103 protein-coding genes, 1 tRNA gene and 1 pseudogene (2 of these 105 running past the window's edge) are annotated in these 115,343 nt (G+C 46.3%); 60 read left to right on the forward strand and 45 right to left on the reverse strand.

All coding sequences use genetic code 11. From position 1 onward, the window contains the following. Positions 1-974: the 3' portion of a VWA domain-containing protein gene (locus ACZ5XY_RS07525; protein ID WP_464740410.1), read on the forward strand. It extends 307 nt beyond the left edge of the window; 974 of the gene's 1,281 nt are visible here — the last part of the coding sequence; its start codon lies off the left edge, out of view; the stop codon is at positions 972-974. A gap of 77 nt (positions 975-1,051) precedes the next feature. Here the strand turns inward: ACZ5XY_RS07525 and ACZ5XY_RS07530 are convergent, their stop codons facing one another. Both ACZ5XY_RS07530 and ACZ5XY_RS07535 read right to left on the reverse strand, forming a co-directional pair. Next, positions 1,052-1,477: a hypothetical protein gene (locus tag ACZ5XY_RS07530; RefSeq protein ID WP_464740412.1), complete on the reverse strand. Its 426-nt coding sequence runs from the start codon at positions 1,475-1,477 to the stop codon at positions 1,052-1,054. Positions 1,478-1,775: 298 nt separating this feature from the next. Further along, a complete protein-coding gene (locus ACZ5XY_RS07535) occupies positions 1,776-2,867 on the reverse strand; it encodes a YeiH family protein (protein ID WP_464740414.1) in 1,092 nt (363 codons plus the stop codon). Between the two features lie 216 nt (positions 2,868-3,083). Here ACZ5XY_RS07535 and ACZ5XY_RS07540 point away from each other — a divergent pair, with 216 nt between their 5' ends. Further along, positions 3,084-4,034: a LysR substrate-binding domain-containing protein gene (locus ACZ5XY_RS07540; protein WP_464740416.1), complete on the forward strand. Its 951-nt coding sequence runs from the start codon at positions 3,084-3,086 to the stop codon at positions 4,032-4,034. Between the two features lie 16 nt (positions 4,035-4,050). Here the strand turns inward: ACZ5XY_RS07540 and ACZ5XY_RS07545 are convergent, their stop codons facing one another. Beyond that, on the reverse strand, positions 4,051-4,527 hold the full coding sequence (locus ACZ5XY_RS07545; RefSeq protein ID WP_464740418.1) for a universal stress protein: 477 nt from the start codon (positions 4,525-4,527) through the stop codon (positions 4,051-4,053). Between the two features lie 420 nt (positions 4,528-4,947). On the opposite strand from ACZ5XY_RS07545, the gene ACZ5XY_RS07550 reads away from it, so the two are divergent. After that, the gene (locus tag ACZ5XY_RS07550; protein WP_464740420.1) at positions 4,948-7,992 is read left to right on the forward strand and encodes an insulinase family protein; all 3,045 of its coding nucleotides are present in this window, start codon (positions 4,948-4,950) and stop codon (positions 7,990-7,992) included. 87 nt (positions 7,993-8,079) lie between these two features. Here the strand turns inward: ACZ5XY_RS07550 and ACZ5XY_RS07555 are convergent, their stop codons facing one another. Beyond that, positions 8,080-9,417 (reverse strand): serine hydrolase domain-containing protein, encoded by a 1,338-nt coding sequence (locus tag ACZ5XY_RS07555; protein WP_464740422.1) that lies wholly within the window; start codon positions 9,415-9,417, stop codon positions 8,080-8,082. 47 nt (positions 9,418-9,464) lie between these two features. Further along, positions 9,465-10,028 (reverse strand): NUDIX hydrolase, encoded by a 564-nt coding sequence (locus ACZ5XY_RS07560; protein WP_464740424.1) that lies wholly within the window; start codon positions 10,026-10,028, stop codon positions 9,465-9,467. A gap of 301 nt (positions 10,029-10,329) precedes the next feature. Here ACZ5XY_RS07560 and ACZ5XY_RS07565 point away from each other — a divergent pair, with 301 nt between their 5' ends. Continuing rightward, on the forward strand, positions 10,330-11,094 hold the full coding sequence (locus tag ACZ5XY_RS07565; RefSeq protein WP_464740426.1) for an NUDIX hydrolase: 765 nt from the start codon (positions 10,330-10,332) through the stop codon (positions 11,092-11,094). A 93-nt stretch (positions 11,095-11,187) separates the two neighbouring features. Here the strand turns inward: ACZ5XY_RS07565 and ACZ5XY_RS07570 are convergent, their stop codons facing one another. Both ACZ5XY_RS07570 and nhaA read right to left on the reverse strand, forming a co-directional pair. Beyond that, the gene (locus ACZ5XY_RS07570; RefSeq protein ID WP_464740428.1) at positions 11,188-12,507 is read right to left on the reverse strand and encodes an oxygenase MpaB family protein; all 1,320 of its coding nucleotides are present in this window, start codon (positions 12,505-12,507) and stop codon (positions 11,188-11,190) included. Positions 12,508-12,534: 27 nt separating this feature from the next. Continuing rightward, positions 12,535-13,734 (reverse strand): Na+/H+ antiporter NhaA, encoded by a 1,200-nt coding sequence (nhaA, locus tag ACZ5XY_RS07575; protein ID WP_464740430.1) that lies wholly within the window; start codon positions 13,732-13,734, stop codon positions 12,535-12,537. A 321-nt stretch (positions 13,735-14,055) separates the two neighbouring features. Here nhaA and ACZ5XY_RS07580 point away from each other — a divergent pair, with 321 nt between their 5' ends. Beyond that, positions 14,056-14,811, forward strand: coding sequence for a TSUP family transporter (locus ACZ5XY_RS07580; protein WP_464740432.1), 756 nt, complete (start codon positions 14,056-14,058; stop codon positions 14,809-14,811). A 102-nt stretch (positions 14,812-14,913) separates the two neighbouring features. Here the strand turns inward: ACZ5XY_RS07580 and ACZ5XY_RS07585 are convergent, their stop codons facing one another. Both ACZ5XY_RS07585 and radC read right to left on the reverse strand, forming a co-directional pair. Next, entirely contained in the window at positions 14,914-17,724 is a 2,811-nt protein-coding gene (locus tag ACZ5XY_RS07585) for an acyl-CoA dehydrogenase (protein ID WP_464740434.1), read from the reverse strand. A 282-nt stretch (positions 17,725-18,006) separates the two neighbouring features. Beyond that, complete coding sequence (gene radC / locus ACZ5XY_RS07590; protein ID WP_464740436.1) at positions 18,007-18,687, reverse strand: RadC family protein; 681 nt, start codon at positions 18,685-18,687, stop codon at positions 18,007-18,009. A gap of 173 nt (positions 18,688-18,860) precedes the next feature. Between radC and coaBC the strand changes: the two genes are divergently transcribed. Beyond that, on the forward strand, positions 18,861-20,222 hold the full coding sequence (gene coaBC / locus ACZ5XY_RS07595; protein ID WP_464740438.1) for a bifunctional phosphopantothenoylcysteine decarboxylase/phosphopantothenate--cysteine ligase CoaBC: 1,362 nt from the start codon (positions 18,861-18,863) through the stop codon (positions 20,220-20,222). 47 nt (positions 20,223-20,269) lie between these two features. On the opposite strand, the gene ACZ5XY_RS07600 is transcribed toward coaBC, so the two are convergent. The 3 genes from ACZ5XY_RS07600 to ACZ5XY_RS07610 form a co-directional block, all read right to left on the reverse strand. After that, the gene (locus ACZ5XY_RS07600) at positions 20,270-21,178 is read right to left on the reverse strand and encodes a histone deacetylase family protein (RefSeq protein ID WP_464740440.1); all 909 of its coding nucleotides are present in this window, start codon (positions 21,176-21,178) and stop codon (positions 20,270-20,272) included. Positions 21,179-21,231: 53 nt separating this feature from the next. Then, positions 21,232-22,038 carry a type III secretion system chaperone family protein gene (locus ACZ5XY_RS07605; protein WP_464740442.1) on the reverse strand — a complete coding sequence of 269 codons (807 nt, stop codon included), beginning with the start codon at positions 22,036-22,038 and terminating at the stop codon, positions 21,232-21,234. A gap of 77 nt (positions 22,039-22,115) precedes the next feature. Next, a complete protein-coding gene (locus ACZ5XY_RS07610; RefSeq protein WP_464740444.1) occupies positions 22,116-23,189 on the reverse strand; it encodes a hypothetical protein in 1,074 nt (357 codons plus the stop codon). Positions 23,190-23,332: 143 nt separating this feature from the next. Between ACZ5XY_RS07610 and ccmA the strand changes: the two genes are divergently transcribed. From ccmA to ccmE, 5 genes are all read left to right on the forward strand, one after another. Then, positions 23,333-23,959, forward strand: coding sequence for a heme ABC exporter ATP-binding protein CcmA (ccmA, locus tag ACZ5XY_RS07615; RefSeq protein ID WP_464740446.1), 627 nt, complete (start codon positions 23,333-23,335; stop codon positions 23,957-23,959). Between the two features lie 42 nt (positions 23,960-24,001). Beyond that, a complete protein-coding gene (locus ACZ5XY_RS07620; RefSeq protein ID WP_464740448.1) occupies positions 24,002-24,718 on the forward strand; it encodes a heme exporter protein CcmB in 717 nt (238 codons plus the stop codon). 103 nt (positions 24,719-24,821) lie between these two features. Then, on the forward strand, positions 24,822-25,610 hold the full coding sequence (gene ccmC, locus ACZ5XY_RS07625; protein WP_320158404.1) for a heme ABC transporter permease CcmC: 789 nt from the start codon (positions 24,822-24,824) through the stop codon (positions 25,608-25,610). 42 nt (positions 25,611-25,652) lie between these two features. Then, a complete protein-coding gene (ccmD, locus tag ACZ5XY_RS07630) occupies positions 25,653-25,868 on the forward strand; it encodes a heme exporter protein CcmD (RefSeq protein ID WP_464740450.1) in 216 nt (71 codons plus the stop codon). 108 nt (positions 25,869-25,976) lie between these two features. Next, complete coding sequence (gene ccmE, locus ACZ5XY_RS07635; protein ID WP_464740452.1) at positions 25,977-26,477, forward strand: cytochrome c maturation protein CcmE; 501 nt, start codon at positions 25,977-25,979, stop codon at positions 26,475-26,477. 93 nt (positions 26,478-26,570) lie between these two features. Here the strand turns inward: ccmE and ACZ5XY_RS07640 are convergent, their stop codons facing one another. The 6 genes from ACZ5XY_RS07640 to ACZ5XY_RS07665 form a co-directional block, all read right to left on the reverse strand. Continuing rightward, positions 26,571-27,569: a MetQ/NlpA family ABC transporter substrate-binding protein gene (locus ACZ5XY_RS07640; protein ID WP_464740454.1), complete on the reverse strand. Its 999-nt coding sequence runs from the start codon at positions 27,567-27,569 to the stop codon at positions 26,571-26,573. Positions 27,570-27,769: 200 nt separating this feature from the next. Then, the gene (locus tag ACZ5XY_RS07645) at positions 27,770-28,456 is read right to left on the reverse strand and encodes a methionine ABC transporter permease (RefSeq protein ID WP_464740456.1); all 687 of its coding nucleotides are present in this window, start codon (positions 28,454-28,456) and stop codon (positions 27,770-27,772) included. A 13-nt stretch (positions 28,457-28,469) separates the two neighbouring features. Further along, positions 28,470-29,237 carry a methionine ABC transporter ATP-binding protein gene (locus ACZ5XY_RS07650; RefSeq protein WP_464740458.1) on the reverse strand — a complete coding sequence of 256 codons (768 nt, stop codon included), beginning with the start codon at positions 29,235-29,237 and terminating at the stop codon, positions 28,470-28,472. A gap of 177 nt (positions 29,238-29,414) precedes the next feature. Next, positions 29,415-31,349, reverse strand: a complete 1,935-nt coding sequence (locus ACZ5XY_RS07655; protein ID WP_464740460.1) for an ATP-binding protein — start codon at positions 31,347-31,349, stop codon at positions 29,415-29,417. 88 nt (positions 31,350-31,437) lie between these two features. After that, positions 31,438-32,160: a response regulator transcription factor gene (locus ACZ5XY_RS07660; RefSeq protein ID WP_169392429.1), complete on the reverse strand. Its 723-nt coding sequence runs from the start codon at positions 32,158-32,160 to the stop codon at positions 31,438-31,440. A 223-nt stretch (positions 32,161-32,383) separates the two neighbouring features. Next, positions 32,384-33,628 (reverse strand): efflux RND transporter periplasmic adaptor subunit, encoded by a 1,245-nt coding sequence (locus tag ACZ5XY_RS07665; RefSeq protein ID WP_464740462.1) that lies wholly within the window; start codon positions 33,626-33,628, stop codon positions 32,384-32,386. Positions 33,629-33,644: 16 nt separating this feature from the next. Here ACZ5XY_RS07665 and ACZ5XY_RS07670 point away from each other — a divergent pair, with 16 nt between their 5' ends. The 10 genes and pseudogenes from ACZ5XY_RS07670 to ACZ5XY_RS07715 all read left to right on the forward strand — a co-directional run bounded on the left by ACZ5XY_RS07670 (position 33,645) and on the right by ACZ5XY_RS07715 (position 47,180). Next, a complete protein-coding gene (locus tag ACZ5XY_RS07670; RefSeq protein ID WP_464740464.1) occupies positions 33,645-33,803 on the forward strand; it encodes a hypothetical protein in 159 nt (52 codons plus the stop codon). Positions 33,804-34,144: 341 nt separating this feature from the next. Continuing rightward, positions 34,145-34,528 carry a twitching motility response regulator PilG gene (pilG, locus tag ACZ5XY_RS07675; protein WP_464740466.1) on the forward strand — a complete coding sequence of 128 codons (384 nt, stop codon included), beginning with the start codon at positions 34,145-34,147 and terminating at the stop codon, positions 34,526-34,528. A gap of 118 nt (positions 34,529-34,646) precedes the next feature. Next, positions 34,647-35,009, forward strand: coding sequence for a response regulator (locus tag ACZ5XY_RS07680; protein ID WP_464740468.1), 363 nt, complete (start codon positions 34,647-34,649; stop codon positions 35,007-35,009). Positions 35,010-35,012: 3 nt separating this feature from the next. After that, entirely contained in the window at positions 35,013-35,543 is a 531-nt protein-coding gene (locus ACZ5XY_RS07685; RefSeq protein ID WP_464740470.1) for a chemotaxis protein CheW, read from the forward strand. 554 nt (positions 35,544-36,097) lie between these two features. Then, positions 36,098-37,144, forward strand: a pseudogene (locus ACZ5XY_RS07690) (methyl-accepting chemotaxis protein); the annotation flags it as partial. Between the two features lie 25 nt (positions 37,145-37,169). After that, positions 37,170-38,075 (forward strand): CheR family methyltransferase, encoded by a 906-nt coding sequence (locus ACZ5XY_RS07695; RefSeq protein WP_464740472.1) that lies wholly within the window; start codon positions 37,170-37,172, stop codon positions 38,073-38,075. A gap of 97 nt (positions 38,076-38,172) precedes the next feature. Then, complete coding sequence (locus ACZ5XY_RS07700; protein ID WP_464740474.1) at positions 38,173-44,970, forward strand: Hpt domain-containing protein; 6,798 nt, start codon at positions 38,173-38,175, stop codon at positions 44,968-44,970. Then, positions 44,960-45,955: a chemotaxis protein CheB gene (locus ACZ5XY_RS07705; protein ID WP_464740476.1), complete on the forward strand. Its 996-nt coding sequence runs from the start codon at positions 44,960-44,962 to the stop codon at positions 45,953-45,955. The genes ACZ5XY_RS07700 and ACZ5XY_RS07705 overlap by 11 nt, the downstream gene beginning before the upstream one ends. Before the next feature lie 11 nt (positions 45,956-45,966). Beyond that, a complete protein-coding gene (locus ACZ5XY_RS07710; RefSeq protein WP_464740478.1) occupies positions 45,967-46,539 on the forward strand; it encodes a hypothetical protein in 573 nt (190 codons plus the stop codon). 113 nt (positions 46,540-46,652) lie between these two features. Then, positions 46,653-47,180 (forward strand): cytochrome b, encoded by a 528-nt coding sequence (locus ACZ5XY_RS07715; protein WP_464740480.1) that lies wholly within the window; start codon positions 46,653-46,655, stop codon positions 47,178-47,180. 65 nt (positions 47,181-47,245) lie between these two features. Here the strand turns inward: ACZ5XY_RS07715 and minE are convergent, their stop codons facing one another. The 5 genes from minE to ACZ5XY_RS07740 form a co-directional block, all read right to left on the reverse strand. Further along, positions 47,246-47,545, reverse strand: a complete 300-nt coding sequence (gene minE / locus ACZ5XY_RS07720; protein WP_464740482.1) for a cell division topological specificity factor MinE — start codon at positions 47,543-47,545, stop codon at positions 47,246-47,248. 2 nt (positions 47,546-47,547) lie between these two features. Beyond that, positions 47,548-48,360, reverse strand: a complete 813-nt coding sequence (minD, locus tag ACZ5XY_RS07725) for a septum site-determining protein MinD (RefSeq protein ID WP_464740484.1) — start codon at positions 48,358-48,360, stop codon at positions 47,548-47,550. Positions 48,361-48,586: 226 nt separating this feature from the next. Next, complete coding sequence (minC, locus tag ACZ5XY_RS07730) at positions 48,587-49,348, reverse strand: septum site-determining protein MinC (RefSeq protein WP_464740486.1); 762 nt, start codon at positions 49,346-49,348, stop codon at positions 48,587-48,589. 81 nt (positions 49,349-49,429) lie between these two features. Further along, entirely contained in the window at positions 49,430-50,455 is a 1,026-nt protein-coding gene (locus ACZ5XY_RS07735; RefSeq protein WP_464740488.1) for a hypothetical protein, read from the reverse strand. Positions 50,456-50,510: 55 nt separating this feature from the next. Further along, positions 50,511-51,461, reverse strand: a complete 951-nt coding sequence (locus ACZ5XY_RS07740; RefSeq protein ID WP_464740490.1) for an acyltransferase — start codon at positions 51,459-51,461, stop codon at positions 50,511-50,513. A gap of 422 nt (positions 51,462-51,883) precedes the next feature. On the opposite strand from ACZ5XY_RS07740, the gene ACZ5XY_RS07745 reads away from it, so the two are divergent. From ACZ5XY_RS07745 to ACZ5XY_RS07770, 6 genes are all read left to right on the forward strand, one after another. Further along, positions 51,884-52,537 carry a YiaD family glycine zipper/OmpA-like lipoprotein gene (locus ACZ5XY_RS07745; protein ID WP_464740492.1) on the forward strand — a complete coding sequence of 218 codons (654 nt, stop codon included), beginning with the start codon at positions 51,884-51,886 and terminating at the stop codon, positions 52,535-52,537. A 214-nt stretch (positions 52,538-52,751) separates the two neighbouring features. Further along, the gene (locus ACZ5XY_RS07750; protein WP_464740494.1) at positions 52,752-54,203 is read left to right on the forward strand and encodes an imelysin family protein; all 1,452 of its coding nucleotides are present in this window, start codon (positions 52,752-52,754) and stop codon (positions 54,201-54,203) included. 198 nt (positions 54,204-54,401) lie between these two features. Then, the gene (locus tag ACZ5XY_RS07755) at positions 54,402-55,982 is read left to right on the forward strand and encodes a di-heme oxidoreductase family protein (protein WP_464740496.1); all 1,581 of its coding nucleotides are present in this window, start codon (positions 54,402-54,404) and stop codon (positions 55,980-55,982) included. 64 nt (positions 55,983-56,046) lie between these two features. Continuing rightward, entirely contained in the window at positions 56,047-57,186 is a 1,140-nt protein-coding gene (locus ACZ5XY_RS07760; RefSeq protein ID WP_464740498.1) for an imelysin family protein, read from the forward strand. 2 nt (positions 57,187-57,188) lie between these two features. Then, positions 57,189-58,526, forward strand: coding sequence for a DUF1513 domain-containing protein (locus ACZ5XY_RS07765; RefSeq protein ID WP_464740500.1), 1,338 nt, complete (start codon positions 57,189-57,191; stop codon positions 58,524-58,526). Further along, positions 58,523-59,176 carry a M48 family metallopeptidase gene (locus tag ACZ5XY_RS07770; protein WP_464740502.1) on the forward strand — a complete coding sequence of 218 codons (654 nt, stop codon included), beginning with the start codon at positions 58,523-58,525 and terminating at the stop codon, positions 59,174-59,176. The genes ACZ5XY_RS07765 and ACZ5XY_RS07770 overlap by 4 nt, the downstream gene beginning before the upstream one ends. A gap of 10 nt (positions 59,177-59,186) precedes the next feature. Here ACZ5XY_RS07770 and ACZ5XY_RS07775 read toward each other — a convergent pair whose 3' ends face one another. Then, positions 59,187-60,104 carry a LysR substrate-binding domain-containing protein gene (locus tag ACZ5XY_RS07775; protein ID WP_464740504.1) on the reverse strand — a complete coding sequence of 306 codons (918 nt, stop codon included), beginning with the start codon at positions 60,102-60,104 and terminating at the stop codon, positions 59,187-59,189. Positions 60,105-60,340: 236 nt separating this feature from the next. Between ACZ5XY_RS07775 and ahpC the strand changes: the two genes are divergently transcribed. Both ahpC and ACZ5XY_RS07785 read left to right on the forward strand, forming a co-directional pair. Next, complete coding sequence (gene ahpC / locus ACZ5XY_RS07780; RefSeq protein ID WP_464740506.1) at positions 60,341-60,907, forward strand: alkyl hydroperoxide reductase subunit C; 567 nt, start codon at positions 60,341-60,343, stop codon at positions 60,905-60,907. 262 nt (positions 60,908-61,169) lie between these two features. Beyond that, complete coding sequence (locus ACZ5XY_RS07785; RefSeq protein WP_464740508.1) at positions 61,170-62,039, forward strand: glucose 1-dehydrogenase; 870 nt, start codon at positions 61,170-61,172, stop codon at positions 62,037-62,039. A gap of 116 nt (positions 62,040-62,155) precedes the next feature. On the opposite strand, the gene ACZ5XY_RS07790 is transcribed toward ACZ5XY_RS07785, so the two are convergent. Beyond that, on the reverse strand, positions 62,156-62,404 hold the full coding sequence (locus ACZ5XY_RS07790; RefSeq protein WP_464740510.1) for a YdcH family protein: 249 nt from the start codon (positions 62,402-62,404) through the stop codon (positions 62,156-62,158). A 464-nt stretch (positions 62,405-62,868) separates the two neighbouring features. On the opposite strand from ACZ5XY_RS07790, the gene ahpF reads away from it, so the two are divergent. Then, positions 62,869-64,443, forward strand: coding sequence for an alkyl hydroperoxide reductase subunit F (ahpF, locus tag ACZ5XY_RS07795; RefSeq protein ID WP_464740512.1), 1,575 nt, complete (start codon positions 62,869-62,871; stop codon positions 64,441-64,443). Positions 64,444-64,528: 85 nt separating this feature from the next. Here the strand turns inward: ahpF and ACZ5XY_RS07800 are convergent, their stop codons facing one another. The 4 genes from ACZ5XY_RS07800 to ACZ5XY_RS07815 form a co-directional block, all read right to left on the reverse strand. After that, positions 64,529-64,861, reverse strand: coding sequence for a protein tyrosine phosphatase family protein (locus ACZ5XY_RS07800; RefSeq protein WP_464740514.1), 333 nt, complete (start codon positions 64,859-64,861; stop codon positions 64,529-64,531). A gap of 81 nt (positions 64,862-64,942) precedes the next feature. Beyond that, complete coding sequence (locus ACZ5XY_RS07805; RefSeq protein WP_464743821.1) at positions 64,943-65,269, reverse strand: protein tyrosine phosphatase family protein; 327 nt, start codon at positions 65,267-65,269, stop codon at positions 64,943-64,945. A gap of 199 nt (positions 65,270-65,468) precedes the next feature. Continuing rightward, positions 65,469-67,184: a SulP family inorganic anion transporter gene (locus ACZ5XY_RS07810; protein WP_464740516.1), complete on the reverse strand. Its 1,716-nt coding sequence runs from the start codon at positions 67,182-67,184 to the stop codon at positions 65,469-65,471. 142 nt (positions 67,185-67,326) lie between these two features. After that, positions 67,327-67,812, reverse strand: coding sequence for an ArsR/SmtB family transcription factor (locus tag ACZ5XY_RS07815; RefSeq protein ID WP_464740518.1), 486 nt, complete (start codon positions 67,810-67,812; stop codon positions 67,327-67,329). A gap of 317 nt (positions 67,813-68,129) precedes the next feature. Here ACZ5XY_RS07815 and ACZ5XY_RS07820 point away from each other — a divergent pair, with 317 nt between their 5' ends. Next, positions 68,130-69,047, forward strand: coding sequence for an MBL fold metallo-hydrolase (locus tag ACZ5XY_RS07820; RefSeq protein ID WP_464740520.1), 918 nt, complete (start codon positions 68,130-68,132; stop codon positions 69,045-69,047). A gap of 208 nt (positions 69,048-69,255) precedes the next feature. Continuing rightward, positions 69,256-69,696 carry a thioredoxin TrxC gene (gene trxC / locus ACZ5XY_RS07825; RefSeq protein ID WP_464740522.1) on the forward strand — a complete coding sequence of 147 codons (441 nt, stop codon included), beginning with the start codon at positions 69,256-69,258 and terminating at the stop codon, positions 69,694-69,696. A 22-nt stretch (positions 69,697-69,718) separates the two neighbouring features. Here trxC and ACZ5XY_RS07830 read toward each other — a convergent pair whose 3' ends face one another. From ACZ5XY_RS07830 to ACZ5XY_RS07845, 4 genes are all read right to left on the reverse strand, one after another. Continuing rightward, a complete protein-coding gene (locus ACZ5XY_RS07830) occupies positions 69,719-70,123 on the reverse strand; it encodes a hypothetical protein (RefSeq protein WP_464740524.1) in 405 nt (134 codons plus the stop codon). Between the two features lie 143 nt (positions 70,124-70,266). Further along, positions 70,267-70,626, reverse strand: a complete 360-nt coding sequence (locus tag ACZ5XY_RS07835) for a SirB2 family protein (protein WP_464740526.1) — start codon at positions 70,624-70,626, stop codon at positions 70,267-70,269. A gap of 15 nt (positions 70,627-70,641) precedes the next feature. Further along, entirely contained in the window at positions 70,642-70,971 is a 330-nt protein-coding gene (locus ACZ5XY_RS07840) for a BolA family protein (protein ID WP_464740528.1), read from the reverse strand. A 156-nt stretch (positions 70,972-71,127) separates the two neighbouring features. Continuing rightward, positions 71,128-71,940, reverse strand: a complete 813-nt coding sequence (locus tag ACZ5XY_RS07845) for a M48 family metallopeptidase (RefSeq protein ID WP_464740530.1) — start codon at positions 71,938-71,940, stop codon at positions 71,128-71,130. Positions 71,941-72,442: 502 nt separating this feature from the next. Between ACZ5XY_RS07845 and ACZ5XY_RS07850 the strand changes: the two genes are divergently transcribed. Continuing rightward, positions 72,443-72,518, forward strand: a tRNA-Gly gene (locus ACZ5XY_RS07850). Between the two features lie 98 nt (positions 72,519-72,616). Here the strand turns inward: ACZ5XY_RS07850 and ACZ5XY_RS07855 are convergent. The 3 genes from ACZ5XY_RS07855 to ACZ5XY_RS07865 form a co-directional block, all read right to left on the reverse strand. Further along, positions 72,617-72,922, reverse strand: a complete 306-nt coding sequence (locus ACZ5XY_RS07855; protein ID WP_464740532.1) for a hypothetical protein — start codon at positions 72,920-72,922, stop codon at positions 72,617-72,619. 94 nt (positions 72,923-73,016) lie between these two features. Then, a complete protein-coding gene (ggt, locus tag ACZ5XY_RS07860) occupies positions 73,017-74,825 on the reverse strand; it encodes a gamma-glutamyltransferase (RefSeq protein WP_464740534.1) in 1,809 nt (602 codons plus the stop codon). Between the two features lie 152 nt (positions 74,826-74,977). Continuing rightward, positions 74,978-75,658, reverse strand: coding sequence for a YetF domain-containing protein (locus ACZ5XY_RS07865; protein ID WP_464740536.1), 681 nt, complete (start codon positions 75,656-75,658; stop codon positions 74,978-74,980). A 182-nt stretch (positions 75,659-75,840) separates the two neighbouring features. Between ACZ5XY_RS07865 and ACZ5XY_RS07870 the strand changes: the two genes are divergently transcribed. Next, positions 75,841-76,632, forward strand: a complete 792-nt coding sequence (locus ACZ5XY_RS07870; RefSeq protein WP_464740538.1) for a glucose 1-dehydrogenase — start codon at positions 75,841-75,843, stop codon at positions 76,630-76,632. A gap of 86 nt (positions 76,633-76,718) precedes the next feature. Here the strand turns inward: ACZ5XY_RS07870 and pnuC are convergent, their stop codons facing one another. Further along, positions 76,719-77,468 carry a nicotinamide riboside transporter PnuC gene (gene pnuC / locus ACZ5XY_RS07875; RefSeq protein ID WP_464740540.1) on the reverse strand — a complete coding sequence of 250 codons (750 nt, stop codon included), beginning with the start codon at positions 77,466-77,468 and terminating at the stop codon, positions 76,719-76,721. Between the two features lie 49 nt (positions 77,469-77,517). Further along, entirely contained in the window at positions 77,518-78,558 is a 1,041-nt protein-coding gene (gene nadR / locus ACZ5XY_RS07880; protein ID WP_464740542.1) for a multifunctional transcriptional regulator/nicotinamide-nucleotide adenylyltransferase/ribosylnicotinamide kinase NadR, read from the reverse strand. A gap of 554 nt (positions 78,559-79,112) precedes the next feature. Between nadR and ACZ5XY_RS07885 the strand changes: the two genes are divergently transcribed. The 4 genes from ACZ5XY_RS07885 to ACZ5XY_RS07900 all read left to right on the forward strand — a co-directional run bounded on the left by ACZ5XY_RS07885 (position 79,113) and on the right by ACZ5XY_RS07900 (position 83,239). Then, a complete protein-coding gene (locus ACZ5XY_RS07885) occupies positions 79,113-79,352 on the forward strand; it encodes a PspC domain-containing protein (protein ID WP_464740544.1) in 240 nt (79 codons plus the stop codon). Between the two features lie 336 nt (positions 79,353-79,688). Next, positions 79,689-80,744, forward strand: coding sequence for a glycine--tRNA ligase subunit alpha (glyQ, locus tag ACZ5XY_RS07890; RefSeq protein WP_464740546.1), 1,056 nt, complete (start codon positions 79,689-79,691; stop codon positions 80,742-80,744). Between the two features lie 9 nt (positions 80,745-80,753). After that, complete coding sequence (gene glyS, locus ACZ5XY_RS07895; protein ID WP_464740548.1) at positions 80,754-82,877, forward strand: glycine--tRNA ligase subunit beta; 2,124 nt, start codon at positions 80,754-80,756, stop codon at positions 82,875-82,877. A 101-nt stretch (positions 82,878-82,978) separates the two neighbouring features. After that, positions 82,979-83,239, forward strand: a complete 261-nt coding sequence (locus tag ACZ5XY_RS07900; protein ID WP_464740550.1) for a hypothetical protein — start codon at positions 82,979-82,981, stop codon at positions 83,237-83,239. A 27-nt stretch (positions 83,240-83,266) separates the two neighbouring features. On the opposite strand, the gene ACZ5XY_RS07905 is transcribed toward ACZ5XY_RS07900, so the two are convergent. Continuing rightward, the gene (locus tag ACZ5XY_RS07905; protein ID WP_464740552.1) at positions 83,267-83,617 is read right to left on the reverse strand and encodes a cell division protein ZapA; all 351 of its coding nucleotides are present in this window, start codon (positions 83,615-83,617) and stop codon (positions 83,267-83,269) included. A 55-nt stretch (positions 83,618-83,672) separates the two neighbouring features. After that, complete coding sequence (locus ACZ5XY_RS07910; protein ID WP_464740554.1) at positions 83,673-84,113, reverse strand: hypothetical protein; 441 nt, start codon at positions 84,111-84,113, stop codon at positions 83,673-83,675. A gap of 231 nt (positions 84,114-84,344) precedes the next feature. Here ACZ5XY_RS07910 and ACZ5XY_RS07915 point away from each other — a divergent pair, with 231 nt between their 5' ends. From ACZ5XY_RS07915 to ACZ5XY_RS07940, 6 genes are all read left to right on the forward strand, one after another. Then, the gene (locus tag ACZ5XY_RS07915; RefSeq protein ID WP_464740556.1) at positions 84,345-84,998 is read left to right on the forward strand and encodes a UPF0149 family protein; all 654 of its coding nucleotides are present in this window, start codon (positions 84,345-84,347) and stop codon (positions 84,996-84,998) included. A 94-nt stretch (positions 84,999-85,092) separates the two neighbouring features. Further along, positions 85,093-85,623 (forward strand): nucleoside deaminase, encoded by a 531-nt coding sequence (locus ACZ5XY_RS07920; RefSeq protein WP_464740558.1) that lies wholly within the window; start codon positions 85,093-85,095, stop codon positions 85,621-85,623. 33 nt (positions 85,624-85,656) lie between these two features. After that, positions 85,657-86,892 (forward strand): acetylornithine deacetylase, encoded by a 1,236-nt coding sequence (argE, locus tag ACZ5XY_RS07925; protein ID WP_464740560.1) that lies wholly within the window; start codon positions 85,657-85,659, stop codon positions 86,890-86,892. Between the two features lie 168 nt (positions 86,893-87,060). Continuing rightward, on the forward strand, positions 87,061-87,768 hold the full coding sequence (locus ACZ5XY_RS07930; RefSeq protein ID WP_464740562.1) for a LysE family translocator: 708 nt from the start codon (positions 87,061-87,063) through the stop codon (positions 87,766-87,768). 493 nt (positions 87,769-88,261) lie between these two features. Next, the gene (locus ACZ5XY_RS07935; RefSeq protein ID WP_464740564.1) at positions 88,262-89,476 is read left to right on the forward strand and encodes an RtcB family protein; all 1,215 of its coding nucleotides are present in this window, start codon (positions 88,262-88,264) and stop codon (positions 89,474-89,476) included. Between the two features lie 39 nt (positions 89,477-89,515). Further along, complete coding sequence (locus ACZ5XY_RS07940) at positions 89,516-89,722, forward strand: hypothetical protein (RefSeq protein WP_464740566.1); 207 nt, start codon at positions 89,516-89,518, stop codon at positions 89,720-89,722. Positions 89,723-89,824: 102 nt separating this feature from the next. Here the strand turns inward: ACZ5XY_RS07940 and miaB are convergent, their stop codons facing one another. Next, positions 89,825-91,288, reverse strand: a complete 1,464-nt coding sequence (gene miaB / locus ACZ5XY_RS07945; protein ID WP_464740568.1) for a tRNA (N6-isopentenyl adenosine(37)-C2)-methylthiotransferase MiaB — start codon at positions 91,286-91,288, stop codon at positions 89,825-89,827. 503 nt (positions 91,289-91,791) lie between these two features. Here miaB and ACZ5XY_RS07950 point away from each other — a divergent pair. The 4 genes from ACZ5XY_RS07950 to ACZ5XY_RS07965 all read left to right on the forward strand — a co-directional run bounded on the left by ACZ5XY_RS07950 (position 91,792) and on the right by ACZ5XY_RS07965 (position 96,695). After that, the gene (locus ACZ5XY_RS07950) at positions 91,792-93,774 is read left to right on the forward strand and encodes a lytic transglycosylase domain-containing protein (RefSeq protein ID WP_464743823.1); all 1,983 of its coding nucleotides are present in this window, start codon (positions 91,792-91,794) and stop codon (positions 93,772-93,774) included. 535 nt (positions 93,775-94,309) lie between these two features. Next, positions 94,310-94,978, forward strand: a complete 669-nt coding sequence (locus ACZ5XY_RS07955; protein ID WP_464740570.1) for a T2 family ribonuclease — start codon at positions 94,310-94,312, stop codon at positions 94,976-94,978. Positions 94,979-95,277: 299 nt separating this feature from the next. Next, a complete protein-coding gene (locus tag ACZ5XY_RS07960) occupies positions 95,278-96,261 on the forward strand; it encodes a malate dehydrogenase (protein WP_464740572.1) in 984 nt (327 codons plus the stop codon). 194 nt (positions 96,262-96,455) lie between these two features. Further along, positions 96,456-96,695 (forward strand): DUF2789 family protein, encoded by a 240-nt coding sequence (locus tag ACZ5XY_RS07965; RefSeq protein ID WP_464740574.1) that lies wholly within the window; start codon positions 96,456-96,458, stop codon positions 96,693-96,695. Between the two features lie 122 nt (positions 96,696-96,817). Here the strand turns inward: ACZ5XY_RS07965 and ribF are convergent, their stop codons facing one another. After that, the gene (ribF, locus tag ACZ5XY_RS07970) at positions 96,818-97,849 is read right to left on the reverse strand and encodes a riboflavin biosynthesis protein RibF (RefSeq protein ID WP_464740576.1); all 1,032 of its coding nucleotides are present in this window, start codon (positions 97,847-97,849) and stop codon (positions 96,818-96,820) included. A 188-nt stretch (positions 97,850-98,037) separates the two neighbouring features. On the opposite strand from ribF, the gene ACZ5XY_RS07975 reads away from it, so the two are divergent. Beyond that, the gene (locus ACZ5XY_RS07975) at positions 98,038-98,571 is read left to right on the forward strand and encodes an N-acetyltransferase family protein (protein ID WP_464740578.1); all 534 of its coding nucleotides are present in this window, start codon (positions 98,038-98,040) and stop codon (positions 98,569-98,571) included. 5 nt (positions 98,572-98,576) lie between these two features. Here the strand turns inward: ACZ5XY_RS07975 and ACZ5XY_RS07980 are convergent, their stop codons facing one another. The 3 genes from ACZ5XY_RS07980 to ampD form a co-directional block, all read right to left on the reverse strand. Next, positions 98,577-99,269, reverse strand: a complete 693-nt coding sequence (locus tag ACZ5XY_RS07980; RefSeq protein WP_464740580.1) for a hypothetical protein — start codon at positions 99,267-99,269, stop codon at positions 98,577-98,579. A 123-nt stretch (positions 99,270-99,392) separates the two neighbouring features. Beyond that, a complete protein-coding gene (murJ, locus tag ACZ5XY_RS07985) occupies positions 99,393-100,943 on the reverse strand; it encodes a murein biosynthesis integral membrane protein MurJ (RefSeq protein ID WP_464740582.1) in 1,551 nt (516 codons plus the stop codon). Positions 100,944-101,083: 140 nt separating this feature from the next. Continuing rightward, the gene (ampD, locus tag ACZ5XY_RS07990) at positions 101,084-101,680 is read right to left on the reverse strand and encodes a 1,6-anhydro-N-acetylmuramyl-L-alanine amidase AmpD (protein ID WP_464740584.1); all 597 of its coding nucleotides are present in this window, start codon (positions 101,678-101,680) and stop codon (positions 101,084-101,086) included. A 190-nt stretch (positions 101,681-101,870) separates the two neighbouring features. On the opposite strand from ampD, the gene ACZ5XY_RS07995 reads away from it, so the two are divergent. The 11 genes from ACZ5XY_RS07995 to ftsZ form a co-directional block, all read left to right on the forward strand. After that, entirely contained in the window at positions 101,871-103,997 is a 2,127-nt protein-coding gene (locus ACZ5XY_RS07995; protein WP_464740586.1) for an Lnb N-terminal periplasmic domain-containing protein, read from the forward strand. A 39-nt stretch (positions 103,998-104,036) separates the two neighbouring features. Then, positions 104,037-104,906 (forward strand): SDR family oxidoreductase, encoded by an 870-nt coding sequence (locus ACZ5XY_RS08000; protein WP_464740588.1) that lies wholly within the window; start codon positions 104,037-104,039, stop codon positions 104,904-104,906. A 24-nt stretch (positions 104,907-104,930) separates the two neighbouring features. Continuing rightward, complete coding sequence (locus tag ACZ5XY_RS08005) at positions 104,931-105,857, forward strand: hypothetical protein (protein ID WP_464740590.1); 927 nt, start codon at positions 104,931-104,933, stop codon at positions 105,855-105,857. A 59-nt stretch (positions 105,858-105,916) separates the two neighbouring features. After that, the gene (pyrE, locus tag ACZ5XY_RS08010) at positions 105,917-106,591 is read left to right on the forward strand and encodes an orotate phosphoribosyltransferase (protein ID WP_464740592.1); all 675 of its coding nucleotides are present in this window, start codon (positions 105,917-105,919) and stop codon (positions 106,589-106,591) included. 64 nt (positions 106,592-106,655) lie between these two features. Next, positions 106,656-107,612, forward strand: coding sequence for a glutathione synthase (gene gshB, locus ACZ5XY_RS08015; protein ID WP_464740594.1), 957 nt, complete (start codon positions 106,656-106,658; stop codon positions 107,610-107,612). Positions 107,613-107,805: 193 nt separating this feature from the next. Continuing rightward, a complete protein-coding gene (gene murG / locus ACZ5XY_RS08020) occupies positions 107,806-108,894 on the forward strand; it encodes an undecaprenyldiphospho-muramoylpentapeptide beta-N-acetylglucosaminyltransferase (RefSeq protein WP_464740596.1) in 1,089 nt (362 codons plus the stop codon). 187 nt (positions 108,895-109,081) lie between these two features. Beyond that, entirely contained in the window at positions 109,082-110,482 is a 1,401-nt protein-coding gene (murC, locus tag ACZ5XY_RS08025) for a UDP-N-acetylmuramate--L-alanine ligase (protein WP_464743825.1), read from the forward strand. Positions 110,483-110,520: 38 nt separating this feature from the next. Beyond that, complete coding sequence (locus ACZ5XY_RS08030) at positions 110,521-111,510, forward strand: D-alanine--D-alanine ligase (RefSeq protein WP_464740598.1); 990 nt, start codon at positions 110,521-110,523, stop codon at positions 111,508-111,510. Positions 111,511-111,743: 233 nt separating this feature from the next. Continuing rightward, positions 111,744-112,598: a cell division protein FtsQ/DivIB gene (locus tag ACZ5XY_RS08035; RefSeq protein ID WP_464740600.1), complete on the forward strand. Its 855-nt coding sequence runs from the start codon at positions 111,744-111,746 to the stop codon at positions 112,596-112,598. A gap of 193 nt (positions 112,599-112,791) precedes the next feature. Then, positions 112,792-114,075 carry a cell division protein FtsA gene (gene ftsA, locus ACZ5XY_RS08040; RefSeq protein ID WP_464740602.1) on the forward strand — a complete coding sequence of 428 codons (1,284 nt, stop codon included), beginning with the start codon at positions 112,792-112,794 and terminating at the stop codon, positions 114,073-114,075. A 189-nt stretch (positions 114,076-114,264) separates the two neighbouring features. Next, on the forward strand, positions 114,265-115,343 hold the 5' portion of the coding sequence (ftsZ, locus tag ACZ5XY_RS08045) for a cell division protein FtsZ (RefSeq protein ID WP_464740604.1). Its footprint extends 118 nt past the window's final position; the window shows 1,079 of its 1,197 coding nt (coding positions 1-1,079); it begins with the start codon at positions 114,265-114,267; its stop codon lies beyond the right edge, outside the window.

Consider the following 115,343-nt stretch of genomic DNA (forward strand, 5'->3'; position numbering starts at 1 on the left):
TATCGGCGGACAGCGCGCTAAATCAAGTATCATCTTTAACGATGAGTGTAAATCAATCAGCAATCAAAGCCCAAGCAAATTATCAATCAGCCGATGTTGCCAACTTGCAAGCTTGTATGCTGATTCAGCTTTACCGGAAAAATGGGGAGTGGCGTCTTGCCAATGTGGCGCAAGGCTTTAATGGCGGTTTGGCAAAAGTCGTTCAGCACTTTGGCGGCGATGTTGAAGAAAATGCTACTGAAACGTTGCCCGTTAATACCACTGCTAAAGTATCGCTTGAGAAAGTCATTTTTGATAAAGCGCCTAAGCTTGTCAATCTTGCTAAAAAGGCAACCGTGTCGTTAGAAAAGCGGCAATTGCAGCAATTAACTGCCAAAGTGGCGTTGGTTCTTGATGCGACCGGCTCAATGCACCGGCAATATAAAGACGGTCACGTTCAAGAAGTTGTCAACCGATTATTGCCGCTTGCGGTTAGCTTTGATGACAACCAAGCATTGGACTGCTGGGCGTTTGGTGAGCGCGCGCTTTATTTAGGTGAAGTTGGTCTTAGCAATTATGGCGATTTTATTACGACGGCAAAGGGTGGTTGGCGCGATTGGTCACTTGGCGCTCGGGTTAATAATGAAGCTTTGGTCATGAAAGAGGTTGTTGATTTTTATAAAAAAGACGGTCTTGACGTTCCCGTTTATGTGCTATTTATCAGTGATGGCGGCGTTCATGACGCTCGCGGTATCAGCAGTATTATGACCAAAGCTGCAAAACTGCCTATTTTTTGGCAATTTGTTGGGTTAAGTGGTCGCAATTATGGCATTTTAAAAAAACTAGATGATATGAGCGGTCGCGTGGTGGATAATTGCAGCTTTTTTGAAGTTGATGAATTGGATGACATGAGTGAGCAAGAACTTTACGACGCCATGCTCGATGAATTTCCAAGCTGGCTTATCGCCGCCAAACAAGCCAATATTTTACCCTAATTATTAATCTTACCTTTTTCACCTAACAAAAAAGCCCATCTTTCAACGGGCTTTTTTTATGTTATATCAAAGCAACATTAGCACTTCGACAGATGCGCGTAATCCACACCTTTTGACAACACATAACGGTTATCGGTTTCGCCGTCGGTCAAGAAGCCACCAAAGGTTTGCGATACGGCGCTAAATAGGATGATTCGGACGGAATCAAGGGCGCATTCGCTCATGTTTTCAGTGCGCAGCATCTCTTTGGCGCGCTCAAGGCTAATGACCGCGCAGCTTTCATTGATACTCAGGCGCGGCATGTTCACGTCATTGTAGTTGCGATAACAAAAAGCGATGGACACGTAATCTTCAGAGCCGGCAAGCTCTGCCAAATAAGCTTGGTCAATCGGGCGCTCAGCTTCAAGCGTTCGGATGCTCAGTTGGCGTTTGATGGGCTTTAGGCGGGTGCTGTGAACGATGGTGATGAGGTGCTCGTCTTGTCTTCTTCTTGTCGATAGCATAATGACGTATCCTTTTATTCAAAAGTCAAATTAGAAAGTCCATTTTTTTTGATGACTGGCAAAAAGTGGGGTCAAAGCGTTGACCGATACTGCCAGCTCTGCAAGCTTCAATTATTGCAGACACCCTTAGTATGCCACAATAAAGCAGAAATAAAACCAACATATCGCCTTGATTGGCAATATGGTTACAACTTATAAAAATTAACAAAATCATATAATAAAAAACCGTAAGCCAAAAAAATCGCTGATACGGTGGCTACCAGCGATAAATTATTAAAATGATTTATATTGAATTATTTTAATTAAAAAAGCTAATTAAACTGTTGATTAAACCGCCACCGATGATTAACCAAGCAAACATAATCGCGCCTAACAATAAGGGTTTTGCGCCGGCTTGTTTAATCGCGCTTAAATGGGTGGTCAAGCCTAAGGCAAACATCGCCATGGTCAACAGTAAATCATCGGTAAATACCATCGCATGCTCAAAGCTTTCCGTCATATTGACCCAAGTGTGAATAAAGACGATGGCAATAAAGATAAACGCAAACCAAGGAATTCTAACTTGACGGGCGCGGTCAAAAAATGAGGGTGACTCGCCGCTGACTGCGCTCTCAGCTTTTGGGGTTAACGCAAACGATAAGATTAATAAGAACGGTGCAAGCATCATCACCCGAATCATCTTAGTGACCACTGCCGTATTGCCAACGTCAGCGCTGATGGCGTTTCCGGCAACGACCACTTGCGCGACCTCATGAATGGTTGAGCCGGTATAAACGCCATAGTTTTGGGCACCAAGCCAAGAGCCAAGCCAACCTAAATGGTATAAAAAGGGGTATAACAGCATGGCAATCGTGCCAAAGACCACCACGGTCGCCACCGCAATGGTGACTTTATGGGCTTGGGCTTTGACCACAGGTTCTGCGGCAATCACCGCCGCTGCCCCGCAAATACTTGCTCCTGAACCAATCAAAATGGTGGTTTGCTTATCGACTTTGAGCCACTTGGTTCCCAAAAAATAAGTGATTAAAAAAGTAGAGCTGAGCACCAAAGCATCGCTCATAATGGCAGGCATGCCAACGCTTGCCACTTGGGTTAAGGTCAATTTAAAACCATACATCATGATGGCTAATCGCAAAATTTGACCTTTTGCAAAAATGACACCGTCGCCAAGATTTTCTGCAAACTTAGGATAAATGGTATTACCAATCACCATTCCGATTAAAATGGCAAGCGTTAACGAGGAGAGTCCGACGATTTTGCCATGTGACCAAATGTTAAGCTGCGTGTTGAGCCACAAACAAAACATACTGCCAATCAATACGACCACAAGCCCCGCCAAATGTCGTCCGCGCGGGACATAACCGGTGACTGCTTGAGAAATCGCGCTCATAAGGTTTGTCCTATCTTAAAATTTGATTGCTTAGCCAGTAGTTATCAAAGCAATTGATAATTTGGCATAAGCTTATTTATATATATTATAAGATAAGATAATTAATAATAAAAACAGATTAAAAAGATAATATCTATCGATTTTCTGGGTTAATAACGTTATAAATAAGGCTATTGTTTTTACAATGATTTTTTAAAATAGTTTTTAGGAAAGCCCATGACTCAGCAGCAGGTTATGGTTGCCAATGCGCAGCCGATTCCGAAAATTACGCTTAAGCAATTGGCGGTATTTGTCAGTATTTATCAGCTTGGCAGCACCAGTCGCGCGAGCGTTGCCTTGAATTTGTCGCAATCGGCGGTAAGCAGTGCGCTGATGATGCTTGAGGAGCGTTTGCAAATGCCGCTGTTTGAGCGCGTTGGGCGGACGCTCAATCCGCACCCAAACGCTCGCGCGTTTTTTATTCAAGCGCAAGCAATTTTGGGGCAGGCTCAATCGCTTGAGCACTATTATCAGCATAAAGCCGGTCATTTAACCATTGGCGCGAGCACCACGATTGGCAATTATGTGCTGCCAAGCATCCTTGCCAAGCTTTATGAGGTCATGCCCGACGCTGACATTAAGATTTTTATTGCCAATACCCAAGAGGTGGTCAGCGATGTTGAGCAGTTGAATATTGATATTGCGCTGGTTGAGGGGATGCCGCGACCTGAGGACAGCCACGCGGTTGAGCGCCGCGCTTGGCGGACGGATGATTTGGTGCTGTTTGCTAGGCCTGACAGTCGATGGCTTGCGCAAGCTTATTTTGACAAGGCACAAAACTGCTATGAGATGGATAAAGATACCCTTGGCAAAGTGCCGCTACTGGTTCGGGAGATGGGGTCGGGGACGCGGCAAGTTATCGATGAGCAGCTTTTAAAGCAGCTTCCTGACAGCATCAATTTGATGGCAATTCAGCAATCAGAAGCCATTAAAAATATGGTGCTCTCTGACATTGGCATTGGCTGCTTGTCGCAAATTGTGATTGACAGTGAGCTTACTGAGGGCAGCTTGGTTCAGGTAAAGGTCAAGGGCATTGACCTTGCGCGCTCGTGGTGGCTCGTTTGGCACAAAGCTCGGCACCAAAGTCCAATTTGGCAGCGCTTTTTGGACTTGGTGCAAAGCGATTAGCGCAAGCCTTCATGGGTTATAGCGATTGGCTTGGCTTGGTGATGGGTTTTTCCAAGCGCACCACAAGGCTGTCGCAGGGCACATTGGGCAAAATATTGTCCGCGGTTGCGCCATTGAGCCAAGCCGCTAAGCCGTGGCGCTCATGGCGACCAATGACGAGCAAATCAACGGCGTTTTTATGGCAATAATTGACAATGCCTTCACTGTTAGAAATGGCGGTGGTCACTTCGGAGTTGACATTATGAAGCCCATTTCTGTCCAAAAACTGCGCCAATTTTGCTCGCGCTTCTTGGCAGCGCTCATCATCGATTTTGTCATAAAGGCTTGAAGCAGGAACCAGCTCATAGCCAAAGCCGACCATGCTGTCACGGACGATATGCAGCACGGACAATTTGGACTCAGGGCGGTTTGACACGATATGCTTGGCTTTTTGCGCCACAATGTCGGCGTCGTCCAAAAGGTCAGTTACCAGTAAAATATGTTTGTAATGCATACCTTGCTCCTTAAGCTTGCCGCTCGTTATTATTATTATTGTTCAACTTTACTATAGCACCCCTTTCGGCGGCTGTTAAGAGGCTTTTTAAGAGTAATAAGGGTTTAAATTGTCGTGATTGTATTAACAAATTGCTTAGCAAAAATTAAGGCTATCGCCATCATCGTTATGACGATTTTGAAAAATTACGCCAAATTTTGGGGGTCTGCTTGACTTATCGCTTTTAAAGCCGCATATAATGGCGCAAGGCAAATTCTTTTTTCATTGACCGTTTTGCCAATAAATTTGAAGATTACCGAACGTTCGATATTTTAATTTTTCGCCAAAAGAATAGTTTTGCAAAAAGGCGAAACTATTTTTTTTAAGATTGCCCTTGTAGTTTATGAATGATTATGGGTAATTCACCTTAAAAGGATACTTATGACGACCCCAAAAACCGCAATTGCCCCTCCTGATTTGACCTTGCATCCTGAATTTGAACTCGTTGAACATCGTCCCATTGAAGCGCTGTCCTTAGATGTGCTGATTAGCCGCCACAAAAAAACCGGCGCGATGCATTACCATTTGGCGCACCCAAGCGATGAAAATGCGTTTTTGGTCGGCTTTCGAACTCAGCCGATGGACTCAAAGGGTGAGGCGCACATTTTGGAGCACGTGGCGCTTTGCGGCTCAAAAAAATTCCCCGTTCGCGACCCATTTTTTTCGATGATTAAGCGCTCCTTAAACACCTTTATGAATGCGATGACGGCGGCGGATTGGACGGCGTATCCGTTTGCCACCCAAAATGAAAACGATTATTTTAATCTCCTTGCGGTGTATTTGGACGCGTCATTTTTTCCCAATATTCACCCGCTTGATTTTGCGCAAGAGGGCATCCGCGTTGAGCTTGATGACGAGGACAAACCGCAATTTAAAGGCATTGTGTTTAATGAGATGAAAGGGGCGATGAGCGGCGAGATTGACCAGCTTTATCATTCGGTGGCGCATCACTTGTTCCCAACGACGACCTATCATTACAATTCCGGCGGTGACCCTGCCGATATTCCGGATTTGACCCATGAGGAGTTGCTTGAATTTCACCAAAGCCATTACCATCCCTCAAACAGCGTGATTATGAGCTTTGGCAATATTCCGGTGGCAAAAACGCAAGCAAAACTGCATGACGATGCGCTAGCGAGCTTTGATCAAGGTCAAAAGCACAGCTCAAAAGCCGAGCAGCGGTTAACTGCGCCAATCAGCGCGGTGGAAACTTACACGGCGGACACCGACGGCGAAAAGCAGACCCATCACGTGGTAGCTTGGCTGCTGCCTAGCATCACCGACCCAAAGCAGCGCTTGGCACTGCGCTTGGTTGAGGGCGTTTTGGTTGAGCATGCAGGGTCGCCGCTGCGGGCGTATCTTGACAGCCATCCTTTGGGAACGGCGCCAAGTCCGCTGCTAGGTCTTGATGACAGCCATTTTGAAATGGTGTTTTATACCGGACTTCGCGGCTCAGAACCTGAACACGCCGAAGCGGTTGAAAGCGGCATTTTGGACTTGCTAAAAGAGGTCGCCTCAAAGCCCATTGATGACGACACCATCGAGACCATTTTGCACCAAATCGAGATTGACCAGCGTCATATCGGCGGCGACAGCATGCCTTATGGGCTAAATCTGATGCTTGAGGGCTTTAGTACCGCCATTCACGACGGCAATCCGGTGGACGTTTGGGAAGTTGACGCGCATTTGGCTTGGCTTCGTGAGCAGGTGAAAGATGCCAATTGGCTACCCAATTTAATTAAAACCCATTTGATTGACAACCCGCACCGCGTTCGAGTAACGCTAAAACCGGACAGCCAAAAGTCGGCAAAACTTGCCGCCGCTGAACAACAACGCTTGGATAACATCGCCAAAAACTTGGATGATGACGCCAAAGCGAAACTTCGCGCTCAAGAGCAAGCGTTGGCTGAACGTCAAGCGATGCCGGATGATTTAAGCCTCTTACCAAAGGTGGGGTTAGAAGACGTTCCAGCCGACATTAGCTTTATTGAAGGTCGCAAAAAGGCGGTTCAATTAAGCGCTCGCGACAGCAGCATTTTTGAATATGATGCCGGAACCAACGGGCTTTATTATTATCAAGTGGTCACGCCGCTGACCCCAACCGTTGACGGCGTAGATACCGCCGCGCTGCCTGCCGATGACATTATTAACCATCCGTTATTGCCGATTTATTTAAGCTTGTTGTCCGAGCTTGGTACAGATAGCATAGGCGCGCTTGAATTTCAAGCCAAACAAGCGGCGCAATCGTCCGGCGTGACCGCGCGAATCAGTCAGCGAACCGCAATTGACAATCGCGACGACATCAGCAGCTATTTTGTGGTGGCAACCCGAGCGCTTAACCGCAAGCCTGAAGCCATTGACTTGGTAAAAGAGGTGATGGAGCACAGTATTTTCACTGAGCAAAGCCGGATTAAAGAAATCTTGCAGCAGCGCGCCGCCAGTTGGCAATCACGGCTTTCTGGCGCCGGTCACGCTTACGCCATGCAAACCGCAAGCCGCGCCATGAGCCGTCAGTCAAGGCTTGAATATGCTCGTGGCGGACTTCCTGCGCTCAATACGCTTAAAGACTTTTTGGCGCATGCCAATGAAGACAGCAGCGTTTGGGATGAGTTGGCGCAAGGCTTGATGGCGCTGCATAAGTCAATTACCAGCCTTGCTAAATTTGCCATCATCGTTTGTGAGCCGGATGAAACGGCAAGACTTAGTGATTTGATTGTAAAAAGCTGGCAGGATGATAAAAAATCCGCCGATTTTGACGATTTAAACCGCCAAATTCCAAGCGATTTTGCCAAAATAGCTATTGATGATATCAATATTCAAGGTAATGACAACGACAACACAATGGCAACCGACTTGGCTTGGCTGGTGGCAACCAACGTTTATCATAATGCCAGCGCTTATAAAGTACCACCGGCTGACCATCCGGACACTGCCGCGCTCATGGTACTTGCGCCGTACTTGCGAAACGGCTACTTGCACAGCGCTATCCGCGAAAAAGGCGGCGCTTATGGCGGCGGCGCGGGCTATGATGCCAATGCTTGCGCGTTTAAATTTTTCAGCTACCGCGACCCGAACTTTGAGGCGACCTTTGAGCATTTCGAGCAAAGTATCGCTTGGTTATTAACTGCGCCGCAATCGGATGAGCAGTTAGAGGAAGCCATTTTAGGAATTATTTCTGGAATGGACAAACCGGGTTCACCCGCAGGCGAGGCAATAAAATCTTGCTTTAGCGATTTGCATCAGCGCGGCGTTGATTGGCAACGTAAAATGCGAGCGGCAATTTTGGCGGTCACTATTGACGATTTAAAACGGGTGGCGACCACTTATTTAAAAGATAAGCCAAAAACGCGCGCGGTTCTTGCGCCTTATGATAAAGAAGATGCCGTTAAAAATGCAGGCTTTGAGGTTTGTAAAGTGAAAAGCTAAGCGCTGTTAAATCGCAAAAATAAAAAAACCGCTCATCATTGAGCGGTTTTTTATACGTGGAATTTTTGCTTTGTTATCAATTGAGCGTTATTTTTGAATCAGGTAATTTGCTAAAGCTTTATAAGCCGGTAGCGACGTTGGGTCAATTTTACTGTTGCTTGCCACTGGAAATGACGCAAAGCGAACGATGACCATATCGGCGGCAGGGTCGACATAAACGGTCTGACCGTGGACACCGCGAGCGGCAAAGATTGGCGTTGGGTTGTTAAACAGCCACCACATGCTTTTGTAGCTGCCGTTTGGTAGTTGGTTGTAGCCAGCTTTGGCAAAGACAGATTTGTCGCCGCCTTTGGCGATATTTTCAACGACACTTGCCGGAAATAAGCGCTGATTATCGATGACGCCATGATTGAGCATCAATTGACCAATCTTTGCCATATCATGAAGCCCTGCGCTCAAGCCACCACCGGCAAATGGCGTACCTTTGGCGTCAACGGTCATATAAGCGCTTTGCTCCGCACCAATTTTTTGCCAAATGCGCTCGGACAATAAGTCATCAACCGCTTTTCCGGTGACGCGCGAGATAATCCAGCCAAGCGCGTCGCTGTTAATGGTTCGGTAGTTAAACTCCGCGCCATGAGTGCCATTTTTTTTCACCGTTTGCAGATATTCAAGGTAGCCGTTCGCGCCGGTATAGCCTTCAGGTTTTGGTAGGGGGCTTGCCGCTTTTGAATACGCCCAAATATCGGCGTCAGGGTCGGCATAGTCTTCGCTGTAATCAAGGGCGGTGGTCATGTCCATCACTTGCCGGACGGTGGCGTCACCAAAGCCGCTATTTTTTAATTCAGGAATAATACTTGCCACCAGTTTTTTATCGTCTAAAACGCCTTCATCAACCAAGATTTGCGCTAAAAGTCCGGTCATCGATTTGGTCATCGACATGGCAGCATGATTGCCAAGCGGTGTTAAGCAGCCGTTTTGCCGCTCATAAACGATTTTGCCGTGATGCAGCACCATGATGCCATCGGTGTAGTTGGCGTCCAATGATTGCCGCCACGTCATCGGTTTTTTACTGCCGGTTGGGGTAAAGCTGATGGCGTCAATTTTGTTATCTAGCGCATAATCAAAGGTGGTCGGCGCGCCAATGCCGCGGCTGACCTCAGTGGTTGGCATCAGCTCGCGAATGTGGCAAACCGTCCAGCGCAGTTTCGGAAAGCTAAAAAAGTCCGATTCTGGCTGCATAATCAGCTTGTCTTTTGGCGGCGGAAAGCCTTGCATCCAGCCCAGTTTATTGGGGTCGGAGTCGGCAGCGGACAAGGGCGGTTTTGGCGAAGTGTTTTTCGGTGGCTCCATTGCCATTGCTCCAAAACTTGTCATCAATGCTGCCGTCAGGGTTAAATATTTTAAGCGCGTTCTATTTATCATTTTTATTGCCTCTTTATGACGTTTTATCATGACTTATTTTATTATTTTTAATAGCGTTTAATGCTTTGGTCTTTGTCAATCATGTCTTGATGAACGGGGAACTCGGCAAGCGTTTTACAGTGCTTGCGGTCTTCAAAATAGCAGTTGAGCGTTCTTTTAACGGCTTCAAAAGCAAGGCTATCCCAAGGAATCTCATCTTCGCTAAACAGCGCGCAATCCAAGCTTTCAGAGCCCACGCCAAACGCGCCGTCTTTTAAATCGGCAAGATAAATGATGTAAATTTGACCGATATCAGGGATGTCAAAAAGGCAGTAAAGATTTGGGTTAATGACCACCGCGTCTGCCTCTTCAAAGCTTTCGCGGGCAGCGCCTTCAGCGATGGTTTCGCCATTTTCCATAAATCCTGCTGGAATCGTCCAAAGCCCGTATTGCGGCTCAATGGCGCGGCGGCAAAGCAGCACTTTGTCCTCAAAAACCGCAAGCGAGCCGCAAATGATTTTGGGGTTTTCATAATGAATGTAGTGGCAGCTTGGGCAAACCAATCGCGGCATGTTGTCCGTTGCCGGAATTTTGACCTCAGCTTGGTGACCGCATTGAAGACAATACTGCATAATCCCTGCCTTAATTTTGCTAAAGATAAGTTTTATAATCGTTGTGGGTTGTGCATTTTTGAGATGCTTTTTAGCATTGCCAAAACCCAATCAGCGCTTGATTTTGGCAAACCAAACCGTCATCTTAGGAAGATAGCATAAAACAAGATAACATAGAATTGGGCAAGGCTTAGCTTGGGTTACAGGATTACAGCATTTTTAAGAAAAATTGGAGGTTATGGCTAACTGAGGGCTATGGTTAGCTAAATGGCAATTTGGTAAAACTGACAAGCTTCAAACGAACTTTACGGCAAAGGGGGTGATGATGACGATGGCGGCGCATTCCGCGCGATTTGATAAGCCAAGTGTGTTGCTGCCAAGTGGTATTTCGCAGCCGCTACTTTGTCAGCTTGCCAAAAGGCTACAAGCACCGATATTGCAAACGCTTTGCCAAAATAAAAGCCTTGATTTTACAGCTTTAAATCAAGACCCTTTAAATCAAGACCATGAGATTGCATTAAGCTCGCGTATTTTAAATGAGTTGTACCAAACGCCCATTGCCGATGCCTCGATTTTGGTGGCGATTACCAATGAGGCAAAGCCAAGATTGCTACTTACTCGCCGCGCCGCGAACTTAAACAGCCATGCAGGGGAGGTGTGCTGCGCCGGTGGTAAGTTTGAGCTTGGCGATGGCAACAACGTCGTCACCGCCCTTCGCGAAGCTTGCGAGGAAACCGCGCTGCCGCCAAGCCGAGTGAACATCCTCGGTCAGCTGCCGGCGCAATTGTCCAAAAGCGGCTTGAGCGTTCGCCCGATTGTGGCGCTGGTTGACCCTGATTTGATTTTAGTTCCTGAGCTTGGCGAGATTGCGCGGATATTTTGGGCAGATTTTGGCAAGCTTATTGATCAGCCGCTGACCGAATATCAAATCCGCTATCCCATTCAAGGCGTTCCGACCACCCTTGTTACCCCAAGCTTTTTGGTTGATGGCGAAACCGTTTGGGGATTGACCGGTCGGGTGATTGCCAGCCTTCTTGAGGTCGGTTTTGACCGCAAGTTTGATTGGTATTACCGCTTAGCGCCGTAATTTTTTAGGGCTTTTATTTTTAAGCTGAAACTTGTTTTTCTTTCATTGTACTTTTTAAACTTTTAATTTCATTTTGACGCTTATTTATAACTGCTACTTATAATAGTCATCATTTTTTTTCAGCCACCAGTTCATGTTGTCCTGCCGTTTGGCGCGAAATTGCTCAAGTTTTTGCGCCGCTTTGTCATTGTGAAGTCTTGCGGTATCAAGGGCAAATAAAATCGGCACGGCAGAAAGTACGCCAAAGCGCAATTTGGACTTGGGCAGCTTTAACCCATCGCCAATGTCATCACCAACCAAAGTTCGGGTGACGCTCGCGTTAACGAGCTCGACAAACTGACCACGGCGGTTGTCCTCGCCCATCAATTGGCTTGGCAAGTCGTGAAGCGCTTTGGCAAGCGGTCGCCCCACCTCAAAATCAAGCTGCTGAATGGACAAATAGGTATAAAGCCATTCCCAACACGCCGTTTCATTTTCCGGCAGACGCTTTAAATCAACGCCAAGCCAAAAGCTGGCAAGCTGCCATAAATGCAAAATCCCTGCTGCTTCCTCGCGACTGATGCGAGCGCCAAGCAGTTGCAATCCGCGCATAATCAGTAGCGAAAATTGCAAATGAGTGGCAACCATGTCGGTTTGGTTGATGGGAATTCCCCAGTAATCGGTATTCCAAAGATTATCCGCTTGAGTGCGAGCGGCGTTTTTGGCAAGTTCGGGAACGGCTAGTTTTCCAGTGAGCAGCTTATGGCGGACAAGGGCGTGAATTTGTCGAACGCTGATAGACTGCCGCCAACCCTCAGAGCCAACGGCAAGCACGGTATCAAAGGCAAATTTGGCTTGCTGGTTATGATGGTTATGATGGTCGTGACGGTTATCACAATTTGGATATTCAGAAATCGCTAAAATATAAGCGTAAGTCCGCATCAAGCGTGGCAGCGCGTCATGAACCAAAGCTCCGGTTTGAATTAAAGGCAACGACAACGCCGGAATGCTATAGCCTGCCATTAACGCCACATTTCGAAGTAGCCAAATGAGCATCAATGGATAGCGCCGATAGGCTGCTGCGCCAATGGCGGCAAGCTTTGGGTCAAACCAATCAGGATGGCAGCTAAACGTTTGGTAAAGCTGATGAAATTCCGGTCGGTTTAAGTCGATTTTTAACTTGGGTTTTTCATGGTTATTACTTGGCTTTAAAATTTGCATTTGTAATGGCTTGGCAAATTTAATCCCATCTTGAATTAACGGGTCAGCAAGCGGGTCGCCTAAATCATAACCTTGAGCCAGCTCAAGCAATAACTCGTTTGAGATAGCAAAGTCTTTTGGCAATAAATAACGCTTGATTCGCCGTAACACTTGCAAATCCTTGTGGTCGTCCACCGCTGTGGTGCGACCGTGACTCAGATAAGACGTTGGCATGACCTCTGCTACCTTTTTTAAACCTTGTTATGAGCGCGTTAAATCGAGCGTATTTTGACTGACTGAGTTTTTAAGACTGATTTTTAGCATGATATAACCTGCAATCGCCGACACAATCGACCCCATAATGATGCCAAGGCGCTCATCAAACCCTGCCGTCGCCCCGCCAAACGCCAGACCGCCGATAAATAAGCTCATGGTAAAACCAACGCCGCAAAGGAGCGCTGCGCCATAAATTTGTTTAAAATTGACCCCTTGCGGCATGGTCGACAGCCCTGATTTAAAAATCAGCCAACAAGCAATCATAACGCCGACTTGCTTACCGATAAACAGCCCTGCGGCAATACCAAGCGGCACAGGGTGCAGCAACTCGCCAATCCCTGCGCCTTGTAACGAAACCCCTGAATTCACAAAAGCAAATAATGGCAAAATCCCGTAAGAAACGGTGTTTTGTAAATCGTGCTCCAATTCCTCAAGCGGCGAGTGCTCAGGGTCAGTTTTGTCAAACATCGGGATAAATAGCGCCAAAACAACGCCGGCAAGGGTCGCGTGAATGCCGGATTTTAACACCAAAAACCACATGATGACGCCGATGAGTACATAAGGCGTGATTCCGGTGACGTTTTTGCGGTTAAGTAGGTATAAAAACGGCAAACACAGCGCGGCAAGCCCTAAAGAGCTGAACGACAAGTCACTGGTATAAAACAGCGCAATGATGATAATCGCGCCGATGTCATCAAAAATAGCAATCGATACCAAAAAGACTTTGAGCGCATTGGGAACGCGGTTGCCAAGTAAGCTTAAAATGCCAAGGGCAAAGGCAATGTCGGTGGCGGTCGGGATTGCCCAACCTTTTAAATACTCAGGATGCTGATGGTTAAACGCCACGTAAACAATGGCCGGCATAATCATTCCGCCAAGGGCAGCGGCAGCCGGCAAGATGATTTGCTTCACGTTGGATAATTCGCCAATGAGCACTTCGCGCTTGAGCTCAAGTCCCACTAAGAAAAAAAACACCGCCATCAAGCCATCATTAATCCAGTGGTGGGCGTCTTTGGCAATGGCAAGCTGACCGATTTGGATAGCAACGGGCGCATGAACAAACGATTCATACCAAGTTACCAAAGGCGTGTTGGCAATAATCATTGCCGCCACTGCCGCCAAAGCCAGCACGATGCCCCCTGCTGCCTCAAGCTCAAAAAATGCCTTTAGTCGTCGAAGTGCCATACTATCCTCATTAATTCAGTCAAAATTAACTTTTATCGTAAGTTTTATTAAATTTAGCAAAAATCCGCTGCCTTTTGGCTTTTTCTGTGCCTTTAACCGTATAATAAGCGCAATTTTACGCAAGGATTGTTCATTTTTGCAGCCTATCCAAACTAATTGTTGTCAAACTATTAATAATCACGCCGCCAAGTGAAAAAGCACCGCGATTTTCAGCTTTGCCGCTTTTTTTAGCAAAATTAAATTTGTAGTTAAATGCCAAGTAGGCAGTCAAATGAGTGCCAACTTCCAAGCATTTTTGCCCGTTAATGAAAAGGTTGAGACATGGACGTATCATTGTCAATTGAGATTATATTAATGCTGGCAGGTGTCGCCGCGCTGGCAGGATTCATCGATGCCATTGCCGGCGGCGGCGGGCTTTTGACCATCCCTGCCATGCTGCTTGCTAACATTCCGCCGGTGATGACGCTTGGCACCAACAAACTGCAAGCCTCGTCCGGCGCGTTTGCCGCGTCCCTTACCATGATTCGCCGGCGCGTGGTTGACCCAAAAGCCATCAAAACGGCGGTTATTGCCTCGTTTATCGGCTCTGTATTTGGCGCGATTGCCGTTCAATTGTCGCCGCCTGATTTACTGGAAAAATTAATTCCGTTTTTGATTGCGGCGATTGGCATTTATACACTGCTTGCGCCCAAAATCGGTGAGGTCAGAAAAGAGCCCAAAGTGACCGAGGGCGTTTGGCAAAAAATCATCTCACCGATTATTGGCTTTTACGATGGCTATATGGGACCGGGAACAGGGATGTTTTTTGCGCTGGGTAACGTGGCGCTTCGGGGTCGAACCATTATTGAAGCGACCGGTGCGGCTAAAATGCTTAATTTAGCCAGTAACATCGGCTCGCTGATATTTTTTATTATTGGCGGCAACGTGCTTTGGAAAGTCGGGCTTGCAATGATGGTTGGGCAAACCCTTGGCGCGTATTTTGGCTCGCAAATGGTCATTAAAGGTGGCAGCCGCTTAATCAGGCCAGTGATTGTTTTGGTGTGTTTGGCGATGGTGACCAAATACGTTTTAAGCTGATACCATTTAAAAATTAAGATTCATTGATAAAAAATAAGCATAAAAAAGCAAGCCATCATCGAGCTTGCTTTTTTTATTGTTTTAAAATTATGGTCTTAAAGCTTATTTGTCATCGTCACGGCGTAAGCCATCTTGCCATTTTTCAGCCGCAGCGCCGGAATGATTTTGGCTCATGCGCTCGTTGAGCGTGTGCTCAGCATCGCGGTGGCGGTGGCTTAAGGCTTCAGCATTGGGGTTGTCGTGAACGAAATCGGCTTGGTTACGGACTTCTTCTGCTGTGTTTTGTTCGCTGGTTTTTTTGACCTCACCGTCTTGCTCGTAGCCATGGTCAGGGTTGTCATCGCCCGTTGGCTTGTCGTGTGACTGTTGACGGGTGACGCCATGCCGCTGCTGTGCGGCGGCTTTAACCTCGGCGTAATTGGTCAACTGCTGAACGGCGTTGTCTAATGTATGCGGATTATGGCGCTCTTGAACGTGCCACAACTGCGCGTCAAACACATCAGTCAACAAGGAGTCAAAGCGCAGCGCATTATAATGAATCAGCACTTCGGCATCTTCTTCGCTAATGATGCCGTTTTGACTGGCCTCAACCACGTGGTCTTCAAAGGTTAAGCCCTCAAACTTGCCTTTATTTTCTGCCTTTTTAAATTTATGCCATAAGGGTTCAACGGCAAGTAAGGCTTGATAGGTGTTTTCCAAGCGACCGGTCACGTCATCCGGCTCAGTGTTGTAATAAATCATGGATTTAAGATAATCGCGGAATGGGTTGTCCTCAAAATCTTCCATAAAGGTGTCGCCAAGTTTTTGTTTTAACTCATCGCTGACGGGCGCAAAAATCCGACCACTTGGAAAGGCAACAAACTGAACCAATTTGGCAGCAAAGCGGTTAGGGAAGTTGGCATAAAAGCTAAAAAACGCCTCTTGAATGGTATAAAGACTGTCTTTTAAGGCGACCTCAGCGTGAAGGCGCTCGGCAACGGACTTGCTGCCGTTTTGATAAAATTGCAAAATGGCAGTGGCAATAAATAAATGACCGTGAATGTCAGCAAGGCGACCTGAAAGCATTTCTTTGCGTTTTAAATCACCGGCTAAAAGCCCAAGCGCCATATCCGCCGTCAATGCAAAGTCGGCGCTTAAGCGGTTGATGTGCTGATAATAGGGGCGCGTGAAGGCATCTACAAAAATCGGCGCGTGACTGCTGCCGCCGGTATAACCTGCCACAAAGGCTTTGGCGCCGCGGTTAAAGGTGTAGCCTAAATGTTTAAAAAATAACTCATCAAAGGATTTGAGCGCCGTCTGTTTATCGTCGCTTTGCAAAAGCTGCAACTCATCAAACAAATACGGGTGACAGCGCATTGCCCCTTGACCAAAAATCATCAACGAGCGCGTTAAAATGTTTGCGCCCTCAACGGTGATGGAAACGGGAATAGACTGGTAGGCGGTTGATAAAAAGTTGCGCGGTCCCATTTGGATGGCGCGGCCACCGACCACGTCCATGCCGCCATTGATGACCTCACGCATGGTTTCAGTGGCGTAGTATTTTGCCATGGCGGTCATGACCGAGGGCGTTCCGCCTTGATTCAATCCGCAAGTGACCAAATGGCGAAACGCTTCTAGCATATAGGTTTGGCTTGCCATTTGGCTGGTGACTTCTTGAACGCCTTCAAATTTACCGACCGAAATTTTAAATTGCTCACGGATTTTGGCAAACGCGCCAACGTTTAAGTAGCTCATTTCACTTGCCGCCGTTGATAGCGCAGGCAAGGAGATGCCGCGACCAACGCCTAGGCACTCCATCAACATCCGCCAACCGCGACCGACATTGTCAACGCCGCCGATGATGTAATCAAGCGGAATAAACACATCTTTGCCATCGACCGTACCGTTCATAAACGGCGAGCCGCTTGGGTTATGGCGCGCTCCTGTGATGACGCCCTCGTGAGTTGCCGGAATTAAGGCACAAGTGATGCCGTAATCGGTTTTTTCAGGGTCGCCCAAAAGCCCCTCGGGGTCATACAATTTAAAGGCAAGACCAACGACAGTGGCAATTGGCGCAAGCGTAATCCAGCGCTTGGAAAAATTCATGTTAAGTCCCAAGACTTGCCGACCTTCAAAATTACCGTAGCAAACCACTCCCGTATCCGGAATCGCGCCTGCGTCCGAACCTGCTTCAGGACCGGTAAGCCCAAAGCACGGAATTTCCTCACCTTTTGCAAGACCGGGCAGCCAGCGCCGTTTTTGCGCGTCCGTGCCATAATGCATGAGCAGCTCACCCGGTCCTAAGGAATTTGGCACCATACAGCTGACCGCCGCCGTTGGCGAGCGCGAAGCAATTTTACTCATCACTCGGCTTTGCGCGTAAGAGGAAAATTCAAGACCGCCGAATTTTTTGGGAATAATTAGCCCCAAAAAGCCATTGTTTTTGATAAATTGCCAAATCTCATCAGGCAAACCTTTTAATTCATGCTGAATTTTCCACTCATCAAGCATCCGGCAAAGCGTCTCAACCTCATTGTCCAAAAAGCTTTGCTCATCAGCGGTCAATTTAGGATAAGGATAATTGGCAAAGGTGTTCCAATTGGGCGCACCCATAAACAGCTCTTTTTCCCACCAACTGGTTCCGGCGTCCAACGCCTCGCGCTCGGTGTCGCTCATGCTTGGCATCGCCCCTGCCAAAATTTTATAAACGCGCTTGGTAATCAGACTTTGCCGAAGTGGGGAAATTAAAAGCACCAAGCACAACAGCGCAATTGGCAGCCCTAAAATCAGCGACCACGGGCTAATAAAAGCACAAACGGCTACGGTAATGAGCGCAAAAATACTGCCCGTCAATCGCGATAATGACAGCAAAAAGAGGGCTAGAATCATTGCCAACTCAATCACTACTGCCAAAATAAATAAGCCAATCGCCATGACGGCCTCCCCAAAAATAATAAAAATAAGTGTCAGCAGTCATTGCTGGTTAATATTAAAATAATCGTTTTATGCTTGATTTTTTAAAGGCTTAAATTACCAAATACCTGCTGATGGCGCAAATTTTAGCAATACGAGCGCAATTTTAGCTACAATTAGTAAGCAATATGAAATATTCGCGAGCAACTATCAAGGGGGATTGTGCTAACGAATGTCAAAAACTGTATCCAGTTATGTTTTAACAGCGGTTTAACCCCTCGTTAAGCGGCGTTTAAATCCAATCTAAAACGGCGCGCGGTTCAGTTCTTTATAAGACAACACCTCACCAGAGCCCACAATAATATGGTCAACTAAGGTTAGGTCAATCAGCTCGCAAGCGGCTTTTAATTGGCAAGTTAAGTCATCGTCAGCGCTGGAGGGCGCAGCTGAGGTTTTTGGGTGATTGTGAGCAATAATCAGCTGGCTTGCTGAATGGCTAATGGCGTGACGAAGCACGTGCTTGATGCAAACTGAGCAGCTTGATATGCCACCGGTAAATAATATCTCAAAGTTGATGAGTCCAAGCGCGTCATCCAAGCACATGACGGCAAATACCTCGCGCGGCTCGCAGGCAAGCTTGGCGCGAAGGTAGTCTTTGACCATGCTTGATTGGGCAAAATGCTGACCGGATTTTAGCTGACCGTCCAAATAGCGAACGCCCATTTCAAGCGACGCCATAATCTGCGCGTATTTGGCAATCCCGATGCCATGACATGCCAAAACGGTGTCTTTTGGCGCGGCAAGTAAATTGGCAAGGCTACCAAATTGCGCAATCAACTCGCGAGCCAAATCAATGGCGCTTAGCTTTGCCGTTCCGGTTCGCAAAAATATCGCTAAAATTTCTGCATCACTTAAGCTTGCCGCGCCCAATTTCAGCAGCTTTTCGCGCGGTCTGTCGTCCTCATGCCAGTCTTTGATTGCCATGATTTGCCTTTTAAAATGATAAAATTTATAGGAATAAAATTTTGTCGTGGGTTAGAATAAATTGTGCAAAATATTACCCAATTTCAAGCAAAATTGATACTATAAGCGCAATTTTTGCCCTTTTACTATTTTTGCTTTTTTAATATCGTCTTTTTTAATACTGAAAAACGCTTATGACCAATATTGTCCTTGCCATTACCGGCGGAATTGCCGCTTATAAATCCGCCGTTTTTGCGCGGTTGCTGATTAAATCAGGCTTTGACGTTCGGGTGATTATGACTCAAGGCGCGCAAGCGTTTATCACCCCATTAACCCTGCAAGCGCTGACCGGCAATCCGGTGCATTTAAGCTTGCTTGATGAGGCGGCTGAAGCCGGAATGGGGCATATTGAGCTTGCCAAATGGGCGGATTTGGTCATTATTGCGCCGGCGTCGGCAAACACCATAGCAAGGCTTACCATGGGAATGGCGGACGATTTGCTGGCTACCGTTTGCCTTGCCACCACCGCGCCGGTGCTGATTGCCCCAGCGATGAATCAGCAAATGTGGTCGCATCCAGCGGTCAGTCTTAACGTTCAGACCTTAACCGATTTAAATTACCATATCATCCCACCTGAAAGCGGCATCCAAGCTTGCGGCGATGTGGGCGCAGGTCGGCTTCCTGAACCCGAATCGCTGCTTGCGCAAACTCAGCTATTTATTGCTCAATCTAGCACGCCGCAATCTTTAGCAGAAAAACACGTGGTCATCACCGCAGGACCTACGGTTGAAGCCATTGACCCTGTCCGTTATTTGTCCAATCATTCCTCCGGCAAAATGGGATTTGCTTTGGCAAAAGCTTGCGTAGCGGCAGGGGCAGAGGTGACGCTGATTGTCGGTGGGAAAGTTTTGCTGCCAACGCCAATTGGCGTGACCCGAATTGATGTGTTGTCTGCTGATGATATGCTCAACGCGGCAACCGCTTGCGTTGCCGGAACGCATCCGGCGCTCATTGCCAATGATGACGACCATGACCATGTTCATCATCACCATCATCATGAACACCACCACGACGATTGCGGCTGTGACCATGACCACGACTTTGCTGCTGACCAATTCAGCCAAAACAAAGCTGCCGATATTTTTATTGCCACCGCTGCCGTTGCCGACTACCGAACCCGCGATGCTGCCCCGCAAAAAATCAAAAAAACGCAAGACACCATGACGCTAGAATTGGTCAAAAACCCTGACATTTTAGCCACCATTTCAAATGCCAATCCGGACTTATTTGTCGTCGGCTTTGCCGCAGAAACTCAAGATGTCGAGCATTACGCGAAAAAGAAACTTATTGATAAAGACTTAGACATGATTGCTTGCAATGACGTGTCGCGCGCCGATATTGGTTTTGCCAGTGACAATAACGCCATGCAAGTCTTTTTTGCGGAAAACTATCAAACCGCAAGCGTTAATTTAGATAAAGCATCTAAAGATGACATTGCTCAGCAGTTGGTCAGCTTAATTGGGGCGACCATGGTTAATCGCGATAACCGCAACTAAGCCATTTTTATAAAAACTATCGGTTAAAAATTTAGTTATTAAAAAAATTAATTATTAAAAAAAATGCGTTGGGCGGCGCGAAAGGTATTGCAGTGCGCTTCAACCACATCGTTAATGTCTTCTGAATAGCCGCCGCCCATCACAATTGCTACCGGAATTTGCGCGTCTTTTGCCAAGTTTAATACCATCTCATCACGAGCAAGGCAGCCCTCAGGCGTCAGCGCCAATTTACCCAGTTTATCCGTTGCCAAAACATCAACCGCCGATTGATAAAAAATTAAATCCGGCTGAAAGTCGCTGATTAATTTTGGCAACGTATCCTGCAAAATTTGTAAATATTCTGCATCTCCCGTGTCGTTGGCAAGCTCAATATCCAAATCCGAAATCTGCTTGCGAAACGGATAGTTTTTTGCACCATGAATGCTAAACACAAACACGCGCGGCTCATCTGTCATGATTGCCGCATTGCCGTTGCCTTGATGAACGTCCAAATCGACAATCAAAATCCGTGATGCTTCGCCGCGAGACAGCAGCAAATTGCTGGCAATACAAACGTCATTAAACACGCAAAAGCCCTCGCCGTGGTCAGCAAAGGCATGATGGGTTCCACCTGCCACGTTCATTGCCACGCCAAATTCTTTTGCAAATAGCGCGCATTCATAAGTGGCGTGAGCAATGTAGCGACCGCGAGTGACCAACTCCGGTGTCATCTCAAAACCAATCGGTCGCGCTTCTTTAGCGCTTAGCGTTTGGGTTTTTAACTTGTGCCAATATTCTGCGGTGTGCGTGGTTAAAATCTCCTCCTCGCTTAAAAGCTTTGGCGCAAAAAAGTTGTCCGTGGTAATTGTGCCCTCCTTCAATAAGCGCTCAGGAATCATGGTGTATTTTTGCATGGGAAAGCGGTGTTTTTCAGGGACTTGGTAGCGAAACACCTCAGAGTAAGCAATTTTTAGCATAATGGTTCAAATGATTTTTTTAAATAAAAAAGGTCAAATCGTTTTTAAAAGAGTTACTGGACAAATTCGGTTGGTAAAAAAAACGTCCGCGATTGTGCCTCAGCGTGAAGCTCTTCAAGCAGCGTTGGCAAGTCGTTTGATGGACTTGGTGTGTTAATTAAATCGCTAAAAATTTCAAAGGCAACCGTGGTCATCGCCACTACGCTTTGCAGCAGGCTTTCAATGATGTCCTCATCAAGCCCAAGCACCTCAATATCAATGGCATTTTTGTAGCGAACTTCGCCGTCATTGATATCCATTTCAAGGTTGCCGATAATCATATCGTAGTTAATTTGGGTGATAAGCAGCATCGCCGCGCTTTGGTGCGACTCTGGAATTAAAAACGGCAAAATCCCATAAACTGCCAAAAAATGGTTGTTTTCTTGAACGCGAAACAAATAGCCGCAGTCAATGTCTTTATTTTTCATTCGCAAGGACAAATGATGCGACTGCTGCGAGTCATTATCGCGCGGCGCATAATAAGTATAATGCCACTGTTTTTGCTCAAAGTAGCCTTTGATAAAATCGGTAATCGGCGTGGCATCGGACTCGGTTGGGCGGTCAAAAAATGGTAACTCATCGTCCGCAGGAGTGTTGTTTTCCAAGCTTTTTTCCAAGCTCTCCGCATCTTGGTTTGTCGTATTTTGCGCTTTTGCATGGGCCTCATTTTGGTCAGCCGCCGGCTTTTTTGGTGACAAGTTTTCGGGCGTAAGGGCAGCATCGTCAGCTTTTGCGCCTTTTGCCTCATCATTTTCTGAAGTCTTTTTTTGCAAAAGCTGTTTGATTTTTTGCCAAACGCTGATTTTAGAAGGTTGACTCATATAAAAGGGTCTTTGGGTCAAAATATCAGCGCTGCTGATAAAAATTAATTGTAAAATCCACCGCCAAACTTACTACTTTAAGACTTATCAAGCAGTTTTTGAATCTCCGGCTGCTGATAAAAGTCGCTAAGCATTTGATGGGAATAGTCAGCAAAAACAGGGCTTGCAATAGCATCATGGCAAAGTGGGGCAAGCTTACTGGCAAGCGCGTCAATCGCTTTATCATCAATATAAAGGGCACCGGCAAGTTGACCGATTGTGTCATCGATATGATGGTGATACCATGATTCGCTAACTGATTTGAGCAAAGTTTTTAAATAATCGGACTGCCGAAGCCGGTTAAAGCTTTGATGGATATGGGCTTCAATATGCTCGATGCTGTTGTTGTCGTCATCGTTGCTAATATCATTATTAAGGTAATCTTGAGCGGTGCTGAGCGGGGTTTCTTTAATCCGTGACCAACCTTTAAGCAGCAGCCTTGCCACTTCATCGTTGGACAAATGAGCGTTGGCATTGGCTTCCGCGCGCAGGCTTAACTCTTTAATATTGCGGTGTAAGTAGCCTTGAAGCTTGTCATCAAGGTTTTTGTTGGTGGCGCGCTCAAAGGAGCTGCGCCCCATTTTCATCAGTTTGCCAACGCCGCCGGCTTTATCCAGCGTGCCTTCCATAAAGTCGTTGATGGCGTGATGTAAAGTTTTGGTCAACAAATCGGCAAAGGTATCATTGCCGATGAGCGCATGAATGAGAGCGGCGCGCTGCTGCTTATGACGGCTTATATAACGGGCAAGATGGTCAACTTGAGCGTCGTCAATGAGCTCAGACAGTGGCGTATTATCGTTAACAGGGTTGTAAATAATACTTTGCAGCACAAGCCTGATATCGCGACGCATAACGTCGCTTAACGGATAAGCAAGCACCCAGTCGGTCATCAGCTTTTGGACATCATCAAGGCTGATATAGCGCGTCATCGGCTGCTGATAAAGCCAAGCAATAGCGTCTTTTATGAGTAAGTCGGCGTTGTCCGCTAGCCAAGACTGCATAAAGGGCACTTGCGCGGCAATCAAGGCGGCAGCTTGTTGGTTTGGCTCATGATTTTGAGGGCTGCTGGGTTTGGAGTCGGGCTTAAAATCAGAATTGGGATTTGAGGTCATAATATCGGCAATTTGTTATACTAAATAGGCAATTCAGGTCAACGAAAGTCGCAACCGGTGTGGTTATTTTGCTATTATGCCACGAACTTTAGTGACGAGGCGTGCAATATGCCGCCAATTTTCAACGATGGCAGAATCTAATCATGACTTTGCAACAACCGCTGTTAACCTTAGAAGACTTGACCGTTCAGCGCGGTGAGATGCCGCTTTGTGAGGCGGTTGAGCTTAGGCTGCATTCCGGCGATATTTGCCATGTCATCGGCGAAAACGGCACCGGAAAAACCACGCTTTTAATGCAGCTTGCCGGACTTTTGCCAATTTTGCAAGGCGAAGTTTATTACCAAGGGCTAAAAAGTATCCCGATTCAGCCGCTGTTTGTGTCGCATCAGCTTGGCATTCACCCTAATTTAACCGTTGAGCAAAATTTGACTTTTTTGCTGAATTTATATGGCATTGCGCCATCAAAGGCAGAGATTGACGAGGCGCTTGAGTGGGTGGGATTGCAAGGCTTTGAGATGCTGTCGTCCAACCATTTGTCAGCAGGGCAAACTCGCAAAATTACACTTGCTCGGCTTAAGCTGATGACCCCTGAGGTGACGCCGCTTTGGCTGCTTGATGAGCCTTTTACCGCGCTTGATGTGGCAATGGTGGCGAAGATGGAAGCACAAATTTTGGCGTTTAGCAAAGCAGGCGGGGCGGTACTCATGACCAGTCACCAAGCGGTTAAGGTGGCAAATCGCCACCTTGATTTGTCAGAGTTTATGGTTTAACCATTGATTTAACAATTTTAAAGTTAATAAATAGGGTGGGTGATGGCAAAATCCCGTGAGCAAAGCGCCGTGCACCGTCCGGCATCGTGCGGTATCAGTTTGGCGCAGCTTTGGCGGCGCGAGTGGCACGTCAAGCAGCAAGGCGCGGTTCAGTGGCTCTATCCGTTGGTGCTGTTTTTGGTGATTATTACCTTGTTTCCCTTAGCCGTTGGCAGCGAGCCGCAACTGCTTCAGCGCTTGGGTGTTTCCGCGGTTTGGATTGCGGCGCTCATCTCGTTGGTGATGGGCGTTGATGGGCTGTTTAAACCGGCGCTTGATAACGGCACGCTGGCGCAGCTTGTGGTCGCTCAAGCGTCGTTGCCGCTTTGGGTGCTCATTCGCTTAACCATTCATTGGATTTTTAGCAGCGGTATTGTGGCGCTGTTAAGTTTGCTTGCCGTGCCGTTATTTCAACTCAGTTGGTTTGAAACCGGCATTTTAATGGTGTCAATTTTGACCGGAAGCCCAATGCTGCTTATGCTGTCAGCCATTGCCAGTAGCTTGACGTTATCGCTAAAAAACGGCGCGGTGCTTGTGCCGTTAATTGCGCTGCCGATGCAGCTTCCGGTACTTATTTTTGCCACCGGCGCGGTCGATTTGTTTGCCACCGGCTTAAACGGTTTGCCCATTTTGGCGCTACTGCTTGCCGGAAGTATTGTGTCGGTACTTGTGATGCCTTGGGTGATCGCGCAGACGCTTAAAATGTCGTGGCTGAATTAAGCGTTCAAGCGTGAACAAATCTTGCAATATTGCTATAATGAAATCAGGTGATTATTAACGCTGGCAGGTCGCTGATTTGCTGCTAAAACATAGGTTTATCTTCATGCCCAACCCAACTCCTGCGTCATCAATGAGCTTTTGGCAGCGCCTTTGGCAAGGTTTTTTGACCACCGTTGGCACCAAGCAGTTTTTTCGGATTTTTGCGCCATGGGTCAAGTGGCTTGCCATTTTGGCGGCGATTTGTTTGACCATTGGCAGTATTTGGGGCTTGGCATTTGCGCCGCCGGATTATTTACAAGGCAACAGCTACCGGATTATTTTTATTCACGTTCCGGCAGCAAGCCTTGCCATCTCCATTTATTTTGCCTTAGCGGTTTTGGGGGTGATTTATTTGGTTTGGAAAATTAAAACCGCCAATTTGGTGGCTCAAGCCATCGCGCCGATTGGGTTTTTGCTTTGCGTCATCAGTCTTTTGACGGGGTCGATTTGGGCAAAACCCACTTGGGGAACGTATTGGGTTTGGGATGCAAGGCTGACCTCAATGCTGATTTTGGCGTTTTTATATGCCGGTGTCATGGCGCTATTTGCTGCCTTTGAACATACGGCAAATCGCGGAAAGGCGGCGGCGATTTTATCGATTGTCGGCGCGGTCAATTTGCCCATTATCAAATACTCGGTTGAGTGGTGGAATACCCTGCACCAAGGCGCAACCTTTACTTTAACTGCCGCGCCAAAAATGTCAGCAAATATGTGGATGCCCCTTTTGCTGATGATTATTGGCAGTTATTTATTGGTGGCCACCCTTGCCATTTACCGCACCAATACATTAATTTTATACCGTGACCAAGGTAAAGCTTGGGTCAAAGAATACGTTCGCAGCCGCCAAAAGTAGATTTTGCCAACCCCAACTACTCAAACCATTTAGGAGTGCTTGATGCAGCCTTATTTTTATGATTTTGCCGATTTTATCGCGATGGGAAATCATGGCGCGTTTGTTTGGTCGTGTTGGGCGATTACCGTTGGGGTGATGCTCGGGTTTATTCTTTATAGCCGCCGTCAGCGTCAGGCGCTCATCAAGCAGCTTGCCATTCAAGATATCCGCCAGTCCGGTCGCCAAAAATCAGTAAAATCGCCAAAAAATCTCGATTAACATTTAGCCCACGATATTATATGTTTAGCAAAATCATTGTTGATATCACTTATGATGATTGCTAAAAAAATGGTATCATATCAGTAAGATAAGTTAAGAGGTTGCACAATGAACGCCGTTCGTCGCAAAAAGCTAATGTGGGTGATGTTTACGCTTGTTGGGGCTGCTATTGCGGTCGCCTTGGTTATTTACGCCATCGGTCAGCAAACCGATTATTATTTTGACCCAACCGCGATTGCTCATAATGAAGCGCCGCAAGATAAGCGCATTCGCGCAGGCGGAATGGTGGTGGCAGGAAGCGTTCAGCGCGCGCCCAACGACCCGTTAAGCGTTCAATTTGCCATCACCGATTTTAAATCGACCGTTCCGGTCACTTATCAAGGTATTTTGCCCGATTTGTTTGCCGAAAATTCAGGTGTTGTAGCTACCGGAAAAATGCAAGGCAAAACCTTTGTGGCAAGTGAAGTGCTTGCAAAACACGATGAAAACTATATGCCGCCTGAGGTTGCCAAATCGCTCAAAGCCAATAACCGCAATGGCGTCACCCCGCCGTCAGAGCAATATCAGCCTGCTGAAAAGGTTCATGAAACCACAACGCTGGTTCAGTAACTTTGTTTAGCGCTAAAATCTTTAAAATAAAAAACGCCCAAATCCAAGGGCGTTTTTAATTATCCTAAATTAAAAAAGGCTTGCTGAAAAAGCTTATTTTGCTTTGGCAGCTTCAGTAGGGGCAGCCGAGTCAGCTTTGGCTGTATCAACCGATTTTTCTTGACTATTTTCCAAGTTTGCTTGATTATCCGCGCCCCAAATTTTAGGATATTTATAACCTGGGAAAGTGTCGTGAGCGTACTTTTTAAAGGCATCGGAATTGTAAGCTTCGGTGACGTCTTTGACCCATTTTTTATCGACGTCAGAAGCTTTTACCGCTGACCAATTGATATAAGCAAAGCTTGGCTCTTGGAATAACGCTTCGGTTAAGTTAATACCAGCGTCGGTCGCGTAGTTGCCGTTAATGATGGCAAAATCGACCTCGTCACGGGCGCGCGGCAATTGCGCCGCTTCCAATTCAACGATTTTAATGTCGAATTTGCTGTTGTCCGCAATATCGGCTTTTGAGGCGGTCAACGGGTCGATGTTGTCTTTTAATTTAATCCAGCCCAAATCATCCATCATCACCAAGGCGCGAGCAAAGTTGCTTGGGTCGTTTGGCGCGGATACGCTCATGCCTTTAAACGCCTCATCAAGCTTGGTTTTTTTACCCGAATAAATGCCAAGCGGCGCGGTTGGAACTTGAAATACTTCAACCAAATCAAGCTTGTTTTCCGCTTTAAAGGTATCTAAGTATGGTTTGTGCTGAAAAATATTGATGTCCAAATCGCCTTCGGCTAAGGCTAAGTTTGGGCGAACATAATCGGTAAAGGTGACCAATTCCACCTCATAACCTTGGTCTTCAAGCGATTTTTTGACTTGATTGCGAACCATATCCGCAAAGTCGCCCTCAGTCGTCCCAATGACGATTTTGGTGTGCTCGGGGTCGATATCGCCTTTTGCCGTGCCACTTGCTGCCGTCTCGGTTTCGTTAACTTGTTCTTTGGTGGCTTCAGGTGCTGACGAGTTGCTGCAACCAACGAGAACCAATCCGGATACCCCAACGGCTGCAAACGCGCTTGCCAATTGGCGGCTGATATCTGTCAATTTCATAAATGATCCTTAAAGTAAAATCGCAAAATGGGCGGTAATGACAATGGTAAACTTTTCAAAATTAACTGCGTTGACCTTGAAAGTCAAGCGCGGTTTCAAGTCCAAATTGGCATGAAAACATGAATAAATTTCAAGATGATGACCAATAACGATTAAATTTGAATCAAAATTTGCGCTTATTGTTAGTTTTTAATACTAAATTATCGTTTATCCAGCCGCGTTGCCAGCCAGTTGCCAATGGCTTGAATGCCGATGACCATGACCGACAGCATAATCACGATAAATACCATCACTTCAGTTTGGTAGCGGTAATAGCCGTAGCGGATTGCCAAATCGCCCAAACCGCCGCCGCCAATCATGCCGGCTGCTGCTGAATACGACAGCAAGCTGATACATAAAATAGTCACCGACAACACCAGTCCCGAGCGCGCTTCATTAAGTAATACTTTAACGATGGTAAATGGCTTTGCGCCCATGGATTCGGTGGCTTCGATAATGCCGCGCGGTACTTCGCGAAGGTTTTGCTCAACGAGTCTTGCAAAATAAAAGGAGCCGGCAATCGCCAAAACTAAGGAAGCAGCAATAGGACCAATTCCCGTGCCAATAATCGTTTTGGTCAGCGGACTCATGGCAATCATCAAAATCACAAACGGGAAGGCGCGCATAAAGTTGGTGATGGCGCCCAAAATGCCATAAAGCACTTTATTTTGCAAAAACTGCCGGTCGCTTGATAAAAATAAAAAAATACCAAATAAACCGCCAATGACAATCGCCGCAAAGGTTGAAATGCCAAGCATCACAAAGGTATCAATGGTGGCTTGCAAAATTTCAGGTCGCAGCGCAACCAATTTGTCGATGGAGGCAGAAAGTTCTGAACCGGTAATCATAAATCGTGCCTCACTAATCTTCTTGAACCAAGCCTTGACCAATGGTGGTCGCCGCTTGAATGTTGCCATCGACAATCGGTGCAACTTCTAATAGCTCGCCTTGGTGCAATAAAGCGGCGCGGTGGCAAATCCTGCGAATCACGCTCATCTCATGAGTCACAATGACGATAGTCACGCCAAGCTTTTCATTGATGTCTTGTAGGCAGGCAAGCAGGCTTCTTGTCGTTGCCGGGTCAAGGGCGGAGGTTGGCTCATCGGCAAGCAAGACTTTTGGGTTTGGGGCGATGGCACGAGCAATGCCGACACGCTGTTTTTGACCGCCGGACAGCTGCGCCGGAAAATGACCTGCGCGGTCGGTCAAATCGACGATGTCCAAGCATTCCATCACGCGCTCTTTAATCTTATCGCGCGCAAATCCGGAAACGGTTAAGTTAAACGCCACGTTATCAAAAACGGTTCGGTTACTCATCAAATTAAACTGCTGAAAAATCATGCCAATATTGTGACGCGCCACCCGAAGCTCACTTGCGGACAAGGTCATTAAATCAACACCATCAATCACCACGCTGCCGCTGTCTGGGCGCTCAAGTAAGTTGATTAAGCGCAGCAGCGTTGATTTTCCGGCTCCTGAGTAACCCATCAGCCCGAAAATCTCGCCTTGTTTGATGCTTAACGTAGTGGGGGCGACGGCGGTAAACCAACGCGTGACGGCATCGCCACGGCTTGCGCGGTCTTTTAAAAAGCGCTTGCTTACCTCGTTTAAAACGATCATATCGGTCATGACAGGCTCAGTAGTTTTGAGAAAAACGCGAAACCGCGTCTATTAAAAGGGCGATAATATAGCATATTTTAAAGTGATTTGGATATGATGGGGGGTGACTGAAGGTTGAGCAATTGCCATTTGGCGATAAAGTTTGCGCAAAATTTTAATAGAAATTGTCAATTTTTTAATGACTTATCAAAAATCTGATTTTGCAACCGTATCGACTTTACTTGCTTTTACCGCTTTTAATTTGTCGTTATAGCGAAAATGTGGGTCGTGGCGTACTGGCAGCACCACCAAAAACCGCGTATGACCGTTGATGGTGTCGGTGGTGATTTGACCTTGATGGGCGGTGACGATTTGCGAAACCAGTGACAGCCCAAGCCCTGAGCCTTTTTTCTTTTGCTGAAGCCTCACAAACGGGCTAAAGATTTCCTCGCGTTTGTCCTCGGGGATACCGTGACCTTCGTCAATGACGGCAATGACCGCAAATTTGGGCGCAGGTCGCGGCGGGTCAGCTTTAACTTTGCGAAGATGTTTTCGAAATAGACTTTCTTTTTGCGCGGTGTCGTTTTTAGCTTTAGGGGCTGCGGTATTTTTTTGCGCCGATTTTGGGATGTCTTGATGACTCTTAATCACCACCTCGGTATTTTCCAAATTGCTATTAAGTGTTGGCGTTGGCGTCCGCCAAACCGCTTGCTTGAGCCAAATACTTAAGTCGCTAATTGGGAAAAAAGCGCGGTTGCTCAGCGTCTCAGGGTTGCCGTTATCGATAGAAACATTGGTCAAAGTGGTGAGTTTTTTAGGATTAACCGAGTCGCCGTTACAATAAACAATCGGGTCAGCAAAGGTTTGCGCGTCATCTTCCTCTGGGTTCATCAGTGTTGCTGCCCACTGAAAATCATCGTTATCATCAACAATAAAGCTGTTTGCCATCACCGTTTGTAGCAAGTAATCTGGAACAATTCCGGCAGTCGCTAGCTCTTGAACGCCATAAACCAAAATGGTCACCGGCGGCGTGCCATGAAGCATGGCGTTGTCAAGCAAATTGCGAATCAAATGGGTGAGCAGCGGCGGCTGACCATCAATGGTTAAATGCTCGCCAATCAAGGTGGCTTCAGGGTAATGTTGGCGCTCTTGGTTGACCAAGTTATAAATATCCAAACGCTCAACTTGCTGCATGGCGTGACCGGCGTCCAGTCGGCTCACCAATAAGATGCTTTCAACCAAGTCGTTAAGCCCCGACAAATCGCGGTTGATGGCCTCGGCGCGTTTGTCAAATTTAGCTTTGGTTGCTTCAGGCAAGCTTGCAGCAAGCATATCCATCATTTCAATTTGCAAGCGAATTCGGGTGATGGGGGTTCGCAGCTCGTGCGAGGCATGCGCTAAAAGTAGGCTGTTGGCATTAATCAGTTGCTCGATTTTTTGCGCCGCTTGGTTAAAGCCGCGGGCAAGGGTGGCAATCTCATCATTACCGCGAGCATTGACGCGGACGCTAAAGTTGCCATCGCCCAATTGCACCATTTGTCGGCTCATCTGATTGATTTGCCACGTGATTGAGCGTGCAATCCACCAAAGCACCCCTGCCATGATGATAAGCAGCAAAATCGTTCCGGTAAATAAGTTTAAAGCCGCGGAAAATGCCGGCTTTTTGGGTGGCAGCCTTGATTCATAAAGCAGCGTATAGCCAGTACTACTAAACACTTGCGCCTGCGTTGGGGCTTGGTTGTCGGCAAACGAGGGGAAAACTCGGTTAAGCAATGAAGGCGTATCGGGTAATTCAAGCGGCAAATCGCTGTTGTCCGTTTGCATCAGCAAATGACCATCAGTGTCATAAAGCCCCATTTTGGCTTGTAAGGATTCATCAAAAATATCAAAGCTTTTTTTGACCACCGCCAGCATAAACCGAGCTTGTAAGCGATTTTCTTTGTTGACTGCCACGTTCAATTCTTGCAAAAATGGGTCAATTTGCCCCAAAATTTGCGTCGCTAAAACCTCCGAGCGGATTCCGGCATCTTTATCATGGACAAGTTGGGTCAGCGCCACCATGGCGGCGGCAAATAAAATCAATGCCAGCATCACGCTTGCAAATAACTTGGCAAAAACCGACCGAAACCCCAATTGCTGCATAATGCTCTCTATAGTTTTTAGCCTTCAGCACACGTTTGAGCTCAAGGCTGCTTATCAGTTCCAATAGGAAAAGTGACTCGGCGCGCCCTTACACTTGGTCGGTGGCAAACTGATAGCCGACGCCCCGAACGGTAATAATGCGTTTTGGTTGGCGTGGATTGTCCTCAATCAGCGCACGAAGCCGCGAAATATGAACGTCAATGGCGCGGTCAATGTTATCCGAGCTGTCATCATTAGGCATAGCTTGCCAAAGCTGCTCGCGGTTAAGCACTTTTCCTGAATGGGTGGCAAAATAGTGCAGCAGCTGAAATTGATGGGTCGTTAGGCGAACTGGTTTGTCATCAATGGTCACCTCATGGCTGTCAGGAAACACGCTTAAGCGCCCAAAGGTCAAACTGTCGGACTGACTGTCGGCTTGATTTGGCTGCTCATGACGGCGGATAACCGCTCGGATGCGCGCAAGCAATTCTCGCGGCTCAAAGGGTTTGGCGATATAGTCGTCCGCGCCCATTTCAAGCCCTAAAACCCGATCGGTGGTATCGCCTTTTGCCGTGAGCATGATAATCGGCACTTTATTGGTCAAATTGTTTTTATTGCCGCGAATTTTTTGGCAAACTTGCATCCCATCCATATCAGGAAGCATCAAATCAAGCACTACCAAATCAATATCGCGCTCTTTGGTGTCTAAAATATCAAGACCTTCTTGACCAAGCCCTGCATGATGAACGTCATAATAGTTCATGGTCAAATAATCGCTGATCAATTCAGCCAAATCTGGATCGTCTTCGATTAATAAAATCTGTTTGCTCATAATGTGTCCTTTATAAAAGTTCTAAAGATAAAAGTGGTCAAGGAAATTAAAAATACGTTGTTATTATAAAATTTTTCAAAAACTATCGTGAAAATAGGGATATTCTAAAGCTGCTATCCTTACTCTATTTTGCCTAAAAACCATCTTACGAAACAATAGACACTTTGTTACAATTTCTGCCCACTGTAACCAAACCGCCAAATAGCCAGCAGAGCTTGTGCTATTAATTTGAGGACACCACGACTTTTTTTCCGGCTGACTCAATGGGCAAATTTGCCAAACAAATCAGACTGTCGTTACTAATTCCTGCCACCAAATACTGCTTGGTGCTCGGATCAAACTCAATCACTTCAACCGGCTGTCGGGTTAAGCGCAAATCTTGTTTGATAATCCAAACATTCGCGGGCAGGGGCGATAACGGCTTAAAGGGCGGTTTTTGTAGCGCCGTTAAATCCACATCATGAATGCCCTCAACGGGTACAATCGTTCCCACCTCAATTTGACCGTAATCAACGCGACCCGCTGCCATCATGTCAGGTCGCAATTTGGCGCGGCTGAGATCGTTATTAATCACATGAACGCTGACCAAAAGCTCATCAAAATTGAGACGGCTGTCTTGTAGCTGACTGATTTGACCGCTAAAGGTGTCGGTTAACTCATCGGCGGTAAAATTGACGGTCTGACCGATTGACAATTGCGGTTTGGCTTCAAGCGGTAAGGTGGCAACAAAGCGCAAATCGCTATTATCACTCATCGTAAGCAAGGTGGTTTGCGGGGTTAAAATTTGTCCATTTTCAACATTGATATTGCCAATCTCCCCTGAATAACTGGCGCGGATAATAAGGGTTTGGGCGGTTAGGGGAGTGATGGGATCTTCTGACAGCTCAGCCGACTCCCCTTTATTGTCCGCATCAGTAACGCTTGGGTCAGTTTGAGTGTTATTTGCAGCGGAATCATTTTGTTTAGCAGTTGCTTTAGCCTCGATATCTTGAGCAAGCATTTTTTGATCATCGTTATCACGGTCATCTTTTGCGTCAGTTTCCACGGGTTTAGGCGTGACAATAGCAAGCGGCATGCCTTTTTCCACTGGCTGACCTTCTTTAACCAAAACTTCATTGACCACAACCGCTTGCAAAAGGCGAAATTGAGTTTTTTTAATGGGCTCAATCACCCCTTGTAATCCCAAACTTGGTTGATACCGCGATGGCTTGATGGGCAGAATATAATCTGCCGCCATCGTCACGGTATCCTCGCCAATAATAATGGGCGCGTTTGGCGCATCTTTTGGTAGCTTGTTGCTGTGGCTTAAGCTTGCCGCGTGATCTTGGTCGGGCGGCTGACAGGCGCTGACCAATAAGCTTGCGGTTAGCATCGGCACTATCAGCGCTATGGCGGGGTGATGTTGCCGAGCATCAATGATCGCCAATCGGCAGAAGAATTTACAATAAGATAAGAATCGAATTAACATGATTAAGCTCATTTTTATGATTAATTATAGCGTTAAAAACACAATTCGGCGACAGCAGCTCACCGCAACCACCGATTTAAAGCAGCTTTGCCTCAAGGCGGGCGATAATAATGGCGCAATTTTGACCAATTTTACGGTCAAGCGAACCATTAGCACAGGTAAATTAAAAACTTAATCGCGCTTTAGTTCTGTAAAATAGGGTTTGGTGTTAAAATAAGCCAAAGCGCTTGGTGTGCAAAGCCATTAAAATCACTGGTAAATAAGACTAAAGTATGCTAAAACGAGCAAGCGGCAAGCAACTAATCTCAAGCTTTCAGCGTGTCTTTCTAAGACGCGCATTTTTTATCGTGGTTGTGGCTTGCAAGTGGCTATAAAAAATCATAAGCTGCTATATTAAACTCAATTAAAGCCGATTATTTGTTATACTGATAGCGTTTTTACTTTTTATTGCCAACTTTATAACAGACTAATAAAAAGTGAATCTGATGAACCAACCGTCGTTGATAGGATAAAATCATGGAAAACAATTTTGATGGGTTAAAGGTGATGGTTATTGATGACTCAAAAACCATTCGCCGTACCGCAGAGACGTTGCTACAAAAAGCAGGTTGTGAGGTGGTCACAGCGATTGATGGCTTTGATGCCTTAGCAAAAATCGTCGATAATAACCCCGATATCATTTTTGTCGATATCATGATGCCAAGGCTTGACGGCTACCAAACTTGTGCGCTTATTAAAAACAATCCAGATTATGCCGACAAACCGGTGATTATGCTGTCCTCAAAAGATGGCTTGTTTGATAAAGCCCGTGGCAGAATTGTAGGGTCGGATGAGTATTTGACCAAACCTTTTAGCAAAGATGAGCTGTTTGCTGCCATCAGCCAATATCGCAATCATTAACCCAAAAAGGGCGCGACCCTAAGTAAGTTATCACGAAATAAGCAGGTATCATGCGTCATTTTCACGGAAACAACCATCCTAAACCATGACCAATATGATGAGTAATAAGGAAGTATTCATGACCACTGTATTAGTTATTGATGATTCGCCGTCCGAGATGGCAAAGTTCCGTGACATGCTGGCAAAAAATAATTTTCACGTTTTAGAAGCGTCAAATGGCGAACAAGGCTGCGCGATGGCAGTATCGCATTTGCCTGACGTGATTTTAATGGACGTGGTGATGCCGGAGATGAACGGCTTTCAGGCAACGCGTAAAATTACTCGGGATAAAGCCACCGCTCATATTCCGGTGGTGATTATCAGCACCAAAAACCAAGAAACCGATCGGGTTTGGGGCAAGCGTCAAGGCGCTAAAGAGTATCTGACCAAGCCGGTTGAAGAGGCGGAACTGGTGCGCATTATTAAAAGCGTAACGGAGTAACTTGTGGCTTCTCGCGGATTCATTGAGCTACTACGCTTAGCAGATTTAGCCAAAGCGCGTAAAAGTGGGCGTCAAAGTGGTCAACAGTCTGAATGGCGCGGTGTGGTATTTGAAGTGGGCGGTCAACAGCTTATTGCGCCGATGGGCGAAGTCTCCGAGGTGCTCAGTATGCCTGAGTTTACCAGTGTGCCTATGGCGCAGCCATGGCTGCTTGGGATTGCTAACGTTCGTGGTCGCTTGCTGCCATTGACCGATTTGGCAAAATTTTTGCAGCTTCCAGGGCGACAGCTGCCGATCAGTCAGCGAAAGGTGATGGTGATTGACCAGCAAGCCATATTTTCAGGACTGCTGGTTGATCGGGTGATTGGCATCGAGCCCTTTGCTAAAAATCAATACCGCGCTGAGCCTATTGACATCAACTCGCCATTTGCACCTTACAATCATGGCAAGTTTTTTAAAAATAAACAAGACTGGTTTGTGTTTATGCCAAGCCTGCTTGCCCAAGATCCGCGCTATATTGATGCCTCTTTATAGCCCGCGTCTGCATAATGCCCATTACTGCAAGCCACTTTTTATCTGATGATAGAAAGTTTGCGCCGCTAATCAGCGACTTTTAGCTCATTAGCCATCAAAGACTTTTTGCAAGGTTAAAGGCAAAAGCGCGAATTGAATGCCAGTTTTTAAAATAATAATTTAAAAATCGCCGAGCTGCCTAAAGTCAATCACGATACGACTTAGACGACTGTTTGGAAGGAATAAGCACGATGAGTGATCCTAAACACCCTATGATTGATGCCTACAATACGCCAATGATGCTTGATGCCAACAACAAGTGGAAGCTGTTGTTGGGCTTTTTTGCGCTAGTGAGCTTGGGCTGCTTGATTTGGCTGACAAGCTCGGTTGATTTTGAGCAAGTGGCTGTGTTACCTGCCTTGGTGTTTTTATTGGGAATTTTGGGGCTGATTTATGCGCTTGCCCAATTGTTGAAACAGCGCGGTGAGGCTGAGCGATTATTGGTTGAAAAAGAAACGCTACGCCGCCGCCAAGAGGCGGAAACCGAATCTGAGCGAGCGCGGCAAATTCAAGAAGAAAACGAGCGTAACCAGATGGCAATTTTGCGACTTCTTGATGAATTAGGCGACTTGGCGGAAGGGGATTTGACGGTTAATGCAACCGTTTCTGAAGATTTTACTGGCGCGATTGCTGACTCGGTAAACTTTGCGATTGACCAGTTAAGGCAGTTGGTTTTGGTAATCAACAGTACCGCTGAGCGCGTTTCGCAATCCTCTGAGCAAACTCAGCTTACCGCAGTGGAACTTGCGGAGGCGTCCGAGCACCAAGCGCAAGAAATTGCCGGCGTTTCTGCCGCCATTAATGAGATGGCAGTATCGATTGACCAAGTTTCGAATAACGCGACAGAATCGGCAGCGGTTGCTCAGCGCTCGGTTGCCATTGCTTATAAAGGCGCGGACGTGGTTCAGCGCTCAATTGAGGGTATGAACGTTATTCGTGAGCAGATTCAAGAAACTTCAAAGCGTATTAAGCGTTTGGGCGAATCGTCACAAGAAATTGGCGATATTGTAAGCTTGATTAATGACATCGCTGACCAAACTAACGTCTTGGCATTAAACGCTGCCATTCAAGCATCGATGGCAGGGGAGGCTGGTCGCGGCTTTGCGGTCGTTGCTGACGAGGTTCAGCGCTTGGCGGAGCGTTCAGCCAACGCCACCAAGCAGATCGAAACCTTGGTTAAAACCATTCAGGCAGACACCAATGAGGCGGTCATGTCGATGGAATCGACCACCTCTGAGGTGGTTCGCGGCGCAAGGCTTGCCAAAGATGCCGGTGAAGCCCTTGAGGAAGTGCAAAGCGTTTCTAAAAGCTTGGCGGATTTGATTCAAAACATTTCAAACGCCGCTCAGCAGCAGGCAGACTCCGCCGGTCACATTTCAAACACCATGAACATCATTCAAGATATCACCTCGCAAACCTCTTCAGGGACGATGGCAACCGCCCGTTCTGTTGGCGAGCTGAATGAGATGGCAGCTGCGCTGCAAGAATCGGTGGCAGGATTTAAGCTGTCAAATGATGATGAGCATTTGCCCCAAGATTATGACAGCTTTCAGATCGTTTGATCTTTGAAGCCGCTGAGTACTCAAGGTGAGTAAATCTAAGCCTGCCAAGCATTTGCTACCCATGCTGACTTTGCCGCCGCAGCAAATACCGCGGTGGCGCGATTATATTGAGCGCAAAATAGGCTTTGTACTTCCTGAAGAACAACTTCGCTGGTTGGTCAATGCTGTTGAATATACCGCAAGGAAGTATCAGTTGAACTTTGAGGATTTATGGCAGGGCGTTCAGTCCAGTCAGCAGCTTCGGCAGCAGCTTCTTGATGAAGTGCTTATTTTAGAAAGTCGTTTTTTTCGACACCCACCTTCTATTGAGTTTATTAGCAATCTTGCTTGTGACCACCGAGACCAAGCGCCTGTTAATGGCAAAAATAACCAAGCGTCACCCTTTCGCATTTGGAGTCTTGGCTGTGCCACCGGTCAGGAGGTCTGGTCGGTGGCAATGAGTTTAAAAGCCCAAGCCATTAAAGATTTTGAAATTTTAGGAACTGATGCCAGTCAAAAAGCATTGGCTCAGGCGCAGTCAGCGCGCTATAACGCCAAACAGCTTATGGGAGTTCCAGCCCCTTATCAGCATTTTTTGATACCTTTAGAAGCAGAGCTGAATCAAGATCAGCCGTTGGCAAAGCAGCAGGCTGAGGGTTGTTGGCAAGTCTCAGCAGAACTACAATCTCATGTGCGCTTTGTTTGGCATAATATCTTTGGCAGTGACTTACCGGCTGATCAGCCACAAGATGTTATTATTTGTCAAAATATGCTGATTTATTTCCGAAAATTTGATCAGCGCGACATTTTAAGGCGATTAAGTCAGCAATGCCGCCTTGGCGGTCATATCGTTTTAGCACCCGGTGAGGGTTTGGGATGGTCGCCTAAAAATATGCGCAAACTGCGTCACCCCACAATCAATGCTTGGCAAAAAATTAGCCGTAACCCTTAACAATTGCTCAAGTTTAGCTATAATGATTCCAACGCCATTTGCGCATCAATAGTGGCAGGAAGAGCTTAATTAAAGATTCATCAGTTAGGACAATCTTATGACTAACCAGCCCAATGAGATGGCAACGCTTGAGTGGTTATTGCCCTTATTCTATCAAGAACTCTCCTTGTTATCTGACGGCTGGCAAGCGGCGCACGTTGATGAGCAAGCAAAAGCCAGTTATCATCAGTTAAGCGGCGCGCTGATCATGGCAAATCTGCCAACGCTTGCAGCGCTTGCAGAATCGTTAAGTGAGCTTGCGGCGATGGCTCAGCATCAGCCATTGGCGCTCAAAGCTCAACGATTGGCTCATTTTGCCCATCAGCTCTTAACTTATGAGCTGACCCAATTTGCGCAGCAGGGTAGCTATCGGCAGATATTGGTTTCAGCCACCACCGCTCAGCTAGCGGCGATGACTAACGCGTCCTCAACGGATGAGCAATTAAGGTTGCCACCAGCTGACGTTAATGCTTGTGACGAGGTGGAGATTAAGCATCCTGACGTCAAAACGGCTGCCTTAACCCAAGATCAGTTTCAGCAGCTTTTGAGTGTTTGGCGTCGCCAGTTACAGCAGTTACTGAGCATCAATCGCAATGACAGCGCCGTTTTGACCGACCTTGGCAAAGTGAGCCGTTATCTTTGGCAGTCCCCCCTTGCAGAGCAGCAGCGATCGCTTTGGTATCTTGTGGACATTTGGCTACAGAATTTAGCCAATCATGATTTTCCAGCGCCTACCGATTATGCCGCCATTTTAGTCAACCTTGAACAGCTGCTGAACCGCTATAGCTTGCCCAAAGATCAAAACGCGCTCAGTGCTTCTGAACTTCAGTGGTTGATGAGTGAGTTATATATTCAGCTGTCGCTGATCGATCCGCTTAACCCTTCAGCTTTAACTTTATTAAGCCATTTACCTGAGACCTTTGAGACCTCTCAAGAGTTTTTGCCGCATATTTTAAAAAAGATCGAAGCACTTATTTTTAATCTCAATCAAGCTGAGGAGTTGATCGTTCCCATTCAGCAGGTGGTCACGCAGCTGCGGCTTCGCGGTTGGTCACTTTATGAAACGCAAGCGGCACAAATTTTAGCGGAAGTTGAAAACAGTCTTGAGCAAAAGTTGCCATTTGCTGATATTCAATGGCAAATCGAGCGGCAATTGCAAGAGCTGTATAGTGCGATTTACCATACCGAACAGAGCATTAAAACTAAAATTGGCTCAGCAACGTCTTTTATTTTGACCAGCAATGATGCCAATAACCTTGAAGTCTGCATTTCCGATGATGCGCTGCGCCAACTTCGAATTGCCGTTGAGGAGGTGAAGCAGCATTTTAACCAGTATGTTCAACGTCAGCAGCCGCAACTGTTGCCGCCGTTGGCAGCGTTTTGGGACATTGGCGAGGCTTTTGAGGATATGGGGCTAAGCACGATTCGGGCGGTGACCGATAAGCTTGGCGAACTGGTGGCTCAATTGTCAGAGCAAGACCACTTGCCGGCTTGGTTTGTGATTCAAGCCATGGCTGACAGTTTATCAGCCATAGAGTTGTTGCTTGATCGTTTGGCTCAGCAAGTTTTTGATCAACAGTTACTACAACAAGCCATACTGCACGTTGAGCAAGCGGAGGTTTTATTTAAAGATTGGTTAAATCAGCCCGAAGGGGCCTCAAAGATAACATGGTATCCGCCCCAAGCCGCGCAAGATGTCATTCGTTATGACGATGATGGCGAGGTATTGCCGTCTCAAGCTGTAAGCGCTGAAGCCGAGGATTTGGTTGATAAAAACCAAAGTGATGCGGCGGCGGATCAAAGCAGCTCGGCGCTCCAAGCGGTTCAAGAGAGTCTAAAAAAGGATGACTTTACTATTGATGAGGAAATCCGCGAGATTTTCATTGAAGAGGCAGAAGAAGTTCTTGACGATCTAAAAGCGGCGGTTGCCATTTGGGAAGCCGATGCTCAAAATTTAGCCTTGTTGACCGACATTCGCCGTAACTTTCACACCCTAAAAGGCTCAGGGCGGATGGTGGGGGCGTTTAGTGTTGGCGAGGCAGCTTGGGCGCTGGAAAATTTACTGAATCGAGTTTTGGATAAAACACTGCCCATATCCGCTGACGTTGTTACCTTAATTTGCCAAAGTTTAACGCCATTGTCAGTTTTGGTGGCAGATTTTGCGAATTTAAAAACGCCCAGCGTAGATCCTGCCGTTATTATCTTAAAAAGCAGTAATCTGCTAGCAGGTCGTGAGTTACTCAGTGGGCTTGCTGAGGTGAAAGCCATTGAGCCAAGCTTAAACAATGAAGCTGATGAGTCAGAGACTTTGGTAGCCAAGGCAGAGCTTGATCAGGCGTTGTCTGTAACTGACCGTTCCGAGCGTATCCCAGACGTGATCAATGCTTTGCTTCAAGAGGTATCCATCCCTGCAGACAGTGATGATGCTGATCCGGATATTAAAGACATTTTCATTGAGGAAGCTGAGGAAGTCTTGGCTGAGATCATGCCTTTGTACCAGCGGTGGCAGCAACATAGCGCTGATCTTGCGCCCCTAAAAGACATTCGCCGCGGCTTTCATACGCTAAAAGGCTCAGGGCGAATGGTTGGCGCTTGTTACTCAGCGGAGCTGGCTTGGGCGATTGAAAATATGCTCAACCGTATTCTTGATGGCACGGTATCGGTATCAACAGATATGGTGCAATTGGTCGGGGATGTGATTGCCGCTTATCCTACTTATATTGATGTTTTTGCTCAGGATTTGGGTCAAGACGCTTATCCAAGCCAAACCGAACTTTGGGTTGCTTGTGCCACTGCGTTTAGCAAGCAGCTTGGGGAGCAGTTTACTTATCAAGCACTGGTTGAGCCGGCAACCCACCCTCAGCAAGATAAAACCACTGTTTCAGCTGAGCCAAGTTCAACGACGCTTGAAAATATGGCTTCTGAGGAAAATCGCGTTTTACAAGCCTATCATAGCGCTCAAGAAATCATTAATGAGGCAATCAGCGACATTCCCAGTCAAAGTGAGGAAGAAGCGGCATTTGCTGCCATTTTCATTGAAGAAGCTTATGAGCTCTTAACACAAATCAACGGCTTTGTGACCGCAAATCAACAAGGTGCGTTCACCGAAGTGAGTGATGATATTGTTCGCGCCTTTCATACGTTGCGTGCCGCCAGTGGCTCAAGCGCCCTTGCTGCCATCAGCGAGGTCAGTAAAACCATTGAGCAAAGCCTTGAGCAGCTTCAGCAGCAAGATGAATTAATGGACGCTCAACATCTACAAGCCATTACTCAATCAACTCAGCTTATTGAGCGCTATTTACAAGCCTATGAGCAAAGCTTGAGTAAAACCATTCCGGATTTGGCAAACGCTGAAACCTCACCTGATTTGATCATGTTGCAACATCTGCTTGAGCGCCCAATGACGGAAGGCGAACAGAATAAACATCGGTTCAGTGTGGCTGAGCTGTTAAAAATTGGCATTGACACCCTGCTTGACGCTGATTATTATTTGCGCCATGCCTTAAGCGATCACAATAATGAGCAGCTGCAATACTACATTGCTCAGCAGCAAAAACAGATTGCTTTATTGGTTGATGCCACCAAAGGCGCACCTAAGTTTGAACAAATCTTAACGGCGTTAGCCCAAGCTTACGATTATGTCCATCAGCATCTTGAGATGGCGCGGGACTATAACGTTCAGTCGTTATTGTTGTTGGGTCACAATGAATTAATAGGTTTGTTTGATGCGCTTGCAGGTAGTATGTCGCTGAAGGTCAACGCTCAAGTGGTTGCCGATCTGCAAGCGTTGGCTGAGGGTCAGTATCAACCGCTAACGGAAGCGAAAGAGGCTTGGCAAGTGGATCAAGAAACGATAGCCGATACAAAAGATCTTATTTCAGAGCCTAAGGCTGCTCAAAGCGTCAGCGCTCAGCAGGCCGAAAAGCTTGAACTTGAAGTGATTGATACAGACATTGAGCTGCTTGAGATTTTCTTAGAAGAAGCTCAAGAGCTGGACAACGCCATTGCGCAGACTTTTAATAAGTGGCGCATGGACAAAGACAATATTGCCACACTTAAAATATTGCAGCGCCATTTACACACCATTAAAGGTGGCGCTCGTATGGCAGGCATTCATAGTATTGGTGACTTGACTCACGAAGCAGAAAGCGTTTATGAAGCTTTTGTCGAATCGCGATTGCTGCCGACAACGTCATGGCTTGATATTATGCAGACGGTTCAAGATACGCTATCGTTGCAGATTGATTATGTCCTACGCTATCGCGAATCATTTTTTGCCAAAGAGCTTATTGCTCAGTTGCAAGCGCTCATGGTTTTACCAGAGCTGCCGCCGACCGTCACTTTGATCTTGCCGGCGCTACAAAATTATTTGCAGGCGGATGACAGTTTGGCTGCCGAAGCTGAGCGGCAAGAGGATCATCCGGTGATAAGTTTGGATGCGTTGATTGCTGAATCTTGGCAAGAAGAACTTCCCGACCCTGATATTTTAGAGGTGTTTTTAGAAGAAGCGGATGAGCTTATTATCAGCAGTAATAAATATTTGCAGCTGTTTTTAAATAACATCAGTGACACAGTTGCGCTGCAAGCGCTGCAGCGCGATTTGCATACCATCAAAGGTGGGGCTCGGATGGTGGGCGCCAATGGCATTGCTGATCTTGCTCACCAAATGGAAACGGTTTATGAAGAGCTTGCCATTCGTCGCCGTCCTGCGACCAAAATGGTGGCTCAGCTGTTAGAAAATTGTCACGACTGGCTTGCCGATGCGATCTTTATTTTGAAGCATCGGGTGAATCCGCCGCTACCAAAAGTTCTTATTGATGCGCTGATTCAATTTAGTAAAAATCCCGATAGTTTAAAACAAGTGCCCCATGAGTCATTGCAATCGGAATTGAGCATCGTTTTGGCTGCCCAATCAAAGCAAGCTGAAGTTCGCGGCGCCGAAGACATCAGTCAGATTCCGCCTATGCTTGGCAGTTTTGTTGCTCAAGAGCAAACCAGTAGCAATGAGATGATCCGAATCTCAAGCAACTTGATTGAGCGCATGATCAACTTGTCAGGGGAGTCGGCGATTAACCGCGCGCGTATTGATATGGGAATGAGCAGTCTGACCAACAGTATTGAGGAGATGGGGGTCACCATTCAGCGCTTAGCCGATCAGCTCAGACGGATGGAAATTGAGCTTGAAGCTCAGATTTTAGCTCAAATTGACGATACGGATTTGATTGATAGCGAAGGCTTTGACCCGCTTGAGATGGATCAATATTCCTCTTTAAACCAGTTGTCCAAATCCTTGAGTGAATCCGCCTCAGATTTGGGGGACATTAACAGCACCTTACTTGAAAAAACCCGTGACAGTGAAAATTTGTTGTTACAGTTGTCGCGAACCCAAACGGAGCTGCAAGATGGGCTGATGAACTCAAGAATGGTGCCCTTTTCAAGGCTTACCCCAAGGCTTGAGCGTATCGTTCGCCAAACCGCCAATGAGCTGAACAAATCGGTTGAATTGACCCTCATTAATGCCGATGATGAAATGGACAGAAGCATTCTTGAGCGCATTACCTCGCCGCTTGAGCACATGCTGCGCAACGCCGTTGACCACGGTATTGAAAACCCGCAAACAAGGCTCAATGCCGGAAAAGATCGCAGTGGTCAAATCACCATTGAGGTAGTTCGTGAAGGCAGTGAGGTGGTGATCCATCTGACCGATGATGGTCGCGGTATCAATGTCGATGCGGTTCGCAAAAAAGCCATTGCTCAAGGGCTCATTGACGCCAATGATAAAAGCTTGTCTGATATTGATGTGATGCAATACATCTTTCACGCCGGTCTTACCACCACCAATCAAGTGACCCAAATTTCAGGTCGCGGTGTGGGAATGGACGTGGTGATCAGTGAGATTAAACAGCTTGGCGGCTTGGTGTCGGTCACCTCAATCCCCAATCAAGGGTCACGATTTACCATGCGGGTGCCTTTAACGGTTGCCGTGTCCGATGCGCTTGTGGTTCGAGCCGCTGACCGCTACTATGCCATCCCGCTGGTTCAGATTGAGCGCGTGGTTCGCGTTCAGCCAGAAAAGCTGTTTGATTATTACCAATCGGCTCGCCCCACCATGCGAATTGATGATGCCGATTATCGCGTCCATTATCTCAATGAGATTTTGACCGGCAGTCACTTAAACGAGATGATCGTCAATAGCAACTCAAGCTTACCGGTTATTATCGTAAAAAACCGAGCAGGGCAAAACTTAGCGCTACAAGTGGATCAAATCGCCGGATCGCGCATCGAAGTGGTGGTAAAGCCCCTTGGTCGTCAATTGTCCCATATCCCAGGAATTTCAGCCGCAACCATCATGGGCAATGGTTCAGTCATGCTCATCTTAGACATGTTGGCGCTGCTGCGTAATGCGGTGGTATTTAAAGAAACCCAACAGATCAGCAGCAGTAGCAGCAAGGTCTTACAAGTCGATCAGCCAACCGTCATGGTGGTTGATGACTCCGTGACCGTTCGTAAAGTGACCTCGCGCTTCCTTGAGCGTGAAGGGCTCAAAGCGGTGGTGGCAAAAGATGGTGTGGATGCGATGGAAATCTTGCAAGAACTGTTGCCAGATTTGATTTTGCTGGATATTGAAATGCCGCGAATGGATGGCTTTGAAGTGGCAACCCAAATTCGCCATGACCGCCGCTTAAAGCATATTCCGATCATTATGATTACCTCGCGAACGGGCGAAAAACATCGCGAGCGCGCCTTTGAAATTGGCGTGAATGACTATATGGGCAAACCATTCCAAGAAAATCAGCTGTTGGATAAAATTCAAGGCTTTTTGGGCGTAAGCTTAGGCGCGGCTCATGAAGGCTAACGAGCGCTTAGCGTTATTGAAATACAAGCCTGCTCGTGACGTTAAAGTGGTGGTGATTGCCAATAATGCCCATCAGCGCTTGGCATTTACGGACACGATTAAAGCGTTTGGTTTTACGCTTGTGGATTGCGTCAGTCGTCAGCAACTGAGTGTTAAGCCGCAATATCTTCATGTCGATTTGTGGCTGATTGATGCTGAGTATGATGAAGGGATTGAGCAATTGATTCATTCCTCAAGCTACAGCGCGGTGCTTATCGGATTTAGTCAAGCGCCGTATCTAAATGAGCTTGGTCACTATAGCAAATGGCAACGTAAGCTCAAGCGCAAGTTGGCTCAGCTGTTAGAATACCCTGAATTGATGACTGGCTCGGCGCAAAGCAATCAAGCGGTTCCTTGGCAAGTGGTGGTGTTTTTGGGCGCTTCTATGGGCGGTCCTGCGGCGGTTAAAGAGTTTTTAGACCATTTGTCACCAAATTTACCCATCAGCTTACTGCTTGCCCACCATTTTAATCAAGATATGATAGAAACCCTGCCAAGGATTTTAAATCGGCACAATGCTTGGCATTGCCAGATTATCTCCTCAACTCGGCGACTACAATCTGGCTACTGCCTTATTGCTCCGATTGACAAGCAAATTATTTGCGACTCTGAGGGTCGGGTCATTTTGAGCAATCAAAGCTGGCAAGGTGAGTATAAGCCTGCCATTGGTCAAATTATGAAAAATATGAGCGATGTCTATGGCAGTGACTTGGTCAGTATCGTGTTTTCAGGAATGGGTAACGATGGCTCGCAATACTTAGCCGCCATTCAGGACAATAACAGCCAACTTTGGGTTCAAGATCCCAAACTAAGCACCTGTTCAAGTCAGCCGCAAGCGATTATTGATTCAGGGTTTTGTCAATTTGTCGCAAGTCCGCAAGCATTGGCCAAAAAGCTGGAAGACTTTGTTCATCATCGCCGATATTTAAACAAAATTACTTATTAATGGTAAGCACTATGAACCAAATTCGAAAGCATACGTTTGAAGCGGTAAGTTTATTAACGGCTGACAACGGTCTTCTTGATGTGAGTATCATTCCGGCAGTCAATCAGCCAGACTGGCTGATCCCAACCAACCTGATTTTAAGCATTGAGCCTTATTCTGAGCGTATTTGGACGTATCTTTGGCATGATCAAGAAGTGGCGGTATTCCACCTGTTACCTCGTGATGACACGCCCGATAAAGTGGTTATCCTTGAGGGCAATACCGATGTTCATCGACTGGCGCTGCAATTGCGCGGTGAGATTCAAAATATTCAAGTTCGCATCTCCGATGTTAAAGATATTGAGCTTCCAGAAAAATACCTGACAATGGCAAAGACCAATATTGATGTGAATAAAAAACGTGATGAAGGCTTTAATTTTTTTACCGCGACCGTTACGGATCAAGACAGCCAAAAAGTTGAAGAACGATTCCGCGAAAATGTGGTGGTCTCTTATTTATTTCAAACCGTGATGATCAATGATCAGCCCTATTTGGTTCCTGATTTGGACAAAATTGCCCATCAGCTGGTCGACTTGGACAGTTAGAAATGGCAAATTTATTAACCAAACTTAAGCAATTTTTAGTTTGATTAATTATCAAAAAATGTATAAAGTAGCAAAATTCAAATCCTTTGTTGTGACATGGTGAGGGGTAAATAATGATTAAAAGCCCTGAAAGCTTAATCAAATGGTCACTGAGCAGCCGGATTTTTCACTGGATCAGCGCCTTGCTATTGCTGATAACTTGGATTTTAATGCTGCTTTATGACCAATCGGAAAATAAATTTTATATTGGCTTGCATAAAGCCTTTGGCATGAGCTTGTTATTTTGGATGCTGGCAAGGGTGATAAATCGCGTGTTAACCAAAGCGCCGCCCGCGGTAGTGATGCCAAAATGGCAGCAATTTGCCGCCCATTTTACCCATTTTGCGCTTTATGCCTTATTGATTGCCATGCCGATTGCCGGATTTTTGATGTCCGCTTATGGTGGTCGCCCTGTAGATATGTTTGGGCTATTTGAGATTCCAACCTTTGTTGCTCCTGATCGCAAAGCCGCGCGCTTTTATAATGACTTACATACGGATATTATTTGGCCGTTGATTATTGTGTTTACGGTTTTGCATATTGCTGCCGTGCTTCAGCATCAATTTATTAAAAAAGACAATTTGATGAGCCGAATGAAATAATCCTTGAGATTTGATGTAAAAAAAGCCCTAACATAAATTAGGGCTTTTTTATGGCAAGTGCTCAATCAGCTGACGGTTGGTTTTTTATGCTCAGGCAAGCTGATGTTCATTTCAAGAACGTCTAGGCTGTCTTCGTTCCTATGGTTGATGTTGACATCATCAATTTGAACGCCGTTGACGTATTTGTTGACCACTTCTAAGATTTCACGCTTCATTTTTTCGATGCGGTCGGCGGTTAAGCGGTTGTTTAGGCGGTTTTCGCTTTGGACGATGACTTTTAAACGCTCGGTTGCCGCACTGGCACTTCCGGTTGCTTTTTCCTCACCACCAAACAAACTGCCCCAAAATCCCTTTTTTTTACTCATTATTAACCCCCAAACCAGCGTTGTAAGAAGCTTTTCTTCTTGATTTCTGTGTGACGTAGGGGGCGCTCTTCACCCAAAAAGCGGGCTACGATGTCGTCATAGCATTGACCAGCGACCGAGTCGGCATAATGGATCACCGGCTCACCGTGGTTTGATGCTTCAAGTACCGCATGGCTTTCAGGAATTACCCCAAGAAGCGGCACTTTTAAAATATCGTTTGAAATGGTGTTGATGTCCATCATCTCATTAGCGGCTGCGCGCTCGGCGTTGTAGCGGGTGATGATTAGGTGCTCGCGAACCGCGCCTTCGTCTTTTTCGACTTTTTTGGTTCGGCTTTGCAAAATCCCAATGATACGATCAGAGTCACGAACGGAGGAGATTTCAGGGTTGGTCACAATGATGGCTTCATCAGCGTGATACATCGCCAGTTGCGCGCCGCGTTCGATTCCGGCAGGGGAGTCGCAAATGATATAGTCAAACTGCTTGGACAACTCGTTCATGACTTCGGTCACGCCCTCGTCGGTCAACGCGTCTTTGTCACGAGTTTGACTGGCTGGCAAAATAAATAGATTATCGAGGCGTTTGTCTTTGACCAACGCTTGTGACAGCTTGGCGTTACCGCTGATAACATCAACAAAATCATAAACGATGCGGTTTTCACAGCCCATGATCAAATCAAGGTTGCGTAATCCCACATCAAAATCGATGACCACGGTTTTATGACCACGCAATGCAAGTCCGGCGGCAAATGACGCGCTGGTGGTGGTTTTGCCCACACCACCTTTACCTGAAGTGATTACAACTATCTTTGCCACAATGGCACACTCCTATGAATGATTGGGATGTTGAAAAAGGGTCGTGCCGCAAGCTGCATCAAGGAGGATTGTCTTGACACAATCAGCAAATCATGGCGGTCACTTAGGGGGATAAGCCTAACATAAATAAACAAAAAGTTATAGCTTTGAACGCTAAATCCCAAGTCATTCAAAACAAATAATGCTTAAAGTTTGCGCTTAGTTGATGACACCATTACTGATGTGCTTAAAAATCTTCCATCACCGTAAATACCAAGCCTTCATCCTCTTTAAAGCGCACCTGAACGGCTTTATCAATCACATGCTCAGGCAGATTGTCGCGAAGGCAGTACGTTCCGGCAACCGAAACCAGAGAGGGGTTAAAGACTTGACAAAAAATCCGAGCGTCTTTATCGCCGGTGGCGCCGGCAACCAAGCGACCTTGGGCGCGACCATAAACGTGAAGGCTATTGTCGGTGATTGCCTCAGCACCGTTATTTACGCTGTTGGTTAAAATCAAATCACCGCCAACATGATTAAGGCTTTGCCCTGAGCGCAATATTTGGTCATAAATCAAATTGGTGACTTGTTCAGCAGGGGCAGTCGCTGCGCTTTGCACTGCAGTTTCTGATTGCGGCTTTGCTTCTTTTTTAGCTTTAGGAACGATACGCTCAATGCGATTGCCATCTGCCGGAAAAATCGCCAAGCGCCGTTGTTCAGCTTGCTCTTCAAGTACCCCTTTGACCACCCCAATGGGCTGAAGCCCCCACGACCAAAGCAGCTCCACAAGCGCGTCCAAATCTTGATCAACGCTGCTGTCGATAATGACAGGGATTTGACTGGTTTTATTATGAAGCGTTTGCGAAAGCTGATCGTCAATGACCGCAAGATCATCTGTGGTTAAGACCAATCGTGAAAAAGTCAACATTTTGCCAAAAAATGTTAGCGGCGGTAAGGCTTCTTTTTCCGTTATCTCAGCTGCAGCAGTGGCATCATTATTCGTCGTCATAGGGTCATTCCTTCCTACCTTATAAGTCTTGCTTAATTTGAGCATTATGAGGCTATCATAACGGATTATGGTTATGATTGCTTAAAAGTTCAGTAAATCTTGATGCTTCCATTGCTGAACTTTAATTTGCGCCTCAAACTCATTCAAACTTGCGGTAATCACCCGCGCAATCAAGGCTTCAAGCTCAGCGTTATCCGTATCAATGGCGGCGATGTCGCGCGCGATGATGGCAAACAGCTCATCTAAGCGCTCAGGGTCAAGAAAAAAATCACTGAGCGAGGTGACGATATTTTCGCCAATGCTATGACCGACGCTTAAAAGTTGCGACTCAATCAGATGACCTGCAATCGGAATCATTTTTAAATAGCGGCGCAGCTCGGGGGCATTGCTCAGCCCCGTTTCGACCGCTTTTCCAATATCGGTTGCCAAGCTTTGACTTTGGGCGGCTTTAAGCTGAATTAATTTGGGCGCAAGCTCTTGCTTTAACAGCGATAACAAGGCGCTTTCAATAGCATCGCGGTTATTACCGATGGCGGATTGAATGATGGATTTTTGAGTTTTTGGGTCGGTGAGTTGAGCGCGGTAATTGTAAATGGTGGTTAAAATGACGCGGTCGGACAATTCTTCAAGCAATAAATTAATATAAAACTTAATCCGGTTGAGCCATGGCTGCGGCAGCACTTGATAGCCCAGTTGATACAATTTTCTACCAATGACCACCACCCGAAACAGTCTGAGCGCCCGCAGCTGGGGCGCGCAGCCAAGCACCTCATACCAATGCACAAACGGGAAAAAAAACCAACGATAATAAACTTTGGTATAAATGGCAATGCCCCAACGAACGAGCAATTCTAAAATCAAAAACACCGTAAAAAAGCCGCCCGCCGTCCGAATAGGCTGATGTAAAACGTTTTGATACCACACCAAACTGTCCGTAACCGCAAGTTTATTGGCAATAATTTGAATAAAATCACTCATGAGCATCGCATCAAGACCAATCAGCAACAAATCAATGCTGATGGCAATCATCATGGCAATATCATAGCCAAGCTTAATTCGGCTTGGTTGAGCGCTTTTGGGCGTTGGCGCGGCAGGTAACTCAGTCACAAAGGGCTTACCTTGAAGTTGAAAATGAATAAATAACGATAATAAATAGGAAAAATCAGGGTTTGGGTGCGTCAAACTCAGCAAGCAGCTTGGTAATCCGCTGGTCTTTTTCTTGCCAAACCTCATCAAGCCAAGCAAACATCTCAGCCTTCACGCGCTCATCCTTATCATAGCCGCCATTTTTAATCGCAGAAAATAGCTCATCGGGCATGGCAATCTTGCGAACGTCAACGCCAAGCTTTTGAACATTGCCAAGCCATAAATCCTGATAGCTTGGGGTGCCATCCGGATAGACAATCGTCATGTCTAAAATGCCGTCAATCTCAGCGCCAAGCGCCTGAATGGCAAGGGACAAGCCGCCCGCTCGCGGTTTGAGCAAATGCTGATAAGGAGAGTTTTGCTTGTCGTGCTTGTCTTTGGTAAAGCGCGTGCCCTCTAAGTAGTTAAGCAAGGTAAACGGCTTGTCTTTTAACAACGTGCAGGCGCGTTTGGCTTCCTCGATATCTTGACCCTTTAAGCTTGGGTTTTTGGCGATAGCTTCTTTTGAGTGGCGCTTCATCATCGGAAAATCTAAAAAGTAAAAAGTCTGACCAACGACCGGAATATAAATCAGCTCAAACTTGGTAAAAAAGCGCGTGAGCGGCAATTTGTTTTCGCTGATATATTGAACGACACTGGTATCGACCCACGATTGATGGTTGCTGATCAGTAAATATTTACCGTTGGGATGAATATCCTCAGGCAACTGAATTCGCCAATCTTTATGAGGAAACAGCGTATCAAGAAGCACATTATTGCTATGAATCCAGTGATTGGCAATCTTAATGACGGTTTTGTCAGCGATTTTAGCGCCGGTGATCATTTTGGTCGCTCCCATTAGCCAAATGGGAATACTGCCGCCGATGCTATTGGCAGCAATGACCCCTGTCGCGGTAGCAAGTGAGGCGACTTTAGCAAATTTTGGCGCGCGCTGTTGTAGCGATGAGATGGCTTTGGTTAAGGGCATAACAACTCCTTGAAAACACTTGGTCACGGCTTGAAATGTTGGAACAAAAAAGTGGAAAAGATGGCGCTATCATAACAAAAATTTATTTTGAGTGTACGGTTGTAAACGTGACTAAAGCAATAACCTCATGGTTGTTATTTGCCCTAAAAAATCATTTAAAAAAACTATTTAGAAAAATCATCAAAATTATTTAACGCTGATTGCTTAAATTCTACTTTTTTAAGGTTACATTGCGCTTGGTAAAGGTTTAGCCGCAATTGCGCCTTGTCAATGGGTAATCGTGAAAGATGGTATGCAGTTGCCATACATAGTTGTGACAAAATATTACACAGTGACAAAAGCGCTTTGCGATAATGACAAGGAAAGATTCTGAGTAAAACTTATTTTTTGAATTTATTTTGTTCACTTGTGAGGAAAACGATATGAAAAAGACTTTAATGATCACCGCACTGGCTTCAGGACTTGTGTTGGCAGGTTGTAGTACTGATCCCTATACCGGTCAACAGCGTTTAAACAAAACTGCGGTAGGAACGCTTGCTGGCGCTGCAGGTGGCGCGGTTATTTCAAAAGCTACCGGTGGCGATAAAACAGGTCGCGATGCGGCAATCGGCGCTGCCCTTGGCGCAGGCGTGGGCTATTATATGGAGCGTCAAGCCAAGCAGCTTGAGCAGCAAATGGCAGGAACGGGCGTTACCGTTCGACCTAACGAAAATGGTAACATTGATCTGGTCATGCCAGGCAACATTACCTTTGCCTTTGATGATGCTACCCTAAACTCAGCATTCACCCCAACCTTGAACAAACTTGCTGCTACCTTAAGCGAGTACAACCAAAACACCGTAACGATTGCTGGTCACACTGACAGCAAAGGCTCAGATGCTTATAATATGAAGCTGTCTCGCGACCGTGCTTACTCGGTTGCCAACTACCTAAGTGCTCGCGGCGTGGCATCTAACCGCATCCGCGTTGAAGCTTATGGTAAAACGCGCCCAATCGCCAGTAATGCTACAGAGTCAGGTCGCGCGCAAAACCGCCGCGTTGAGTTGACCATTAATGCCCCACAAAGCGTTCGTTAATTTAATCGCCGCCATGAACTAAAAACACGATATTTTAAAAAAGGTCAGCCTCAGGTTGACCTTTTTTTTATGAGCCGCTAAACGCTTTTTAAGAAAAATAATTTTAAGTCCAGATTAAGTTTGATAATCGTTCTCAATGACTTTATAATTTGAGCCCAAATTCTTCTTGATTTTTCACTCAAATTTTACTTGTTTTTCAATGATTGAGAACTTTATGACAATGAATACGATGACAAAAAATCGCTTGGTCAAATCCGCTTTGGCGTCAACGATTGCCGCCACGCTGATTTTAAGTGGTTGTAGCAAAAAAGACAACGAAGCCAATAACACGGCTGACGCGGCAACGAGTTTAGAATCCCAATCAGCAACGGGCGCAAAACCCTCGGCAGGCGAGCAAGCAAACCTTGATCGCTTGTTGTTAAGCTATAGTGATATGGCACACGCGGCGTATAAAGACTCGCTAGATACGGCAAAACAGCTGCAAGCGGCGGTCAATACTTTTGTTGATGAGCCAACCCAAGCCAACCTTGATGCGGCAAAAGCGGCGTATAAAGCGGCGCGGCAACCGTACTCACAAACCGAAGTTTTCCGTTTTGATGAAGGTTTTGTCACCAAAAACGATCTGCGAAAAGTTGCAAGCACCGATGATTGGGAAGGTCAGGTCAATGCTTGGCCGCTTGATGAAGCGTTGATTGATTATGTCAGCGCTGATTATGAAGGCGAGTACAACAGCAAAGACAACATCATCAATAGTGACAGCATCACCGTTGGCAGCTTAAAGCAGGACACCAAAACCATCACCCCTGAGCTGTTAGCCGAGATGAACGAAATCGGCGGCAGTGAAGCCAACGTCACCACCGGCTATCATGCCATTGAGTTTTTACTTTGGGGTCAAGATACCAATGGTGTTGGTGCGGGCGCAGGAAATCGTCCGGTAAGCGATTATAATACCGAAGGTCAATGCACCAGTGGCGCTACCGTTAATCCTGATTCTAAAATTTGTGAGCGCCGCGGTCAGTATCTAAAAGCCGCCGCGCAACTGCTCGTTGATGATTTGACTGATATGGAAGCCCAGTGGCAGCCTGAAAGTGACAATACCTTACGATCGGACCTTATGGCGCGAAAAGACAGCAACGCGCTGCGCCAAATCATGTACCAAATGGGCAGCCTAGCGCTTGGTGAGCTTGCCTCCGAGCGCATGCAGGTGGCGTTTGTGACCGGATCTACCGAAGATGAGCACGAGTGCTTTAGCGACTTGACCCATTTAAGCTATGCCAATAACGCTCGCGGCATTCAAAACGTCTTTAATGGCAGTTATAAAACCGTTGAGGGTAAAAATGTTGGCGGCTATGGCATCAAGCAATATTTAATCGATACCAACCATAAAGATGAAGCCGATAAACTGAGCGCTGATTTTAAAAAGGTTGAAGATGCCTTTAACATCATCGTCGATAAAGCCGAAAAAGAAGGCATTAAGGTCGATCAGATGATTGCTACTGTCGGTCAAGCCAACAAACACGGCATTTCAGCGGAAGAACAAAACAAGCGCCGCGGCTGGATTGAGTCTGCAATCAGTAGCTTACAAGAGCTGACCACGGGCATTGAAAGTGCAGCGGCGGCGGTAGGAATTGATAACTTAGACGCCGATTCAGGGTCGCAGTTTTAAGGATAAAACCCAAAATTTCAATCGCTTAGCGGTCAACTTGCTGACTGCTAAGTGAAAATAAATCATCGTCATTTTGGTTTTTAGGAGTTGTTTTTTAGTATAATTATCCAGTAAAGCAATCGCGCTGCCATTACTCATGGTTGGTGGCAGCTTTAAAAATCAAAAGTAAGTTAAGTCACGTTGGGCTTAGGGGTATTAATGGCAATGAAAAATAAAGTATTGGGTCATCCTGTTTTATTTATGATTGCGGTTCTCCTAAGTGCTTGTCAGCCAACCTCCAACAATAAAAATACCGAATCCTCAACGTCGGCAATTTCAAAAGAACGCTTGGCAACCATTGAGGATGTCGCCGGCGTGCCAATGGCAAAACTGATTGAATTTGACCCGCAAGAAATCAAACAAGGCGGCGATACAGGCATCAGTATCACCAGTTCTGAGAGCTACTCAAAGCCATCATCGAACATTCCGGCTTCTCGAAAAGGCAGTTTTTTTATTGGCAATGCCTTTTTTAAGCAGCCGTGGGTGGTAGCGCCGGCAAGTACCGACAGCCGCGATGGTTTAGGGGCGCTGTTTAACGTGGCTGCTTGTCAGTCCTGTCACGTTAAAGACGGTCGCGGTCATGCGCCAAATCATGCGGATGACGATGCTGATAGCTTGCTGATTCGCTTAGCCATGCCTGCAACCACGCCTGAGCAAAAACGTCAGTTGCAAAATTCATTGATTGAAAAGGTTGCTCATCCGGTTTACGGCGGTCAATTGCAAGACCGCGGCATTCAAGGCGTTCCGGCAGAAGCGCGAATTCAAGTGGAATGGCAAGATAAAAAAGTCACCTTTGCTGACGGTCACATCGAAACTTTGCGAAAACCAACGTTTCATTTAACCAATGCCGGCTATGGCGCGTTTGATGACGACTTGATGGTGTCGCCAAGGATTGCGCTACCGATGATTGGCTTGGGGCTTTTAGAGCAAATCCCAGTTGATGCCATCAAAAAACAAGCTGACCCGAACGACAGCAATGGCGATGGCATTCGCGGCGTTTATAATTGGGTCACCGATGCTGAAACAGGAAAACTCATGCTTGGGCGCTTTGGTTGGAAAGCCGGTCAAGCCAAGCTACTCACCCAAAACCAAACCGCCTTTAATGAAGATATGGGGCTGACCTCAAGCATTCGCCCAAATGAATCGTGCACGCCGTCGCAAACTGCTTGCCTTAAAGCCACCACTGGCGCCGACTACCAAGGCGAGGGCAAGCCGGACGTTGAGGTCAGCGATGAAGTTGCTAAATTTGTTGAATTTTATACCCGAAATTTAGCTGTCCCCCATCGCCGTCAAGCAGACAGCCCTCAAATGCTTGCCGGTAAAAAACGCTTTTATGACATGGGCTGTCAAAGCTGCCACACCCCGCGCTATCAATTGCCAAAAACCGATGATGACCATATCGAGCAGCACGGTCAAATCATTTATCCGTACACCGACATGCTGCTTCATGACATGGGTGATGATTTAGCTGACCGCACCATCGCCGGAAAACTGCCGCCAAAAGACGCTCAAGTGGAGTTTTTAGCGACCTCGTATCAGTGGCGAACGCCGCCGCTTTGGGGCATTGGTCTTGCGCAAACGGTCGACCCACAAGCCACCTTTTTACACGATGGTCGCGCCCGAACGCTGATGGAGGCGGTACTTTGGCATGGCGGCGAGGCAAAAGCTCAGCAGCAGCGGGTTTTAGCGCTTGACAAAAAAGGTCGCGAGGAGCTGCTCGCCTTTTTAAAATCTTTATAACTATTTAATGAAATAACTATTTAAAAAATCCTTATTTGACGTTCACCCAACCACCGAGCCTTTTATGAAAAAAACTCATGCCCTCGCTATGGCAATTTCCGCGCTAAGCGCCGGACTTTTGGTCAGCTGCGTTAAACCGAACGACAACCAAGCTGCCGATAAATCACAAGAAGTCAGCAAAGACAATAGCGCGGTCGATAGCGCTGCCAAAACGGATACGGAAGCGGTAAACATCACGCCAGTTGAGATTAGCGCCGACACCAAAACCACCTATTTAAATCATGTTGCTGATGACCTTATTATCCCCGCCTATGCCAAAAGCTCGGAAAAAAGCTTACAGCTTCATGACTTGGCAAAATCGCAGTGCAGCAGCGCGCCAGTGACCGGTGATAAGCTTGAGGAATTGCGCGCCGCTTGGCTTGAATTGGTGCAAGCTTGGTCAGCCGCTGAAATGGTCAATTTTGGTCCTGCCACTGACAGCATGAGCAATTTATATATTAACTATTATCCCGATGAGCGCGGCTTGGTTCATCAAGGTGTGGCGGACTTAATCCGCGCCAATCCGAACCTTACCCCTGAGCAGCTTGCTGATGAAAGCGCCATCGTTCAAGGTGTTCCGGGGCTGGAGGAAGCATTGTTTGCTAATGATACTTTGGATGCTGGCGAGTGCGCCTACGTGATTAGTGCAAGTTTGGCGTTAAATCAGCGCCTAACGGCGATTGAAAAAAATTGGCAGGACAACAAAACCATCTTACTTGCCATTGATAACGTGGACAACAATCAAGGGCTTAATAAATGGTTTAATTCCTTGCTATCGATGGTTGAAACCATGAAATCAAACGCCATCGACCAGCCGCTTGGGCTTTCAGGTAAAGCCAAAGGTCACCTGCCGGCAGCAACCGCTAAGCAAAGCCGCGAGATTATCAGCGCCAAACTTGCAACGCTCAATCAAGCCTTTAGCGACCCTGTATTTACTGCCATGCTTGGCGCAAACGGCGAAAGCGAAGTGGATAATAAGCTATCGACCGCGCTTGCCGACACCACAGCGCTATTGGCACAATTACCTGAAGATATTGGTGATGCCGATAAAGCCAATCAGCAAAAATTGCTTGAGGACTTAACCACCATCACCCGCGTCATTAAGCGTGAATTGATGCCAACGCTTGGCGTTCGCGTGGGCTTTAACAGCACCGATGGCGATTAATCATGAGCCTTAAAAAATCTATCGCCCGCGAGCTTGTGAGCACTGCGCTGCTTAGCTTGGCAGGAACGGCAGGATTGGTAAGCGCTCATCATTACTACCGAAAGCGCCGAAACGCAAACGCTAAATTAAGCGATTACGTATTTGGGGCATTTGGGGCGCTAAATTTTGCGGCTAAATCGAAAAGGGCGTTGGCAAAAAATACGGTAAAAGATGCTTCGATAACAAATGCAGTTGATGCGGCTAATGATAACCACGTGACCACTTGGTTACCGCGTCCCATTGCTTGGGTGAGCGGCGTGGCTGCCATGCCAAAATCGGTCGCGCTTGCCGACGACGCTCAAGATTTTGGCGTCGTCGGTATTGATGAATATCGGCAGTTGGTTTGGCAAACCACCATGCCTGAGCGCGTTCATGATATCGTCGTTCAGCCTCAGCAAGGCGATGCTATCAAGCGTCACGTTGTCGTCATGGGTCGCCGACCAAGCGAGTGCTTTTGGGTGTTAGATAGCAGCTCAGGTCAGGTGTTGCACAGCATCAAAGCCGCTAGCAACCGCCATTTTTATGGTCATGCTTGCTTTAGCCTTGATGGTGAAAGCCTTTATGTCAGCGAAAATGACACCGCCGATTTAACCGGCAAGATTGGTATTTATAACGCAAAAAATAGTTACCAAAAAACCGGCGAAATTGACGCTCACGGTATCGGACCTCATGAGCTTATCATGCACCCAAAAGGTGAGATGCTTATCATTGCCAATGGCGGCATCAAAACTGAGCAAGCCTCACGTGAGGAGCTGAACCTTGATACCATGAAGCCGGCGCTGACCTACCTTGACCGCAAAACGGGCAAGCTGCTTGCGCAAATCACCCCGCAGCACAACCAAATGAGCATCCGTCATTTGGACATTCACCATGATGGCACAGTGATGATTGGCGTTCAGTTTCAAGGGCAGAGGCATTTGAGCCTGCCACTGGTGCTGACCCATAAGTTTGGCGAAAAAACGCTTTCGCCGCTGATGATGCCCAATGACAACTGGCATGTTTTTCATCACTATATTGCAAGCGTTGCCGTTGACAGCCAAAATAATTTATTGTGCGTGACCTCACCAATTGGCGGGGTGGCGGCAGTTTTTGATTTAACATCGCGCGCGTTAATTGATGCCATTTCATTGCCAGATTGCGCAGGGGCGGCGACGGTTGTTGACGATAGTGCCAATTTTATCGTCAGCGACGGTCAAGGGCTGCTCACTACCATCAGCGTTGATTTAGCAACGCAAACGTTAAGTAGTGATAACAAAAGTCAGCGAATGTCCTTTGACAACCATTTGCAAGAAGTGTCATGACAGCAAAACAGGGCTTAAGCCTAGAAGCAGTTCATAATGAGCTTGCGGCTAACGGAATTACGCTCACTATATCCCCAAAAAAAGTTAAAAATATCAACTTTCGCTTAAAGCCTAATGCCCTTTTTGTGACGTATCCTAAGGGCATTGATGATGCGCATTTATTAGCAATGCTGAGAAAGCGGCTTGATTGGGCAATTTATCAGCATGAGCAATTGCTAACACAAACCGCGCAAAAAGCCGCCTTTTTACCCAAATCTCATGATAAAAACGCCGAACATAGCGTGCTACTTTGGGGCGAATCGCAAGCTATCGCGTTAAACGGTCGCGCCGTCACCGAGTTTTACCGCGATGAGTTATCTGCCGTCGTTCCAAGTTTACTGGCAAAGTGGCAGCCAAAAACTGCAACTGCCAGCGAAGTTCGTTTTAAAACCATGAAAACGCGCTGGGGCAGCTGCAACACAAGAGTGCGGCGGATTTGGCTGTCAACGTATCTTCCCGCGTACCCCATTGAATGTACCGAATACGTCCTCGTCCACGAGCTTTGCCACCTAATCCACCCCAATCACAGCCGTGATTTTTGGCAAGCGGTCGCCACTGCCATGCCCGATTACAAGCACTGGCATAACTTACTTGCCGGAAAAAATGTTTGATACGGCAAATTTATGGCGATAAGGCTTTCGTTTCATCGGCTAATAGCGCCTCAGAAAATACTTTTCCTAATAAATTAACATCATCAACGCGGGCGTAATTAAGACGGGTGACAAACGCAATATGCCGATGCGGGCCTTTTTCCGTTAACGGAATGGCAACCGCGTTTTGGTTTTGCAATTTTAATTGGTCAAGCGCCATTTTTGGCACTAATGTTGTTCCCATATCGGCAAGCGCCATTTGAATCAGCGTATTGAGGCTCGCCTCAGAAAAGCTTGATTTCATCTGCTCGCGGTCAAAATGGCAAACGGAAAGCGTTTGGTCGGTTAAGCAGTGACCCTCGCCAAGCAGCATTAAATTTGCCGCCGCCAACGCATCAGCATCAATGGTGTCAAGCTTGGCGTGCTCATCGTCTTTGGCAAAAACGGCAAAAAAATCTTCCGACCAAAATTCAAAACTGTGCAAGCCATCGACCGGATAGGGCAGCGCGATAATGGCGGTATCAATATGACCGTAGCGCACCTGCTCAAGCAAGCGCTCGGTTTGCTGCTCGATGATGGTCATTCGAAAATTGGGAAACTGGGCTTTGAGCGCCGGCAACACTTTGGGCAGCAAATACGGCGCAATCGTTGGGATAATTCCCACCGTCATTGGGTAGGCAAGCGGCGTTTGGTGGCTTTGCGCTCGCGTGGTCAAATCACTGATTTCAGAAAATACTCGCTGCGCCCGCGTCAAAATCTCCTGACCGATGGGGGTAATTAACACCTGCTTATTATTGCGCTCAAAAATCTGCGTATCCAGCTGCTTTTCAAGCTCAGCAATCCCAAGACTTAGCGCGGACTGCGAAATATTGCACTCTTCAGCGGCGCGCTTAAAATGTCGATGTTTTGCCACCGCTAAAGCAAATTCAAGCTGGCGTAAGGTAATCATAATCATCTCTTATTAATTCGTTATCGTTTATTGGTTATCGGTTGTTGGTTCTAAAATTTAGCAAGTTTAGTTTAACAAGTTTAATAAAACAAAACATCAGAATAAAAACTTTTAACTGGCTAAACGGTAAAATTCGCGTATAGTTTATCAAGTACCACAAGCGCTCATCGCAACCCAATTGAGCGCTTGCAATTTTAAACCAAAGCAACTCACAACCAACAATAAAGGAGCCTTCCATGGCAGCTATTATCAACCAAGAAATCCCAGAATTTTCAACCCAAGCTTACGTGAATGGCGAATTCAAAACCATCACCTCAGACGACGTGAAAGGCAACTGGGCGATTTTTATGTTCTACCCACACGACTTCACTTTCGTTTGCCCAACGGAACTTGAAGACATGGCAAACCATTACGAAGAGCTGAAAGGTCTTGGCGTTGAAGTTTACGCGGTATCAACTGACACCCATTTTGTTCACAAAGCTTGGCACGATTCATCAGAAGCAATTGGCAAAGTTCAATACCCAATGCTTGGCGATGGTAACGGCAAAATCACCCGCGGCTTTAACATCATGATTGAAGAAGCCAACGCCGCGCTTCGCGGAACGTTCTTGGTTGACCCAGACGGTCTTATCAAAGTTGCAGAAATCCACGACCTTGGCATCGGTCGTAGCGCAAAAGACATGGTTCGCAAAGTAAAAGCGGCTCAGTACGTTCGTGAAAACGACGGCGAAGTTTGCCCAGCTGCTTGGGAACAAGGTCAAGCAACTCTAAAACCAAGCCTTGATTTGGTTGGTAAAATCTAAGTTTTAGCTTAGTGCTTAACTTTTAAAGATAGCTGATTTTTAAGTTACCTTTAAAAAGCCCCGTCAATTGATGGGGCTTTTTTATTGTCGGGGTAAAATATTTTTAAAAGGAGATTTTACAACTTATCTACAGTCTTTCACTAAAGGCTAGCTGCAATCTAAAGCAGCTTGGCTATGCTAAGACAGGTTAACTTCAAGCTTTTTAGTAGCCGTAAATCAACATAAAAATCAAAGTCATAAGTAAAATAACAAGGAGATGACCATGAGCCAAGATAAGTCAACCAAAAGCGCCTTTCCAAAGCAGCAGCAAGACTTGCCGGGGTCGCAACGTGAGCAGCACCCAAAGCCTGAAGTGCTACCAAAAGACTATCCCAACGGTAAACTTGCCAATAAAGTTGCCGTCATCACCGGCGCCGATAGCGGCATCGGTCAAGCCGTTGCCATTTTATTTGCCAAAGAAGGCGCGGATATTGTGGTAGGCTACCTTTGTGAAGATAAGGACGCCAATGTTACCAAAAAGCACGTTGAAAATTATGGTCGCCGCTGTTTGCTGGTTGCCTCTGATTTATCGGTTGAGGACAACTGCAAGGCGCTGATTGACAAAGCGGTTAGCGAGTTCGGCAAAATTGATATTTTGGTGAATAACGCTGGAATGCAAATTGAGCAAGACAGCTTGACCGACATCAGCAGCGAGCAATTTGATAAAACCGTTCGTACCAATTTTTACCCGCATTTTTGGCTGAGTAAATTTGCGCTGCCGCATATGGGCAAAGGCGGCAGCATTATTAACACCACCTCCATCACTGCTTATCGCGGCAGTGACCATTTAATCGATTATGCCGCCACCAAAGGCGCGATATTATCGTTTACTCGAGCGTTAGCAAACAATTTATCCGGCTCTGATAAAGGCATTCGCGTCAATGGCGTGGCTCCGGGCCCGATTTGGACGCCGCTCATTGTGGCATCTTTTACGCCGGACGAAGTGGCTAAATTTGGTAAAAGCTCGCCCATGGGTCGGGCAGGTCAGCCCAATGAAGTGGCGCCGGCTTATCTGTACCTTGCCAGCGATGATGCCAGTTACGTGACCGGTCAAGTGATTCACGTTAACGGCGGCGAGATTGTGGGCGGTTAAGGGCTGCCATTATGCTCTGTAAATCACAAAAAACGGCTGATGCTGGTCAGCCGTTTGGTGAATTATAATTCATTTATGGTTTTTATTGATGATATTGAATCATTCAAGATAGACAATTAGACGCTGACCTGAAGCTTAGCTTTGTCAATTTGGCGGAAAATCTCATCTTTGAGCTGCAGCTTTCGGCGTTTCATTTGCTCAATCTCATCATCGCAACTGCTGTTGGTGACCACATCGCTTGAAAGCCTGCGAATTTGTTGGTCAAGGTCGCTGTGTTCTTGAAAAATATCGTTGAAATGCGGGCTTGAAGCTTGCAGTTCGCGAATGATATCGCTGTGCTCTTGCCATTTTTTTGCTAAGGCCATTATATTATCCTTTTATCAGTGATGAATGGTTGATGATAATATTACCTATATTGAATAAATAATAATTGTCGTTCGCTAACCCTTATTGTTGTTACTTTGGCGGCTAAGTGATTGTTAATTTAGCCATAACTGGGCTTTAGTTGTTGCTAACCGCTCTTTGATTGTAGCGAAATAACCAACGCAATTCTATGCAGTTTTGGCGAAAAATTATGCCAAGATTTAATCATTGATTTACTAATAATTATAAAAAATTAATGATGATTTGTTTTTTTAATCGCTAAAATTAGCTTTCTAAGCTAGCAAATTCGGTGAAAACCTTTGATAATAGTCTCATCGGCGCAAAAGCTAAGCTAAATAACTTTGCTAAATTGGCTGTTAAATCAAAGCTTTGCTAATTTGACCGCAGAAATATTTATCACCTTTTTTTACAAAATGCCTAACGGTAATAACAATAAGGATTAACTATGATTGACCAAGGTTTAATTGACGCGATTACCAGTTACAGCGAAAACATGACCCGACCTGTAAGTTTTGTGATTGGTGAGGGCAGTCACGAAAAACGCGGCGAGTTGATTGAATTTTTGACTCAAGTGGCAACGGCAACGGACAAAATCCAATTTGATGCCAACGTCACGGATAACAGCTTGCCAAGTGGGGTTAGCTTTACCATTCGCCCAAGCATTGATGGCAAACTGGTTGACACCGGAATTGTCTTTAGCGGCATTCCTGGTGGTCATGAGTTTACCTCATTGATTTTGGCAATTTTGCAGGCAGGTGGTCATACGCTTAAGCTTGATGAGGGCATTCAAAAGCTGGTCAAGCGCTTTAATCAGCCTATGCAGTTTCAGACCTTTGTGTCACTGTCCTGCCACAGCTGCCCTGATGTCGTTCAAGCGCTCAACCAATTTGCCTTATTAAATGACGGCATCAGCAACGAGATGATTGATGGCGCGTTGTTCCAAGATTTGGTCGATGCCAACAACATCCAAGGCGTTCCAGCGGTCTTTTTAAATGGCAAACCGTTTGCTAATGGCAAAATCGATACCGCAAAATTGCTTGAAAAATTGCAAGAGCAATTCCCTGATTTGCTATCAGGTGAGGTGGATAGCGAGGAGCTTGAGCAGCAAGACGTGACCATTATTGGCGCAGGCCCTGCAGGCGTTGCTGCGGCAATTTATACCGCTCGCAAAGGCTTAAAAGTCACCATGGTTGCCGACCGAATCGGTGGTCAGGTGAAAGACACTCAAGACATTGAAAACTTGATTTCTGTGCCCTTAACGACCGGCAACGCGCTTTCTGCCAACTTTGAAACGCATTTACGTGAGTATGACATCACCATCAAAGAGCACGTGAGCGTCAAAGAAATCAGCGAAACGTCTGATGAAAACTACCGAATTCATCTGAACACCGGTGAGAGCTTTGCCACTCGCAGCATCATTTTGGCAACAGGGGCAAAATGGCGCAAGCTTGGCGTTGTTGGTGAAGAAGAAAACATCGGCAAAGGCGTGGCGTACTGCCCACACTGCGATGGTCCGTTCTTTAAAGGCAAAAACGTCTCGGTCATTGGCGGCGGTAACTCAGGGATTGAAGCGGCGCTTGACTTGTCCGGAATCGTAAAGCACGTGACAGTTTTTGAATTTGCCGACAGCTTGAAAGCCGACCAAGTTTTGATTAACAAAGCCCGCGAAAAAGCCAATATCGACATCATTACCAGTGCCGCGACCCAAGAAATCAAAGCGACCGATGGTAAAGTCAGCTCCCTTGTTTATCAAGACCGCAAATCAGGCGAGATGAAAGAATTGGAATTAGCAGCGGTATTTGTGCAAATTGGTTTGGTACCAAATACCGAGTTTGTCAAAGGCTTTATTGATTTAAACCGCTTTGGCGAAATTGAAATCGATGAGCGCTGCCGAACCGACCGCAAAGGTATTTTTGCTTGCGGCGATGTGACCACCGTACCCTTTAAGCAAATCAACATTGCCATGGGTGAGGGCAGTAAAGCGGCATTATCCGCCTTTGAATATTTGGTGATGCAGTAATTATTGACTTCATAATAAAAAATCCCGAAGCTAAGGTTTCGGGATTTTTTTGTAGGTGTTGTTGATTTTAATCTTGAATAAAAAATCAATCGTCAAGCAAATCCATTTGTTTTGCCACTTCATAAATGCCGGTTGAGCGGTTGCCAGTTCGGCAAAAAATCAAAATCGGCTGCTTGGCGTGATTAAAATAATCGGCAAAGTCCTCAACATGCTGCTGGGTCAAGCCGTTTCCTGAAAACGAGATTTCTTTATAGGCAAGTCCTGCCTCTGTTGCCGCTTTTTCAATTTCAGCGCTGGTTGGCTGACCGGCTTCTTCACCGTCAGGGCGGTTGTTGATGATGGTTTTGATACCATTTTCAGCAAGCATGGGCACTTGCTCAGGGGTGATTTGACCAGTAATCGTAACGTTATGACTCATGAGTGCTCCAATTTAAAATCAAGGGTTAAGACTTATCATAATAAGTGATTCTAAAATAAATAGGGCAGTTTTGTGAGCAAGTTATAACAAACCTTGCATTAAGGCGCTTTGGTACAGCAGTTTGGCACGCGCGCCAGTTCCGCAAAACAGCATCACCGGTTTTGGGCAGCGGTTATAAAAGTCAGCAAATTTTTGAATGGTGCTAAGGCTTAAGCGTTCCTCATCAAACGGTAAATGACAGTATTCTAACTGGGCAGCTTTGGTCGCTACTGCTAAATCGGCACTGGACGGCTGAGCTTCAATTTCAAAATCGGGACGAATATTAATCACCGAGCGGTAGCCCAATTGCGCGATTTTGCAACATTGACTTGGATAAATTTGCTTATAAATGGTTAAGTTTTCTGAAATCATGAGTCGAACCACCGTAGTTTTCGCATCAAAAGGTCAAATTTGATAGTCAAAAAAGGAAATAACGTTGAAGTAATTCTTATTATAAGGAAAAATGAAATAAATCCTTATTAATTATTGGAATAATAATATTTAAATAAATAAAAAATTTGCATAAATGGTTTTATGGATTGTATTGATTTTAAAGACTAATTTAAACTTAGGGTTGGGGGCGTTGTAACTCCTGAACCGCTGCCATGGTACTCATGAATACTTTGCCTGATAGCTCAGTAATTAACGGGGTATTTTCGATATTGTCCATAATAGGACCTTTGATAAAGCTAAAATGCAGTCGCCTTTGATTGGCAAGCAGCTCTTGATTTAAAGTGGTGAGCATCTCTTGCGCTGTTAAATCAATGTGATTGACCGCCGTCATAATCAGCACAATCTCGCAAGCGTCAGGATAGCGGCGACTGGTTTGAATGACCCACTTGTGAACCGCTTCGCTGTTGCCAAAAAATAAGCTTTCATCAATTCGCAGGAGCAATAAATTGGAAAAAGTCACCACATCGTGGCGGTCGATATTGCGAAAATGACTGGTTCCGGCAAGTTGACCGACGATGGCAACGTGCGGTTTGCTTGATTGCCAAATCAAACTGGCAAACGACACCATCAGCCCGATAATCAGCCCAGAATTTAGCCCTAAAATCAGCACCCCAAAAAACGCGGCTAAAAAACTTGCCGCATCCAAGCGGTCGCGCTTTAAGGCAGCTTTGAGCGTTTTAACATCAATAAGCCCAATGATGGACGCCATAATCGTTGCCCCAAGCAGCGCATAGGGCAGCGGGGCTAGGGCGCTGCTAAATAACACCAAGGCAAGCACCATAACGACCACGGTCATCATACTGGCAATAGGGGATTTTGCTCCCGAATCAACGTTGATGGCGGTTCGCGAAAAGCCGCCTGCCACAGCAAAGCTTTGAAAAAAAGCGCCGCTCATGTTGGCAAGACCAAGTCCCGTCAGCTCTTTGTTGGCATCAAACACTTCACCGCGAAGCCTAGCATAAGTGCTGGCAACGGAGCTGCTGGACACAAAGGCAATCAGCGCCATAAGTCCGGCGGTTGGCAATAAGTTGAGAACTTCATGAAAGTTTGGCAAATAAGGCAAGGCAAATCTTGGCAAGCCTTGCGGGATGGCGCCGATGGTGGCAACCCCTTTATCTTGCCAATGAAACGTTAGGCTTAAAATAATGGCAATAATGAGCAGGGCTAAGGGAAATAAGCGCTCCGCCCAAATGGCTTTGGATTTTGGCAGCCATGATTGCCAAACCCAGTGGCTGCCATATCGATTGGCAATCATTAGCCCAAGCAAAGTCATGCCAAGGGTGACGGTCAATGGGTGCCAATCATGGATACCGCGCTCAATACTTGCCAAATAACCCAGTATATTGTTGCCGCTAACTGGAATGGCAGTCAGGTATTTTAGCTGACTGATAAAAATCAGCACCGCCGCGCCGCTAACAAACCCTGCTGACACGCCGCGGCTGATAAACTGCATAATCCAGCCAAGTTTTAGCTTTCCTGCGGCAAACAAAAGCGTTCCGACCATCAGCGCAAGCAAGCTTGCCATCAAAGCATATTGCGCCGCGCCCTTATCGGCATAGCTGTGCAGGCTGCTTGCGGTCATAATGGCGGTAATGGCAACAGGACCAATGGCTTGAACGCTGCTTGAGCCAAGCCAAGCATAAACCAATACCGGAACAATGGCAGAATATAAGCCATATTCTGCCGGAAGTCCTGCAAGAACAGCATATCCCAAGCTTTGCGGAATCACCACAAAACCAACCACAAGCCCTGCCACCAAATCCGTGGGCAGGTTTTTAAGAGGATAGTTTTTCAGCCAAGCTGGAACAAGTTGCGCCGCCGATACGCCCATAGCCATCTTTTAAGTGATTATTTAAACTTAATTTTAGCACAGTCCTAAAGCCGCCGCGTTTTAAGCTTGTTGCTATTATGACTAAGCTTGAAGCTTATTTTTACTTCATAGTTCTAAATAGCTAAGGCGTTCAGTAAACTCCTTATGAGTCTATGGCAGCGCCTTTTGTCTCGCAAAAGCGCTCATAAAGCAGCTGCAAGACTGCCAAAGCGTCATCACTGGCAATGCTATAGTAGATTTGCTTGCCCTCACGGCGCGTGGTGACCAGCTTGTCTTTGCGTAAAATACCAAGCTGCTGCGACAGACTGGGCTGACCTACGCCAACTAAGCTTTCAAGCTCGCCCACGCAGTATTCACCTTGGGTTAACTGACAAAGTAGCAGTAACCGGTCAGGATGTGACAGCGATTTTAACAGCTGACTGGCTTTGGTGGCTGACGCTTGCATTTGACTTGCCAAGTCGCTGGCTATTGCCGAGGTCTTGGCTTGAGCTCCCAAATCATCGCCATTTGCGGCATCTTGTTTGCTTGGCAGCTGATGAAGGGTAGTGCTAAGGGCAGGTTTCAAGACGGACTCCTGATCATTGACCGTAGCGACTTGTTTTGCAACAGAAGAGGTGTGAAGTATCATAAAAACAGTCCATGTTTACAAGTTGATAATTACCGCAAGGCTTTACGCTCGGCGGGGCAGATTAAAAATATTGCTTTTTTTCATAGCCTAGCTGATAAATATTAAGTAACTGCTAGTAAGTAAATTGCATAAACAGTTATTTTACTTATTCTTTATGGCAGTTTCATTAACTACGGCTATATATAATTACATTATATAATTTAATATTTTAAAGGCTATGGTATAGTGGTAAAGCTTACTAGGGGTTTTGTCAGATTAAAGTTGCCAACTCCGACGAGGGTCGGGCTAAACTTACTTTAATTAAAATGGAGATTGAAATGCAGGTTCATTCATTTTTGCATCAAGACAGCAAAACATTTTCTCATATTTTAGTGGGTTATGAGGGTCAGCAACCTGTTTGTGCCGTCATCGATCCTGTTCTTGATTTTAATGCCAATTCTGGAACGACAAGTACCCAAAGTATCGACGCTATCATAAATTTGATTGAAAACGAAGCTTGGCAACTAAAATTTATTATGGAAACCCATGCCCATGCGGATCATTTATCAGGTGCCAGCTACCTAAAGCAAATGCTAGGTGGCAAATTGGTCATAGGTCATGCCATCACTCAAGTACAAAAAATATTTAAGCAAATTTATAACTTAGATTCAAGCTTTCGTACCGATGCCAGCCAATTTGATTTGTTACTCAAAGACGGTGACAAATTAATTTTGGGCGACATCAGCATTACGGCTCTTGCGGTTCCCGGTCATACCCCTGTGGACATGGCATATTTGGCGATCGACAATAAAGCGTCATCAACGCCCATTATTTTTGTTGGCGATACCTTGTTTGCTCCTGATGTTGGCACAGCGCGTTGCGATTTTCCCGGCGGCGATGCCGGCAGCTTATTTGACTCTATCCAAAAAATACTGGCGTTAAGCGAAGATACGACAATCTATTTATGCCACGATTACCCACCCACCAATCGTGACTATTGCGCGACCTCAACGGTAAGCGCGCAAAAACAGCACAATATTCATGTCAAAGAGGGAACGGATAAACAGGCGTTTATTGCCATGCGCCGCGCCCGTGATCGCAACCTTGACATGCCAAAGCTGATTATTCCTGCCGTTCAAGTGAACATTGCCGCAGGAAACCTACCACCGCCTGAAACCAATGGCATGCGCTATCTAAAGATGCCGCTAAATGTTTTTGGTCAAAAGGCAGCTGACTTAGAAGATCAGTTACCGTGAGATCACGGCTAAATCATGCCAATTTATGATATACTAATGGATAATAGTTTACTATAAGCAAGAAAATTAGTAAATAACAAACTAAAGTTAATTACAAATTATCGCTATTCAGGCTATTTTATCGCAAATTTTGGATAAGCTTCATGCCAAAAGCGATTAACGTTATCACAAAACTTAAAATAACAATAGATAAATTAAGGAGGTTCTCATGACCGAAGCAAGTTACCATTTGGTTTGTAGCCATTGTAATGCAACCAACCGAATTCCTAGCGACAAGTTAAACGCTCAGCCAAGTTGTGGAAAATGTAGCGCGCCGCTCCTTGATGGTACGGTTCATGAGTTGTCCGAACCCAATGTTCACAAAATCATCCAAAAGAACGAAGTGCTAACCATAATCGACTTTTGGGCGAGCTGGTGTCAACCATGCCTGATGATGGCACCGCAATTTAAAGCTGCTGCCAGTCAATTGCCACAAGTCGTCTTTGCCAAATTGCAAACGGACAAATTTGAGCGTGCCGCTGCGCCTTATAATATCCGCAGCTTACCGACGATGTTGGCTTATAAAAATGGTCGTGAGGTGGCGCGGCAATCAGGAGCGCTTCCTGCCGCGCAAATCGTTCAATGGGTGCAAAGCTTAAACCAAAGCTGATGGCTAGAATGGTTAACCTGACTTATTCGCCGTAAATTTTAAGACCATTGGCAAAGCTGCACTGCTTGATTCGCGCGCTTTGAACGATGGCATCACGCTCACCAAACAGCCGCGATAACGTGGCATTGCGAGCTTGGTTGCTATTATTACGACCGACGCCAACGCTGATGTTTGGTGAGATTCCCCAACGCCCTGCCGACACGCCAATGCCAACGCCTGAGGTTGAAAACCCTGACTGCTGCTTTTGGGTTGCCTCAAGATAGCGGTTAACGCGGTCAAATTCTTGATTTAAGCCGTGGCAATCATAGGTTTGATAGGTGCTTGGGGCAATATATTGTGGCGTGATGTTGCCGGTACTGGCACAGCCACCCAAAGTAAGCGCCACTGCCGCTGCCATTAGCGCCGTAGCTGGCGTGATTATTTTCATAAAGCATCCTTAGTTTTTGAACCATTACCGCCTGAGCAATTAATGGCTCAAAAATAAATCAGGTCATTAAGATATTGATATTTTAAAAGAAATATCTGGCTTAAGATAGCGCTCTTTTTCAATTGCCGCTTAAAAACTGGCTCTTAAAATAAGTTGGCGGGTTTGACCACTGCCAAAATAATGATGCCCACGTAAGCGACCGCCGCAATAAAAATGCCGGCTCGGCTTTGGGAGAGCGTCGCGGTGCGCTTAAATGCTTTTAAACTGGCACTGATGGCGGCAATAAACAGCGCAAATTTAGCAATAACCCACTGAATGGGCGCTTGAGCGCTTAGTAGCTGAAAAAGTAGGACGCCGCCACTGACCAAAATCAGCGCATAAACGATATGATTGGCAATTTTAACAGAACGGGCGGCTTGGTTGGTTTTGCCAAGTACCAAAAAGCTTTGGTAAATAAATAGCGCAATCACCACCACGGCAAGCAGCATATGAAGATGTTTCATTAAAAATCCTTACGATTAAACGTTTTTACCGGCGCAGTTGGGGCTTGGAATGTCTTGGTTTTGCCATTCATCAGGGCTAAAAGCATGAATGGCAAGCGCGTGGATGCTGCCGCCTTGAGCGGTCAATAAAGGGGTTGCTGCTTGATAGACCAGTTGGTGACGCGCAACCAAGCGCTTATTATTAAAATCAGGGCTAACGATGGTCAATTTAAAGTGGCTTTCTTTGCCCTCAAAATAACCGGCATGGTTCATCGATTCGTTGACAATTGCGACATAAGTTGGCGATAAGACGTTAAGCGCTTCATTTAGTGCGGTGGCGACCGGAGCGGTGGCTTGCTCACTCATAAAAATATCCTTAATTTATAATACAATTAACAAAAATTGGTCATAAAAATAGCTGCCATTATAGCAGAGCTTGCCTTAAAACAGCGGCGCCAAAATTTTTATAAAAAAAGCGCAACTTTCAATTGCGCTTTTTTCTACTAGAGGTTGAGGCTTTAATTAGCGGCGCGCTTTTTGATAAAGCGGCATAACTTTTGGCATGAGCGATTGCAACTGGGCAATTCGGTTGTTGCTGCTTGGGTGAGTGCTCAAAAATTGTGGTGGCTCGCCTTGGCTTGCGCGCTGCATTTTTTGCCAAAGGGTGATTGCCGCTTGCGGGTTGTAACCGGCGCGCGCCATCAATTCAAGACCAATGTCATCGGCTTCGGCTTCTTGCGTCCGGCTGTGCGGTCGGCTCAGCCCCAAATCGCCAGCAAGCCCTGCCAACTGCGCTTGGTTTTGCGATAAGCCAAAGATTCCGGCGGCAACGCCTATTCCCGTTTGCGTGGCATATTCACGCGACAAGCGCTCACGCGAGTGTTCACGCAAGGCATGCGCCATTTCGTGACCCATAATCGCGGCAATCTCATCATCGCTTAAGTTTAAGCGGTCAATGATTCCGGTATAAAACATCACCTTACCACCGGGCAGAACAAAGGCATTTAAGTCATTAGACTTAATGGTATGAACTTCCCAATTCCACTTTTGCGCGTCTGGGCGATAAACGCCGGTTTGCGCAATCAATCGGTTTGCGATGCCTTTTAAACGGTTCACCTGAGTTTTATTGGTATCCAAAACGCCGCGAGCGCGCGCTTCTTGCAGGCTTTTATTATAGCTTTGTTGCGACAGTTGTAGCACCTGCTCGCTTGACACCAAAAGTAGCTGCTGGCGGTCAACGCCAATTGCGCCTGTTCCTGTGGTGCTTGAGCAGCCCGTCAGCGTCATTGCGGATAGGGACGTTGCCATCACCGCCGTTAAAAGCGTTTTTTTCATAAAGTCCTCACTGATAAATCACTTGGAAAAGTCTAATCGGCTTGTGGTAAAAGGATTTGCTAAAACAGAAGTTGTCAGCAAAATCCACAAACCTTTAAAAAAGTAGCAAAAATATCGATGGTCGCGAATCAGGCTAAGAGAGCAGCCAAAAGAAAATTGCGCGCCAATCTTATATAGGCAAGTAGTAAGCTTGATGCACTAAGTATAATAAGCTTGCCTAAAGAACACTAGACGGCGTAAAGTAACAGTATTTCGCACGTTTGTAAGTAAGCTTGTAAGCTATTCAATAGGCGTTACTTTAAGTAAACGCTAAGCTGAATAAAAAACACGGTTATAAATATTTTTTTATTCAGCTAAAACAAATACTTAACGCAAATTAGTGGATTTTTCTCTAATTTTTCTTAAAATTAACGCAAAAAAGCATTGACAGAAAAATAAATGCTGCTAAAATAGCCAACCTATCAAGACAGCATTACTTCAAACCAGTAAGCGCTTGACTTAAGCGGGATTAGCTCAGTTGGTAGAGCACGACCTTGCCAAGGTCGGGGTCGAGAGTTCGAGTCTCTTATCCCGCTCCAAATTCGCTCTTTAAGAGCAAAAAGCCCCACAGTATTGTGGGGCTTTTTTTTGTTTGGCGTTTGGGATTAGGCAAGTTAACTAAAACGATTTGTTTAAATTATGATTGCTTAGTCGCAAGAGGGATTTTTCTTAAGATCATATTGGCGTTTTCTAAGGAGCGTAATTCAAAGCTTAAGCTATTGGGAAACTCTTCCCAAATAACTTTTATAATCTCATTTTTAAAGGCTATCCTCCCAATCCCATGATCTATATATTGATGCCATTCTAATAAGCTTGCTTCTAATAGAGAGCATAGATTCTCTAATAAGTCAGATAAGCTATGGTAGCTTTTATAAAGCCTGTCTAGTTCGATATCAATCAAATAGGTGTTATTACGACTTTTAATCATACTAGTTTGCAGCATTTCATTAATTCCAATCTATATGCTTGCTAAAAAATAGGCGAAGCATCACGCTCAGCCTATCAAGTTATCAAAACTCCCTTATAACTTAAGTCACCTAAAACCCAAGCGTTTTGCCATCCGGATTGCGCGGGTCAGAATAGCCGTAAAATCCTGACTTATCCGCTTGGATGATTTGAACGCGACCCATCGGCGCTTTTTGAACGACTTTGTAGCCTTGGCGCTCAAGCAGTCTTACCGTATCGGGGCTGATGCCGTCTTCAATTCGTAATTCATCGGGAAGCCACTGGTGGTGAACGCGCGGGGTCACGACAGCTTCGGCAGGGTTCATGCCGTGGTCGATGGTGTTAGTGATGGTTTGCAGCACCGTGGTGATAATCCGTGCGCCACCAGGACTGCCAGTCACCAGCCAAGGCTGATTGTCTTTTAATACAATCGTTGGGGTCATTGACGATAGCGGTCGTTTTTTGGCAGCAACGGCGTTGGCTTCTCCGCCAACCAAGCCAAAAGCATTCGGAACGCCCGGTTTTACCGAAAAGTCGTCCATTTCGTTATTGAGCAAAATCCCAGTACCGTCAGCAACAATGCCAGTGCCAAAGTTAAGGTTCAGCGTATAAGTGACCGCAACGGCGTTTCCGGCTTTGTCCATCAGTGAATAATGCGTGGTTTGGTCGCTTTCATAGCCTTGCGGGTTGCCAAATTTGATGTCGCTTGACGGTCGCGCTTTATTTGGTGAGATGGTTTTGACCAAATCGCGGGCATAGCGCTTTGAAATCAAGCCATTAACGGGGATTTTTACAAAATCAGGATCGCCCAAATATTCCGAGCGGTCAGCGTAAGCCAGTTTCATGGTTTCGGCAAGGGTGTGGATACCTTGGGCGCTGTTAACGCCGTAGTCTTTGATGGGGTAGTTTTCAAGCATATTGAGCATTTGCACCAAATGAATGCCACCTGAGCTTGGCGGTGGCATGGTGGCGATTTGATAGCCGCGATAATTGCCCTCGATGGGTTTGCGCTCAACGACGCGGTAGTTTTTTAAGTCTTGCAAGGTCATGATGCCGCCGTGTTTTGCCATCTCGCTACTGATTTTTTTGGCAATATCACCCTCATAAAAGGCTTTCGCGCCTTGACGGCTGATTAAGCGTAGGGAGGCTGCCAAGTCTTTTTGAACAAGCCTATCACCGGCGTTAAGCGGTTTGCCATTTTTAAAAAATATCGCTTTGGTGCTTTCCCATTTGCCAAGATTTTGTGCTTCATCGGCGAGCGTTTTGCCCAAAACATCACTGATAATAAAGCCTTGGTCGGCTAAGGTAATGGCAGGGGCGATGACTTTGGAGAGCGGCATCGTTCCCCATTTTTTAAGCGCATATTCCATTCCGGCGACCGTTCCGGGGACACCAACCGCGTTATGCGAAAATAGCGATTTGCCATCGATGACGTTGCCTTTGGCGTCCAAATACATGTCTTTATTGGCGGTGATAGGCGCCATTTCGCGAAAGTCTAAGGCGATATTTTTGCCGGATTTGGCATCGTGTAAGACCATAAAACCGCCGCCACCGATGTTTCCCGCGTTTGGCAACACCACAGCTAAAGCAAAGCCAACGGCAACCGCCGCGTCAATCGCGTTGCCGCCTTGCTTTAAAATATCCAAGCCTACTTGGGTGGCAAGTGCCTGCTCGGTGGCGACCATGCCATTTTTGGCATAAACGGGATGAAAAATGTCATTGCTGCTGTCGTAACGGGCAGCGGCTTGCTCGGTGGCGCTTGGCGGCGTTAAGGCAAAGCTTAGCGGGGATAGGGCAAGGCTTAACGCAAGCGTTAAACTGGTCAGCAGGCGTTTGTTGTTTAGGTAGTGGCTATTTAAGCGTTTTTTATCTAAGCTTTTTTTATTTAATTGATGGGTCATCAGTCATCATCCTTGATTTAGATTGTGAGCATTACTTTGTGTTTAAACGATAATTATTCTTGCAACTCTCGGTTTTCTTATTTGGTTTTTACCTCCTATTTGAAGTTAAAAAAGCATTTAATTTTTTTCAATTTAAGCTTTTTGCTAAACGTTTAATTGATAATTTTGTCATTGCGAGCCTTCGCCCAACCGGCGGCAACTTGGCAGCGCGGACAAAGGGCGTGAATAGAAGCAATGGTTTCAACATGACCGCAATGCCGACAAGCATAAGGCTGATTGGGGGTAATGGTGGTTACTTTTTCATATTCTTCAGGGAAAATTGGTAGCCCAAAACCCACCTCGTCATCAGCAAATAGCAAAATGCTAAACTCGCCATCGGTTTCAAGCAGCCCCACTTCGACTTGCCCCAAATGGCGGATGCCTTGTTGGCGCATTTCAGCAAAAAAGTCATCGTTTGACATGCTGCCGCCGCTGAGCTCTTTTAGCACCAATTTGCCGTCTTTGACAATGTAGGTCGGCTCACCCTCCAAAAGTCGCTCAATCGGCTTAAATTTTGTCGTAAGCCACGTACAAAGGTGATACAAGCCGATGACAAGGCTCATAATCAGTAGCGCCTGAATCAGTGGCAAATCCTCGGTAAACATTGGGTCACCGGCAATTGAGCCTAAGGATACGATGATGACCAATTCAAAAATGGACAGCTGACGGATACCGCGCTTGCCGGTAAAGCGCAAAAATAAAAACACCATCGAGTACATAATGACGGTGCGAATGGCAATCTCGGCGGCAAACTCCCAAGTGGTGTCATAAATAAAAATGTCAAACCAATTCACAAAAGTCCTCGCAAGCAAACGCTGTTACCTAAGCCCACTGTTACAAAACAACAAGAATTTAGCCATTATAAAATTAGGTTAACCCATCATAATAGAAAAGTTTTCAATACTTAGTATTGATTTCGTCCACTACAAAATATTTATTACTTATCCTCAATAATCATTAACAATAAGGTCGAGCTATGGTTGAATTTAAACATAAAAACTTTAATGAGCTGTTTGATTTATCAGGAAAAACAGCGATTGTCACCGGCGGTGCCAACGGTATTGGTAAAGCCACGGCGCTAAGACTGGCGCAAGCGGGCGCGGATGTGGTCATTGCCGATTTAAAACTAAAAGATGCCGAGGAAGCCGTAAAAGAAATTGAAAGCTTTGGCGTCAAAGGTCTTGCCGTTGAATGCAATATTTTAAAAGATGAAGATTTGGTTGCCCTTGTTGAAAAAACGGTGGATACCTTTGGAACGGTTAATATTTTAATCAATAACGCCGGCGGCGGTGGCGGCGGTCGTGAAAATCCATTTCATATTACCGTTGATGAGTTTCGCCGCGACTTTGAATTGAACGTCTTTAGCGCTTGGCGACTGTGTCAGCTTTGCGTGCCGTACATGAAGCACTCCGGCTACGGCTCAATCGTTATCACCACCTCGATGTCAAGCATTGATAAAAGTCCGAACATGAGCGGCTACGGCTCGTCAAAAGCGGCGGTTAACCACATGGTCGAAAACTTGGCGCACGATTTTGGTCCTGAAGTCCGGATCAATGCCGTGGGTCCTGGTGCCACGCGAACCGACGCCCTGCGCTCCGTGCTCACCCCTGAAATTGAACAAAGAATGCTCTCGCATACGCCGATTAAGCGCTTAGGCGAGGCGGATGACATCGCCGGTGCGATGCTGTATTTTGCCGCGCCTGTGTCCGAGTGGGTCAGCGGTCAGATTATTTTTGTCAATGGCGGCGGCGTGCAAACGCTTGAATAAGCTTTGTTTTGGTTAAATAAAAAAGCGCTGACGGTTTAAATGATAGGTCGGCGCTTTTTTTAATGGTTATCAAAATGATTTTAGCGTTAAACTGGATTTGCCAAGGCGTTTTGTTCGCTTCGGTGCCATTCATAAAGCCCAACGATGGCGTTAATTTGATAAATGATTGTTTGAATGGCGAAAATATAATTGCCGGACATTAAATTGACAATCAGCCAAACAAAATTGACCACAATCCAAAGCCACCAGTTAAATGAATAACGCAAAATCATAGCGGCTTGCGCGGTGATGGACAGCACAAAGGCAATGACGTTAATCCAAAAAAACGAAATAAACCCTAAAAATAAGCTATTGTCATCTTCAACCACCGCAAAGCCGTATTTGGCAAGCAGCGCGTTAACGGTTGGAAACAGCAGCAGCCCAATGATAATAAAGCTTGCGGTGACCAGCCAAACCCATTTATTGGCAGATTTTGGAATCATATCGCCATCGCTATCGGTGTGCTTTGACCAATAAAATAGCCCGTAAGCATGAGTAAAAAAGTTAAATAAGGGCGCGAGCATCAATCCAACCGCGCCTGAGGTGGCTTGAACGACGACTTCGCCTGCCGTTGCCGCCATGCCAAAGCCATTTCCGGCAACATTTTTGCGAAACGACAGCGACACCACGCAAATAAGACCAATAAACGAGACGATTAAATAAAACCAATCAAGGGCTAAATGCTCCGTCGTTACCCAAAATCCGGCGAAAAGCGCCAAAACCCCGCAAATAAACCAAATAATCATCCACGGCGTTGCCCATTTTCCGGTGATGTTGTCTAAAAGCTGAATTCGCATAAAGGTTTTTCCTTTGTTATTATTGTTAAATTTTTTTTGTATTTTTAACTTACTTTTTTAAGATAAACTTATCGATAAAGGCAATGGCTTCAAAATAGCGCGCGTCATAATCGGGCTTATCAATTAAAAAAGGGGTGATTTGATGACGCTCAAAAATATCTAATAACCGCTGCTCAAAGCGCGCTCTGGCGTCCGTACTTCCAAGCGAGCGCATACCGTCAGCAACCCAAGGCGTGTTGTTGTCCAGCATGATGGTAAAATCAAGGCGAAACTCATCAATGCAAGCCGCCACAAACGGATGAGTTCGCCCCTCATATTCTTCGCAAAAAGCTTGCGTGGTCACAAAGTCGGTATCCACAAGCGTAATCGGGGCGGTAGCATTGGCGCGCGCTTCGCGGATAGCGCTGGCATGATTGAGCGCAATCGGGGCGTAATCGCTATATTGCAGTCCAATCTCGCTGCCGCCCAAGTCCGTGCCGACATAAAGCCTGCCCATTTCAAGCGCCAAGCTTGCGCCATAATAATTGGCAAGTTTATAAACGAGCGTGGTTTTGCCTGAGCTTTCGCCGCCGACAATTGCCACGGTTTTGGTATAGTCGCGGCGTGCTACCGGATGAATGGCGTCCCAATTTGCGATTGGATTTTTTGCGATGGCTTGGGCGTTAAACTCCGGCTCATTTGGTGTGGTCATGACCTTTAAAATAAGATTTGGCGCAATATCAGGATTTGCAAGTGGATGCGCCGCATCGGTAAATAGCACGCTGTCGGGTGGTAGCGCTAACGTCTCAATGACGAAGTTTAGCTTTTGGTTGGTCAGCTCGGTATCAACGTGAATGTTATCTTGCGGCTCATGAACGGGCAATTCCAGCGAGTCCAAAATACGAATCTGGATAAATGGCAACTCCGCGCAAGCCATCTGCAGCCAGCGCGCTTTATCTTGCAGCGTTATCTTAAAATCAGGGTTTGGGCTAGGATTTGGAACAATGACAATATGCAGCTGTTTGCAAACGCCTGCTGCCGCCAAAATACTGCGCAAGTGCCCTAAATGTAATGGCTCAAAAATTCCTATAAACACGCCTGAATCAACCATAATTTTTTCCTTTCAGTTTTTATAATTTCAAGTTTTCTAAGTTATTATTTTACTTTTTGGCTTTATTTTAGCGCATGGTAAAAGGCTTTTTGAGCGCTTGCAGGTGGCATATTGTAATTGGAACTCAAGCTTTGATAGCAAAATGTAATTTTCACCAAATTAAGAATGGTTCAAAATAGCAATTCACGCTTTATTAATCAAAAAAGTGACTTAACAGCAAAATATTATTTGAGAATGATAATTTCTTAAATTTTCCTAAAAATATTTAAGAAATAAGGGCGTAACAAAGTGAGGTTTGAAACATTTTGAAATATCATTGTAAAATCAGGAAGTTACAAGCAAAAATGACAGATTAAGGCAACGTTGTGTAGCATAATCTCACAAACTACCCGTAGAGCATCAACAGTTAATTGTCCATTGTTTGCTATACTTAGTCTTAAGTTGATTAAGCAATTGCTTTAAGTAAAAGTATCAAAAGCCGTAACGATTGCGGAACAAGCAGAACAAAAAGCCAGATACGGTTTTAATAAGTTAATTTATAAAGGGTGGCAGCGTTGGCAAAACTGGTAAAACTTCATCGCTCAAGAAAAAATCGTCTGCTGGCAGGCGTGATGGGCGGAATTGCGGAATATTTTGGTTGGTCGCCGATGTGGGTTCGCATTTTATTTGTGGTGATATCTTCCATGAGTGTTGCGGTTCCGGGAATTTTGATTTATCTCATTCTTTGGATTGTGATGCCAAATGCTTCAGCGGACTCTTACCAAGAGCCCTATTCGGACAACCGTTATCGGTAATCGAGCAATGGTAAGATTAGCAATTTTAAAACTAACTAACTAAGCAATCTAAGCAATAAAAAACAAAAAGCCTGATGCAACAGGATGACCGCAATAACCTTTTCCTCCTGCCCAGATGTTCACGCATCTGGGTATTTTTTTGTGCGTTTTTTAAGGCAAGTTTTTTGATGAAATAAGCGCTTAGTAAAGTTTTTTACGCAGAGTTGGCGGCAAATATGGAAAATTGGCGCGATTTTTAGTAAGGTGAGCGAGGATAATTTGGTTGCAAAATCGCGATTTAGACAAAGCTGCCAAATTAATTAATTTTATTGGTTTTTTATTCAAAATGGCGTTTTTATGACATCCCAAGATACGGCATCAACTAAGGCTTCGCCCTTGAGTTTTCAAGATTTGATTTTAACGTTGCAAAATTATTGGGCGCAAAAAGGCTGCGTGGTGCTTCAGCCTTATGATTTGGAGGTGGGGGCAGGGACGTTTCATACGGCAACGTTTTTGCGGGCGCTTGGTCCTGAGCGCTGGAACGCCGCTTACGTTCAGCCGTCGCGCCGACCAACGGATGGCAGATATGGCAATAACCCAAACCGCTTGCAGCATTATTATCAGTTTCAAGTGGTGCTAAAGCCCAATCCGCCAAACATTCAAGAGCTGTATTTAGGCTCGCTTGTGGCGATTGGCATTGATCCGTTGGTTCATGACATCCGCTTTGTTGAGGACAACTGGGAGTCGCCAACGCTTGGCGCTTGGGGGCTTGGTTGGGAGATTTGGCTTAACGGCATGGAGGTGACTCAGTTTACCTATTTTCAGCAGGTCGGCGGTCTTGAGTGTTTTCCGGTAACGGGCGAGATCACCTACGGTCTTGAGCGCTTGGCGATGTATGTCCAAGGCGTGGACAGTGTTTACGATTTGGTTTGGGCGGATGGCGAGTTTGGTCGAGTGACCTACGGCGATGTGTTCCATCAAAATGAGGTGGAGCAATCGACCTATAACTTTGAGCATGCCGATGTTGCCAAAATGTTTGAGCTGTTTGATTTTTATGAGGCGCAAGCGGACAGTTTGGTCGATAAAGAATTGCCCCTGCCAGCGTATGAGATGGTGCTTAAAGCCTCGCACGCGTTTAACCTGCTTGATGCTCGCGGCGCAATTTCAGTCACCGAGCGTCAGCGCTTTATTTTGCGCGTTCGCACCCTTGCTCGAAAAGTGGCAAGCGGCTACGTCAAAGCGCGAGCAAAATTGGGCTTTCCGTTAGCAGATGAGGCTCATCGTCAAGCCGCCCTTGATAAGTATTTGCCAAATGAAAACGAGAATAACGAAAAAGAAGGCGATGAAAAAAAGGGCAGCAAAAAAGCAAAAATCAAAACCGAAACCGAAACCAATCAAACAGCAAGCAATTAGGAGCAGCCCATGAGTACCATTTTATTTGAACTTGGGTGTGAAGAGCTGCCACCAAAAAGCCTAAAAACGCTTCGCGATGCGCTAACCAATAGCGTCAGCGAGCAATTAACCGCCGCAAATATTGCCTTTGATGAGATTAAAGCCTTTGCTGCACCGCGCCGCTTAGCGCTACAAATCTTTGGCGTAAGTGATAAGCAGCCTGACAGAACTGAGCAAAAACGCGGTCCTGCGATAAAAGCGGCGTTTGATACTGAGGGCAACCCAACGCGAGCGGCAATGGGATTTGCTAAAGGTTTGGGCATTGAGGCAAGCGATTTAATCACCATTCACACTGATAAAGGCGATTACGTTGGCTTTGAGCAAACTGTTCATGGTCAAGCGACTACTGAGTTGCTGCCGAACATCTTTCAAACGGCGCTGGATAATCTGCCGATTGCCAAACGCATGCGTTCAGGGGCCAATAAAGACGAGTTTGTCAGACCGGTAAAATGGCTCATTTTGATGCAAGATGACGCTATTATTCCGGCGACCATTCAAGGGCTCACCTCAGGGCAAATGACCGACCAAGGCTGGCAAACAGGAAGCCGAACGCTCGGTCATCGTTTTCATTCCCCAGATGTGCTTGAAATTAATCACGCCGATGATTATGAAAGCGTCCTTGAAAATGCCAAAGTCATTGCCGATTTTGACAAGCGTCAATCGCGGATTCATAACCAAGTTAAAGCCTTAGCTACCGAAGTTGGCGCAGAGTCCATCATTCCGCAGGATTTGCTTGATGAAGTCACCGCGCTTGTTGATTTCCCCATCGCCCTTCGCGCAAGCTTTGAGCCGCGATTTTTGCAAGTGCCGCAAGAAGCGCTGATTTCCACCATGCAAGCCGACCAAAAGTATTTTTGCTTGACTGATAGCGATGGCAAATTGCAGCCGTACTTTATTTTTATCACCAATATTGAATCCAAAGACCCGCGCCAAATCATCGAGGGTAATGAAAAAGTCGTTCGACCCCGTCTAGCGGATGCCGAATTTTTCTTTTTACAAGACCAAAAGCAGCCTTTAGTCAATCTCACTGAAAGCTTAAAATCACGAGTTTTCCAAGAGCAATTGGGAACGATTTGGGACAAGTCTGAGCGCGTTGCTAAGCTTGCCGCTTTTATCGCGAGATTATTACAAGAGCAAAACCTTGATATCAGCATTGACGATACCGTTCGTGCGGCAATGCTTGCCAAAGCAGATTTGGCAAGTACGCTTGTCAATGAGTTTCCAGAGCTGCAAGGGATTGCTGGCACGTATTACGCGCGCTTAAATGGCGAAACCGAAGCAGTTGCCGCAAGTCTTGAGGAGCAATATTTACCCAAGTTTAGCGGTGATGCGCTGCCAAAAACGCCGGTTGGCATTAGCCTTGCCTTAGCGGATCGCCTTGACACGTTGGTGGGAATTTTTGCGATTAATCAAGCGCCAACAGGGTCAAAAGATCCGTTCAGTCTTCGCCGCGCTGCCATTGGTATTTTGCGGATTTTGATTGAAAAGCAGTTGCCGATTAATTTGGTTGCCTTAGTTGAGCAAGCGATTAAAAATTATGTGGCAAGCAATCCTGCACTGATGTCAAACATGGGCGAAACCTTTACCCAAGTCATGGCATTTTTAAACTCGCGCTATCGGGCGATGTATACCGAGCAAGGCGTAAGCGCGCCGACCATTCAAGCGGTTCAAGCGATTAATCCGCATATGCCGCTTGACTTTGACCAACGTATCCGCGCCGTTCAAGCGTTTAGTCAGTTGCCGCAAGCATTGCGATTGGCAGATTCCAACAAGCGCGTGGCAAATATTTTGGCAAAATCAGAAACGCCGGTGAACGATAGCGTTAACGAAGCGCTATTGACCGAAGCTGCCGAAAAAGATTTGTTTGCTGCCGTAAATCAAGCGAAGCAATCGGTTGCGCCGCTGCTTGAAGCTGCCGATTACACCGCAATTTTGCAGCAGCTTGCCAGCCTTGATTTACCATTGACCGCGTTTTTTGACCACGTGATGGTCAATAGCGACGATGAGCAGTTAAAAAACAACCGCTTAGCATTGTTAAAGCAAGTTCGGGTGCTGTTTTTAACCGTTGCCGACATTAGCGAGCTGCAAATGTAATCGGTGGTATTTTTTATAGGGTTAAAAAAAAACTGGCGTTCGGCGCCAGTTTTTTGGTTAAGATAAGCGTAAAAGGCAACGGTTTTTAAAAGGAGCAAATCATGGGAGCAGTCATTTTAGTCATGCTCATAATTTGGGCGGTCATGTGGGGCTTTTATAAATTTATGTACCCAAAGCCGCCCAAACATATGCTGCCGCAGCAAGGCGACATCATCACCCCGCGCCGTTGCAATTATTGCAATCACAGCCTAGCAGAATATCGCGGCGTTTTAGAACCCACCGACAATAGTGATGCGCCGTTATTTTTTTGCAATTATGAGCACCAAGCCGATTACCACGCCGGTAAATCCTATCAGCCCTAACGCTACTGATAGGCGGTTTTATCAAGCTTAAGCAGGGTTTGGTAACATGGTTTTGGCATCGCTGATGATTTTATTGAGCAAGGTTTGTGCTTGCTGATTGCTATTTTTATCGTTTGATGCCGATTTTTCTTGACTGTTCATTTTTTCAAATAAGTTTAAGCACGCCAATACCAGTAAGTTTTCTTGGCTGATAGAGGGCGCGCTATTTTTAATGTCCATGGCAAAGTTATTGATGTAATAAACGGCGGCGCGCAAATCTTCTTCTTCGTGAACGGGGCACATTACCGCATAAGTGACACCGGCAATCACAATGCTGACTCGTTTCAGCTGTGGTTGTTCGGGCTGTTGGTCTTGGGCTGGGGTTGGCTGGTCGGTCATGATAAGTCCTAAAATAAATCACTGATAAAATAAAAATGGCGCTGACATTAAGCAATTACGCCTCAGCTTGGTCGATGATGGTTAAGCGGTTGAGTACCACTTGGGTGCGTTCAGCGGCAAGGCGATTTTTTTCTTGCAAATCGCGGTTTTGCTGAGTCAGCGCCTCATTTTTTTCGCTTAATTCTTGATTTTGGGCTTCAAGCTTTTGATTGTGCTCTTGTAGGCTTGCCAACTGACTTTGTAGCGTATCTTGCTCACCACTTAACGCTCTGTGCGACTCGGCTAAGCTTTGATAGCGGCTTTTGAGCTCATCCAAGCGCTTTTTATAGCTGCCAAGCTCAGCAATACCGTTGTTAAGCTGATTTTTAAGGGCGGTTAATTCCTTTGGATTGGCAACAGGCTTTTGTTTGAGCCGTGCCAACTCTTCATTTTGTAAATCGTGCTGCTGTTTTAATTGTAAAATAATGGCTTCGAGCGTTTGCAGTTGTTCATACATGATGGGGTTGACCTTAAATAAAAAGAAAAAGGGCGATTAAAATCCGTGCCGATATAATTTATTGAATGGCGCTAATCAAATCATAGGCGCTTGCGGTTTAATAATGCCATAGGTGACCACATAATAGCTATATTGTGATGGCAATTTGCGCCCGATTGCGCGATTTTGGTCAACAATGATGAACGTGGTAATCTTTTTTTGCCATTTATTTACGAAGTTAAGGTGGTTTTGATGAATGATAACATTTCTGGCTGGAATGATTGGCAACAAGCGATTGAAGATTGGAGCGATGTCAGCATCAGCGAGCTTCATGGTTTAATGTCGGGGCTGATGACGGCTTGCAATGCTCCTAGCGAGGACGTTTGGGCGCAGGTTTTAGAGGAGTTAAGCTTTGCGCCATTGCCAGAAGCGGCATTAACGCTGTTAACCGAAGAGGCGGAAGATACGGTATTTCAATTAAAAGACCAAGATGACGCTTATGCGTTCTCCCCACTTGTTCCTGACGATGAGCATGATTTGCTTGAGCGTATCGTCGCCCTAAAACAATGGTCAAATGGCTTTATGACCGGTTTTGGGGTCAGTGACTGCCGAATCAGCGCTGATGAAAATGAGATGCTGTCCGATTTGGCAAAAATTGGCGCCATCCGAATTGAGGATGAAGACGACTTTGAGGGCGGCGAGGAGTCATATTTGCAATTGTTTGAATTTGCGCGACTGGTTCCGGTCAGCCTCTCCACACGAAAACGCAAAGCGGTAAAAGAGTTACCGCTCATTGCAGGGCTTGCCATTGATGCAAAAACGGCAAAAGAGTACGAGGCGGAAGCAAAATCAGCTAAAGCAATTCCGCCGGTCATTGACGTGATGAATCAAAAGCGACCGTCTTAAGCGTGGCTTATAACGTCATGATAGGTTATTGAGTGAGTTTCATGATAGAGTAAGATTTTGCGACTCAACACAATAACCAAAAAAGGAAGTCATAATGAGAAGCCACGTCCAAGAAAAAAATAATGTCCAAACGCCCCAGTTAACCGATGACGACATGAGCCATTTGCGCCGCTGTATTGAGCTTGCCCGCGAGGCGCTTGAGGCCGGCGATGAGCCGTTTGGCAGCGTTTTGGTCAGCGGCGAGGGTCGCGTGCTTCGTGAAGACCGCAACCGTGCCCATTCCAAAAACCCAACCTATCATCCAGAAATTGCGGTGGCGCGTTGGGCGGCGGAAAATATGCCGGCAAGTGACCGCAAAGATGCCGTCGTGTTTACCTCAGGCGAGCATTGCGCGATGTGCTCGGCGGCGCACGCTTGGGCGGGGCTTGGTCGCATCGTTTATATCAGCTCGATGGCTCAGCTTGACGAGTGGGCAAAAGAGTTTGGCGTAACCACAGGCTCGCCAATCAGCCCCCTTGCTATCCATGACGTTGCGCCAAATATCGTGGTTGAGGGTCCTGTTGAGCCGTTGGTTGCCGAGGTCAAAGCGCTACAAAAACAAGCTTTGATAAAGCACCAAAATTGAGTTGGGCTTACAGTTTACGCTTAAGGAGCAATCATGACGTTAACCATTAGTGAAAACAGCTCAGTGGTAAAAAGTAGCCAACGGCAAGCGTACCCGAGCGATAGCCTAGCTTGGCTGACCCGATTAATCGCTTTTGACACGGTCAGCCGCCATTCAAACCTTGCGCTGATTCATGACGTTCAAGGCTATTGCCAAGCTTTAGGACTTGAAGTTACGCTCAGCTTTAATGATCAAAAAGACAAAGCCAACTTATTTGTCACGGTGAAAGCAGGAGCGCAGCAAGATATTGTTTCAGGCGGTATTGTGCTGTCTGGTCATACCGATGTTGTCCCCGTTGATGGTCAAGACTGGTCCTCACAGCCCTTTAGTGCGGTGGTTAAAGACGGCAAGCTGTTTGGTCGCGGTGCTTGCGATATGAAAGGCTTTATTGCTTGTTTGCTGACCCTTTTGCCAAAAGCGGTCGACTTATCCAATCAAGGAAAACTCAAAAAGCCGCTGCATCTGGCATTGTCCTTTGATGAAGAGGTTGGCTGTTTAGGCGCGCCGCTGATTTTAGCGGATTTAAAAGCTCGCGGAATTCAGCCGGATTATTGTATCGTTGGCGAGCCGACCAACATGAAAATGGTCACCGCTCACAAAGGCATTGCCGTTTATCGCTGCCGAGTCCATGGCAAATCGGCGCATTCGTCGTTGACCAATCAGGGCGTTAATGCCATCAGTTACGCCAGCCGATTGGTCGCGTTTGTTGATGACTTGGCAGAAGATTTAAAATCGCGTGATGACATTGATGAAGTGTTTGACGTGCCATTTGCCACCTTGTCCGTCGGCACGATTTCGGGCGGAACGGCAACCAATATCGTCCCCAATCTTTGCGAATTTACCTTTGATTACCGCAATTTACCGCACATGACCCAAGACGATATCGTCATTCCTATCAAAAGTAAAATCGCTGAGCTTAATCAGCAAATGCAAGCGCGCGCTCCTGAAACCAAGATTGAATTGCTAAAAGAAGAAGGCGTTCCGGCGATGACCGACCGCGATAGCGCGCAATTGCAAGAGCTTATTGCCGCGCTCGTTGACGATGATAATCGCCATAAAGTGGCTTATGCTACCGAAGGCGGTCAATTTACCGAAGCCGGAATCCCAACCATCATTTGCGGCCCGGGTAGCATTGAGCAGGCGCATAAGCCGGACGAATTTGTTGAAATCAGCCAAATCGAGCGCTGCGATACTTTTTTACAAAAATTGCTTGAAGGCTTAAGCATTTAACTGTTTTTGCAAACTTTGCGGTTAAAAACGCGCCGTTAAAAATAGTCGCAATTTTGACTGTTCATTTAACGATAAATTATGCTTTAATAGAATAAGCACCGTCTTTATGGCGGTGCTTGTTTTTTTTCGATAACGGTTAAATAAATTGCAAAGGTTTGGGAGCGCGTGATGTCTTGGCATTGGTTTTTGGTGTTTTTTGCCAGTACGTTTTTGGTGTCGGCAACGCCGGGCCCAAATATGCTGCTTGCCTTTCAATATGGTCTTAATTATGGCGTGAAAAAAACGCTTTGGACGCTGGCGGGACTGAGCGTTGGGCTGTTTATTTTGCTGCTATCAACCTTGCTTGGTTTGGATGTTATCAGCCGGCAGTCGCCGTGGATTTTGCTACTGATTAAAGCTATTGGCGGTATTTATTTGCTTTATCTTGGGATTTTAGCTTGGCGCGACACCAGTCCGTCAAGCCTTGCCAAAGACGCCCAAGCGTTGGAAGACTCAGTAAATAGCGAGGGCAATTTTGAGCCAGTCGCCAAAAGTGTATCCGCTGCTGCCGTCAGTTTTGCGCCGCCGCCACGAACGTTATTTAAAACCGGCGTTTGGGTGGCGCTGTCAAATCCAAAAGCCATTTTATTTTTTGCTGCTTTTTTCCCTAAGTTTATCAACTTTAAAGCGCCGCTTTGGTCGCAATATATTGTGCTGACGATCGGACTGTTTGTGAGCGAAACCATCTGGCAGCTGATTTACACTAGCGGCGGCAAAAAGCTGTCGGGCTGGCTTGATGTGGGCGAGCGACTGCTTTGGCTTAATCGTGGCTGCGGCGTGATTTTTATGCTGATTGCTATCGCGTTATTGGTTGAGGTTGTCGGAAATATATTGTAATTCATTGTTTTAATTAAGATTAATTAAAGCTAAGTTTAAATAGTTATTGCGTGAACTATTGAAAAGCCTTATAATTGTTCATCCGCTTTGTTAAATACCTTTTAATTTAGCAAAACCATCTTTTACCCCGCTAGTTTTTCAAATTAGCCCAACCTAAGGAGGACTCGAAATGCCGCAATTAACGCCCGTAGAATTGTCATCGTCGTTGATTAAAATCATGTTGGAGAACTCGCTAGGATTTGGGTTCGCAAAATAATAAGTCCAAGCTTATTTTAATCGCTTGCTTATTTTCTTTTTCCAACTGATTTTTTCAATTCCAAGACGATGTTGCGCTGGTTTATTGCTGTAGCAATAGCCAAGATTTTTTGTGGTCTTTTTTGCTTAAGTTTTAATCGTTTTTTAATAAGTAGCCTGTAATCAATGGCATTTAAACGGTTAATGAAATTAATTCATAAGCAAATTTTGACCCATCGTATAATGGGAATTTGAATCAATGAGTGTTCAACTTATTTTAAATGAGTCCGGCAAGCAAGGCGTTCCGGTGAAAATCTTTACCAAAGACGTCGAGCAAGGCGCGATGAATCAGCTTCATGCCCTCTCACAGCTTGATTTCATTCACTCGCATATCGCGGTGATGCCGGACGTTCATTTGGGCATTGGCGCAACCGTGGGTAGCGTGATTCCGACCAAATCGGCGATTATTCCGGCAGCGGTTGGCGTAGATATCGGCTGCGGAATGAATGCGATTCGCTTGTCTTTAAAGGCGTCCGATTTGCCCGAAAACCTAAAGCCGTTAAGGCTTGCCATTGAAAGCGCCGTTCCGGTAGGGTTTGAGTTTCATAAACAAATCAAAGCCAAAATGTCGACGCTTGACCCGCTTGGTAAACGCTTAAAGCTGATTACCGATAAGCACGCCGGACTGCTGAAAATGGTCAAAAACTTTGACCAAACTTGGGCGCGGCAGCTTGGAACGCTGGGTAGCGGCAACCATTTTATTGAGCTTTGTTTGGATGAAAATCAAGACGTTTGGGTGATGCTGCATTCGGGCAGTCGCGGGATTGGCAACGCCATCGGGCGCTATTTTATTAATTTGGCAAAAAAAGAGCAGCAGTCGCGATTTGGTCACGTTCCTGACCGCGATTTGTCCTATTTTGCAGAAGGCTCAAACAGCTTTACCGATTATGTCGAGGCGGTCGATTGGGCGCAGGATTATGCGCTCGCCAACCGCCGCGAGATGATGGCGCTGGTGCTTAAAGCAATTAGTTCGCCAAAAGCAGGCTTGCCGCCGTTTGTGCCGACCAAAGAGGCGATTAATTGCCATCATAACTATGTCAATGAAGAGCGGCATTTTGGTGAGCAGGTATTTGTCACTCGCAAAGGGGCGATTAGCGCCAATAGCGGCGAGTTTGGGATTATTCCCGGTTCAATGGGCGCAAAGTCCTTTATCGTTCGCGGTCTTGGCAACAGCGAGTCGTTTTGTTCGTGCTCGCATGGGGCAGGGCGCAAAATGAGCCGAAGCAAAGCGGCGCGCGTGTTTAGCGTCGATGAGCTTGCCGAGCAAACCGCAGGCGTTGAGTGCCGAAAAGACAAAGGCGTGATTGACGAAATCCCCGGCGCTTATAAAGACATCGACGAGGTGATGGCAAACCAAGCCGATTTGGTGGAAGTCGTCCACACGCTCAAGCAAGTCATGTGCGTTAAAGGCTAGTATCAATACAACAATAATAAATGTAAAAAAGGAGGCATCATGAGCCTAAAGCAATCGCTCAAACTTGCCCGTCAACTTGAGCAACAAAATTTGCCTTTGCAGATCAAAGCAAGAAACGCCATCGCGCAAAATCCTTTGCTTAAAAAGGGTGGCGTTCATGATAAAGAAAATCCGGTGCAGCTAACCCGCCGCCGCCGAAAAGCGGTGAAGTGTGAGCTTCGTAAAACCAATTGGTTGGCGGATTAATTTGTTAAATAATTTTTATAATAAAAAGGCCGTTCTAATTCAGAGCGGCTTTTTTAATGGTTGTTAATTTGATGATTTTTTAAAAGTAAATTTAAAGCAAATTTAAGCTAAAACCTCTTCAATTTCACCTTTGACCATGTGCGGGCTGACAAAATCGGTGACGCGAACGCTGACGATTTTGCCAAGTAAGTTTTCCATTTCGTCTTCTGCAAACGGGAACATCACGGTTCGGGTATTGTCTGCCGTACCAATGAGGCAATCCGGATGGCGGTCGGCGATTTGCTCAACCAACACGCGAACGCTTTTGCCGACCATCTCATGAGTCTTGGCAAGGGTTGAGTCAACAATCACTTTTTGGAAGATGGCTAAGCGCTCTTTTTTGGTGGCAAAGCTGACATCATCAGGCAGTTCAGCAGCAGGAGTCCCCGGGCGTTTGGAATAAATAAAGCTGTAGGAGTGGTCAAAATCTAAAGCTTTAGCTAAGTTCAACGTATCTTCAAAATCGGCATCCGTTTCCCCAGGGAAACCAATAATAAAGTCGCTTGATAAATACAAATCAGGTCGGATAGTTTTTAACTTATTGATTTGGTTAATATAAACGTCAATAGTATGGTTGCGCTTCATCGCTGCTAAAATCGCGTTCGAGCCGCTTTGAACCGGCAAATGCAAGTGTGACACCAGTTCCGGCAATTTGGCATAAGCGTCGATGATGTCATCGGTAAATTCAAGCGGATGGCTTGTGGTAAAGCGGATGCGCTCGACGCCATCGATATGCGAGACGTAATGTAAAAGCTCAGCAAAGCGGCAAATGCTGCCGTCGTCTTTTTCGCCGCGATAGCCGTTGACGTTTTGACCCAAAAGGTTGATTTCGCGGATACCTTGCGCGGCAAGGGAGTCGATTTCGGCGAGCACATCATCAAGCGGTCGCGATAATTCTTCGCCACGAGTGTAGGGCACGACGCAAAATGAGCAGTATTTTGAGCAGCCTTCCATGATGGACACAAAGGCTTTAAAGCCCTCAACGCGTGGCTCAGGCAAAAAGTCAAACTTTTCAATGCTTGGAAACGACACATCAATCGTGCCGATGCGGTTTTTTGGGGCAATGTCTTGCTGCTCTTGGGATTTGTCATAAAGCTCAGGCAAGCGGTGCAAGGTTTGCGGACCAAAAACCATATCAACATAGGGCGCGCGTTTTTGGATATTGTCGCCTTCTTGCGACGCCACGCAGCCGCCAACGCCGATGACCAAGTCAGGGCGTTTTTCTTTCAATTTTCGCCAGCGCCCCAATTCTGAAAACACTTTTTCTTGTGCTTTTTCGCGGATGGAGCAGGTGTTCATGAGTAAAACGTCGGCTTCATCGATGTTGTCGGTCACTTCCATGCCATGCGAGTCGCCAAGAACGTCGAGCATTTTGCCGGAGTCATAGACGTTCATCTGACAGCCTTGGGTGGTGACAAACACTTTTTTGGGCTTGGCATCACCATCACTGCTGGGCATCAGCGCTGCGGCTTTTGCAGGGGCGGCGGCGGGAACGTGCTGACGGGGGTCAAAGACGGAAACACTCATATTGGCATCCAATGGCTAACCGGCAAGGCAAATGCTTGCCACAATCAAAATTATAGGCGGCATATTTTAGCATAATTTGTTTTTAATGGGAAAAAATCCTAAAAAAGCAAGGTGTTAATTCACTTAAAGATTGTAAAGCTATCAATTGCTTATCTTAAAAATTGAAGTTAATTGGCAAAAAAATTGATAGGTTAAGAAAATTGCCCTTTACGCCAAAATTATGACGGTAAGCTGTCCGAACGGCTACAAATCGGTAAGATAGGTGGTGATTGTTTTAATGATTTAGTATGATGGTAAAAATGCCCAAACCTTGGGCGCGATGATTATTCCTTGAATTTAAATAAGATTTTTTATAGCTGCTGGCTCAATCTTTTTTTCAAATTGGTTTTTATAAGAGAGTTTCAATGTCTCAATACTGCTCAACGTCTAAGCTGCCCCCATCCAAACTTCTGGCAAAAAAGCGCTTATTTCCGCTCAAGGTGAGTTTATTGTCCGCGACAATCATGGGGACACTTGGCACGCTGCAAGTGGCTTGTGCTGACCCTGCGCCGGTTTATAACGGCGGCTATCAAGTGGATAGTAGCATCAATTATTTTAACGATGCCGCCCGCGCTGCTGACCGCGGTGATGTGGGGGCGCTATTTAATTACGAGCAGCAGATGAGCGGCGGCTTATTTGCCATGTATCCGGCGTATTGGCGGCTCAATTTAAATTTAAATGCCCAAAGTTCAGGGGCAATTGCGCAATTTGTTCGCCAATATCCCAATTCGGTGATGGCAGAAAAATTGGTTGCCGATTTTGCTGAAGCTAAAGCGGCATCAGGGGATTATGCGTCGGTACGGCAAGTGGCAAATATGATTCACAATGCCGATGCGTCCGAAAGCTGCGCGGTAGCACTGGGCTTTAACCACGGCGGCGACACCATGCGTGCGATGGCAGAAAAAAATAACGTTTGGCTCACCACCAAAAAGCAGCCGGCGCTTTGTGACCAATTGGCGCTTGAAATGAACAATAACGTGTTGATTAGCAATCAAGACCGCGCAGCACGCCTCAAGCGGATGCTGCGCGCCGGCAAAACGGGCGACATCATGGCGCTGTCTAGCAAGCTTGGAGTGCCGATTGCCTACTCGATGCTCAGCGAGATTCAGTTAAATCCAACCGGATTTATTACGCGCTTTAATGCTCAGCCGCCAAGTCAACTCAATCAGTATTTGTACCTTTATGCCTTAGGTCGAATAGCCAGCAAGTCGTATCGCGAGGCTGCCGTTCAGCTCGATTTTGACATTAAGCAGGACAATCAGCGGCAAACAAAACTTTTAAATGACGACACGCGCCGTTATGGTTACCGGATTTTGGGCTTTCAGCGCATGATGCACAATACTGATGATGGCTTTAATAGTGAAGCAGTCGATTGGTTTGCCAAAAGCTTAGACGACGATTTTAGCAATGAAGAAGCCGAGGAATACGCCAAAGCCGCCATTCGCTTTAGCCGCTGGAATGACGTTGTTGAAGCCATCGCCCGAATGGATACCGACTTGCAAAAATCCCCTCAGTGGCAATACTGGGTGGCTCGCGCTTATGAGCAATCAGGGGACGCCAAAAAACGCAGCATCGCCAAAAAAATGTATCAGCACATCGCCAAAGGCAACGACTATTATGGGTTGATGGCAAAAGACAAAATCGGTGCGACCTTTAATCCAAGCAGCGCCGGCGGCGGTAGCCTACCCAATATTAGCGCCAGCGACCGCGCCCGCGTGCTGCAAGACCCGCATTTTGCGCGCGCCTTTGCCTTATATAATGCTGACGCTAGCCGAGCTTACGCCAACCGCGAATGGAACTGGGCGGTAAAAGTTGCCCGTGACAATCGCGATGACGCGCTGATTTTAGCCGCCGCTCGTCAAGCCCACGATTACGGTTGGCTCGACCGCGCCATTTATGCCGCTGACAACAGCTATAAAGCGACCAACCTTGCGCTATCGCATCCCATGCCGCACCAATCGGCGGTCGTCCGCTACAGCCGCGCCGCCGGCATCGACCCTGCTTGGGCTTATGGCATCATGCGTCAAGAAAGCCGCTTTGTTACCTCAGCGCGCTCTAACGTTGGCGCAAGTGGCTTGATGCAAATCATGCCGGACACCGCCAAATATATTGCTCGCAATTTGGGTGAGTCTTACAGCGCAGCCGTTGCCAACACAGGCGACACCAACATCCGCTACGGCACGTGGTATATGGGCGATATTTTAGGAAAGCTTCATGGTCAGCCGGTGCTTGCTACCGCTGGCTACAACGCAGGTCCTAACAAAGCCAAACGCTGGCAGCCAGATTTTGGCTCACTTGCCGCCGACCAGTACGTTGAGAGCATCCCGTATCCTGAAACCCGAAATTACGTCAAAAACGTCATGGAAAATGCCACCATTTATAGCAGCTTACTTGGCAGTCATCGTCCAGTACTGCAGCGCATGGGAACGATTCCGGCAAGCTACTAACATGCTGTTGGCAGTCCCATTAAAAAAGTCAATCGCCGCGGCTTTTGGCTTTTTTTAAAGGTTGTTTTTAAAAAAAAGAGGCATACAAATTCATTTGCCAGAACTTGCAGCGTCGCAATTTGACGCTTACGATTTTGCTATAGAGAATTTTCTTTTATTTGCTAATATTGTTTGCGCCATCATTTTATTAGTTAGCGTCCAAAGCTTACGCGGTTATTGATAACAATTGTTAATAACAATCACTGATAACAAAAGCGATTAAAGCCAAAACTAAAATGATGCAGCGCTTGATTTTAAATTTTGAATGCCAAATTGACTAACAACAATATTGCCTAATAACAATAATGATTTAATGCGAAAAAACAACTTTAGCGTTGATTGCTTATCCTAAAAACCGATAAGCTTGCACGATTTGCGATGATTGCGTCCTGAATTAAAATAAGGATATTTGATTTAGTAAGTTCACCTCAAGTTGCGCCAAGTTTTGGTGACAATTGACATACCGATTGATATTAACCTGATATTACTTGTTTTTATGATACGACCCTCACCAAATTTTGCCAAAGCTGCAAGCTTTGCAAATGGATTGACATTTGCCGCTTTGAGCGCCCTGCTTTTGCCCATGAACGCCGAAGCGGCTACCGCTGCCAAAGTTGGTCAGCGGGTGTTGATGATTGAAATGACCCCTGTACTTTGTAGCACTCAGCCGTCGCGAGCGCGAATGCGCCAGTGTTTAGAGGGCTACTCGTTGACCGTTTCGGGGCTTGATTTGGGCTACGGCGAGCGCTGCGGTCGTGGCAGTGACCCCAGTTTAACGCCACTTCAACTCAAAGTCGTCAACCGAATCATGCCCGATACCGCCGTTCGCACTCAAGTTTGGCAGCGTTACGGCGCTTGTAGTCCGCTCAGCTCAAGCAGCTATTTTCGCCAAATCACCAACCTTGCCGCTCAGCTTAAACTGCCCAATGAGCTGAACACCGGCAACAGCTATACCGTTTCTAAATCACGATTTATCAGTCAAATGACGCGGCTTAATCATGGCATGACGCCGGCAAGCCTTGATTTGATTTGCACGAAAGGCAATCGCCGGCAAGTCATGCTCTCTGAAATCCACGTTTGTTATGATGGCGGCAAATTTGGTCGCTGCAATAATACGGTCGACAACTGTGGCAAGAACTTTATCCTCTCAGGAAGTAGTAATTAATTATAGCGATATTTCTTGTATCATTTTAAGAATATTTTTTAAGTGGTTTATTTTATTAAGATAAATTTGCAATTTTGGAAGTAAAAAATTGTTGGTATAAAATGTAACAATATCGGCGCGAAATGGTCGGTATTTGTGCCTAGACGATTAATCTTACAAGATGCTAAACTAGCTTTGGTTTGATAAATAAGGGCAAGCGTTGCCATTTATTTGTCGTTTTGGTTTAAGACCCTAAGCTTGACCGATTAAGATAACAATATCATCGGCAAGCACTCTAATAATGATTGAGGGAGTTCGCTATGAAACAGCCTTTACGTGTTGCCGTGACCGGCGCGGCTGGCAATATCAGCTATGCCATGCTATTTCGAATTGCATCAGGTGAAATGCTTGGAAAAGACCAACCGGTTATTTTGCAATTGCTCGAAATCACGCCAGCACTTGACGCCCTAAAAGGGGTGGTGATGGAGCTTGAAGATTGCGCATTCCCACTGCTTGCCGGAATCGTTCAAACCGACGACGCCAATGTTGCCTTTAAAGACGCCGATTATGCGTTATTGGTTGGCGCGCGCCCTCGCGGTCCTGGCATGGAACGTAAAGACTTGCTTGAAGCTAATGCGGCGATTTTCTCCGTTCAAGGCAAAGCGTTAAACGATGTTGCAAGCCGTGATGTCAAAGTACTCGTGGTTGGCAACCCTGCCAATACCAACGCCGTTATCGCTCAGCGTAACGCCCCAGACCTTGACCCACGCAATTTTACCGCCATGACTCGCCTTGACCACAACCGCGCGATGGCTCAGCTTGCTGAAAAAACCGAAACCAGCGTTAATGATGTGAAAAAAGTTATCATTTGGGGCAACCACTCGTCAACTCAGTATCCAGACTTGACCGCTTGTACTGTGGACGGCAAACCTGCGCTTGATTTGGTTGACCGCGATTGGTACGAAAACACGTATATCCCTGACGTTCAGCAGCGCGGCGCGGCAATCATTAAGGCTCGCGGCGCCTCTTCTGCCGCCTCTGCTGCCAATGCTGCTATCGCTCACATGCGCTCGTGGGCACTTGGCACCGATGAAAACGATTGGGTATCGATGGGCGTTTATTCAAATGGCGAATACGGTATTGCCAAAGGTCTCATCTACTCATTCCCATGTACCTGCAAAGATGGCGACTGGTCGATTGTTGAAGGCGTTGATGTGTCATCCGATTTTTCAAAAGAAAAAATGGGCGCCACCGAACAAGAGCTTAGCGAAGAGCGCGATGCCGTAGCGCACTTGTTGCCATAAGCCTTTTGATTTTTGAATTAAAAAAGCCTTCAGTGATTGAAGGCTTTTTTATGGGCAACAATAATCAGTAACATAATTGGTAACTTTGCTCACAAATTGCGCCACCGATTTTGCCCAAAGTCTTGCTACAATCAAAAGGGTAAGACGCAATGACCACCATAACCAAAACAATAATGAAAAATAGGAGCGGTATCATGTTAGGCGAACCTTGTTATACCATGAATGATTTGTTTGCTCAGCTTGGGCTTGACAGTTCAGATGAAGCGATTGATGCCTTTATCGAAGAAAATAAGCTGTCAAAAGATGAAAAGCTGGTTGAGGCAGAAGTTTGGACGAAAAAGCAGTGCATGTTTTTACAAGAAGAATGGAAAAAAGACGCCGCTTGGGCAATCATCATTGATGAGTTAAACGTCCGAATGCATCCAACCGCTTAACCTTAATTAAAATTAAAAAGCTTTTAACCCAGTAAGCTTTTAATTTAATAAGCTTAAATAAACAGCGCCTTTGGTCATCTTACTAAAGGCGCTTTTTTAGGCTCTGTTTTGTTGCTTTAACTTTACTCATGATTGCGCCGCCAAGTCAGCAAATCATGAACGTCCTTTTGAATTCCCGCTTTCAGCGCCGCCAAATCTGGATAATGGCGCTCGCCGTGTAAAAAGTGCAAAAAGCGCACGTTAAAGATTTTACCGTATAAATCGCCGCTAAACTCTGGAAAAAATACCTCAAGTCGCCAGTCATGTGGTTTATCAACGGACGGTCTTTTGCCAATATTTGCCGTTCCAAAAAGGCTATTTTCGCGTAACCCTTTAACGCCTTGTTGACCGTTGTTTGCCAACTTGGTTAAGCCATTGTTAATAACGTTGCCATCATCATCAAGGCTCACCACATCAACCGCAAAAACGCCATGTAGGGCAGGCTTTAGGCGCTCAAGTGCAATATTTGCGGTCGGAAAATCAAGGGTTCGCCCGATTTTATCGCCGCTTTGGACAATGCCTGTGATGCTATAGTCGCGACCAAGAAGGGCATTGGCACGGTCAATATCGCCTGACAATAGCAATTCGCGGATTCGGGTGGAGCTGATTCGTAGGTTTTCTTTGGATTTGTCCGTAATGGTTGCTAAATTGGTGACCGGCAAGCCAAAATCACGCAAAAACTGACTGTCGCCAATGCGGTCATGACCAAAGCGAAAATCATCGCCCAACACTAAAGCTTTAACGTTTAACTTTTCAACCAAAATATCGGCAAAAGCTTTGGCAGATAAACTGCGAAACTTATCATCAAAGCTTGCCACAATTAATGAGTCTATTCCCATGTCCCGTAAAATGGCTTGTTTTTCGGCAAAATTGGTTAAGCGAGCAGGGGCATTTTTGGGGTCAAAAAACTCGCGCGGCTGCGGCTCAAAAATCATCACCGCCGATTGCAATTGCTGCTTTTTAGCATCATTGCGAACCGCGCTTAGCATCGCTTGATGACCTAAATGAACGCCATCAAAGTTGCCAATGGTTAGCACGCAAGGAGCGAGCGTTGGCGCAGCTTTGCTCAAATCAAACGCGGGGTCAAGTAAGTGCTCAAGAAAATAGGTATTCATAAAGGGCAGCTATAATCATTGCAAAAAAGTAATTGCAAAATAATTGGCAAACGATAAAAAATAATCCGCCAAGCAAGGCGGAAATCTTCGCTTATTATAAAGTAAAATGAGCGCTTGGGCATCTTTATTGGGATTTTGCGGCAGCTAAGTCGTTGCTGCTATTTTGAATCAAAAAATTAGGGCAAGCTATGACCATGGCATTAGATGAAGACTTTAGCGTAAGACAAGCAGTGGCAGCAGATTTGCCGGACATTTTGGCGATTTTTAATCAAAGTATCGGCGGCAAGCAAGCCACGGCGCACTTAACGCTGGTAGATATTGCAGAGCGCCAAGCTTGGTTTGATGAGCATTTAGGTAATCCAAAACGCCCAATTGTCGTGGTAAGTAACAACCAAAACGGTCAAATCGTGGCTTGGGGCAGCTTTAGCGACTTGTATGCCAGACCTGCTTATCATATCAGCAGCGAGATTAGCATTTATTTGCATGAGGATTATCAAAATCAAGGCTTAGGTCGCAAGCTTAGCAGTTGGCTGATTAAGCTTGCGCCAAGCCTTAGTATTTATAATGTCATCGCGCTGATTTTTGCGCACAATGCCCCAAGCCTTGCGCTATTTAACAAGTTGGGCTTTAGCCAATGGGGCTATTTGCCCAAAGTTTGTGATATGGACGGCTTTCTAGCCGATGTGGTTATCCTCGGCAAGTCGCTTGAAGATAACGAATAGCGCCGTTATCCCAAGATTTTCCAATTGCCATTGATTTTTTGCAAATCGTAGCTGAGCGGGGCGGGCGCGCCTTGGTCAGCTAGCCGTAATTCGCCGGTGACGGTGGCTTTGGTTTTATCCGCGTTATATTTGGTGTCGGTCAAGGTCACGCTATCCACGGTTTTTTGAAAGGCGAACTGGGTGTTTTTTAATTCCTCAGTAAAGTTTTCCATATCGACGTGATAATAGGCGGCCGCTTTTTCGGCTTCACCATAATATAGCGTATCTAAGGCAAGCTTGACCGTATGCTCAGGCGTTCCCACTGTCGTTGGGTTGGTCAAGATACTTGGCTGCTTGACGGCGGCAGCAACCGGATTGATGTCTTTACTGACCACCTCGGCATTCCCCGTGAGAATTTCACTTTTTGGGGCAATGATAGCCGGCGGCGTGGTGTTGGCAGGATTGATAAACATATCACTGTCGGCATTATCGACTTGGGCGCTAGGTTTTTGCTTAATTGGACTTTCGCCCAGCTCATGGTTTACGTTGTCATCTAAACTATCATTTGAAGCGGTTTTACTTTCAGTGCTAACGGCAGCATTTTCAGCGGCGTTGTCTTTGGGGCTACAAGCGCTTAATAATAACGCCGCGCTTATCATGCTAAAAAGTAGGGTGTTTTTGGTTAAAGATTTGCTGAAGGTATTTTTAAAGGGGGTCATAATTTGCCTTTGATTCAAATTTGGGACAATTTTTTAAAATAATTTATCCTGAAAGATCTTAAAGATAAATATAAAAATTGTCCCAAAACCGGCAAAGCTGTTTGGCTTCGGTAACGATACCGTTTAACCGTGTTTTAGCTGCCGTGGTCGAAATCCGGTGGCGATTAATACCGCGCCATAAGTGACCGCTCCTGCAACACATAACAGCGCCAATGCAATAATGCGCTGCCACTGCGAGGCGTCCGTTGGAAAATAAGGAATGAGCAAATAAAGCGCGGCAAGCATGGCAAAGGTGGCGATAAAAAATTGTAAAAATAGCTTTTTCCAATGCGCGCCAAAACGAAAAATCCCGCGGTCATGCAGGCAGTAATATAACAATCCGGCGTTTACAAACGATGCGCCAGTGGTCGCAAGCGCCAAGCCGCCGTGAAGCGGTTTGTCTAATAAGTAAAAAATACCAATAAAAATGACGCTAAAAATCATATTGGCAAACACCGAAACGATACCGATTTTAACCGGTGTTCGGGTATCTTGACGGGCAAAAAACGCAGGGGCAAAGATTTTAATCAGCATAAACCCTAAAATGCCGCCTGCCATACTTTGCAGGGCAACCGCGCTCATTTGGGCATCGCGAAGGCTAAATTCGCCGCGCATAAACAGCGCTTGCATCAACACATCGGACAAAATAAACAGCGCCGCCGCTGCCGGCAGCCCGACCAAAATAATCAGTTTTGCTGCCCAATCGATGGTTTTTTTAAAGCTGACGTCGTCTTTTTGCGCCTCACTTTTGGAAAGACTGGGCAAAATTACCGTGCCAATTGCCACCCCAATCAGACCAAGCGGCAGCTCGCTCATGCGTTCAGCGGCGTAAAGCCAAGATACCGAGCCGCCAATCATCAGGGACGCAAAAACGGTATTGAGCAATAAATTAATTTGCGTGACCGACACCCCAAAAATCGCCGGAAGCATCAATTTTAAAATGCGCCGGACGCCCTCGTGAGCAAAGTCAATTTTTGGCGCAACGAGCAGCTTTTGTTGCCAAAGCTGCGGCAATTGAATGAGTAGCTGCAAGAGTCCCGAAATTGCCACCGCGTAGCCCAATGCCATAATGGGCTTGTCAAACATCGGCGCAAAAATTAGCGCCCCGCCAATCATACAGAGGTTCAGCAAAACCGGCGCAAAGGCAGGGGCGGCAAAGCGGTTGTAACTTTGCAAAATGCCGCTGGCAAACGCGGTCATCGAAATGAATAATAAATAAGGGAAGGTGAGGCGAAGCAGCTCAGTTGCCGTGTTAAATTTGTCCGGTTGGTCGGCAAATCCGGGGGCAAATAAGGTGATGACCCAAGGCGCAAGTAAAATGACCACCACCGTGAGCATCGATAAAATCAGCATCAGCGCGCCGGACGTTCGGCTAACTAAGATTTGCACTTGTTGCAGGTTGTATTTTTCTTTGTATTCGGACAACACCGGAACAAAGGCTTGGCTAAATGCGCCTTCAGCAAACAGCCTTCGCAAAAAGTTGGGGATTTTAAACGCGACCAAAAACGCATCCATGAGACCGCCTGCGCCAAACACACTCAGCAGCACCACATCACGAACCAACCCCAAAATCCGCGACAACATGGTCATGCTACTGACAATCATGGTGGAGCGAAATAACCGACTTTTTGCCATAACATTCCGAAATTTATCGTCAAAAAACGCGAGCGATTATAGCACTTTCAAGTCACTCGTAAATGGATTGCTTGCGGATTTCACAAGGAGGGTATAAAAATAACTGGCTGTTTTTTGATTGTTTGCCGTTTAAGTTGTGATTAACTGTTACTTAATCGCGCGGCAACCAGTCCCCGCAATTTTTGCCACTCAAAATACTCACCGGGGTCGGTTTTACGGACGGGGGCAATGTCGCTATGACCTGTCAAATGCCGCCGCGTTTTGGGATACGCTTCATAAATTGCGGCAATAATATCGGCCAACACCTCGTATTGAATGTCGGTAAATGGCACAAAATCTGACCCTTCAAGCTCAATACCAATGCTAAAATCGTTGCATTCCGCCCGACCTAAATAGCTTGAGCGTCCTGCGTGCCAAGCCCTGTCGTTAAAATTGACAAACTGGGTAACTTGACCACCGCGCTCAATAAATAAATGCGATGAAACTTCAGCGTCTTTAATGGTCAAAAAATACGGATGGGCGTCCCAATCAAGCTGATTTAAAAATAGCGCTTTGACGTAATGCAAGCCGTTGTCATCTGACAATCCAAACTCATCGGGCGGCAAGCTGATGTTATGAATGACAATCGCCTGAATGTCGTCATCGTTTGGGCGCTTATTGAAATTGGGCGAGGCAAGCCAAGTCGCCCGCTCAAGCCTGCCATCGCAAATTTTAGGAGTAGGATTAGATGTCGGCATGGCAGTTACCTTTAAAAGTGGTGCATTATTGAAAATGGCAAAAAAACGACGTTAAAAACAGCCGAGATGGACAATCGGCAATCAAAAAGCCACATTTTACCGCGTCGCTGCAAGCGATTAATGCTAAGATAGGGCGTAGATTTTGGGTCATTTTATCGCTAATTTTGGCAAATTGCACGAGCACGAACGTATGAGATGTCACGCTTTTTTTGGTCAAGCCGTTATCCTAGTCAAGTCGCCGCTGTTACGACTCACCGCAGTGGTCGGGGCGGTTATACTCGCGCAATCGGCGCAAGCTTTTTTACCAACGCCATTAAATCTAGTGAGCGAAGGCAAACTTGCGCCAACGCTGAGCGATGAGTCCACTCAGCAAATTATCGCGGCAAATGAAGTCGATGACCGTCAAGAAAGAACCACTGATTTAGCAAAAAATAAAACCAAAGAAAATAAAACGCTAATCAGCAGCCAAACTCAAAATAGCGCAAGCAAGCTATTAGCAAACTGGCAAGCAAAAGCAGCTACCAAAAATTTAGCTCAGCAAACCACGTGGCGGCGATTGCTTTATTTTGTGGATGATAAAAAAAGCCTTTTTGGTAAAAGTAAAAAAAGCAACCAAAGCTTGGTTGATAATCCGAAGTTTTTTTTAAGTCCCAACGGCAGAAATGATTCCAAGGCAGAACTTGATGCCATGCTTGGCGCCTTAGCAAACGAGATGGTCAATCCTGCTGCCAAAAACGACTCGGTCATTTGCCGATTTCCGGCGCGCGCCAATTGGCTGGCAGGCGAGCTTGGGATTGAGTTAAATCAAATCAATGCCGATTGCCCCAAGCTTGAGGATTGGTTGACGACGCTTGCGCCGAACCAATTATCCGTGATGTTTGCCCAAGAGTACTTGGACAATCCGCTATCCGCCTTTGCTCATACCTTGCTGCGAATTGACTCAAAAACAAGCGCCAATGATTTTTCTAAAATCAATCATGCTTATGCCTTGAACGACACCGTCAATGGCGATGACCGTGATCACTTTGTCATTTATGCGCTCAAATCGGTCAGCGGTCGCTATAACAACATCATTGAAATTGACCCTTATCCTGAAAAGTTGGCAAAGTATCTGCAAGAGGACGAGCGCGACACGTGGACGTATCACCTCAAATTGACGCCAAGCGAGGTCAAGCAAATCATGGCTCACGTTTGGGAAACCAAAGATTTAGGGTTGCCGTATTATTTCACTACCGACAATTGCGCCTCTGAAATCTTGCGCCTTATTGACGTCGTTCGACCTGAGCAGCATTTACTCAGCCAATTGTCGTTTGCGGTCATTCCCTCGGATGTGATTCAGCTGTTAGCTAAAGAAAACTTGATTGAAAAAGGTCGCTTTACGCCCTCGGACAGTAGCTTGCGGCAAGCAGAACTTAACAAAGCTCAATCGCAAAATTTGCCAAAAGCCAAGCTTGATGCCATCAAATCGCATAAAGACAACCCAGTGTCGAGCATCAGCCCCGATGGTAAAACATTGCTGACAACGACCATCACTTCCGCTAATAACAATCCCATCGACCGCCATTATTTACAATCGATGCAGCTTGGTATCGGTCAGCGCGGCGAGAATGACTACGCCGATATCGGTATTCAAGCCGGCTACCACGATATGCTGGATAATCCGGCAGGATTTCCGCAGTTTTTTAACTTGACCGGACTTGCCGCCACTTTTCGCGTCAATGACACCGATGATGAAAAATTGTCCCCAAATCGCGTTACTTTGCAAAATTTTACCTTGATTAAAGGTCGCTCGTTTAATCCTGTTAATGCCGCCAAAAAAGGCACCACTTGGGGCGCGGCGATTGAAGCCACCCGAGTGAACGACGGCTCGCAAAACGAGGCGCTGCAAAACAGCGACAAAGACCATTTGGTGGCAAGCACCTCGTTTGAATATGGCTGGTCGTGGGCGTTTGGAACGCCAAAACTTGGCACGGGACAAATGCCGCCGCAGCTTTGCTTTGCCATGGCGAACGGCACAGCGCAGGCAGGTCGCGGCATCAGTAAAGGCTACCGCGTTGGCGCAGGGCTTGACACCGGCTGCTATTATCAAATCAATGACCGCTTGCGCGCCGCCGCAGGGCTACAACTGCCGTATTGGTATCACGGCGACAGCTCGGATGACACGCTAACATCGCACTATTGGCAGCCGATTAGCAGTTTGGGGCTGCAATACGACATTGATAAAAATCAAGCGCTTAGGCTTGATGCCAGTTATGAATGGCTTGACCGGATTGAGTCGCAAGAGGATATTAAACTATCCTATAAGCGCTATTTTTAACGGTGACATTGATAATAACGATAAAATAAAGGATAACTCATGTCGGAGCAAAATCAGCAATATAAAAAATATCTGATTATCGGTCAAGGCGCTATAGGCTTACCGGTGACTAATCATCTTGCCAATCAAGGCTTTGATGTGACAGGGCTTGCAAGGCAGAATCGTAAGCATTATGACTTGGCAAACAATGCGCAGTTTTTGCAATTGGACGCGCTTAATTTAACCGCTGAGCAGCTTAAAGACTTTCATAGCATTGCTATCATCGTTACCCCCGATGACTATTCAACATCAGGCTATGAAAACAGCTATTTAAAAATTTGTCAGCATTTAGCAAGTCTTAGCGATGAGTTACCAAACCTTGAGCGCATTATTTTTATTTCCTCAACTGGAATTTATGGTCAAGACAATGGCGAGTGGATTGATGACACGGTTAAGCCTGAGCCATTAGCTGACGACTCAACATCAAATTTTATCTTAAAAGCTGAGCAAGCGCTGCAAAATGGCTTTGATGATAAAGCCATTATCATTCGACCAAGCGGGATTTATGGTCGCAAGCGCTTAATGCGCGTCCGTCAAGCTCAAAAAGATGAGAAAGAGCCGATAGCGCGCGAGCAGTGGACGAACCGGATTATGGACAGCGATTTGGTGACGATTATTGCAAAGGTTTTGACGATAGCATCGCCAAAGCCGCTGTACCTTGCCACCGATTATCTGCCGGTGACCAACTTTGAATTGACCACTTGGCTCAGTAAAAAACTTAATAGCACGCCGCCCAAAGTGGCTGACAGCAAGACAGCGGTGACGGGAAAGCGATTGCATAGCAATATCCCGCGCGATTGGCTTGCTTTTCCCGATTGGCAATCAGGCTACCGCGATATTTTGCAGCATAGCAATCGTGATGACAACTAAAGGCTTACGGAATTAACTTTGGCAATGACTCAACAACACGGCGATAAAGGTTTCAATCAAGACCATTTGCTCAAGCATCCCAATTTTGACCCTAAAAAGACCAAGATTGACCCTGCAAGAGCGCTGACGGATATTCCAAATCCTGCGCCAAATGCTCAGGAGAGTATGGATACGGAATTAATTTGCGATGAGCGAAAACTGACTTCAAAGCCGCCGTTAAATGAGGCTCATGAATTGTCAAAATGGCAAGTGATTGCTTCAGAGGGGTTAAAAGCACATTTAGAGCTATTAACTGCCGCGCAATTGATGGCGCTTCCGGCAGATTTTGAGCAGCCGCTTGAGTCGCCGCCCTTAATTGCTGATTTTGACCCAACAGTGTTGCTCGATTTGGCGGATATTGACCGCGTTTTGCAAAAGTTACCGATGCTGACGCGCTTTGGCATGACGATGGATACAACTGAACATCTTACCAAGCCAAAATCTGCGCCGTCACTTCGCGCGCTTATCAAGCGCTTTGACATGGATTCGCGCTTAAACAGCGATTTTATAGACGATTGGCAAGTAATTTTGCAGCCTGAGGATTTTGAAACTAAAGCTACGCGATTACAAGACAGCCTTGCCCTTGATATTTTGCCGTGCAGTGTTGCCGTTCATGTTTTAAAATCGTGCAACCCGCGAAAAACCATCAATCGCCGTTTGAGTGCTGAGCAAATTTGCCAATTTGCACGCAGTTTTGTGTTAAGCCAAGCGGTAAAATTTCCGGCTCGGCGCGATTATTTTCGGCAAATTCGCCTGTTTTCAGGTCATATGATTATCGCCGCGCTGCTATTAGGCTTTGAGATGGAAGTCAGCCGCGATGGGGCGTGTTATTTTAATATTTCCTCAAAGTCGCGCTTATTTTTACGCTACCCAAATTTGCCGGATTATCACATCAATGGTTGGTCAAATTAAGCAATAATGCGTACAATAAAGCATTTTTTTATCTATTCGTTTTGTCTATTGAGGTCGTTATGTCATCGCAGTCGTTTTCATCGCATGATTTTATCCAGTTGGCGCTTGACAATCAGGTGCTAAAATTTGGTGAGTTTGTTTTAAAGTCCGGTCGCATCAGCCCTTATTTTTTTAATGCAGGACTGTTAGCAACGGGTGAAATGCTGTCGTTGTTGGCAAACGGTTATGCCAAAGCCCTTGCCGATGAGATGCAAAAAACGGGCAATCGCGACTTGGTAATTTTTGGCGCCGCTTATAAAGGCATTCCGTTTGTGGCGGCAACCGCGCAAGCGCTTTGGCGCAATCACGGCATCAACGCCCATTGGGGCTACAACCGTAAAGAAGCTAAAACCCACGGCGAGGGCGGCAGCCTCGTTGGTGCGGACGTATCCGGCAAGTGCGTTTGGATTTTGGATGATGTGATTACCGCCGGTACCGCAATGCGCGAGGTGGTCGATATTTTGGACGCGGCAGGGGCAACCATTGGCGGTATTATCGTGGCGCTTGATAGAAAGGAAAAAGGTCAAGGCGAGCGCTCAGCGATTCAAGAGCTTGCTGAAAATTTAGACGTTCCGGTTCGTGCGCTTGTGAGCATGGATGATTTAATCAGCTATTTATCTGACCCAAACCGACCCTATCAAAACCCAACCCAACTTGCAAAAATGCAGCATTACCGCGAGCAATACGGCGTATAATGGCGCGCTAGTATTTTGAAACTTAAAAATAGAACTTAAAAATAACAAGTTAAGTGAGCCTCTCATGACACAAGCGACTTTGAATATTTTGGTCATTATGGACCCCATCGAGCGCATCAATTATTATAAAGACACCAGTCTTGCGATGATGTGGTCGGCGCAAAATCGCGGTCACCAGTTATTTTATTGTCAAATTCATGATTTGTGGCTCAATCGTGGTCAGCTGATGGTGGACAATCAAGCCGTGACTTGTGCTAAAAACCCTGCCGATTTTTATCAGTTGGGCGAAAAACAAACGCTGCCGGTGACGGATTTTGACGTGATATTAATGCGCAAAGACCCGCCGTTTGATTTGCGCTTTTTACATGCCACTTATCTGCTTGACCACGCCAAAGCGGCAGGGGTTTTGGTGGTCAATGATCCAACTGCGATTCGCGATTGTAACGAAAAGCTGTTTGCCACGTGGTTTAGCCCCTTTATGAGCCCGACCATTGTGACGAGCAAACAGGCACACATCCGCGAATTTATCCGCGAGCAGCAAGACGTGATTGTCAAGCCGCTTGATGGCATGGGCGGAATGGGGGTGTTTCGCTTGACCGCCGATAGCCCAAATATTGGCGCAACCCTTGAGATGCTCACCGAGCTTGAAACTATGCCAATCATGGCTCAGCGCTATTTGCCAGAGATTAGCGAGGGCGATAAACGCGTGTTAATCGTTGATGGTGTGGTAGTCGATTATTGCCTAGCGCGGATTCCGGTTGGCGGCGAGACTCGCGGTAACTTGGCGGCTGGCGGTCGCGGCGTTGCCATGCCGTTAAGTGATGCTGAACGCGAGGTGGCGCAAACGGTGGCGCCGATTGTTCGCGAAAAAGGGCTGATGTTTGTTGGTCTTGATTTAATTGGTGGCAGAATTACCGAAATTAACGTCACCAGTCCCACTTGCGTTCGTGAGATTGACGACCAATGCGGAACGGATATCGCTACCGACTTTATTAAAGCGATTGAAGCAAGGCTTGCTTAACAAATTTTGAATGACCGCTAATTGATTTGTGATAATCCTGTGAATTGATAACCAAAATCCACAGTAATTGCGATGATTTGATTTATACTAAGCGCTTTTTAACGATTAGGCGCTTTTTTATTTCAGTTATTTGAGCATAAATTGATAACAGCGCCGAGTTTTACCTAAAGTGAATAATAAATAAGCAGTAATTATGGCAACAAAATCTCCGCAAATCTTAATGATGGCTGCCGGAACGGGCGGTCACGTATTTCCGGCACTCGCGGTCGCCGAAGAGCTGACCAACCGCGGTGCAACCATTCATTGGCTTGGCACGCAAGTAGGTATGGAGAATGACTTGGTCGCGCCAACGGGTTACGCTTATCATGCGATTAATATGCAAGGGCTTCGCGGCAAAGGTCTTGGGCGCTTGCTCAAATTGCCGATGACTTTGTTTGCCGCCGTAATGGCTGCCACCAAAATCATTAAGCAAAACAAGATTGATTTGGTGGTTGGCTTTGGCGGTTATGTGAGCGCGCCCGGTGGCATTGCCGCCAAAATGACCAGAACGCCTTTAATCATTCATGAGCAAAACGCCATTGCCGGAATGAGCAACCGCTATTTGGCAAAAATGGCGGTTAAAGTGCTGCAAGCGTTTGAGGGCGCGTTTGATAAAGGCACCAGTGACAAAGTGCAAACGGTCGGCAATCCGGTTCGTAATGCCATTACGGGGATTAAAGCGCCTGCTGAGCGTTATGATGATAATGACACCTCGCCGCTACGATTGCTCGTTGTTGGTGGTTCGCTTGGCGCGCAAGTGTTAAATGAGACCGTACCCAAGGCGCTTTCGCTGCTTGATAAGCCTTTACAAGTCCGCCATCAGTGCGGTCGCGGTAATGAAGAGGCCACCCAAGCGGCTTATGAAAGCGAAGATTCAGCCAGTCACAACATCACCGTTCAGCCCTTTATTGAGGATATGGCAGCGGCTTATAATTGGGCAGATGTGATTGTTTGCCGAGCCGGCGCGCTGACGGTAACTGAGATTCAAAATGTTGGCATTGCCGCGATTTTCGTGCCGCTGCCGCACGCCGTTGATGACCACCAAACGGCAAATGCCAAGACGCTCACGGACAATGATGCCGCGATTTTATTGCCGCAGTCGGAACTTACGCCAAAACGGCTGAGCGAAACGCTCATTACGCTCAATCGCCCTGCTTGTAAGGTGATGGCGCAAAAAGCGCACGACCTTGCCAATCAAAGTTCCACCATGACTACCTCGGACATCATTTGGCAAAGCCTTTAAGTCATATTGTAGTAAAGTTATGGTGGTCTTTAGGATAAACCGCTAAATTTTTCCATTGACCCGTTGTTGGTTTGACCCATTTTAAAGAGACCCCACTATGCCAAGCACCGCTTTCGCCAACGCCCTTTGTCCTCCGCGCAGCCAAGACCATAAAGACTCCCCCAAGCGTTTGATTGAAATTCCCGAAATGCGCCGAATTCAGCATTTGCATTTTGTCGGTATTGGCGGCTCGGGGATGTGCGGTATCGCCGAGGTCATGAGCAACCAAGGTTATCGGGTAAGCGGCTCGGATATTAACGACAGTCCTGTCACCAAGCGCCTCCGCGACATCGGTATTGAGATTTTTATCGGTCACGATTCTAAAAATATCGCCAATGCCGACGTGGTGGTGGTGTCCTCCGCCATTGACCGCAGCAACCCTGAAATTAAAGCGGCGCTTAAAGCTCGCCTGCCGGTCGTTCGCCGCGCTGACATGTTAGGCGAGCTGATGCGCTACCGTCATGGCATTGCGGTGGCAGGCGCTCACGGCAAAACCACAACGACAAGTTTGCTGACCACGATGCTTGCTGAAGGCGGTCTTGACCCCACTTACGTCATCGGCGGCAAATTAAACGCGTCCGGAAAAAACGCTGCCCTTGGTAGCAGCCGCTATTTGGTTGCTGAAGCCGATGAGTCGGATGCGTCATTTTTAACGCTGCACCCCATGGCGGCAATCGTCACCAACATCGACCAAGACCACATGGAAACCTATGAAAATAGCTTTGACAAATTAAAAGCTGCTTACATTCAGTTTTTACAAAATATGCCGTTTTATGGTTTGGCGGTGGTTTGCGGTGATGACCCTGAGCTTTACGCGATGATTGATGACATCTCGCGACCGGTATTGACCTTTGGTCTTGAGCCTTATAATGACGTTCAAGCCATTGACGTGGTCAGCGACGGCACGAAAACCCATTTTACCGTTCTTCGCCGCGATTTTGAGCCGCTCAGATTAACCTTAAATATCCCCGGAATGCATAACGTTTACAATGCTTTAGCGGCAATCACCATGGCAACCGATGAAGGCGTTGATGATGAAGCGATTAAGCGCGCGCTTCAAAAATTTGCAGGGGTCGGTCGCCGATTTGAGCAGCATGCGGCAGTTGAATTAGAAGAAGGCGATGTGTTATTAATTGATGATTATGGTCATCATCCAACCGAGGTTGATGCGACCATTAAAGCGGCGCGCCAAAGCTTTCCGGATCGCCGTTTGGTCATGCTATTTCAGCCGCACCGTTATAGCCGGACGCGCGACTGCTTTGATGACTTTGTTGAGGTTTTATCGAAAGTTGATGAACTGTTGCTTCTTGACGTTTACTCAGCAGGGGAGGCGTTAATTGTTGGCGCGGATTCCAAAGCGCTAGCAAAAAGTATCCGTCACCGCGGTCAGGTTGAGCCGACCATCATTGATAAAAGTAATATTGCTGAGGTGATGAAACGAATGCTTCAGCCGAACGATTTGCTCATCACCCAAGGCGCCGGAAACGTCGGTCAAATTGCCATTGATTTGGCGGCAAATCAGCTGTACCTTAACGACCCCATTGTTTAAAAAATTGTTCAACGTTACAAATTAAGAGTTCATAAGCCATGACCGACCCCAATCAAAGCCTAAATCACGCTGAAAAAATCAACTATCCTAAAATCAAGCCAAGCCATGTCACCGATGCCAAAGCCTTTGGTAAGGTTGCCGTGGTTTATGGTGGCAACAGCAACGAGCGCGCCATCTCTTTAAATAGCGGCGCGGCGGTTCTGGCTGCCCTTCAAAATCAGGGCGTTGATGCCACCCATTTTGACCCAAAGTTTCAAGACATCAGCGAATTAAAGCAGTTTGACCGCGTTTTTAACGTCTTACACGGTCGCGGCGGTGAAGACGGCGTTTTGCAAGGGCTTTTAGAATGGCTACAAATTCCGCAAACGGGCTCTGGGGTGTTAGCCTCCGCTTTGGGAATGGACAAAGTGCGCACCAAGCAGCTTTGGCAAGGCTGCGGCCTATCGACCGCGCCGTTTTCACTGCTAACCGCTGATACTGATTGGCAGCAAGTGGTTAACACCTTAGGACTGCCGCTGATTGTCAAGCCAGTTCATGAAGGCTCAAGCATTGGCATGACCAAGGTCAATCATTTGGACGAGTTGCCCAAAGCCTTTGCCACCGCCGCCGATTGTGGCGACGCGGTCATGGCGGAGCGCTGGATTACCGGTCGCGAGTTTACCATCGTGATTATCGATGATGAAGCCTATCCGGTCATTCGTCTAGAGCCTGCCGACATTACCAATTTTTATGATTTTGAAGCCAAATATAACCGCAATGACACCGGTTATTTTATCCCTTGCGGGCTGAGTGTTGATGATGAAAGACACTTGCAAGAGTTAAGCCTAGCTGCCTTTCGCGCCGTTGATGCCAAAGGCTGGGGTCGAATCGACGCCATGCAAGACGATAAAGGCAATTTTTGGCTACTTGAAATTAACACCGTTCCTGGAATGACCAGTCATAGCCTTGTGCCAATGGCAGCAAAAGCTCGCGGCATGGATTTTGAGCAATTATGCTGGCATATTTTGGCGCAGACGCTTAGCAAGTAAGGTTCTATTTGCACAATTAAGATACGCAGCTTATAATCAATATAGATAACCAAATTGCAAGCTAACTGACAGATAAATAAGTGAAAAATGGCTGAGGTGATTGACTTCAGCCATTTTCTAATCATTTATTGAGTGAGGAAATCAGCTTAACCACTGCAATGACCCCTAACGACCAAGCGTTGAGACCAAATCATCTTTTAGAGAGTCAACTCAACTTAGGAACGCTGTATACCATGTCGCAAGCTGTCAACCCGTCATCGCCATTACTGAGTAAAAAATTCACTCAAGTTAAAATGGCAATATCTAGCATTAAGATCACGGTTTTTTATGTGATTGCCGTGGCAGTGATCTTGATATTATTGTTGATAGCGATGGCAAATAAAGCCCTGCAAGATGCGCCAGCTGCCCATATTGAAATCAGTTCGGAACATCTGAGTCCGGCGCAGTATCAAGCCTTAAGCTTGGCGGTTAGCGGCGCAGTTTCTGACAACTTTTTTACCGCCGACCTACAAGCGCTTCGTGATTTGGCGTTGTCACAGCAGTGGATTGATCAAGTAAGCATCACTCGTGATTGGCAACGTGGTATTATTATCAGCGCTTTGCCAAAGCAGGCAGTTGCCAATTTTGGTACTGAGCGCTTAATTGATGCCAAAGGCTCAGTATTTGTTCCCGTAGAAAGCGTTGATTTGATGCGAGCTCAGTTTGCAATGCTTCAAGGTGACCCTGCAAAATCTCGGGTGATTATGCAGCAAATGCAACAAATTAATGAGTGGTTTTCGCCACTGAATATGAAAGTTGAAGACATTATTTTAACGCCTAGAATGACATGGTTGGTGCGTTTTGATAATGGCATTCGGCTGATTGTGGATAACGAAAATACCGCTCAAAAGTTGTTAAGTCTAAGCCAACTGTTAAATGGCAGCTTAGCCTCACAACTTGATGAGATGCAGTCAATTGACTTACGTTATAAAAACGGCTTTGCCATTGCTTGGAAAATGACCGCAGGCGACACTGGCAAGCCTAATGCGGCAAAAAAAGCGGAAGATCATATTGTCTTTGAGGGAGAAACCGACCATACCGTAGGTTAACGCTCAGTCAGCTTAAAAAGCGATCATCATTGCCGATGGTAGAAAGGATTGAGCAACCTTCTAGCAGTAATTTTGAGAAAAGAGTATAATGCCGCCGCATAAGATAACAGCCGTCACACTGCGGTTAATGGGCGTTTTTTAATGGGAAATGAACAGACCCTCACGGTCTTTGATAACGATACTGTAATAAAAAATGAAAAATACTGAAACCTTAGTAGTTGTCCATTTAAGTGCCACTGCCGTTTATGTGGTCATCGGTAATGTATTGTCTGTAAAAGACATTCAGATTTTGGGCATCGGTCAGGTAAAGAACAGTGATTTTTATCAAGGTCAGATTAAGCATCGTGAACGCTTAAAAAGCGCCATTAAAAAAGCCATTCAAGAAGCTGAAGATATGGCAAATTGCCGCGTTCATAGCGTTTGGCTTACCTTATCGACTCCAGAATTGCTCAGTAAAAACAGCATGGGCGAGGTACAAACCAGCGATGGCGAAGTGCGCATCCAAGATATGGTGAATGCCCTGACCCGTGCCAAATCTAACGACTTGCCTTCCAACTATTACTTGATGCACTGCTGTCAGCAAGGTATTTATATTGATGAGCAAGAAGCAATGGTCGATGATGCCATTGAAATGATTGCCGAGAAAATCTGCGTCATGTATCACATGATGATGATGCCAGTGGCAAGCCGACAAAATATCCAAAGATTGCTGCAAAGCTGTGATGTTGGGGTTGACCATGTGGTTTTTGATGCGGTGACCAGCGCTGAATACTGCTTGAGCTTGGATGAGCGCCAGCAAGGGGTTTGCTTGGTTGATCTTGGCGCCAGTACCAGCAGCATTTGTGTTTATAAAGAAAACAAACTTATTTTTACCCACTGCCTAGCCAGTGGCAGCCATGAAGTGACGATGGACATTTCTGCTGAATTAAACCTCTCAATGATTGAGGCGGAGGAGCTTAAAAAAGAGTTTGGCACGGTAGATGTCAGTAGCGTTGACCCAAGCTCATTTTTTTCTTATCCGCGCTATGGCAGCAGTGAAGTGCTCAATGTCAGCAGCTATAAACTTGCCCAAATTATTGAAGCCCGTTATATCACCATTTTAGATGACATTGCTCAGCGCTTACGCCAAGAGGGACTGCTTGATTTTATCGATCGCGGCATGGTATTTACCGGCGGCGGCAGTTCGATGCGCGGTATGGTGGCATTTTCCAAAAAGTTATTAAAGACGCCGGTTGCGCTTGCAAAAACGCATCCTGCTATTAAGATTTATAGTCCGATTCACGATCGTGATCTGGAAAGCTATTTACAATCTCAGCTGTCAAATCCTGCGTATCAAACTGCCTTTGGGACACTGTTATACAGTCAAAGTGATCAATTTCGACACAGTGAGCAAAGTGAACCTGAAGCCATCAAAACGGATGGGGTTTTTTCTGGAATTAAGCGCAGTTTTGGCAGTATCTTTAAAAAGATTATGTAGTCAATGGCTTTTAATAAAGCATATTTTTACAAAAAGCTTGTATGTTAAAATAAATGATGTTCAACTAAGTGCCGATGGTTAAGCTTAACCGCAATTATTCACTTACGAGTTATCAGACTATTTTAAAAATACGTCGATTGCCTATTAAGAAATTAGGCTTAGGTAATCTACAACTGGAGAATTTTTTCTATGTCAAAATATACCATGCCAGATGTCAATCAGCCAGTGAGCAACGGCCAGGCCCGCTTTATTGTATTCGGCGTGGGCGGTGGCGGTGGCAACGCGGTTGAACATATGGTTCAACAAGGCATTAAAGGGGTAACCTTTGTTTGTGCCAACACCGACAAGCAAGCGCTTGATCGCTTAACCACGCCTCATAAGCTGCAACTTGGCGCGAAAAGCAATCGCGGTCTTGGGGCAGGGGCAAATCCTGAAGTGGGTCGGGAAGCGGCTGAAAGCGAAGAAGACTCTATCCGAGCGCTGCTTGAAAATGCCGATATGGTGTTCATTACAGCAGGAATGGGCGGCGGCACCGGAACGGGAGCGGCTCCTGTCGTGGCGCGAATTGCTAAAGAAATGGAAGTGCTGACCGTTGCGGTCGTCACCACGCCATTTAAATTTGAAGGCGGCAAGCGCATTAAAGCAGCTCAAGCAGGAATTGAACAATTAGCCAACTTCGTTGACTCAATCATTACCATTCCTAACGACAAGCTGATGAGCGTTTACGGCAATATTTCTATGAAAGATGCCTTTAAAAAAGCCGATGACGTCTTGCTTCACGCCGTTCAAGGGATTGCGGAAACCATCGCTAGTGAAGGTGTCATTAACATCGACTTTAACGATATTCGCACGGCGATGACTGCTAAAGGTCATGCGATGATGGGAATTGGTCGCGCCAGCGGCGATGACAGAGCCCGTCAAGCCACTGAAAAAGCCATTCGCTCGCCGCTGCTTGATGATTTACGCCTAGAAAACGCTAAAGGGCTTTTGGTCAACGTCATCTCTTCAGAATCATTATCTTTAGATGAATTTAGCAAAATCAGCGAAATTGTTGAAGAAATTACCGATATTGATGACGCGCATATTTTCTATGGTTCAGTGATTGACGAAAATATGAATGATGACTTGCATGTCACCGTGATTGCCACCGGTCTTACCTTAAATGAAGAGGTTAAAAAAACGCCAGAGTCTAGCCCTGCTGTTCCGCCCGTCACCAGCAATCAGCCGGTAGATCCTAATGTGCATCCTAGTGCCCTAAACAGCCAAAA

The organism is Psychrobacter sp. GTC18467, assembly GCF_055397455.1.

Coding starts and splice junctions, on each gene's coding strand:
- ACZ5XY_RS07530 (WP_464740412.1), bottom strand. CDS start 1,477: ATGCTATCGACAAGAAGAAGACAAGACGAGCACCTCATCACCATCGTT.
- ACZ5XY_RS07535 (WP_464740414.1), bottom strand. CDS start 2,867: ATGAGCGCGATTTCTCAAGCAGTCACCGGTTATGTCCCGCGCGGACGA.
- ACZ5XY_RS07540 (WP_464740416.1), top strand. CDS start 3,084: ATGACTCAGCAGCAGGTTATGGTTGCCAATGCGCAGCCGATTCCGAAA.
- ACZ5XY_RS07545 (WP_464740418.1), bottom strand. CDS start 4,527: ATGCATTACAAACATATTTTACTGGTAACTGACCTTTTGGACGACGCC.
- ACZ5XY_RS07550 (WP_464740420.1), top strand. CDS start 4,948: ATGACGACCCCAAAAACCGCAATTGCCCCTCCTGATTTGACCTTGCAT.
- ACZ5XY_RS07555 (WP_464740422.1), bottom strand. CDS start 9,417: ATGATAAATAGAACGCGCTTAAAATATTTAACCCTGACGGCAGCATTG.
- ACZ5XY_RS07560 (WP_464740424.1), bottom strand. CDS start 10,028: ATGCAGTATTGTCTTCAATGCGGTCACCAAGCTGAGGTCAAAATTCCG.
- ACZ5XY_RS07565 (WP_464740426.1), top strand. CDS start 10,330: ATGATGACGATGGCGGCGCATTCCGCGCGATTTGATAAGCCAAGTGTG.
- ACZ5XY_RS07570 (WP_464740428.1), bottom strand. CDS start 12,507: ATGCCAACGTCTTATCTGAGTCACGGTCGCACCACAGCGGTGGACGAC.
- nhaA (WP_464740430.1), bottom strand. CDS start 13,734: ATGGCACTTCGACGACTAAAGGCATTTTTTGAGCTTGAGGCAGCAGGG.
- ACZ5XY_RS07580 (WP_464740432.1), top strand. CDS start 14,056: ATGGACGTATCATTGTCAATTGAGATTATATTAATGCTGGCAGGTGTC.
- ACZ5XY_RS07585 (WP_464740434.1), bottom strand. CDS start 17,724: ATGGCGATTGGCTTATTTATTTTGGCAGTAGTGATTGAGTTGGCAATG.
- radC (WP_464740436.1), bottom strand. CDS start 18,687: ATGGCAATCAAAGACTGGCATGAGGACGACAGACCGCGCGAAAAGCTG.
- coaBC (WP_464740438.1), top strand. CDS start 18,861: ATGACCAATATTGTCCTTGCCATTACCGGCGGAATTGCCGCTTATAAA.
- ACZ5XY_RS07600 (WP_464740440.1), bottom strand. CDS start 21,178: ATGCTAAAAATTGCTTACTCTGAGGTGTTTCGCTACCAAGTCCCTGAA.
- ACZ5XY_RS07605 (WP_464740442.1), bottom strand. CDS start 22,038: ATGAGTCAACCTTCTAAAATCAGCGTTTGGCAAAAAATCAAACAGCTT.
- ACZ5XY_RS07610 (WP_464740444.1), bottom strand. CDS start 23,189: ATGACCTCAAATCCCAATTCTGATTTTAAGCCCGACTCCAAACCCAGC.
- ccmA (WP_464740446.1), top strand. CDS start 23,333: ATGACTTTGCAACAACCGCTGTTAACCTTAGAAGACTTGACCGTTCAG.
- ACZ5XY_RS07620 (WP_464740448.1), top strand. CDS start 24,002: ATGGCAAAATCCCGTGAGCAAAGCGCCGTGCACCGTCCGGCATCGTGC.
- ccmC (WP_320158404.1), top strand. CDS start 24,822: ATGCCCAACCCAACTCCTGCGTCATCAATGAGCTTTTGGCAGCGCCTT.
- ccmD (WP_464740450.1), top strand. CDS start 25,653: ATGCAGCCTTATTTTTATGATTTTGCCGATTTTATCGCGATGGGAAAT.
- ccmE (WP_464740452.1), top strand. CDS start 25,977: ATGAACGCCGTTCGTCGCAAAAAGCTAATGTGGGTGATGTTTACGCTT.
- ACZ5XY_RS07640 (WP_464740454.1), bottom strand. CDS start 27,569: ATGAAATTGACAGATATCAGCCGCCAATTGGCAAGCGCGTTTGCAGCC.
- ACZ5XY_RS07645 (WP_464740456.1), bottom strand. CDS start 28,456: ATGATTACCGGTTCAGAACTTTCTGCCTCCATCGACAAATTGGTTGCG.
- ACZ5XY_RS07650 (WP_464740458.1), bottom strand. CDS start 29,237: ATGACCGATATGATCGTTTTAAACGAGGTAAGCAAGCGCTTTTTAAAA.
- ACZ5XY_RS07655 (WP_464740460.1), bottom strand. CDS start 31,349: ATGCAGCAATTGGGGTTTCGGTCGGTTTTTGCCAAGTTATTTGCAAGC.
- ACZ5XY_RS07660 (WP_169392429.1), bottom strand. CDS start 32,160: ATGAGCAAACAGATTTTATTAATCGAAGACGATCCAGATTTGGCTGAA.
- ACZ5XY_RS07665 (WP_464740462.1), bottom strand. CDS start 33,628: ATGTTAATTCGATTCTTATCTTATTGTAAATTCTTCTGCCGATTGGCG.
- ACZ5XY_RS07670 (WP_464740464.1), top strand. CDS start 33,645: ATGATTAATTATAGCGTTAAAAACACAATTCGGCGACAGCAGCTCACC.
- pilG (WP_464740466.1), top strand. CDS start 34,145: ATGGAAAACAATTTTGATGGGTTAAAGGTGATGGTTATTGATGACTCA.
- ACZ5XY_RS07680 (WP_464740468.1), top strand. CDS start 34,647: ATGACCACTGTATTAGTTATTGATGATTCGCCGTCCGAGATGGCAAAG.
- ACZ5XY_RS07700 (WP_464740474.1), top strand. CDS start 38,173: ATGACTAACCAGCCCAATGAGATGGCAACGCTTGAGTGGTTATTGCCC.
- ACZ5XY_RS07705 (WP_464740476.1), top strand. CDS start 44,960: ATGAAGGCTAACGAGCGCTTAGCGTTATTGAAATACAAGCCTGCTCGT.
- ACZ5XY_RS07710 (WP_464740478.1), top strand. CDS start 45,967: ATGAACCAAATTCGAAAGCATACGTTTGAAGCGGTAAGTTTATTAACG.
- ACZ5XY_RS07715 (WP_464740480.1), top strand. CDS start 46,653: ATGATTAAAAGCCCTGAAAGCTTAATCAAATGGTCACTGAGCAGCCGG.
- minE (WP_464740482.1), bottom strand. CDS start 47,545: ATGAGTAAAAAAAAGGGATTTTGGGGCAGTTTGTTTGGTGGTGAGGAA.
- minC (WP_464740486.1), bottom strand. CDS start 49,348: ATGACGACGAATAATGATGCCACTGCTGCAGCTGAGATAACGGAAAAA.
- ACZ5XY_RS07740 (WP_464740490.1), bottom strand. CDS start 51,461: ATGCCCTTAACCAAAGCCATCTCATCGCTACAACAGCGCGCGCCAAAA.
- ACZ5XY_RS07745 (WP_464740492.1), top strand. CDS start 51,884: ATGAAAAAGACTTTAATGATCACCGCACTGGCTTCAGGACTTGTGTTG.
- ACZ5XY_RS07750 (WP_464740494.1), top strand. CDS start 52,752: ATGACAATGAATACGATGACAAAAAATCGCTTGGTCAAATCCGCTTTG.
- ACZ5XY_RS07755 (WP_464740496.1), top strand. CDS start 54,402: ATGGCAATGAAAAATAAAGTATTGGGTCATCCTGTTTTATTTATGATT.
- ACZ5XY_RS07760 (WP_464740498.1), top strand. CDS start 56,047: ATGAAAAAAACTCATGCCCTCGCTATGGCAATTTCCGCGCTAAGCGCC.
- ACZ5XY_RS07765 (WP_464740500.1), top strand. CDS start 57,189: ATGAGCCTTAAAAAATCTATCGCCCGCGAGCTTGTGAGCACTGCGCTG.
- ACZ5XY_RS07770 (WP_464740502.1), top strand. CDS start 58,523: ATGACAGCAAAACAGGGCTTAAGCCTAGAAGCAGTTCATAATGAGCTT.
- ACZ5XY_RS07775 (WP_464740504.1), bottom strand. CDS start 60,104: ATGATTACCTTACGCCAGCTTGAATTTGCTTTAGCGGTGGCAAAACAT.
- ahpC (WP_464740506.1), top strand. CDS start 60,341: ATGGCAGCTATTATCAACCAAGAAATCCCAGAATTTTCAACCCAAGCT.
- ACZ5XY_RS07785 (WP_464740508.1), top strand. CDS start 61,170: ATGAGCCAAGATAAGTCAACCAAAAGCGCCTTTCCAAAGCAGCAGCAA.
- ACZ5XY_RS07790 (WP_464740510.1), bottom strand. CDS start 62,404: ATGGCCTTAGCAAAAAAATGGCAAGAGCACAGCGATATCATTCGCGAA.
- ahpF (WP_464740512.1), top strand. CDS start 62,869: ATGATTGACCAAGGTTTAATTGACGCGATTACCAGTTACAGCGAAAAC.
- ACZ5XY_RS07800 (WP_464740514.1), bottom strand. CDS start 64,861: ATGAGTCATAACGTTACGATTACTGGTCAAATCACCCCTGAGCAAGTG.
- ACZ5XY_RS07810 (WP_464740516.1), bottom strand. CDS start 67,184: ATGGGCGTATCGGCGGCGCAACTTGTTCCAGCTTGGCTGAAAAACTAT.
- ACZ5XY_RS07815 (WP_464740518.1), bottom strand. CDS start 67,812: ATGATACTTCACACCTCTTCTGTTGCAAAACAAGTCGCTACGGTCAAT.
- ACZ5XY_RS07820 (WP_464740520.1), top strand. CDS start 68,130: ATGCAGGTTCATTCATTTTTGCATCAAGACAGCAAAACATTTTCTCAT.
- trxC (WP_464740522.1), top strand. CDS start 69,256: ATGACCGAAGCAAGTTACCATTTGGTTTGTAGCCATTGTAATGCAACC.
- ACZ5XY_RS07830 (WP_464740524.1), bottom strand. CDS start 70,123: ATGAAAATAATCACGCCAGCTACGGCGCTAATGGCAGCGGCAGTGGCG.
- ACZ5XY_RS07835 (WP_464740526.1), bottom strand. CDS start 70,626: ATGAAACATCTTCATATGCTGCTTGCCGTGGTGGTGATTGCGCTATTT.
- ACZ5XY_RS07840 (WP_464740528.1), bottom strand. CDS start 70,971: ATGAGTGAGCAAGCCACCGCTCCGGTCGCCACCGCACTAAATGAAGCG.
- ACZ5XY_RS07845 (WP_464740530.1), bottom strand. CDS start 71,940: ATGAAAAAAACGCTTTTAACGGCGGTGATGGCAACGTCCCTATCCGCA.
- ACZ5XY_RS07855 (WP_464740532.1), bottom strand. CDS start 72,922: ATGCTGCAAACTAGTATGATTAAAAGTCGTAATAACACCTATTTGATT.
- ggt (WP_464740534.1), bottom strand. CDS start 74,825: ATGACCCATCAATTAAATAAAAAAAGCTTAGATAAAAAACGCTTAAAT.
- ACZ5XY_RS07870 (WP_464740538.1), top strand. CDS start 75,841: ATGGTTGAATTTAAACATAAAAACTTTAATGAGCTGTTTGATTTATCA.
- pnuC (WP_464740540.1), bottom strand. CDS start 77,468: ATGCGAATTCAGCTTTTAGACAACATCACCGGAAAATGGGCAACGCCG.
- nadR (WP_464740542.1), bottom strand. CDS start 78,558: ATGGTTGATTCAGGCGTGTTTATAGGAATTTTTGAGCCATTACATTTA.
- glyQ (WP_464740546.1), top strand. CDS start 79,689: ATGACATCCCAAGATACGGCATCAACTAAGGCTTCGCCCTTGAGTTTT.
- glyS (WP_464740548.1), top strand. CDS start 80,754: ATGAGTACCATTTTATTTGAACTTGGGTGTGAAGAGCTGCCACCAAAA.
- ACZ5XY_RS07900 (WP_464740550.1), top strand. CDS start 82,979: ATGGGAGCAGTCATTTTAGTCATGCTCATAATTTGGGCGGTCATGTGG.
- ACZ5XY_RS07905 (WP_464740552.1), bottom strand. CDS start 83,617: ATGACCGACCAGCCAACCCCAGCCCAAGACCAACAGCCCGAACAACCA.
- ACZ5XY_RS07910 (WP_464740554.1), bottom strand. CDS start 84,113: ATGTATGAACAACTGCAAACGCTCGAAGCCATTATTTTACAATTAAAA.
- ACZ5XY_RS07915 (WP_464740556.1), top strand. CDS start 84,345: ATGAATGATAACATTTCTGGCTGGAATGATTGGCAACAAGCGATTGAA.
- ACZ5XY_RS07920 (WP_464740558.1), top strand. CDS start 85,093: ATGAGAAGCCACGTCCAAGAAAAAAATAATGTCCAAACGCCCCAGTTA.
- argE (WP_464740560.1), top strand. CDS start 85,657: ATGACGTTAACCATTAGTGAAAACAGCTCAGTGGTAAAAAGTAGCCAA.
- ACZ5XY_RS07930 (WP_464740562.1), top strand. CDS start 87,061: ATGTCTTGGCATTGGTTTTTGGTGTTTTTTGCCAGTACGTTTTTGGTG.
- ACZ5XY_RS07935 (WP_464740564.1), top strand. CDS start 88,262: ATGAGTGTTCAACTTATTTTAAATGAGTCCGGCAAGCAAGGCGTTCCG.
- ACZ5XY_RS07940 (WP_464740566.1), top strand. CDS start 89,516: ATGAGCCTAAAGCAATCGCTCAAACTTGCCCGTCAACTTGAGCAACAA.
- miaB (WP_464740568.1), bottom strand. CDS start 91,288: ATGAGTGTTTCCGTCTTTGACCCCCGTCAGCACGTTCCCGCCGCCGCC.
- ACZ5XY_RS07950 (WP_464743823.1), top strand. CDS start 91,792: ATGGGGACACTTGGCACGCTGCAAGTGGCTTGTGCTGACCCTGCGCCG.
- ACZ5XY_RS07955 (WP_464740570.1), top strand. CDS start 94,310: ATGATACGACCCTCACCAAATTTTGCCAAAGCTGCAAGCTTTGCAAAT.
- ACZ5XY_RS07960 (WP_464740572.1), top strand. CDS start 95,278: ATGAAACAGCCTTTACGTGTTGCCGTGACCGGCGCGGCTGGCAATATC.
- ACZ5XY_RS07965 (WP_464740574.1), top strand. CDS start 96,456: ATGTTAGGCGAACCTTGTTATACCATGAATGATTTGTTTGCTCAGCTT.
- ribF (WP_464740576.1), bottom strand. CDS start 97,849: ATGAATACCTATTTTCTTGAGCACTTACTTGACCCCGCGTTTGATTTG.
- ACZ5XY_RS07975 (WP_464740578.1), top strand. CDS start 98,038: ATGACCATGGCATTAGATGAAGACTTTAGCGTAAGACAAGCAGTGGCA.
- ACZ5XY_RS07980 (WP_464740580.1), bottom strand. CDS start 99,269: ATGACCCCCTTTAAAAATACCTTCAGCAAATCTTTAACCAAAAACACC.
- murJ (WP_464740582.1), bottom strand. CDS start 100,943: ATGGCAAAAAGTCGGTTATTTCGCTCCACCATGATTGTCAGTAGCATG.
- ampD (WP_464740584.1), bottom strand. CDS start 101,680: ATGCCGACATCTAATCCTACTCCTAAAATTTGCGATGGCAGGCTTGAG.
- ACZ5XY_RS07995 (WP_464740586.1), top strand. CDS start 101,871: ATGAGATGTCACGCTTTTTTTGGTCAAGCCGTTATCCTAGTCAAGTCG.
- ACZ5XY_RS08000 (WP_464740588.1), top strand. CDS start 104,037: ATGTCGGAGCAAAATCAGCAATATAAAAAATATCTGATTATCGGTCAA.
- ACZ5XY_RS08005 (WP_464740590.1), top strand. CDS start 104,931: ATGACTCAACAACACGGCGATAAAGGTTTCAATCAAGACCATTTGCTC.
- pyrE (WP_464740592.1), top strand. CDS start 105,917: ATGTCATCGCAGTCGTTTTCATCGCATGATTTTATCCAGTTGGCGCTT.
- gshB (WP_464740594.1), top strand. CDS start 106,656: ATGACACAAGCGACTTTGAATATTTTGGTCATTATGGACCCCATCGAG.
- murG (WP_464740596.1), top strand. CDS start 107,806: ATGGCAACAAAATCTCCGCAAATCTTAATGATGGCTGCCGGAACGGGC.
- murC (WP_464743825.1), top strand. CDS start 109,082: ATGCGCCGAATTCAGCATTTGCATTTTGTCGGTATTGGCGGCTCGGGG.
- ACZ5XY_RS08030 (WP_464740598.1), top strand. CDS start 110,521: ATGACCGACCCCAATCAAAGCCTAAATCACGCTGAAAAAATCAACTAT.
- ACZ5XY_RS08035 (WP_464740600.1), top strand. CDS start 111,744: ATGTCGCAAGCTGTCAACCCGTCATCGCCATTACTGAGTAAAAAATTC.
- ftsA (WP_464740602.1), top strand. CDS start 112,792: ATGAAAAATACTGAAACCTTAGTAGTTGTCCATTTAAGTGCCACTGCC.